Source organism: Paenibacillus hexagrammi, assembly GCF_021513275.1.
Lineage (GTDB): Bacteria > Bacillota > Bacilli > Paenibacillales > NBRC-103111 > Paenibacillus_E > Paenibacillus_E hexagrammi.
This window is the reverse complement of sequence record NZ_CP090978.1, coordinates 1,095,756-1,211,098: the sequence shown is the minus strand read 5'-3', so window position 1 is coordinate 1,211,098 and position 115,343 is coordinate 1,095,756. Positions and strand designations below refer to the sequence as shown.

Sequence of the window (115,343 nt, the reverse complement as noted above, 5' to 3'; positions counted from 1 at the left end):
CGCACGACTCCCGAGCACATTGGACTTAAAGCGATTGCGAGTAATATTACCGATCTGGATGTCAGCGGCATTAACGGAGGTTTCTTCTGGCAAGGGTATCTGCTAAGCATAGCGGTCGAGGGCGACCAGCCCGTAAAGGGCAAACCGGGTGAATATGGATCGGGCTGGTTCAATACAGATCGAAAAAGAGGGACACTCGTATGGGATGAAGCCGCTCAAGCCTTCTCGGTTCAAGTTGTGGAGAAAGCTGAAGAGCTGCAAGTGAAAGACCGTTCCCGTTATTGGGCCCAAGGCGGGGTAAGTATGGGACTTCAAAATGAGGAACATTGGGCCGAGCAAGCTGTCTCTGAGGAAATGCCGGTTATTGACGAAAAGAGAATGCGTTCGGGGATCGTTTACGACAAGAGCAATCAAGTCTATCTCGTGGTTGCGCCAACTCCATGTACCGGGGATGAATTTCGCAACGCCATTAAGGAAAAGGTCGGGAACGGACAACTGGTTGACGGATTGTTCTTGGATGGAGACGGGTCTTCTCAGCTTAAATTGGCGGATGCAGCTCTTCCCGGAGACCATAGAGAAGTGTTTCAAATGATAACTCTATTGAATTAGATAGTTGACAATTCGCCTTATTTCCTAGGAAATAAAGGCGTTTTTTGTTGTAGGTAGTTGTTGCTCCCTCAAAAAGCTGCGTTTGATCGTCAAAAGTCGCATCTGCTCATGGACTCTTTCGAAGCTTACATTCAGGAAATTTTCAACTTCCTCTCATCCATTATTCAGGAAATCCTCAGACCATATTCAGCCAACATGCTTACGATATACGCATGAACCAAAACCCAATACATACATAAAGGCGGTATATGAAAATGAAAAGACTAAGTAAACAAGTTCTGACAAGCGCCATCCTTGCCTCATTCGTCTTAGGCTCCTCGTACACCATACATAATCAAGCTTTTGCAGCCGAGACGAACGCGCAATCCAATGTACAGGCGGATACGATGAAGCAGGGTGATCAGGGACGCGGTCCAGGCGGTGGCATGGGATTCCATGGCGGTGATCTGTTCAAGGAAACTGCCACTTTATTCGGCATTGAACAAAGCGAACTCATGGAAACGCTGCAAGAAGGAAAAACTCTGGTGCAAATCGCTGAAGGTTACGGACTTACGGAAGATGAATACCTGGAGAAGCTGACAGCAGCTATAACAGCATCGATGAACAGCGAGGTAACTGCAGGCACAATGACGCAGGATCAAGCAGATCAGATGCTCGAGGGTATGGCGGATCGGTTGAAGCAGCAGATCGAGAATAACGCCTTCGGCGATAGGATTGGCGGAGCACCGGATTCCAGCGGTAAGAAGCAGCCCCCTGGTAACCGTCCTGATTCAACCGCTACGAATCCCGAAAGCTCCAACGCAGCAGCTGATGATGCTTCAAGTGATACTTTGACGGATATTCATAATCACTGGGCCGTCTCATCAATCCGACATTTGGTCGCCAAAGGAATTCTGCAAGGCGATTCCAATCATAAATTTAATCCTGATAATGCCGTGTCGAGAGAAGAGCTGGCTGCCATGATCACTCGCAGCTTTCATCTGGAAAGCAGCTCCGATGCAAATACAAGTGCAAACGGATCAGACAGTGCTGACTTTACAGACGTTCCACATGATCGTTGGTCCTATGAAACCATTGAAGCTTCCAAAGACTTCTTTACTTCTCAATCCGACGCTAGCGGAAAACGAAGCTTCCAGCCTGCTGAGGGAGCCAAGCGCGAGGACGTAGCGGTCACTTTAGTCAAAGTTCTGCTGAAGCAAGATAGCTCTTTAAGCTTACTGGATGCGGATTCAGCCGATAAGCTCTTATCAGAGCAATTCAAAGACGCAGACAGCATTCCGGCCGAGCTTCGCCCTTACGTTGCGACCGCTGTACAAGCAGGCTGGATTCAAGGTGACGATCAAGGAAACTTCGCACCTCAGAAGACAATCTCCCGCGCTGAAATCGCGACGCTTCTGGACCGCCTGATAGGCAGCGAAGACAGCACTTCCGCCAATGCGGAGTAGCAGCCTTTAAAAGAGGCCGACTGATCATTCAATCGGCCTCTTTCCCCTCACATTTGATGTTCGTGAATCAAATCCATCTTCAGCTGCCATGCTGCCGAGCTGAGATTGACCCGATACATTTCCGGATTTAATTTGCGCAAATATTGCGGCCAGAACAGCTTCTTCTGGTTCTCGTGATATTCGCGGATTTGCTTTAGCGCCGGGAGCTCATATACGAGCCTTCCGTCTTCGAAAATCGGCTGCAGCAGCGGCACCGCATCATAATTATCAATAAATTTATGAATATAAGGATGAATCGGATCAAACAGCTTGATCTTCGTACCATTGATAATGTCCTGCTCATGCTGCAGAGCCAGATAGTCCGCTTCCGCTTTACCCGTTTGGCGGTTAATGATCCGGTACACATGCTTGAAGCCGGGATTTGATACTTTCTCGGGATTGCCTGATATTTTAATGACCGGCGCATACTCTCCGTCTTTTTCCCGGGCTACGAGCTTGTATACTCCGCCGAGCGCGGGTTGGTCCGCCGCGGTAATCAACTGCGTCCCCACCCCCCACACATCGATGCGCGCTTCTTGACCTTTCAGGTTGAAAATAATGTTCTCATCCAAGTCATTCGATGCCACGATCTGCACATACGGAAATCCCGCTTCATCCAGCATCTTTCGGGCTTGCTGCGACAAATAGGCCAAGTCGCCGCTGTCAAGGCGAATCCCGTTCATACGTTTTCCCATACTCTCCAAATGTCGAGCAATTCGGATCGCATTAGGAACTCCGCTTTTTAGCGTATCGTACGTATCCACGAGCAGCGTAACTTGATCCGGCAGCGACTCCGCATATTTACGGAAAGCCTCTTCTTCCGAGTCATGAGCCTGAACCCAAGCATGCGCGTGCGTACCTTTGGCAGGTATGCCGAACAGCATGCCGGCCCTCATATTGGAGGTAGCATGGAACCCTGCTAAATATGCAGCCCTTGCTCCCCAGATTGCGGCATCCGCTTCTTGCGCACGTCTAGTACCGAACTCCAGCAAAATATCATGAGGCGCCACTTGCTTGATACGGGAAGCTTTCGTCGCTATGAGAGTCTGATAGTTCATAAAATTCAGTACGGCCGTTTCAATCAGCTGCGCTTCGAATATTCTCGCTTCTACACGAATCAATGGCTCGTTAGGAAATACAAGTGTACCTTCCTGTACCGCGTTCAAATTTCCTGTGAACTGGAATTTTCTAAGCTCTTCGAGAAACTCTTCTTTATAATTTTCCTCCTGAGATTGCAAGTAAGCAATTTCTTCTTCACCGAACGATAAGCTTTGGATGTATTGTACGATTCGTTCCAAGCCTGCGAAAACCGCATATCCGTTGCCGAAGGGCAGCTTGCGGAAGTACACCTCAAACACTGCCTTCTCATTCAGCGAGCCCTGAATCCAATGGGCATACATCATATTGATCTGATATTTATCCGTATGAAGCGTTAGATTGTCATAGCTCATTCCGTTCCCTCCGCTCCATCTTTAGTAATAACACGAGCTCCCAGCACATGTTGAAAATGTCCCAATGCCCAGTCATGCCCCTGCCCGTTAAAGGAGGCCACCGCATCTTCGTGAATGACAATACTGAATCCCTTGTTATACGCATCCACAGCTGTATGCAGCACGCATATATCTGTGCACACACCAATAAGATGAACCTCTGTTATACCTCGAGCCCTGAACTGCAGCTCCATATCCGTTCCGCAAAATGCGCTGTATCTTGTTTTATCCATCCAATATATGTGCTCTGCATTCTCTTGATAGGCGTATTGTAGCTCTCCATATAGATGACGTCCTTCCGTCCCTCTAATATTGTGCGGTGGAAAGAGCTTGTGTTCCGGGTGATACGAATCCATATCATCATGTAAATCAACAGCCATGACGACAAAATCGCCTTGTCTGATAAACTGCTCGGTTAACTCGACGATTCGCTGTTCAATTGCAATGGCAGGATCTCCACAAGGAAGTTTACCTGTAACAAAATCCACCGTATAGTCAATGACAACAAGTGCTTTCATCCATCATCAGCTCCTCTGAAATTTGTCCCTAGCTATATATGGATAGCCGGGGCTCATAACCGGTAAAACGATACAACTGTGCAGCACGCTGTGAGTAGCGGTTCGAGGCTAGCAGCTCGCCGCTGCTGCCGCGCACTTCTTCGATAAGCCCTTCTCTGCTCTGGGTTGAAGTAATCTTGCGAATGAAATTCTTCTCTTCGAATTCCGGCACGACCGTTTGAAGAACCTGATACAGCTCACTGATCGTAAACTCCTCGGGCAAAAATTCCCTAGCAATGGTTGTGGTAAGCATCTTCTGCTGGATTCGATACAGAGCATCCTGCAAGATCATTCGATGATCAAAAGCCAAATCCATAGAAAGAGCTGTCTTGACCGGAAACAAACGAACATCCGCTGCATCATCTGCCGCCTTGCGCTTATCAAGCAGCTTTTCGTTCACAAGCGCTAGGTAGGCATGGGAGATAATCCAGCCTCTTGGGTCCCGACCTGGTGTGCTGTACACATTAAAATACTCAATATGCACATCGGCAACGCCGGTTTCTTCTTCAAGCTCACGCCTGGCGCTTTCATGAATTGTCTCCGTTTCCTTGGAAAATCCCCCCGGCAGCGCCCACTGCCCTTGAAACGGCCACTGCTTTCGCTCAATTAGCAGAACTTGCAATTCTCGATGGGGAAGCGACTTCTTGACTGTGTTCTTATCTGATGTCGTGATGGTAAAAATAACGATATCCGCAGGGGCCCCATCTGGAGTTCGATAGCTACGGGAATCGTAGTTGGTTTGATTCGTAGGCTGATTCACTGTACTTCACCTGCATTATTCATATTTTCAATTTGATATTATCAATATGACACAATTAAAATCGAATGTCAAACATTTTTTTCTCCTTAGGACTGTTTCCAATCCTACATTTTTGTAATAAGGTTGACCGCCATTGGGCGTCTGTACCGGCAAGCTCCGAAAAAAAGCAGCTCCCTGTTCTTGGACAGAATCGCTGCATATTGAATACCGCCTATCTATTTATTTCGCTTTTTCTCTCCGCACACGATTTATAAATGAGCTGCTAACCCAGAGTAATTTTCCACTTTGTTTGGAAGGTATGTTTTCCGGTTCCTGACGGAAAGCAGTTTGCTGCCAGATTTGATACACATATAAAAAAAGGGCCATTACCGTCATAATGGATAAACTCCCCATTGGAGGTAAGTTCCCGCCGCTTGTGATACCTAGTTTTTTCCACAAAAGTCTGAATCCAAATGCATACACACTGTCAACTCCTACATTTACTAATAGGTAAACCCAAAATTTATTAAAAGTAAATCTGAAAATCCATATGGTTCCAACTAGGAAAATGCCGTAGACCGTATGAATTTGCGCTACTTGATCCCAAGAAAATAAGGTCACTTTATAGTGCCACCATCCATACGTCCATGCTAGTTGATACACAATTGTGTTAAGTACAGTTGCTAATAATGCGACTGGTATATAATTCTTTAGTAGTGATTTGTTCATTAGCAGTAATGACAACCATGGAATGATAAACATTCCCCAAATGATAACTTTAGCCACCTGTAGTCCCCCCCAAAGCGCATTTCGATCTATTTATTATTTAACAAAATTATCTATTTATGTACGAGTCGGACCCAGCCTCAGATACAAGCATGCTGTAGGAGTCTGATCGTCATGATGCCTGTTGGATGGATTTCAGGATAAACGGATATAAACGGAGGGTTCGTAAACAAAAAAACACGCCAAGTCATTTCTGACCATAGCGTGGTTCTTATACCTTCTATTCTTCTTGACCTCCGGAAATCGTCTGCCTGTACTCCGAAGGTGTAACGCCGAATTTCTTGCGAAACAGCTGGGAGAAGTGGCGCATATCCTGATAGCCAATTCTCTCAGCGATTTCGGCCAATTTAAGGGCAGGATTTTGCAATAGCTGCTTGGCCTGCTCCAAACGTAATTGGATGACATACTCCTTAAAACCGTGCCCTGTCTTTTGTTTAAACAGCTGACTGAAATAAACCGGATTCAAAAAGACGATGGAAGCTACCTTCTCAAGCGACAGATCGACCTGATAATGCGCACGGATATACTGAAGCGCGACATCAATCGCCTTATCCCCGCCGCCAGCTCCATAATGCTCATATACTTGCGTTGCGGAGGCTTGCCTCATGTGCTGTACAGCAACAGGAACGTCATTGAAGTTTTTGATCAGCTCGGAATGCATGATTTGAAAAGGAACCCGCAGACAGCGAACCAGATTGACGCGAAGCTCATCAAGCAGTGTAGGAAGCTTGTCTGCCTGATGAATGGAATAAATGCCTAATAAGCTATTGGTATCATGAATGGTAACAAAGCCTTTGCCGAAACGTTCAATCAGTTCGCCGAGTATGTTCTCGATAATAAAATGCTCCAATTGAACCGCGCGGTCGCTATCCATCTTGACCATAATCAAATAGAAGGTCGGAAAGCTTTCAATTAGAGGTGTCAAATCAATGCGTCCGATATCCAGTCCTGCTGCCCAGCGGCCAAAAACCGCTTCCCGCAAAGATTTCTGGCTGTTCTTGAGCTTTTCGGCTTCTTGGGTCAATTCTTCTTCTCTGGCGATTTCCTCACTCAATTGCTGAATCATATCTATGAGCATTTCTTTCCCGATCGGCTTCAGTAAATAATCCTTGGCTCCCAGCCTCACCGCTTCCTGAGCGTAAGAGAATTCCGAATAAGCGGATACAACCACCCATTTTACATGAGGATGCTTTTTTCTCGCGATATTCATGAGTTCCAACCCTGTCATACTAGGCATCAAAATATCCGTTAGCACGAGCTGGATTGGATGATTATGCAAAATGATAAGTGCCTCTTCCGCGTTAGCTGCCAGATGCATGCGAAAATCCGGAAAGCGTTGTCTGAGCGTCCTCTGAATGCCTTCTCGAATGACTGTTTCGTCGTCTACAATCAGAATATTCATTCCATCATTACTCACCTTTCGGAGGAAGCGGTACTGAGATGGTCACAGTGGTGCCCGTTCCTAATTTGCTTTCAACACGAAGTCCATACAAATCACCAAACATAAGCACTATCCTTCGATGTACGTTAGGGAGGCCGATGCCCCGTCTTTTCATACCGCTTGAATCCGTTTTACTATCAAGACTTCCTTCACTCTTTAGCCCACTGTTTTCTAAGGCTTTGCACAACATGGTAAGATTCTCTTGCTCAATTCCTACACCGTTATCTTCAATGATGATCAGCAGTTCGTTTTCCTTCTCTTCCGTATAGAGTCGCAGAACACCGGGGCGATCAAGTGGTTCGAGCCCGCTTTTCACTGCATTTTCAATAATGGGCTGAATCGTCATCTTAGGAAGTGGAATGCTGAGAAAACGGTTTTCTACGTGAATCTCCGTGCTCACCCGTCCTTCCAGACGGTTTTCGATAATCGTCATGTAATGCCTCATCTGATCCAGTTCTTGCTTGAGCGTCGTTCTGGATGCTTTCTGCCAATCACTGCTGTATCGGAACATATGTGATAAAGCGAGTATGACACGCCCCAGCTTATCATTCTCCCGTTCATCCAGCATCCAATAAATCATATCCAACGTGTTATATAAAAAGTGCGGATTCACCTGCGACTGAAGCGCCTGCAGCTCAGCGTTCTTCTCACTAATTGAAGCGAGTGTAATCCTCTCGATCAGCTCATCCATCCGGTTCACCATGCGGTTGAACGAGGAGACCAGACTATTAATTTCTTCAAAGGAACGAACATTCACGGCTCCGCGGAAGTTCCCCATCTCCACCTGCTTCATTTCTCTAATCAATAGCTTAACTGGAGAAGCAATGTTGCGGGACACGATCGTGGCCAAAATCGTCGAGAGCATAACGAATACAAGAATCACATAAAGCAAGTAATCCCTCGTCTTCACGACCTCGGCATTAATGTCTATTTTAGGCGTAAGTCCATATACCGTCCAGTCCGCTTTGGTCGCATTAGCCGCTACAATCAATTGATCAGACATGTTATCGACCACGATCGAATTCGTCGTTGGTCTTGGAAGGTCTGCGAATGAAATACTTTGCAGCTTTTTGTTTGTGGTGGCTGTTACAATACGATTCGACTTGTCAACGATATATACTTGGCTGTTCGGACTAATGGTCACGTTGGATACAGCCGAGTTAATTGCTTTCGTAGAAGCCTCAATAAGCACAATTCCTACAGACCGATGGTCCGTCAAATCATACAGCTGGCGTCCGAATACAAACACAGGATCCGCCTGCAGCGCGTTGATAACGGATTGCGGATAAATACCAAGCCATACCATTTCTCCGGTTGAATTTTTCAGCTTCTCAAACCATTCCGAACTCGAATAGTTGGCATCCAGCACGCCGGCAAATCTTCGTTCATAATTAAAAGTTCTACCTTCATTCGTAATGACATGAATACCCACAATATCATCTCTGGAATAATAAATGGCCCCCAGAATATTCGTGATTGTTCGGTCATTAACAACCCTTAGCGCGGGGTTCGTATCGCTTTGATGATCCTCAAGCAGTCTAAGCAGCTCATAATTTCCGTTAAGCGCTTTAGTAATACTGTCATAGCCCTCCAAAAGCAGGTCAAAAAGTCCGACGGTTTGTGAAATATTTTTCTCCGCCATGTCACTGATTTTCGTGTGTATAATATCTGTCGTTCTCTGGTAGTACAGCACACTGACAATAAGCAGCAGCGCCATCATACATGAGAGAAACAGCAGAAATAACCGGTTGTGCAAAGAGTTAAATCTGCGTCCCACGTTAGCCATCTCCTTTTCTCTGTTCAGCACTTTATCATAGTAGCACGAGAACTGCGCACGTGAAAGAAGATCGTATGAAAACGAAAAAAGCGAGGGGTGAAGGTTAACCCTTCACCGCACCCGCCATCATGCCTTTTGTAATCTTGTCAGACAAGAAGAAGTAAATAAGTATTACAGGTAATGCGCCTAGTACGAGAAATGCTCCAATAGCTCCATAGTTGACAGAGTATTGGCTGACGAAGCTGTTCACCCCGAATGGCAGCGTCTTTAGCTTTTCTGAGGAGATAAACGTAGCTGCGAGGATGTATTCGTTCCAGATACTGATGAAGGTCAGAATACATACGGTCATCATCGGCGGTATGGAGACAGGGATGATGATGCTGCGGAAAATTCGGGTAATGCTCGCTCCGTCAATAATCGCCGACTCTTCGATTTCGTTGGGGATTGCTTTCATGAAGTTACTGAGAATGAAGACGGCAATCGGCGTCTGGAAGGCAATGTAAGGTAATATCAGCGACAAGTGTGTATTCAGGATGCCGATGTTTTTGAAAATGATCATGAGCGGCAGCAAAGTCGCTTGAAGCGGAATCATCATACCGAGCAAGAAAATCAGCATGACGAGAGGCGCATATTTCCATTGAAACCGGCTAATAGCAAAAGATGTTAGCGAGGCTAGTAGCAGAACACCCACCATCGTTAATGTCGTTACCAGCAAGCTATTACCTAAATACTTAAAGTAATGCCCTGAACCAATTGCATCCGTAAAGTTTTTCCACTGCGGTGAGGCAGGGAGTGCAAAAAATTTGCCGGACAAAATTTCCTCATTTGTTTTCAATGAATATAAAAGCAACCAGAGGAGCGGATACAATTGCGTGACTACGAGGATACCCAGGAAGACCCAGACGATGCCTTTGACAAACGAAAAAGGTTTGCGTCCAGTCCGGGCAATCGGCTTAGATGCTGTCACACGTACGGTTTGACTCATTGCACGACCCTCCTCCTTCTACGTGAATTTTCTTTCCAATCGGGTAAAGACAAAGTTGATCAGAACCGTTGCAACCAGACACAAGATGACCAGGAAGGCAGCTATCGCACTTCCGTATCCATATTTCATGGATAAGAAGGACATGTTGTACATGTGAGTGGAGATAACGTCTGTCGCATGCGCAGGACCCCCGCCTGTCATAACCATGATCATGTCAAATGCTTGCAGCGACCCGATAAAAGCTAGAACGATCGATATTTTAAATATCGGAATATTCAAAGGAAATGTGATGTGCCAGTCAGCTTTGAAGCCTTCGGCTCCATCGATTTTCGCCGCTTCGTATACATCGGCTGGAATGTTCTGGATACCCGTAAACTGAATCAGGGTGTGATAACCAAGATATTGCCATAATGCCACAAAGTACAGAGCAATCATCGCTACCTTTGGTTCCGTGAGCCAGGAATGCGTCCAACTCTGCAGTCCAAGCGTCTCAAGCACTTGATTAAGCATACCGCCCATGGAGGCCGGGTTATAAATGGTTTTCCATAATTGACCTACGATAACGACCGAAAGAATAACCGGTAAAAAGTAACTGGATACCAAAAAGTTTGGTTTTTTTACATATCGGTTTAACATCATAGCTACAAAAAGCGCTACTGGAATCTCTGCCATGGAGAACAAGGCAAACATCAATGTCCGCTTGACGGATGGCCAAAAGACCGGATCGTTAAACAGCAAGTTTTTAAAATTGTCTAATCCAATGAATTTCGATTCACCAATCCCGTTCCAATCCAGCAATCCACTGTAAAAGGAGACGAGGATGGGCACGAAAACAAGACAAACATAGAGCAGCAAACACGGCAGCACAAACGCGGCTATCGTCAATTTGGAGACTCTCAACACATTCATCTCTAGTCCGCCTCCCCTGTGGAAAAATTGTGATGTGAAGGAGTCCATTAGACCCCTTCACATCGGTCATGCAATATTATTTCTTGTTAGTGTCGTAAGCAGTTTGATGCTCTTTAGCAACTTCTGCCGGATCTTTCTTCTGTACGAACAGGTTTTGGATGCTAGTCAAGTGACCTTGGGAAGTACCAGGGTTCATTGTGTTATCGAAGGACAGGTCTCCGCCTTTTACTTCTTTAAAGAGGTTGGAGATTTCGATTGCTGTGTCGGAATAGCCAGCTGCTTTGTAGTCTCCGTCAACTTTTTGACCAACGCCAACTGCTGCTTTAACTGCAAATGCTTCTTTAGGGTAGTTCAACATGAAGTAGTTCAAGAAATCTTTTGTTTCTTTCAAGTGTTTGCTGTTAGCAGATACTGCGAAGCCGCTACCAGGAGCAAGCATGAACTCGTCTGGGTTACCTTTGCCTTTAACAGTTGGGAATTTGAATACGCCAACTTTGCTGCTTACAGAAGAAGTTTCGATACCGCCAGTTGCCCAGCTTCCCATGTAGTACATAGCTGCTTTACCAGTTTTGAACAAGTTTTCACCAGCGTTGTAGTCGAAGGAAGTTGCGCCCTCTTGGAATGCACCGGCTTGAACCAGGTCTTCGAAGCTGCTTACTGCATCAACGAAAGCAGGATCGTTGAATGTTTTCTTACCATCAACAACTTGCTGCAGGAAGCCAGGACCGTTTGTGCGAAGAAGGATGTTCATGAACAAGAAGGAACCTGTCCAAGTATCTTTTTCACCGATTGCCATTGGCTGAATGCCTTTGGATTTCAATGTTTTTACAACATCAACCATTTCTTCGAACGTTTTTGGAACTTGTACGCCGCCTTTTTCGAACAATTCTTTGTTGTAGTACACAACGCCGATGTTGTTACCGTCAGGAAGAGCGTAAAGGTTTTTGTCGAATGTGTAGAAATCAAGCAATCCGTCTTGGAATGTACCTTTCAGACCGTTTTGCTCAACCATGTCGTTCAGCGGAGCCAGCAGGCCAGCGTCTACGAAAGGCTTCATTTGAGCGGCAGGGTTCACGATTGTGATATCAGGAACTTCTTTAGAAGCCGCTTGTGTTTTCAATTTCAGCTTTTGCTGATCTGTGTTCAAGGAATCCAATTCGATCTTGATGTTAGGATTTTTTGCTTCGTAATCAGCAACGATTTTTTTCAGAACGCCTGTTTTAGGATCTGTAGGATCCACGTAGATGTTTTGGAAAGTGATCGTTACATTTTCTTTTTTCTCTTGTGCAGCTGGAGTTGCTGCAGCGGACGCGTCAGGTTTCGCTGTGGAAGAACCTGCATTGCTGTTGTTGTTGCTAGCGCCTGATCCGCATGCGGACAAGCTGACTGCAAGAGTACCTGCCATTGCAAGTTTGAAAACATTCTTCATAGTAGCCATTTTTGTTAGCCCCCTTAGTTGTTTTATAGCCTTATTATGCCTTGGGAGTGGCAGTGCTTACAATGTGCGAACTTAAGAAAAGATGTTTGCTTTTTTAAGATTTGTCGATAAGCGTCGATTAAAAAATAAATAAAACCAACATGAACGTCTTTACGTAGTACTCCTTGTAGCATTCACATTTTAGGGTCAGGAGGTTTTTTACTATGACAATAGCACTTCGATTTCAACCAACCATTTCTATCCGGGACTCCATTCAAATGCTGGTGTGGTACTTGCGCAAAAGAAAAAAAATGTAAGTGAACTAACCCTATACAAAGAAGTCTATTCCCGCACTACTACGGGCATAGACTTCTTTTTTTGTCGCTATGCGGTTATATACGGGATTTCCGGATCACATGGTTAATGACTTCGGAGAACACGAGTCCCATCGCAATCGCTCCGGAAAGCAGAAAAGCCTTGGCTGAGAGCTGAACAGCGGCATCATACTGGTTTTCGACAACATTTCGCATTGCATCATAGGCTAGTCCCCCAGGGACTAACGGAATAATACCGGAAACGCTGAACACGATAATCGGTGTCTTGTACCATTTAGCAAGCAATTGGCTGGTCACGGTTACCAAGAAAGAAGCGATCAGCGTAGCTGCGATAGGGTCCATTGGTATTCTCACAGCAAGCAAATACACAAGCCAGCCCAGCATGCCCACGAACCCGCACTGCAGCAGCGTGGCTCGCGGCACATGAAACAAGACGGCAAAAGCTGCCGAAGCGATAAAGCTAACGATGAGCTGTTCCACCATCATCATGCAACTCCCTCCCCGCGATAAAAGGAGAGAATGAATGCAATGCCCGCTCCAATTGCAAATGCAGTCAACAAAGCCTCCGCACCCTTGACAATCCTGAAACGAAGTGCCCGGCCATCAGATCGCGAACCGCATTGGTAATCAATAATCCGGGCACCAGCGGCATCACAGAGCCGATAATGATGGTGTCCAAATCATGACCGATGCCTGTTTGCACAAATAAAACTGCTAATGCTCCAATACATAGTGAAGCCAAGAATTCGGCGACAAACTTGATCGAGACCATTCGGTGCACATAGACCAAGAACGCTAATCCCGCCCCTCCGGTCAAGAATGCAGGTATGAAATCCCCCCAAGCGCCGTCAAACATAATGAGGAAGCAGCCGCTGGCAATCGCTGCGGCGGCAATAGACACCCATACGGGATATCTCGGCTTCGCTTTGTCGATGCTGCAAAGCCGTTCATAAGCCTCCGACGCAGTCAGCTCACCTCTGCTGATGCTCCTCGAGACAGCATTCACCTCGGTCACCTTTCGCAGGTCAGTAGAGCGCTCCGAAATCCTTACCAATCGGGTCACCTGCTCGGGGCCGTCGATAGAAAAGATAATCCCTGTCGGTGTAACAAAGCTATGGGAATTCCATGCTCCCAGAGCTTCCGCTACGCGTGTCATCGTATCTTCGACCCGGTACGTCTCGCCCCCGCTTTCAAGCATAATCTTCCCTGCTAATAGACACACTTGCGCCACTTCGTTGGACATGTTGATCTCTCCAAATTTAAATATACATTCAGGACTGCTTAGGCCCTTGTAAGAGTGAAGCTAGAAGCTCATACGAACGAAGTCTCTTGTTGTAGTCATGAATGGAAGTAACAACAAGAAATTCATCCACTTGGTACGCCGCTTCAAGCTGCCTTAATTGATCTGTCACCGTGTCCACAGTACCCTTGATTATCGGACGTGCCAAAGAATTCTTGGCATCCTCATCGGCTTGCCGATCAAAGGCTCCATTGCCTTTGGCCGCGAGACTCCGAGCTTCCTCCTCGGTGTCTGCGCACAGTACATGGACCGCCATGATAACTCGCGGCGCACTGAAGCAAGCACTGCCTTGAAAGGTTGAACGATAAGCCTCGATGACCTCGCCCGGTTCACGGTCACTCATGAATTGGCCGAACACATATCCGGTACCATGCTGAGCTGCGTAAGCGGCACTTTTCTGATTCGTGCCCAGCATCCACACCTCAGGCGGAAGAGCAGGCACAGGTCTCGCTATGACAGGTTGTCCATCCAGCAGGAATTCACTGGACAGCAGCTGCATCAAATCTCGCAGCGTTTCCGGAAGGCGGCGGACATTTTCCAAAAATTCCCGCTTAATGCGATCGTGGTATGTGCCGATCCTCCTGGTGCTCGTCCGAGTCCGAGATCGACCCTCCCCGGATACAGCGAAGCCAGCATATGAAACGTCTCCGCCACCTTTAGCGGGGAATAGTGGGGCAGCAGAAGTGCCCCCGAGCCAAGCCGGATCGAGCTTGTATGCGCACCGATATGGGCAAGCAGGACCTCGGGCGCCGTGCACGCAAGGCCTTTTAAATCATGATGCTCAGCTACCCAGTACCGCTCATAGCCGAGTTGTTCCGCAGTTTGGGCGAGATGAAGTGACTGCTTCAGCGCATAAACCGGATCGTACGGCTCTAAGACTGGAACAAGGTCTAATACACTTAGCTTCATTGTGCTCCCCTCCTCAGCTCATGATGCACCAAAATCCGCAAATATACAAACAAAAGGCTCCCGACATTCATCGGAAGCCTTGTGCTCTTTCATTGATAATCGTCGTATAAATTCGAGTAATTGATCAGCATTGTCACAAAGCCCGTAACCACGAAGAGGAAAAATGCCAATAACGCCATATGATAGATGTTTGGAAAAATAATAAACCAGATGCCCGCAAAAAAGGCAATCCAATTCTGCCATGTTTTAGGACCTGATTTTCCAATGGCAAGCAGCGAAAAAACAAATTGTATGCCCCCTAATACGATGCAAACCAGCTTGGCTTGTTCCAAATCCGTAAATCCGAATACCCAAGGCGTTGCGATAAACCAAAGTCCCAAGAGTGCAGAAACGAGGTTTTTCATCATCATGCTACACCTCACCTCCAAAATATTCGCTTTACTCCATTATATGCAAGCGCTTACATGTTTGTGACTCATATATGACTATAAAATACATTTTAATTGAATGGAGCTCTTCAACCGATATAAGAAAGGTGAGAATTTCCTACATCCTACGGAGGATCGCTGAATGTCATTATCGCTTCGATTTAAACTGCTGGCAGCAGTCGTACTCGTTACATCCATTTCCTTATGCTTCGTCGGCTTTACCAATTACAAGCTGTCAAAAGATAAACTGATTTCCCAGCTCGAGGAACATGCCGTGTCTTCAGTCCGACAGTCCGCTCAAAATATGTATGATTTCTTATCGATCCGGCTTGCCGAAGTGGAACTGATCAGCCGTGTAGAAGTGATGAAAAGCGGCACTTTGCAAGATCAGCTAGAGTATCTAAGCCAAGAGCTTAGCACCGGCGGCAATCGCTTTTATTCCATGGGGATTATTGACCTGCAAGGCAATTTAACGTTCACCACGGGTGAGACCTTGCATATAGCCGGTGAGAAACACTTTCAAGCTGCACGTACCGGAAAAACCTTCATTTCCGATCCGCTTTTCAGCAAAAGAACGAAGCAATACATCATCAGCATCACCGTGCCCGTTTTCAATGAGCACCATGAGGTGGTGCGCATTGTTGATGTCGCTCTGGATGCTACGGATACGTTCGACAAGCATTTAATCGCACCATTCGAGCATGGGAATTGCCTCATCATCAATCGGGATGGACTCATGCTGTACAATTCCGATCCGTCGCTTATTTTGTCTGAAAATATTTACACCTCCAATCCCGGCATGAAGGAGAGGTTAAAAAGCATCGTTACGAAGGATTCGGGATTTTTTAACGCCACCTTTGGCGGCAGCGAAAAGCGTGTGTTTTACACCTACGTGCCTAATCTTGATTGGTTTCTTGCGTACACAATCCCGATGAAGTCATTTGAAGCACCGGCCAAGTCACTCTTATGGACTACCATCGGTCTCATTCTGATAACCGTCTTTGTCCTTTCTTACTTTATTGATTGGGCTGCGCATTCGATCGTCATCAAGCCAATCATGCAAATCCTTAGGGTCACGGAGGCTGTGGCGGCTGGAGACTTGCATATGAAGCCGCTACGAGTTACGAGTAAGGATGAGCTTGGAGCCCTCGCCCATTCCGTCAATGGCATGATTGAAAACTTAAGGGAGCTCTTCGAGCCCTTCGAGGCTTTCATTCACCACAATCAATACGCCATGATCGTCATGGATCCGGAGTTTTCTATTCTTCACTTCAATGCTCGAGCAGAAGACATGCTCGGTTACAAGCTTACAGAGGTGTTAAAATGTCAGACTCCTGCGCTGTGGTTGGATCCCGACCAGCTTCGGGAACGGGCAACCCGTTATTCCGCAGAGCTTCAGGAGAAAATCCCGGAAGATTGCACCGCCCTCGTCATCAAATCCTTACGCGAAATGCCCGAGGATACGGAATGGATCTGGCGCCGCAAGGACGGCAGCCGCTTTTACGTGGAGTCTAATGTGAGCATCATCACACATCCTGATGGGAGCATGAAGGGCTTTGTGTGCATCGCAAGGGATGTTAGCGATATCAAGGAAAATACAGCGACTAAAGACCGACTGCTCGCAATTGTTGAAAACGCGCATGACATCATCCTTACCTTTGATCAGCATGGGTACATCTTGTACATGAATCAGGTTGGTCGACGCTACTACGGTCATCAGGATGCAGCAGAGAGCAAAAGACACTTCAGCGATTATGTAGAAATGCTCAGTCCAATTGATTTTTATGAAGGCTTGCTCATTTCCGTCAAACAGGGCTTCTGGGAGACGGAGGCCGAATTTTTAACCAAAACCAACGTACGCCTTGTGATCTCTCTGATTATTGTCCCCCATATCACTTCAGATGGAAGCGTACATTATTATTCAGCCATTACTAGAGATATCACGGACCAAAAACGCGCGCAGGTCGAGTTAGTTCGGGCTAAGCAGGAAGCTGAAGAAGCCAATCAGGCCAAAAGTATGTTTCTTGCCCGCATGAGCCATGAAATTCGTACACCTCTTAACGGAATCGTGGGACTTACCTACTTGCTCGAACGCACAGAGTTATCCGGACTTCAGAAGGACTATGTGAACAAAATCGCAGCTTCATCCCGTTCGTTGTCCGAAATCATCCGAGATATTTTGGACTTCTCAAAAATCGAGGCAAACAAGCTCGTCATCGAGCATATTCCCTTCCGCTTGGATGAAGCGGTGGATCGAGTTTGCGATACACTTAGTGTGCTTCTGGGTAATAAACCGATCGAATTCATTTGCAAAATAGATAAACATCTGCCGCTTCATGTCGTAGGGGACCCGCTTCGGCTTTACCAAGTACTGTTGAATCTAACCGGGAATGCCATCAAGTTCACAGATGAAGGAACCATATCGTTACAAATTGATGCCAATCAGCTAAGCTGTGACGGATGCGTACAGGTAGGTATCTCTGTGAGAGATACTGGAATTGGCATATCTGAGGCTGAGCTCCCTCATTTGTTTCAGCCCTTTACGCAAGCCGACGGATCCACCAGCAGGAAGTATGGAGGAACCGGACTTGGTCTAGTTATAACCAAAAACCTTATCGAACGGATGGGCGGAACGATCAACGTATCCAGCAGCCCAGGGCTTGGCAGTGAATTCCGGGTCTCTCTCCCCTTGGAGCTTCATGAACAACAAGATGACCATTTCGAGAACAGACTGTTTCTTGGAAAAGCCCTGATTGTCGAGGATCACGCTGAGCTGAGAGAATCCCTGACGGGGATGTTGGAAGCTTGTGTCTCCGAAGCAGCCGGCATCGCCTCATGGGAGGAAGCTGCAAAAGCCGCTTCCATCATTCCACTTGACGCCATGCTGCTGGACATGGAGGCTCCCGATATGTACGGCGAGGAAAGCTGGCTCGAGCTGCATGACCAGTGCCGTAACAACAATATCCGCACGATTGTTTACACGACACTAGCCGGACGGGACGCTCTTACTCAACTTCCAGAGCATGTATGGCCTGATGCAGTGATCGTGAAGCCGGTCAGTCCAGGGGCGCTGCGTCGAGCGTTAACGGAGGTGGCCGCTTCCAAGTACGTCTCTCGTCCGGCAGAGCAGACAGCCGGTGACAGTACAGAACAAAGCCAGCCTCCTCTTATACTTGTTGTCGAGGATAACGAGATTAATCAAACCGTTGCCAAAACATTACTCGAAAGCAGAGGCTATCAGGTTCACTTAGCGAACAATGGTACGGATGCGCTTCTATGCGTTCAACGAAACAACTATTCCCTTATTGTCATGGACATTCACATGCCCGAGCTTGACGGTCTGGAAACAACAAGAAGAGTCCGGCTTCTGCATGAATACGCGCAAACCCCCATTGTTGCGCTTACAGCGGCTTCAACCCATCAACAAAGGCAAGCTTGTCTGCAAGCCGGCATGAATGAAATGGTCACCAAGCCCATTCTTCCTGAACAGTTGTTTCAAGTAATTGAACAATGTTTGCAACCTGAGAAGCTTCCTCAAGCAGCTAAGGCTAGCTACCCTCTTGCTGTGCCGGCTTCTGTAATGGATAAGGTTGCAGATATTCTGAACGTGGAGCAGGCTCTGCAACGAGTAGGAGGGAAAATGAGCATCTACACACATATGCTTCAGCAGTTTCAAAAACAGTATCAGGATGCAGCCTTCCAGCTTCACTCGTTATACCAACAGCAAGAGTGGGACAGGCTGCTAAGAGAGCTCCATACACTTCGGGGAACGTCCGGCAATATCTCGGCCAATCGGCTCTTTCAAGCCGCAAGCTGGTTGGAACAGTCTATCCGTGATCAAATTGAATCGGGCACACTCGACGCCGCACGCGAGCTAAACAGCGTTACTGAAGAGCTATCGCAGGTATTTGACGCAATCGAAGGATATCTGGTCAGGTAATCTTTGTCCGATTGAAATAAGTGTAGATTTATGTCACTATTAGCTTATGCTTATTTGCTGAGCATGCAATCCAAATGTATAGGTGGTTTAATATGAATTCCATAGAGGCTTCATACCGAATATTGTTATATTATAAATTTGTAACTATTACGGATCCGGAAGCATTTGCCAAAGAGCATCTGGCTTTTTGCAAAAAACTGGGCGTGAAAGGCCGTATTCTGATTGCCCCCGAGGGCATCAATGGTACGCTCTCCGGAACTGTGGAACAAACCGAGGCTTACATGAAGCTCATGCGCCAGCTCCCTCAATTTCGGGATATGGTGTTCAAAATAGACGAGAGCGACAAGCATGCATTCCAGAAAATTTTTGTCCGTCCAAAAAAGAACTGGTTACTTTCAGACTGGAAGAAGATGTAAATCCAAACACTTTGACAGGGACCCATCTGAAGCCGAAGGAATTTTATGAGAAGCTTCAACAGGAAGACGTAATCGTGCTCGACGGCCGCAACAATTACGAATTTGATATCGGCCATTTCCGCGGCGCCATCCGCCCTGAAGTGGAGACTACAAAGGAGTTCCCGGAATGGATCCGCAGCAACCTGCAGGATTACAAGGACAAGCCGATCCTAACGTACTGCACAGGCGGGATCAGATGCGAGAAGCTTTCCGGATTCTTAATCAAAGAAGGCTTTAAGGAAGTGTATCAGCTTGACGGGGGAATCGTGACCTACGGGAAAGATCCTGAGGTGCAAGGACGATTGTTTGACGGCAAATGCTACGTATTTGACGAGCGGATTTCGGTTCCGATCAACCAGACCGATGAGGATGTTATCGTAGGCCACTGCTATCACTGCGGTAAACCGGAAGACCGTTACGTGAACTGTGCTAACGACTACTGCCACTTGCAGCATGTTGTCTGCGAGGAGTGCGAAGAAGAGCATAACCGGTTCTGCTCTAAGGAATGCGAGGAAGCGACGATGAGCCGCTTAGAAGCATAGCATAACTTCATATATAAAGCGTAAATAAAGGAGCCTTCGTACGAATTCCGTGCGACAGGCTCCTTATTCATATCCTTTACTTGTTAAATCGACGCAGATTCCAGCTCCGACAGGATCTGATTGATCAGCGGGTACACAAGCTCCTCCTCCAGGGTAAAATGCTTTAGCAGAAGCAGGCAAGCTCGGACCAGCTCAGCCGTCATGTAATGCAGAAATTCCATATCGATTGGGACTCGCATGGCATTCACACCGTCCACGTAGGCTTTGACAACCTGCTTCGCCAGGTCGTGGTCCTGTTCAAGGACAATGATCGAGCGGGCTATCGAGAAGGCTTTCGCACGGCTGAAATAAGACTGCAGCAGCGGAAACAGCTCCTTCTCCTCCCATTCGGAATGCTGCTCCAATTCTTCCACGAGTGACAGGATGCGGTCCTGAAGCTCAATAAGCTTGCACATGCCGATCGAGCAATCGGTGAGCGAATATAATGAAACCGCCATCGTACGGATCTCCGCGAGCTGATCCCGCATTTGTTCATGCTCTTCCTTTAATCTTTGAACGATGGCCGGAAAATGGGCGGGGTGTGCCGCGAGCTCCGACTTTGCCTGAGCACCCAACCGAATATCCAATATACGTCCCTCCTTCACACTTACGCTGCTAACTTCCTACTGCTACCATTGTATGCAGCATGAGCTCGCTAACATGCGAAGGATTCACAGATGATTTTAACGAACTCGGTCGGTCTTAAGATGAAACTGGTTGACCAGCATCAGCAGGGATTGCGTGATCGAGCCAACCGTGCCCGTCGTGTGTTTGACACGGTTCATATCCATCAGTAGGGCCTGTACCGTATCTTCGACCTCCGCGGAAATTTGGCGGTTTTCGATACTGACTGCGGCAATCTTCTCCATAAGGGCAACCACTTCCTCAACGACCTGCGTCTTCATCGTGTCATGAGCGTTAGCACGGCTAAGAATTTCTGACGCTGCGGCGACAATTTGTGTGCCCTCCTCCACAACCTTCGTACCTTCCTCCATGGAGACGAACGCTTCTTTCGCATGCCGCTCGATCAGTGCTATTGTCTCATTAATCTCCTTGGTCGACTCCTTCGTCAAATCGGACAGCTTGCGGATTTCATCGGCTACGACGGAGAAACCTTTGCCATGCTCCCCTACCCGCGCCGCTTCAATAGAAGCATTCAAGGAAAGCAGATTCGTCTGAGCGGAAATCTCTTCAATAACCTTTAGCAGCTTCGGTATTTCCTGTGTCGTATGCAGGAATGTCTGAATCGTACGATTCGTCTCAGCAACCTTGCTTGTAATATGCTGCATCTTATCACCGATGCGATGCACTTCATCCTGAGCTACGGCAATTTGATCCGATGCCTTCTGCTCCAGCTCGCGAAGCGTTCCGCTCATAGTATGCGAGACGTCCTTCGCGACATCAATATCCTGCAGCTGCCCCAGCAGCGAACGGATCATGTCGTGAATTTTACCGCTCATTCGCTGTGTCGAGACCTCCGTTGATCCCGCTGAGTCGCTGAGCCGCTCCTGACTCTCTTGGACTTCACCTGCGGCTTTCTGAACCTTAAGCATAATGCCTTCCAGTGAATCGATCATGTTATTAATCCATTTGGCAAGTTCCCCGGTCTCACTGCTGGAAAAACGGTTCAACTGCAGGCGCTGGGTCAAATCTCCGCCGCCCTCCGCATTCATGCGAATAAAGCGATTAATCTCCTCGAGCTGCTTGGAGATCGGCTGAGTCCCTTTCTTTTGAATGAATGAGGCTCCCAACAGTCCATAAATCAGTCCGAGTACAGCGATCAGCGCCGTGCCGCCCCATACGGGAATCCGACCGTTAAGCAGCAAATACGAAGCCGAGGTGAGAAGGACAAATCCAGCTATAAACCCAATCTGCATGCGATGCAGCTTCCAACTCATACTCCGGAACCGGTAAACCTCCTCCAGGTCCCCCTCGCACATCATGCCCCATACATCCGGGCAATGCGGCAATTGAAAAGTCACACCCTTACCGATAACCGGTATATGTCGATAATCGGAATATCCGGGGAATTCAACGAACAGGTTATGCCCATTCTGAATGGTTCCAGCTACACCTGGATGAAGCTCTCCAGTTGCAGGGTCCGTGAAGACAAGCTCCAGCTCCGTATGTTCTTTGACACTGACAACGCCAAAATCGGTTTTCACTCCATCCTTCAGGTTATCTCCATGAGTGAAGGTTAAATCTTCAAACCGGCTTCTGGATAATGCCGTTCCCGGAGCAATATGCGTATTGAGGCACGGCTTAGCCATGAAAATATAGTTATCACCTGAATCCGGATACACATGCCCGGACTCCCTCTGAATCAAATCTCCCAGGACGTCGTTCGGCACACGGCCGCATAACGTTCCTTTCCAGACTCCGCCTTCTTCCAGCGGCACCATGTACAGAAGCGTCATCGCATCATGGAAGGAAGAAGTGCTGGGACCAATCCTTAGTGTCATCGGGTCAGAATAGGGTCCGAATAGACACTTATGCCCTTTTTTCACCTCTTGAAGACCTCTTGTAATCACATTAACACCTGTATATGTTTGTCCGATATGATGACTATATGTAGAATGAGTGACCGTATCCTTATCATTTAATAGGTAGATCTCAGAGAAATCGACGCCCCGCTTCTGTGCTGCCGCAAATAGCTGCCGGATTACGTTGTCGTTAGGCTTCAGTTGACCGGACTGAGCCTGGTACTCCAGCAGTTGGCTTCGCAATCGATCCAGATTGGACCAATATTCCTCTACCCAGCTTTGCAGAATTTCCATACGGGTTTGGGCTATCCCCTCGAAGATGTGTTCCACATCCTCCTTTAGATGCTTATTTAAGCGGTATGACCACCACAATGGCATCCCCTTGTTAAATCCAAGCCAACCGAACATAGCTCCAGCCTCCCTTAAATCACACATTTTATGTTATATTATGTAACATTCTATATCTCGACATTTTAATGCCGGAACCGACTTTTCGCAAGATGAATTTACCGAGATTTCATGATAATTCGCTGTTTTCTATTGAAAAGTTACCGTATTTGTCAAACATTCAATAGGCAAGTATCATTGGTTACATTCTCTGAGCTACCTAGCATACAAAAAGAAACCGAAGTTTTTCGTTTATTGTGTTAGTTTACTTTACATAAATTGCAGCAAATTCCGAAAAGGAGGGCTATGTTTTTGCCAAACGAAGAGGATTCCTGCGAGACGAAGAGGATTCATACGAAACGAATGAGGATTCATGCAAAACGAATGAGGGCAATCCATCCGCGAGCGATGATGGAAAAGATGAAAATGTAGTCATTTAAAGGAATTTCAGAGCAAATGTGGAATAGGTAGTTAAGAATACTTATTACTCGACTGCTCGATATTATGGCAAAGGAGGACGTTACATGAAATCCACTGGTATCGTTAGAAAAGTGGATGAGCTAGGCCGGATCGTATTGCCCATAGAATTGCGCCGCACATTGCACATCGAGATCGGGGATGCGATTGAGGTCTACGTAGATCCCGAGAGAATCACATTGAAAAAATATATGCCCGCTTGTGTGTTTTGCGGAAACTTCGAGAATATGAGCTACTTCAAAGGAAAGCTGGTTTGTAACAGCTGTATGGATGAAATTTTGTAAATAAAGCATAAAGGCCTTCCAAATCAGCAGGAACTGATTGGAAGGCTTTGTTTATTTCTCAGTAATGTCTTACTTCACTTCGATTTGAACTTCACGAGGACGGTAAACGGCCGTCACTTGCCCCGTTTGATCAGCCGCGAACATCACAGTGCGCTCACTTTCCAGTTCAAAAGCGTAGCTGCAGCCTGTAACCGGATCCTTCACTTCAACAGGAGTATCGATACCAAACTCCGACACGAAGATGAATAATGCTCCTTCGTTAAAGCTAAGCTTGCGGCCGTACAGTCCCGGCCATTCTCCGCCTTGAGTCCATTCCAGCTCCGCCTCCACTCCTGCCTGCTGCAGCGCATAGGTATAGAGTGAAATTAAAGCTTCGCTGCGTTCGTTAAGCTCTACCGGAAGCGGACACCAGATGAGCTGCCCTTGGCCTAGTGCATAACGATTAACCTGGCTAATCTGCGAACCGCCCGCACTGTCGGATAAGGAAATCTCCTTGTTAGCTTGAGCAATTCGAGCTCCGCCAAAGGATACCGGATATCGCTTGCCTTCTACTTCCATAAGCTCCTCGCGAAGCACGTTGCTAAGCACTGTATCGCCAATTACATCCGTTAATCTAGCCCGCGGCGTCCAGTACTCATCCAATCCCAGCGGACCAGTGAAGAGCAGCGTACCGCCGTTATGCTTCACGTGATTCGTTAGCTTTTCCAGCGCAGCGCCGCTAAAATTATGAGCACTTGGTACAATAATAAGCTTAGGCGCATCTTGCTCCAGCGATTCCAAATGATACTCACCAAGCCCGCGGAAGGGAACATTCATTTCATAAGCAAGGGTTCTGGTCAGCTTGGAAGTCGCGTCAAACGCCAGCTTTCTGGTCGAGAAATCGTTGGAGTACGGGAACACGACAGCTACTTCCTCCAGCTTTCTGCCGGCAAAGAGGTCGCGGATCTCTCCCATAAAAGAACCAAAGTCATACGAAACATCCGCCTCCGGCTTCTCTGTGCCGTCTGCGCGCAAAGCTCCGATATGCGATTCGTTAATATTGTTCATATAAAAGTTAATATTCCAGATCCATTGTACGGCACCTGCTCCGCCTGTGGAGAAGGAATACGCATATTTGCGCTCCAAAATATTGCGAAGCTCAAGCTCGGAACGCTTGGCCCGGCCGTCAGGCGTCTCCACGTACATGATTCCCGTTTCTTGGATCAGATTCGGCTTATCCGGCGCCTTGGAGAAGATACCGTCCCAGACGAGCTGATCCATCAGCCACCAGGAGTGCACCGTCGTGTAATCGACAGCCTCCGCGTAGAAGAAAGGCGATGGACGTTGAGCGCCCAAGCCTTCATCTTGACCGACAGTAGCGAGCTGCTTCGGATTGATGCTGCGGATCGTGGCAATCAGCTCATGAGCCCAGCGGTTGTGCATCTCCATCGTGAACAAGGTGTAATCCAACCACGGCGAACCTTTCTTTTCGAGCGTCTCCGTGGTGTTCATGTTCATCTCGGAAGCATCAGGCAGGCGCACACTAGTGAAATCAGGAAGCTCCGCAGGCGACATATTCCAACGCTCCTGAAGCTTGCGAATGTCGCCATGACGCTCTTCTAGCCACGCAACGAACGCTTGCTGTTCGAATTTGTCATGAGCCGATTGAGGACCTGCGAACGGCTTGTCAGGATTGAACATAGACGGCTCGTTAATCAAATCCCAATGCACATTCGTCGTTTCGGCATGGCGGGACACCACAGCAGAAATAAATCGCTTCTGCGCCTCTACGCTTCTTGGATCTAAGTACGGATTCACACCTTCCCATGCTTCCGGAGTAAAGGCGAAGAAATTAAAGGTTACTTCAATATCATGTTTTTTCGCAGTCAAAATAAAAGCATCAATCGCGCGAAGCACTTCTTCGTACGGATGTCCGTCAACAAACATCACTTGACGCCATGCGGACCAAATTCCCGTACGAATCAGGTTGATGCCAGCCTTCGCCATCTGGGCAATATCTTTATCCCATACCGACACATTAGGCATAAACAAAAATTTCCGCGCTACGTCACTAGTCATATAGGTCATGCCTACAATAGGAAGAGGACGCCCGTCTTTGATCATATAATCACGGTCGCACGACATGAACTCCCCTTGACGAAGCAGCTCCGCATCATAGCCCCAGAAGCCTTGGCGGAAAGTTCGAACTTCCCCTGTATCGGCAACAGCACGGCATTCCGCTGTATAAAATCCTGCCTCCAGGTCAACCGGAACCTGGAATCGCTTGTAGGAGAGCTCACGGGATGCGTTCATTTGAGCTTTTGTCGACCAGATCGGCTCCGAAATACTTTCCTTATACACTGCTACCTCGAAGGTCCACGAACGATTAGCGTTAACGGATTCCTCCGTCCGATGCGTCAAGGTTTGCAGCTGTATGGTTAAAGCTGCACGGTCGCCTGGATCGTAACAAGCGTAATTCGGCTTGAACCAAATCTCAGTGACTCCCCTTTGAACGAAAGCAGCCCATTCCGCTAGCATTGCTGCGCCGTCTTGGCTCCAGAACGTCTCGTCTGTCAGCAGGTTGGCTAGAATCCAGCGGCCCCCTGAAAAGTCACCTTTCGTATTCTCAAGAAGCACGATCGGAGCCGCAACTTCTCTACCATCCTCCGAAATCCCTTTGAGAAGCGGAAGAATGTGGGCATCCATCGGACCGCTGGAGCCTATTTGGCCTGGCTGATCGTCAGCGCGAGTCACATGAAGAGCAAGCCCTACAGTAGGTTGAATAGAGAAAGCCGCTTCTTTTCCTGCCAGCAGTGGAAGCTCCGTTAATGCGGCATAACGTGCAATTGGAGAGGGATCAACGGGCAGCATCTCGTGAATTTGCAGCTTTTGATGATAGGTGGTCTGCTCAGCTTCCTGCTCCCAGCCGTCATTTCCTCGAAACACCGGAACTTTAAACGGCGCGCTGCCGATATGAACAAGCCCCTTGCCTCTGCTAACAAGTGCCTCAATGGCGCCCCAAGCAGCTTTAGGAAAATATCTGCCGTGCAAGTGAACGAGCACTTCAGCACTGGTTAAAGCATCTGCAAGCTCATCCGCCGTTACAAGGCGTCCAGTGCTGGCAAGTTCAGCCAGTTGCTGCTCGTCAGGTCTAACTCCCTCATAAGGGAAAGTAGGATCATAAAAAACAATCAAAGAGTTCATCTGTTCATCCTCCATATGTAGGTTCGAACTAACATTTGCTGCAGCATTAGTTTGTTATGCTAACAATTAGCTTCTATTTACTTTAATGTAATAACTTTTTAGCAAAAGGTCAATGATAATTTTGAAATTTCGTTTAAATTTTTTTTCTCATTTTTTAAATTTTTAATTAATTTTAGATTGAAATGCTGTTATTCAAGTGCCCTTTGTGTATATTTTGCCGAAATAGGAAAGTGTACTCCTGATTCGACACAAAAAAATAAAGCACTCCTTCTCTGACTGGCAGAGAAAAGAGTGCTTTCATTTATTCAAGAAGCATTTATGGATTGCTGATTGCTAACAGAAATTGAGGAAATACGCTGCGGCCTGGCGTAGACGTACCTGAGACATTCGAGCAAGTGTAGCGGATGGCTCAAAAATTTTCAGAGAAGCTGAATTCCTTGTTTCCATCGAGAAATACGATATCGCCATTGCACGGATCGGAGAAAAGATATGGAAGCTGGCAGTCCACTTCGCTGATCGACAATCTGCAGCATGTTGCAGTCGTGTATATTCAGCAAGTTGAAACACGCTTTTTATGTTACTGCAAAGTGGGGCGCATACGTATAGCTTGTGTTTGTTCAAGACTCCAAATAGGCCAAGATGCGAATCCTTACGTAGTCCGCGGTCCATGCCCCCTCCTCGTACAAGCGAGGTCTTAGCCGCTCTTCTACGCGGCTAAGGACATGCTCTTTGTCTTCGGGAGATACACCCTCGAAGAAAAAATCCGCGAAGGTGTCGATCCACACCCGCATGCCCTTCTCCCCGCCCGTCAGCTTCGTCGGGCGGTCAAAATGCTCCGCGCACGCAACCCGGAAGCCGTGCGCCTCCAGCAGCGTGGTATATTCCCCGATACTCGGGAAATACCACGGATTGCGCGCCTGGGCATCGATTCCCAGGCTGTGAAGCTCTGCCGCGACTGCCTCTTCGATCGCGGCGATGTTGCCCTTGCCGCCAAATTCGGCGGCAAAGCGCCCTCCCGTCCGCAGCGCAGCGCGGACGGTCTTTACAGCCGCTTCCGGCGGCTTGATCCAATGCAGAGCTGCATTGGAGAAGACGCCGTCGAAGCGGCGCGGGCTGCGGTAGGCGGTCGCGTCCGCCACCGCGAAGTCCAGGCCCGGGTACTTCGTCCGGGCCTGCTCGATCATCGACACAGAGGAGTCGATGCCTGTTGGCTCTGCGCCGAGCCTGGCAAGCTCGGCGGCGAGGTCTCCCGTGCCGCATCCGACATCGAGGATGCGTTCGCCTGGCTGCGGCGCGAGCAGCGCGAGCGCGCTCTGGCCGAAGCTGGAAACAAAGCTCATCTGAGCATCATACTGCTCAGCCTTCCAGTTATTTTGAAACGATTCACTCATTCTACATCCCTGCCTTCCTCTAGCATTGATGCCAGCTCTTTTCGTTGTTGCTTTCATTATACGCCGATCATTTATAATTTCTAATACTTATAAACTCTATCGTTTATAGTTATTACCTATAATGATTCTATGCAGATAAACCTCCTTTGCGGCTTTACCAAGCTGGTCAACCTTGTTAGAACAAGGTCGATTAGCCGATTTGCCGATTAGATTGATATTCTAGATGATTTTGCACTGTAAGAACCTAAACATTCTTATAAGGTCAAAAAGCCCGGCATAGAAGCCGAGCTTGAACCTACAGATACGATAACACGATCGAAATAACGATGCCCGCAAGTGAAATCCAGAGTAGATACGATCTGCCAAGCCTGCGCAAGCTCTTATCCTGTTTTTCCATCATCGCTCTTTTCCGTGAGCTGTTCCCACCGGCTTCGCCTTCTGTTTCATCTGAATCTTGAGAACGCCCATTCAAGAACTGAAACCCGATGCCGCTGATCACGACAGAGATCATTAACAAAATCAGCGACCCCATGAATACTTTATCTGCAATCGACTGCATCCTGATAGCCTCAACCCTTCTTACTCATTTCATTCGCTTCTATTATAACGCAAAAGAGACAAGCCTCAACCGAGACTGTCTCTTCTTCATCGTGATACCTTCACGAACTAAATTTACTTCCCCATTCCATATAGCGCTTACATTCACACTCAAATTTTTACGATCGATCGTTAGGCCTTTTCGCTCATAGCGCCTTCATTCCGATCGGCAGCAAGCACGAACATATTTTCCTGTTTGAAAGCATACGCAACAAAGGTAAGCTCCTCTTCCGATGTAAGCTCATTCTCGGCAATCAGCTTCTCCTTCATCTTTGCCAAGAGCCCATTTGCGTTATCCATGCTCACTTTTTCAGATACGATAAATTGATGCTTTTCCTTGATCATCTCCATAGTCATCATGAGCGAAGCCTCCTGATTCAAAGTGTATGACTCTCTTTATTATCATTGACTATCAAAGAATGAATGTCAATTCATTTAGGAGACTTTCATTTACCTCTTTTTCAGTTATAACTGTCCAGCGTACTCATTCAGCTTCTTGGACATCTGTTCAATCTCTTCCATAAAAGTGTGAATGTCCTTCGTTGATGCGACCTGCTGCTGACCGATAGCATGGATTTTCATAATGGTACTGCTGATTTGATTGGTCGTATCGCGTATATTTGTCAGTATTCCTTGAATTTTCTCAGCGGACGCCATCGTGTCTTGAGAGAGCTTTCGGATTTCGTTAGCTACAACGCCAAAGCCTCGTCCAAGTTCACCGGCTCTGGCTGCTTCAATCGCTGCATTGAGACCCAGCAAATTCGTCTGACCCGCGACATGCCGGATAAAGGCCAAGACCTCATCCGTTTTCTTCATATCTTCACTAGATGCTTGAGATTGTGTCATGAGATGCTTGCTTAATTCGGCGAGTGAGGAGGAGTCCGTATTGAGGGAAGAAAGACCGCTCGTCGCTTGAGACAGCGCGCGTACGATTTGCTCCGAGATATTCATTAACTCGCGTTCATTTTGCTTGCGGTGACCAATTCCAATACCGCCAACGACCCGCCCATCCTCTACGATCGGCATTCCCTTCGTTGTAAAATCAATACCGAATACTTCAGCCGGCACGTCCATTTCGACCGTTTTATTCTGATTCACAATGACATGCATCGGTTCGTTTGGATCGATTTTCTGTCCCGGCTTGATATGTAGATTCAGCGTCGGACTCGGGAAATATGCAATAAATTTCTCCTTATCCGCTATCGCTATAGAAAGCTCCACAGGCGCAGATTGCAGTAGAATAGGGATAATTTCTACTATCTTTTGTAGTAAAGTGCTGGATGTCGTCATATGAGCTATTCCCCCTAGGTGTAATCTCTCATAGGATTCGCAAATCACACTTGTAATCCCTTCATTTCACGACATCTCCTCTGCACTCACTTCCCCTATTTTTTAGAGCTTCACAGGATCTTTATATCCATTTGGATTGTTCCGCTGCCATCTCCATGCATCCCTACACATTTCATCAATGCCTTTTTCCGCTTTCCATCCCAGCTCACGCTGCGCTTTGGACGGATTCGCATAGCAAACTGCAATATCACCGGGTCTCCGGTCTACAATCGTATATGGGATGGATGTTTCTGTCGCTTTTTCAAAAGCTCTAATCATCTCAAGAACGCTGCATCCATTCCCGGTTCCCAGATTATAAGCGTCCACTCCTGTAGATCGCATAACCTTCTCAATGGCCTTCAAATGCCCTAGCGCAAGGTCAACCACATGGATGTAATCCCTGACACCTGTCCCATCCTGAGTCGGATAGTCGCCTCCGAACACACGAAGCTCCTTCAGCTTGCCTACAGCCACTTGAGTAATGTAAGGAGTCAGGTTGTTAGGAATACCGCTCGGGTCCTCGCCGATTCGGCCGCTGGCATGAGCTCCAACCGGATTAAAATAACGAAGCAGACTGATGCTCCATTCTCTATCAGAGATAGCCAGATCCCGCAGAATCTCTTCGATCATTAGCTTCGTTCGTCCATACGGATTAGAAGCCCCTAGCGGAAAATCCTCAGAGATCGGACCCGATTCTGCCGGCGCATAGACGGTAGCAGAGGAGCTGAATACCATTCTCTTTACACCGAACTGACGCATCACTTCACAAAGAATAAGCGTCCCCGTCATGTTATTGTGATAATAGCTCAGGGGCACTTGTACCGATTCTCCAACCGCTTTATACCCAGCAAAATGAATCACGGCATCGATCGTATTCTCCTCAAAAATACGGACCAGCTTCTCCTTATGGAGTAAATCAGCTTCGTAAAAGGTAAGCGTCTTTCCCGTAAGCTCCTGAATTCGCTCTAAGGATGCCATGCTGCTATTAGACAAGTTATCCACGACTACTACTTCATATCCTCGATCAAGCAGCTCCACGCACGTATGACTGCCAATATAGCCCGCTCCGCCGGTTACTAATATCGCCATCTTCTTTCCTACTTTCCAACTGTGTAATAGCAACATTTTATCATAGAGCTGAGAGTCACTTCTACGCATTTATTCTGTACATGAGACACAGTCATCAAGTTTGGCTGTACCTCCAAAGCTGCCTTCGATTCATCTCGGCAATGCTACTATTGCTGATAGGTCAAAAGTACCACTCAAGCTGAGCCTTAGCTTCTAAGCTAATTCCGTTCCGATATTTTGCGTGGAGCTCCAAATTATTAAATTCCCGCTGTACTATGTAAAAAGCCACAACCCGTTGACAGGTCATGGCTTTTATAGGTAGAGCCTCTTATTGAAATTCAGCTTCCCTATTAAGCAGAAAGCTCAGCTAACGCTTTTTTCAGCTTGGTTACATTCATGCCAAGAATCTTATGCTCCCCAATGACAGTAACCGGAAGCGACATCATTCCCATATCGTGCAGCTCTTGGCCGTATTGATCATTTAGATCGATATTTCTTTCTTCGAATGTTACATTCTGCTCGGTTAAATATTTCTTCAACTGTTGGCAGTAAGGGCAGTTCGTGCTTGAATAAACGATAACATTAGACATGGGTGTAAGCAGCTCCTTTATATATGAACTTATTATTTATACTGCGGGATCAATTGAGCCCTTTTATTAATATACTTGTCTACGGCCATCGCCGCAATCGCACCATCTGCAGCAGCTACCACCGCTTGCTTCACCGGCGTCCTTCTGACCTCGCCTGCACCGAACACACCTGGGACAGCAGACTGCATAGAACTATCAAGAATCATGAAGCCGTCCGCATCCAGCGGCACCTGATCTTGCAGGAAATCCGTTCCTGGCTTGCTGCCTGACAAAAAGATAAACACACCGTCAACCGCCAACACCTCTTCCGCACCGGAGGCAGAACGTACCTTCAAACCTGTCACTTGCTTATCTCCGACAACTTCCAAAGCTTTCGTTTTATAAAGCAACTCCGTTCCAGACAGCTCCGGCATATGCTCTACACCTTGAAGCTCAGGCCGCGGGATGACAAAGTAAATTTTCTCTACAAACTTGGAAAGTGCCTGCGCTTCCTCCAAAGCTTCCTCCGAGTCTCCGATAACAGCTACCGTCTTGCCTGTGAAAAAAGCCCCGTCACAAGTAGCACAAGTGCTCACACCGCGCCCTAGCAGATTCTCCTCACCAGGCAGCATACGATTGCGCCCCTTCGACCCTGTAGCAACAATCACAGACTTGGCTTCATACATACCATCAGCAGTGAAGACATACTTGGTCTCACCTTCCACATCCACGGAAGTGATCGTCGTCTGAACAAACTCAGCACCGAAGCCCTGAGCCTGACCTCTCATGATATCGAGCAGCTCTTTGCCCGTCATTTCTCCAGGTGCTCCCGGATAATTAGCAATCTTATGCGTAATCGCCAGTGCTCCAGCGTTAGGTGACTTATCTATGACCAGTGTCTTCAAATTCCCTCTTGCCGTATATATGGCGGCGGATGCCCCCGCGGGTCCTCCACCGATGATAATGACATCGTACATGGCTGTCACATCCTTTCTGAATCTTTACAAATTAATGAAACTAGATATTATTTAATAATTATTATAAATAATATTCACCGATAGTCAATACTTAATTAGAATTATTTTAATTTATTAATATTATATATTAATAACGAACGAAACGACAACAACATGAACATACTCCCTTTAGCGACAAGAAAATCCCGGGCGTGGTAGTGGGTGGTCTTTCTTTATCGTTATAGAAAATAAAAAAATGCTCCACAAGCCGCAGCCTGTGAAGCAGTCGCATATATTCTTTAATTTAATATTTTTGCTTTCTCAGCCTCTTTCTCTGCCTCGTAGGCATCTCGATAGGTTTGAATAACGCTTGTATCGTAACCATTATTGGAGAGCTTAGAGCTAAGATCATTCAAAATTTGATCGAATTTGGAATCACACTTCGTAACAGCAGCATTAGCCTTATCGATTAAAGAAAGGTCGCCTGTCTGTTTAAACTCGTCATAGATCGCATATAGCTCAGTCTTGCAGCTGCTTTTCAGATTATTCATCTTCGCTTCCGCATCAGATGTCAAGGATTCGTAACTAGGCTTGGTAACAATACCGCCTCCAGCTCCTCCTCCAAAGCCTCCACCGCCACCTACAGCAGGTTCAGTGGTCTCCACTTTAGGGTCTTCTGACTTCTCTCCTTCAGTAGGCTTGTTCACACTTGTTTTAGCAGAAACTGTATAGGTCTCAGGATCCCAATTGATCTCCTTTCCCACGGATTCAGAGAAAAATCGAATCGGGACATACAAAGTGTCATTGATAATAAAACCTGGTAAATCCTCTGAAGGCTGCTTCTTCACCCCATCAAACATATAATTGACTTGCTCCCTATACGCGCTTAGAGCACTTGGCACCAAACTGGTTGTATCCAACTTCTCCATTTTATTGGATTTCACTTGAGCATTAAGCTTATATTCACTAATTGTTATCTGCTCGTCAGCTTTAGGTTCAGCTATCGAAACTGTGTAGGTCTCACTATCCCACCTCACACCCTTGCCTAGCGAATAGGACACAAATCTTAAAGGAACGTAAGTGCTCCCTTCATAAATGAACCCCTCCTGGCCCTCGGGAGGAGCGTATTCCTTATCGTCGAACGTAAAATGCATAGGTGCTTGGTAGACTTCAATTTCTTCTGCCGTTTGTGCTGCAAAGGCCTGAGAGCTTAGTCCAACCAAAGCTGCTAGGGATAAAGCTGCGATCGTTTTGAATCGATTTCGTAATGACATTACCATGAACACCTCATTATTTTTATTTAGAACTAACTGCTTTGCGGACGGCTTCTATTTCTTGCGGGGAAAACTTCGAATAAGCGATTTTTTTTAATTCTGCTTTTTTCTCTGGTGTAAGTCCCCCGTTTGCCAACTGACGAATATGATTGATTTCTGATGCAGAAAATCTGCTCATAGCGAACTTAACTGCTTCCTGCTTACTCTCAAATGTTGTTTCATGTTTCTTTTCTTCTTCACTAGTAGCTTGAGTTGAACGCTTGTCCTCTTGCTTGATGGACTGAGTTTCAGTAATTTGTTTACGTGAATCTTGCTTTGAATTGTCCGCACCTTGTTGTACATCATTTGATGCTGAGATTGGCTTATTTTTGCTAGGCTCTCCGTCCGTCTTACTATCCTTATTTGGTTGATCCGAATTAGTATCTAACACGACGTCGTTGACGGCACTCACATCTATATTAGCCTCTTTTAGAAGCTTTGTTTGATTCTCTGTATCCACTAAAAGCTGCTTAGCTAACTGGTCCGCGACCAAGTTCAGCGCATACTGATAGGCGGTGTACCCACCTATCCCCAGCACACTGACCGCAAGTGTAAAGACCATCCATTTTTTCTTCAAATATTCACTCACCAGCTCTCCGTTGCACTTGTACGACACTATTTTTGTTCTTTTAATGATTCCTGATAATTCTTCCCTTGACTGAGCCCGTACTTCGCCGCTATTTGGATAAGCTTATCGTACTCATCTTCTGTTAGTTTCTTTAGTATGATCTGCTTTGCTTCTTTTTTCTCTTCGGTAGATAAGCCATTACTAGCCATTCTAGCAAACAATTGAAGCTCCGAAACACTCAGCTTTTTCAAAAGAACCGTAGAAACTGCAGCCTTCTCCTTTATGGTTATGGCATCCTCAACTTCCTTGGCCTTCTCTGTGGAAACCTGAGAATCGTAGGTGAAGCCTGCCTCTGTTTTCTTCGGCTCAGGTGTTGTAGAAGCCACTGGCGCCTGGTTTCTATTAGATTCTTGGGTAGAAAGATTGGAATCCGATGTAGCCTTCTTAGAGGCATCTTCCGTAGCGGATATCTTTGACTGACTGTTTGAAGCATCGTTCATACTACTTGGAGGTTGTTTGGTTTGTACCGCCTTAACTTCCTCACCTTTAGAATGATTCCCTTGATCATTCTTTATTGGGGAGCTCGCTTGTGCTTCGCTAAGAGGATTAGATTCCACATGGTCGGAGATCACGGAAAGCTGTGGAACCATTGATTTAAGTATATAGGAAACCGCTGCATCCATCGCAAAATAACCAATACATACAGTTACAACAACAGTACCACCGATCCATATTATCCATTTTTTTGACCTTTTCTTCTTCATATCTCTCACCGCCCAAGGCACAAATCGTATACGTTTTATTATAATCTTATTTGATAAATAAGTCACATATTGGTTACATGGACAACAAAAAAAGTACCACAAAGGGTACTTCCTCACAATGTTTTAAGTTTGCTCTCATGATATTCTACCTTACGCAGAAGCTGCAGCCTTGTATCCTTATCCATACAACTCTCGATTAACTCTACATGAAACTTAAGCCAGAACCGATGCCACATCATGAGTAAGACTCCCATAACTTCCCCCTCACGTCATTATTATGAATGAAGTTTGAATACCGATTCACATGAATCGTAGCACTTAAAGAACATCCAAGTAAACGCTTTGTCGATAATTACATATTATACACTATAATTCGACATTTTTCGATAATTTCATTAACCCTCGTTCTACTTTCATTCTAATACCTTGTATCATAAAAATGGCTTCCCACCGCCATCAGATGACAAGTGAGAAGCCTAGTTTCTTACTGCTTTTGTACAGATTTTGGTTGAATACGACTAAGTAAATACTTTACATCGTTAGCATCAAAACCGTTGCCGTCGACATCATACTGCTCACGCACTAATGCCACTATATCATCAATACGAATGGAACCATCATGATTACCATCTAGCACCGCATCGGTTGGTTCTGGAGTTCGCACTACTTGAACACTGTACGTTTTTACCGTTCCGTCTTGTGCAGTTACATTCACCGCGGAGATGTTTGAAGCCGGGTCAAAACTGAGATCTGCCATGTGGATGGAATCCATTCCGTAAGTAGCTCCCGTTACCGTAAAATAAGCATGGGGATCCGATAAACTTACATCAAGATCTACAGCGTCAACATCCCACCCTACTCGAAGAGTAAACAGGTTCCCAACTTGAGTCAACGGCACATTTTCATACTTCATACTCGTAATGTCCGCATTGGAAGCCCCTAACCTATTCACATTCAGCGTGTATGTTTGTTGGTCGCCGTTTTCAGCAGTAACTACAAGTTGCAGCCGATTAACTCCAACATTCAAGTTAACTGCGTAAACAGCATCATTTACGGAAATCAGCTGCCCGTCCTCGTACATGTCAACATGAGCGCCTGGATATTCTGCCGCTGCACTCACATAAACTGCCGATACGACGCTTGGTACAGTTGTCGTGTATAAGCTAGGCACTGCTGAACCATCTGATGTTACTGTCAGCAAATTCAATTGCGCAGAATCCGTACTGACTACTATGCTGCCCAGCCTTGTATTGCTGCTAAGCGATGCTGTCGAGTAGGTAAAGGTTTGAACGATACTATCGATCATTCCGTCCTTCTGAGCAAAAGCTTTTACAATCAAGTCAGATCCAGCGACCGCGGTCGGCTGTTGAATGTTGCTATATAATATACTGGACGCTGTCGGCTCCGAACCATCTAAGGTGTAACGAATTGCTGCACCATCCGTTGCCGTTGCTAAGGTTACTGACATCCCAGGCTGCAGTTCAGCTCCACTTTCAGGATTTGCTATCGGAGCAGCTGCTTGATCTGCAGTAAAGACACCATACGTGGAAAAGTGACTTACGTAAGCCGAGACCTTATTGGATGATTCAGCTATCGTACGTTGATACTCCCATTTCCCTGTCGCTTCGTTGTAGTAGAAGATACCGATTTTCGAAATGTCTGTACCGGGATCTACTGCGAATTGGAGATTAACAGGCGCTGGAAGCGGATTGGTCTGCATACCTTGGAAGGTGAATTTAACAACTGGACCTGCTTGCTGCAAGGTAGTACCTGTTGTTATTGGAGTAACAGGTTCAGCAGTTACCGTAGTTCCATTAGGTATGTTCAAGCTCTGCAGGTCCAGCTTCACACCACCTGAGAATACAATCGGTTCTTCCGAAGTGACCACCACAGGTGTTCCATACTCAACAGGCTCCAAGCTCAGAACCGTAATTTCGAAGACCACTTGCTGCTTCTTCATTCCCTTGGAAAAGGTAGCAGTAAGATGTACGATTGCATCTCCATTGGTCGAAGTTGGTCTAGTTACTGTGCCGTCAGCTGCGATAGCTCGATGATCACTTGACCAATTTATTGTTGAACCAAAAACACCTAACGTTGGAAGCTCTAAATTCATAGTAACATGGCTTGCATCGGCGTTGCTTCCCAGAATCGAAGACAAGACCAAAGCAGTTTTGTCTGCCTCTACTATATCAGCATCTGGCAATTGAACATTGACAGTTACGAATAACGGCCTCGAGACACCTGCCAAGGTGATCGTCAGTGTCTGGGCTTCCGCTTCACTCAAAGTTATCGGAAGCAGCGCTTCTCCGTCAGTGAATGATACCAACCCATCAAATACGACTCCTTCTTGCAAGTCCGTACTATCGACAACCACATGCACCGACCCAGTTAACAGTGATCCGTTAATGTCCTTCGCTTGGTAAATCTGAATTCCAAAAGGTACATTTCGAACAGGCTCTGTCCCCAAAGGTTTGACTTCAGCTGACGACATATCAGGCGCTTCTGTAACAGTAACCTGATATTGCTGCGAGCTTCCATCTTGCGCAGTCAGAATGTAGGTGACCGGACTGCTAAAATCAAGCACTGTGCCTGCACTGGGCAGATACGCTGCTCCATCAGAAACAGTTATGACAGGCATTACTGATGTTAAGTCTACGCCATGATACACTTGGGCAGTTACCGTATGATTGATATTATCGATTAACGCTGTTCCTTTTTGATTCGGCACTGAGAAATAAAGCATACTTTTCTGACTCTTTAGACGCACTAAGCTGAATATATAGCTTTCCTTCGTCCCAAGAGGAGTTTGCCCTTCCAGCCTGAAGCTATCAGCACTGCCAGTATCAATCAAGTAATCTAGTCCTGATACTGTATAGGTTGCATCGCTTACGGTCATGGTAGAATTTCCGTTCAATGAAGGTCGCAGGACGATTACGTCTGCTGTATCAGATAACGAGATTTGATAATCATGTACATCCGGGTCAAAAGCAGGCGATAGCTGTGCATTTTGAATGGACATATCCGTTATTGGATGCTCTATTGGATCCTGCAAGGCAGGTACCGTTAATGTGAAGCTTAGGCTATGAGCTGCTTCTTGTTTGCCCACTGTGGCTGTTAAATCCACAACAGCATCAGATTCACCAGGCAGTGGGTGTTGAACCTCGCCAGTTACAGGATTAATCATACTTGGCTGGCTTGAATTCCACGTAATCGTAACTCCATCAGCGTCCTGTGTAGGCAATAATATTTGATCCGTACTAACCGTATTCGCCTCAAAGTCGATTCCCGAATTGATGTCCTTGAACCAGTCAGGTAATAGCAAGGAACTACGTGATACCTGTAAATCATCCGTATCCAATGTGAGTGTGTAAGGATCTTCATTTGTTCCAGTACCTGCGCTCTGTACTAAATCAGTCCTTACAAAGATGACTGGTCTCATTTCCTTAGTCGAATAGCGATATGAGTAGCTTAGATAGCCGTACGGGTCAATCTGATAAACGCTCTGATTATCTTCAGAATCTGTGTAGGACATAGGCGTTAATGTCCATGAATTTTCTAAAGGCATTAACGTTCCGCTTCCGCCCGGATATACCGAGCCATACTGCAGGTAATCCTGTGCAGAAAGTAAGCCCACTTTAGCGGATACCGTTGCGGTATCATTCCATATTCGACCGTCCAAGCCGGTTACATCCCAAGCATGGTCTTGAATCCAGTCCGAATTGGTCAGAGATTCTAAGAATGGATGATTAAGCTGATAAGCAACCGAGCCTTGTATAGCAGGGTTAAAGGAATTGGCTCCGACTTCACTCCAAATAGATGTGCCTATTGATTCTGTAGAAACCATTTTACCGGACTCGTTATCCAGCATAATCCACTTTAGTCCGCTATATGAGACGATACTACCATTAGGAACTGTGCTTGCGAGCGGGGCACTTACCTTCAGTCCCTCAGCAGCGTGGAGACTGTGTTGAAGAATATTCAACTGTTCTGCTCGATGTTCTTCCGTTGCGCCCGTATCGTTGTTAACCTGTTGAGCAGTTGAATATGCATGCTGCAGCAGGCTTACCGCACCGTATCTGTATTGTCCTGGTAAAGTCCCTTCTTCCATGCTGATCAATTTGTCATTTGCCATATGAAGAACGGATTCAAGTGTATCCTTCAATACATATACGGCCACGTCATCCACGTACACGCCTGGTTCGCTAACGGAACCATCAGACGTCAGGTGGAATCGAAGCTTTAAATTCGATACGGCGTAACTTGGATCTAGTTCAAAGATATGCTTTTTCCAAGATACAGTGCCCGTTGTAGGAGGGAGTTCCTCTTCCCACTCAACTTCCTCTCCTTCCGAATATTCACTATCACTGGTAGATTTATAAACAGTATCCCACGTTTGTCCACCGTCTTTACTAACGTCGAGATAACCGTAATCATAGCCGCTCTCCGTCTGCTCCCACATAGATGCCGAAATCAGCAGCTTGTTTACAACGGTACCCGATGCATCGATAGGGCCCGAAACGAGGTAGCTGTCTTCATTATCCAGGTAATTCCCTGACAGATTAGTCCCCCAAGCCTTTGAACCTGAATTCGCGCTTACAGGGCCATTTTCATAATCAGGTGTACCGTATTCCCATGAAGAAATTGTGCCTTCCGTATGAAAACCGCCGTTATCATTCTCAAAATCCTCGAAGTACGTGGGACTAGGAAGAATGAGAGCGTCTTGAAAGCTCTGAATGCTATTAACTAAGCCTTCCGTCACTTCGTCCACGGAAGATTGATTTGCAACCATGTTCTTCATAACGGCTTGTGCATCGTTGTAAGCCGACTGAAGTGCTGCAAATGCGGAAGCAGGCGTGTTGCCTGGATTAGTCCCTTGTACCCCATGTGCCATCATCTGTGAAGCATACCGCAGCTCTGAAGCAAGGAAAACCTTATCCGCATACGGGTATTGTTCATACGGTATCGAAGAAAGTTCTTCCTCTAGCATGGAAGCTGTACTATCAACCGTAGATGGAGTGCTTGTCGGATCATCATAAACCTCTTTGGCTGATTGAAGCATAGCTGTAAGATTGTCAATTGCAGACGCTGGATATTGCCCTGCATCCGTACCAACTACAGCATGATCCAAGAACTCCTGAGCCTGATTAATAATTGTGCTCAGCGCTTCCTTATTAACTGGAATTACATGCAGCTCCAAAGTATAAGACCTTGTATATCTTTTGTCCGGCGTTTGAATGATGAAAGCAACGTCCTTAATGTCCGTTCCTTGGGGTACACTCACATCGATGGGTGCTCCACTTGCAATGGCTTCATCGTCTGCCGTCAAGAGCATCTCGGTATTTTCCAGATAGGGCTTAACCTTTACCGAAGAGCTGCTCCCAGGAACGTCAAAGCTAATTACATCAGGCTCTTGGGGATTCGCCACAGTTACAGGTACTGACTTATCTTCCTCATCCACCTGAACGTGAGATAGGCGTAAGTTGGGTCCAGACCATTTGCTATAAACCGCCTGGCCTGACGTTGTCGTGCCGCCAGTAAGATAACCGCCGTCTAAGGTCCGCTGAGCGTGACTCCACTCTTTAACCCCTTCATCGGAAACATGCCATAGTTCGTAGCCGTCCTTGTTAAAAACCGTCAGAGCTGCCACACCATCTCGCATGCCTGCCGCTGCATATCCTCCTTCTGCTAGAGGTGTCCAACTTTGTACAGAAACCGGCCCATTGCTTTCTGTAAATGTCTCCCACTGCAGATTCAATGAGGAATCCAGCTTGAGCAGCCATACTCCCTGATTGCGGGACATGCTGCTATTAGAAGCGGAAACTCCCGCTAGTAGATAGCCTCCATCTTCTAAGCGAATGATGCCTTGGCCCTCTTGGTAGCTATCACGCACATAGGATCTCTCGTTGTCCATGGTCCCGTCGCTTGTCAAATGCACGGCCATAATGGAGGGAGAGTCGGCCCCCACAGATAAGGTCCCCGTTACAACAAACCCACCGCTGCCATCTTCAACAACATCGGTGATCTTGTCCGGGTAATCCTCACTAATGACAAATTCCGTTTCCATCTCAATATTCCAGTCTGCATCCAGCTTAACCAAATAAGGCATCGTCCAATTAGATGAGACCTTCGTCGCCTCACCAATGATCACTACACCACCATCTGATGTCGCTTTTGCCTTGAATGCCGTTTTTTGTGTCCATTCGGCATCATTGGTAACAGTGACCGTACTCGGAGTATCCAAGGTTAGATCAGAATCTGTCTTTACCAGCTCAATACCATTTGTAACATTGCTTACTAAGGCTAAGTCACCACTTGTATCCGATAATGGATACACAGAAACTGTCTTGTGATACGAAAAAGTCATAGACTTTTCTATCCCGCCATCATACTTGGTGCGCATGATTTGTGACTCATTCGAAGGTAAAGTTTCAACTAGGACACTACCACCATCAGGCAAATTAGCTGAGTCTATCACCTTAGAATTGTCGTCATAAAGCTGAACCGGACTCTCTTTAGAAGGAATTTCTGAGTGGGAACCAACGTTAATTTTCACCGAGTAGGTTTCTTTGGATTCTCCATCAGGTGCCGTAACTTCAAGACCGATCGTATTGGTGCCAGCTCCCAAAGCAACCTCAGCCGAACCGTTATCACTAACTGAAGCATGATTCACTGTTAGGATAGAATCTGAATCTGTAGGAACAGCTGCAACTGTCACTGATGTAGTACCTGAGCCCAAATCAACTTCATACTGCTTCGTATCTGACGTAAAACCGCTTACTACAACCCCATTAAGCGAAATAGACTCAAGACTTGCAACTGCGGAAGTTGCCAAACGGAACTGTTCTCCGTCAATCGTGACCGCTGTCGGCACCTTACTTGCATTTGTCGTTACGCCATCGCCTGCAACACCAATACCTAGTTGACCGTACTGGTTACTGCCCCAGCTCCATAACGTACCATCCTTGCGAATGACATACGCTGAGTTGTTCCCTTCATTAAAGTACATACCATCGCTGAAGTATCCATCGCCATTGGGCCCCATCACTGGTGCTTGTATGCTTTGATAGCCAACATCAGGATTTCCTAATATAAACGAAGAGGTTGGATTATCAACACTTCCATTTACACCGCAAGTCCAAAGCTTGCCAGCTTCCGTTAGTACCCCAATGGAGCTACCGCCCATAGCAATCTGTTTGCCATCGGTAACCTCTGGAAAGGAATAATAAGAATCTCCCGCAAAGACTTGAGTTTTCTTATTACCGAATACGTCTGTAGTCGCCCAAACCTTCCCACTTTCTAGTACTGCTCCAAGCCCATTGCCACCTGCTTCCAAATCAACTACAGCTTCAGGAAATGCAGTTATTTGCGTTGGAACATTCACGATCCAGTTATCTTCCGTATAATCCTCAAGTGCGAGATAATTAGCATAATTGTTGCCCCAAGCGTACAGCTTTCCATCATAAGTCAGAGCAGCTACTAGGGAATCTGATGAGACAAGCTTGACTACATCCGTCAGATATCCCGTTCCTCCGGGACCTACCGCTTGAACAGGAGATTCATAGAAACTTGAGTCCCCTTCGTTACTACCAGTAGCCAGTTGTCCCCAATTATTCTTCCCCCAGCCCCAAACCGTTCCATCCTCTAGAAGGGCCAAGCAAGAATAACCGGTGGTAGCCATATCTTTAACAGGATCAGCTAGAGGTACCTGCTGCGGGTATGGGATATCCACCTCCATATTATTAGAAGCAGACCAGCCTCCCCATTCCCACAACGTTCCGTCATTTCGCAAAGCCATCGAGTGATTACCACCAGCAACAACCTTAACAAAGTCGATTAACGGTGTGCCATCCTCATATGTAACCTGCTTCGGGCTGGAGCTCTGCTCCGTAGTCCCATCACCCAGCTGACTGTAAGTATTATCACCCCAGGCCCAGACAGAGCCGTCAGACTTCAAAGCCAGTGCGTGGCTTGTTCCACCTGATACCATAGCCTTTACACTCGTAGCGGCGGATGCCCGCGGGATAAGAAATAATAGATTTCCTAAGCTTAAACTAGAGAATAAGAGCAGGAAAGATAGCACGGCAGAAAATATTTGTTTTTGTCGGTATTTATTCGTTTTTGATTCTCCTTTCATTGAGTAGCATAAATAAATAGGGCCTTGCTACTATTTTAGCAAGGATTGTTTGGGATGTATATTGGGGATTTTGGGGGGGATTCGGAAACAGGATTGGGGCTAAGTAGTATATGAAGTTTTGGCGAAATTCAGTAAGGAAAAGGCACTGGCATCAATATGAATCATGGAGTTAGTTTCAAAATGGAACACTACCGAGATCTTGGCACAAGCAGCATAAAGTTACAAATATGACGAAGGCCATGTTCTAAAGGGTCAAAAAAAGACAATTACTCATTACATGAGTCTGTAAAATACTTTGTGTAAACTCCAAAACCTATTAAAATGGAATCAATAGAAAGGTTGGGAGAACACATGGGACTTTGGACGAAACAACAGCTGCGTGACTTCATTAAGGAGAATAATCTAGTGACCGCACAAGACGCACAGAATGCGTTAAAGAATCTGTTCGCTGAGACAATCCAGGAGATGCTGGAGGCGGAGATGGAGACGCATTTGGGCTATGCGAAGCATGACGTGACCGCCAAAGCGACGCCAAACAGCCGCAACGGTAAGAGTAAGAAGACCGTCGTAAGTGAGTACGGTGAGCAAGAAATCTCCGTGCCACGTGACCGTCTCGGGGAATTTGAGCCACTTGTAGTGAAGAAGCATCAGTCCAACGTAACCGGCATCGAGGACCAGATTATTGCCCTTTATGCGAAAGGTGTCAGCACACGTGAAATCCAAGACCATCTGCAGCATCTGTATGGTATAGAAGTCTCTCCTACGCTAATCTCGAATGTCACGAATAAAATCGTGCCTATGATCAAGGAGTGGCAGAATCGCCCATTACAAAGCGTGTATGCGGTTGTCTTTCTCGATGCCATCCACTTCAAAGTGAAACAAGACGGTGCCATTGTAAACAAAGCTGCGTACATGGTCATCGGTATCGATCTGGACGGTAATAAGGACGTACTGGGCATGTGGATTGGTGAGAACGAGTCCGCTAAGTTCTGGCTCAGCGTCTTAAACGAGCTTAAAAACCGCGGTGTACAAGATATTCTCATTACCTGCGTGGATAACCTGACGGGCTTCTCTCAGGCTATTTCCGCCTGTTATCCAGAGACAGAGATTCAGAAGTGCATCATTCATCAAATCCGTAACTGTACGCGCTACGTGTCGTACAAAGACCTGAAGAAAGTGACTGCTGATCTGAAGCCGATCTACAAGGCTGCGACAGAAGAAGCAGCGCTTGTTGAGCTTGACCGCTTTGAGGAAGAATGGGGCAAGAAGTACCCACTGATCGTCCGCTCTTGGCGGAACAATTGGGACGAGTTGGCCACGTTCTTCAAGTATCCACCGGAGATCCGTAAACTCATCTACACAACGAACATTATTGAAAGCTACCATCGCCAACTTCGCAAGGTAACAAAAGGGAAGAGTATCTTCCCAAGTGATGAGGCTCTGCTCAAAATGCTGTATTTATCCACAATGGACGTTGTTCGGAAATGGACAGGTCGCGTCCAAAACTGGGGACAAATGCTGTTACAGCTATCCGTTTTCTTCCCCGATCGTGTTGGTCAGCACCTGAGGTAGGGGCGGTGTCCCCCTCCATCGCAACATCCTCTAAATTCGTTTACACAAAATTATTGACAGACCCCATTACATAGCTTTATCAATATTACTCACCCTTCTGATACATATCCTTCATTTGCTAAAAGACAGACTTAGGTCTCACGAGCTTCCACTATTTATTCTAATTTATCCACACTAATGCAAGAAACTGGAATTCCCGTTTATACTCACACTAGTATCATGTATCTCGCCTTCATAATTATAACTATATCATTCTACCAAGACTGATTTCACGTCAGCTTTCGCGTTCAACCTGCATTTTTGCCGATTTTTACTTAACCACAACTATATGTTAACGACTTGCCCCAAGATATAATAGTATTTAGGCTTTATCCTGCGGAGACTCTCTCATTTGAATTAAACGACCTTACGGAGTCTTGTAATTAAAAAAATTGTTAGGCAATTTTTTTAGTATTTTTTTTCTAACTAAACTATATTTATTTTGAAGTATTTTTTTAAATATTTTTTTATTTCCCATAACACTAATTGTTTATATCTCGGGTAAACATTCATATTTACTAAATCTGTGATTTCCTGAACAGATAAAGACTTTTCTATTGAATACCTGCCAATTATTAAACAGTCATTAACACTATAACATTTCGTTACTGGCTCTGAAGTGAACAATTCCTTTATTCCGACACTTGCTGCTGCCTCAGCAACTTTTTTTGAATAAAAACCTCCTGGTACAGCAGCGACCTTTACCTCTTCACCTACTATATCACTAAGAACTCTTCTACTATCCCCCCATTCTTTTATTAACAAGTCCCAACTTAGATTTGACATTCTAGTAGGATGAGAGCAAGTATGAGTGCCGATTATATGACCTCTCTTATGCAACTTATATATTTGATCACTGTCCAAATATTGGGGTTTTCCGATCCTATCGGTTATAATAAAGAAATAACCTTTTAATCCATTGGCCTCTAATATATCTGCAACATAGTTATATGACCCAATGCGACCATCATCGAATGTAATGTGAACGGTGATTTCGTTTTGAGATGCATTTAATAAATTCGAGATTTCCTTCATATGAGTTTGAAATTCAGTAACATCAAATGTATATTTTGAATTGTATAATCTTTCATCCTCTAAGCAATTTATATTTTCATTTTTCATAACTTCATGATAAATTAATGATATCCTCTTCAAGATGTACCCCCACTTTAAATAAAAATAGTTCAATTCAGTTAATAATACTATCGATAAATTTAATCATATCTTTAGGCGTACTTTTCTTAGGAACATTTATTCTATAGATTTCCGTATTTTTAAGTGCCTGTTCTATAACTTTCCTAGTCTGAGTAAAACTACTATTAACTATATTTCTGTCAGGTGTGAATGTTTCAAGATAGAGCCGATGGTTTAAATAATCCCTAAATTCATAATTTAAAATATGTGAATGTGTGGCTGCTAAGTCTTCAGCATTGATTTTTTCAACACTACTTTCGGGTTGATTCGTTCTTCTTAAATCTAATACATATTTAATTTTTATCGGTTTGTAATCTATTTTATCTCCTACCATCCCCAAACTAACACGTCTTCTTACTTGTTTATTCCCTAATATTTTTTCTCGCATCTTCCATATTATCTTACGTTGTAGGGGCAATGAATCATACACTTTTCGTTTCAGTATTTTATTACCGACTAAGTTATAGGCATATATTTGGGCCTTTTTAGGGTAAGAATAAGCAAATCCAGAATTGTCAACAATCAATAAATCATCGCTTCCAATTTTCCACCCTTTTTCCGTTAATATTGTAGCTATTGAACTTTTTCCGCTCCCCCCACCCTGTCGCAAGTAAGCCTTCATTTTTATCGTTAACCAATAATGCTCCGTGCATAAAAGACTGCCCATGAAAGACCTGAATCTCTTGAAATGTTGGTTCTAAAATGCTATATATAAAATCTTTCATCGAAGTTTCACTAAAACTTAAATAGTCTTTTGAAAGAAGTCGATACATTTTATCGAAAAGTAAGGATGGTTCTGTTACATAATATTTAACTATACTATTATTTTCTTTAGACAATTCTATTTGTCTACGTTTAGATAGCTTTCCGTTTTTAATTATATATAATTTACTCTCATCTCTTACATACGTCGTCCCTAGAAACTGGGCATTATCACTCAATTTATTTCCATTATCCTTTATGGGCTTAATTTCATAATACGCTTTTACATCTGAAGGACTACCTGATTCAAATTCTTGTAACTCCTCTTCAAAATAATTTTTTCCAAACATCGTTTCAACTTTAAATGATACATTCAAATTTCCAATTTTAATATATCTAAACAATCTCATATTCCTCCTTTTTTTCGATAAATGGAAATATTTAACTTTCCCAACACCCAAAATACAACACTTTTATTAAAAACAAAAGAGGCCCCTGAGTAAGTTATTATTCCAAGTAAAATCATAATAACAAAATTCTCGCAATTATTTAGTGAATAGGAAATATTATATCTGTAGATTGTTAAAATTAAAGTCATACTAAACATTGAATAAATTGCGGGTGTTATTGAATCTAAAAAACTTTTCAAAGTAATTTCAAGTAATTTCATAACTCTACTTGTAGAAATTAAATTAAATATAATTGTGTTTAATAAAACTGCATAAGATATGCCAATAATTCCATTATTTGAACCTAAATATATTAAAACTATAAAACTAGCTAATGAAAAAATGTTAATATAAAATTCAATTTGAGGCTTGCCTAGACCACTGAATACTGACCCAACTAGTGTGCCTATTGATGTAATCATGCCAGCGATCATTAAAATCTGGAGAACCTGAATAGATTCATTCCACTTTGCTCCATAAACTATATTTACAAATTCTGGAGCTATGATTGCCAAGCCTATTGTAATAGGAAAAGTAATAAATGAAATTTTTTTTAATACATTTAAATAAACTTCTCGAACTTTACCAATATCATTCTGAAATCTTGAAATCTCAGGGAATACAACCTTAGCAACCGATTGAGAAATATAGTATCGAGCAACAGTACTCCACTGAAAAGCCATAGTATAAATACCAAGTTTATAACTTCCAAGTAATATACCTATCAATAAATAATCTACATTATTTCTAATGAAATTTAATATTCTAACTCCTAAAACATTCGAACTAAAAGGAACAATATCTTTTGTGAGAGCAAAATTGGGCTTTGAATTAAAGAAATTTATACGTTTTAAGTACATCGTAAAACATGTTTGTAAAGCTGGACGAAACATTAATCTAAAACCTACTGCAAGTAAAGGTTCTCTCATTAAAGCTAATACTATTGAACCTAAACCACTTAAGATTTCCGTCTTCATCTCTATCTTTGCTAACTCTTTAAATCTTTTTTCTCTAGTAAGTATTGCTCTTTGAGTAATACTTATAGAGCCACCAAAAATACCTATTATCGAGTAGTGTAAAATTTTAACCATTGAAATATTTTGAGAAATATTAGGTATCCAAACAGTCAAAGCAAAAACAAATAAAATAAGAAAACCGGATAAAATAAAGTTCAAATAAAAAGTTGTGATATATAAATTATTGGAAACTTTCTCTTTTTGGATTATAACTGAACTAATGCCTGCTTCTTGTACAATATTCATTAGACCAATAAATACTGAAACCATCCCAACTAGTCCAAATACTTCCGGAGTTATTAACCTCGCTAATATAATATTTGTAATTATTCCGATAATTTGTATCCCAATCGTCCCACCAAGAGTCCACACTACATTTTTATAAAAGCTCATTTGCTATCCTCAATTTCCACAAATAATTCTACCAATTTGTGTACATTTTCGTTAATTCCAAACTCTTTTATTATAAAGTTTCTCCCGTTTTGTCCGTATATGCTTCTCAACTGATTATTTTGTATAAGTAATTGTATTGCGTTGGCGAATTCAATACTATTTTTTTCTTCTACAATCAATCCATTTTCCTCATTTTTTATTAATTCAGGTATCCCTGAAATGTTGGTCGATATTACCGGTATTTCAAATGACATAGCCTCCATTATGGATACTGGAATACCATCCATGTCCCCATTTTCCGACTTAACACATGGAAGAACAAATATATCTGCCTTGCATAAATACTCTTTTATTTTTCCAGAACTTTGTGCCCCTAACAAATTTATCTTATTGTCCAATTCGTAGTCTCTTACTTTACATTTTATCATTTCAAATAACGGGCCATTTCCAATAATGTCACATTCAAAATTGATACCTTTTTGATCCAATATTTTTAGTGCATCTACTAAATAAATGAATCCTTTTTTCTCAACAAACCTTCCTACACTAAGTAATCTGACACGATTGTTATTTTGCTTTTTTACAGGAGGTTTAAATTCTTCATAATTTACACCGCATCTAATTATTTTAATTTTATTTGTCAACGCTTTATCTTCAACCAAGTCATTTATATAATTTTTATTAAAATCAGAAATAGTCACTGCAAACTTTGATCTACTTAATTTCTCCTCAAACAGTGAATTTTGCACGAAAATATCTACTGCGTGACATGTAAAACTATATTGTTTATTTATTAGTATACTTATAAAATAAGCTAGTGATGTAGGAGTATGAGCAAACTGAGAATGAATATGGTTAATTTCGGATAAATCAATATTTTGAATAAGATAAACAGCTCTTAAAAAATCATAAAATAAATTATAAGATTTCCCTTTAATTGCACACACCAACCCACTAATATACTTTTTGGGGTTGTGTAATAAGTATTTAAAATTACTTCCAATCAATTTGATTCCATCCATTTTATTTTGCTTTACATGAGGAATATAAGTTACTTTTTTAAACTCTTCAATCCCAGGCTGAAATATTTCGTTTTTTGGTTTCCGTAGGGATATTATTTCTATCTCGAATCCTCTTTCCTTCAACTTCAACATTTCATTTAAAACAAAAGTAGCACTCGTTGAAGGGAATACTGAAACAACATATAATATTTTGTTCATGTGTTTATCAACCCCCTTTTTCTTTTATTGGTTAATGAAGTGATATATTACTTTTCGAATCACACTCTTGTTTCGATTTTTCAAAAAAACCTATTGCTGTCCCCATTAAAATCCAAGGTATTAATCCTATACGTATCTCTCTAAAGAAAAAGTATCCAACAGAAAATACTTGATAACTTAATAAACCAACAAATGATGCAATCAGCAAAGATAGTATTTCTGGTCTAGTAATAGCCCATCTAAAGTTCTTGAAAAAGTAAACTAATAAGTAAATAACCAAAGAATACTGTAGGACAAAACCTAAAGCACCATATAAAACTAATATATCAATTGGTTCAATTTCTAGATAAAACACTAATCCGCTATAATTTTGAAATGCTCTTGAGATTCCAAATATATACTGATATGCGTTCGATAAAAGGGAAAGACCAAAGTTTATCTGGTCCATTCTTACTCCACCACTATCGTCAAATAAAACTCGCCAACGATATATTAGTTGGACCATAAAAGGATTTCCGGAATTATAAAGTGAATCTCCAAATAAATAAATTAAAGAAACACCAATCAAAAGCATAGCCGTGGATTTAAAACCTTTTCTATAGATAATTATTTTAACAAAATAAAAAGTAAATATTGAAAATGCTAACATAAGCATACCAGCTCGAGATTGACTAGCAACTATATTTACAAGAGAGAATAACATTAGTATTAACGATAAGAGTTTATATTTTTTAAAAAATCCAAAAACAGAATAGGCAAAAATAAAACAAAAAGCTGCTATTCCGCCATTCGCAGTAGCCATTTGAGCTACACCATGAACCCTTCTCAGTGAGATGTATCTATCAAGTTGTGCTAATTGTTCTGAGCCGTCTCTAAATTTATATAAATTAATAAAAAGTGTTTGTCCACCCCAAGGAATCCATTGTAAAATACCAACAGACATTGCCAATATTAATATAATCAAAAAAAACCGTATAAATGTAGACGTATCGATTTTAGATTTAGCTATTAGAACAAAATAAGAAAGGATGCATAGAAACCTTGCTAAATATTGAATTACATCAGTCGGAATCATTATTTCATTAAAGGCTGTTATTGTTCCAATATAAGTGGATAGTACTATTTCAATCATAATTAAAATGAAAAATAACATTATTATCCAAATCACAAATGGAACTTTTATCCATTTAAACAAAATAAAAAGAAATACAAATAAACTTAAGGGTATAAATAAATAAAGAATGGGTGCATCGAATCCACCCACATTGATAATAGGGCATATTCCAAGAAATAGTAAAATAAATAGTAATATTCTACTCTGCAAAGAGTTACCATATGATAACATGTATTCTCCTGTCCCTTTATAATCGCTAATCTAAAAGACATGAAGACTTGCGACGTAATTTGTTAATTATTAGTTTACCTGGTTTTTATATATTTCCAAATATTCATTAGCTATACTTCTCCAGTTAAATCTTTTTGCATTAAGAATACAATTATTGGATAACTGCTCGTCATTTTTATATGCAATTTTTTTTATACTCTCTACAATTTCATTTATATCAAACGGGTCAACAGGTAATCCTACTTCTCCATTATTGAAAAAACCATCTATCCCTTCATTTTTAGTATAAATCAATGGAAGACCTCTTGACATAGCCTCAATATAGACTATTCCGAAGGTTTCCTTATATGATGGCATAACAAAAATGTCACTCTCATCCATAATATTGATTATTTTTTTCTTATCAGACTCATAACCATGAAATATTACTGTATTACTATCTAACTTAAGTCTTTCACAAAGAGTTATATACCTCTTTTCCATAGGGCCATTTCCTACTACATGTAAATTAACATTATATCCTTCCTCTCGGAGTTTAGCACAACTTTTTATAACTGCTCCTAAATTTTTATTTTTATCTAACAAACCAATAAAAAGTAAGGTAAGTTTCTTTGAAATACTACTATTTTTTTCTTTCATTACGGGTGCATATTCATGCCATTCGTCGTCTATTCCATTAGGAATCACATAAGATTTTTTTTCTATCTTCTCTATTATTTTAGATGGTAGACGAGAGAACATTTTTTGTTTATATGCATGTGAAATAAAAATTACAGCTTTAGCTTTTAAGAGTACTTTGTACATAAAGCCTCTTAAGTGAATCCCATACTTATAGAATATATTTAGATCAGTATTACGTACATTAATAATATATTCAGTACCAAATTTCTTATTAAGCTGATAGGCTGTCCCACCGTCACTAAAAACCGTATGAGCGTGAATTATATCAATATTATCTAATAAAATTGATTGCTCTATCTCGCTTTTTTGTTTATTTATTTTGTTCAAAAACAGTAATTTATGATGTCGCTTTATGATGTTTCTATAGACATAATTTACTGTATTAAATTCCAGAGATAATTGATTTTTTCCTATCTCATCCACAGATCGTATTGGTATAAATACATCCTGACTTAATTCAAGTAATGAAAGTTGTTCAACTAAATTCATATATAACTTATTACCTATATAATACGAACAGATATGCAATACCTTCATTATCATCCCCCCACATTTATTGACAAATAACTAAACTATATACATTTTCATAAGAGGATTACAAACTCCAATATAGATATCCCTTTTCTATGCAATCTTTTTTGTTTAATGAACTTTTAATATCAATTAACACTTTATTTTTATCAAGATATAGTCCATTAAAAAATTCTAATCCATAACCATCTTTAAATTCATTATGTGAAACAGCGAGTATTATACAATTTAGATATTTAAGGTCTTGCTTATTAACTAGATTTATTCTATATTCTTCCCACACTTCTTCCTTCTTTGCTACTGGATCATGTACCAATACATCCACACCGTACTCTTCTAGCTCTTTAATAATGTCTATTACTTTACTATTTCGTACATCTGGACAATTTTCTTTAAAAGTAATCCCTAAAATTGCCACTTTTGCACCTTTAACAGGTTGTTCAGCCTTTATCAAATTTTTTATTGTATTATTAGCCACATACTTGCCCATATCATCATTTATTTTCCTTCCTGCAAGAATAATCTGTGAATGATATCCTAATTGTTCTGCCTTATATGTGAAATAATACGGGTCTACCCCGATGCAATGTCCACCAACTAAGCCTGGTGTAAATTTAAGGAAGTTCCATTTTGTCCCTGCAGCTTCCAATACAGCCTTTGTATCTATATTCATTTTATTAAATACTATTGAAAGCTCATTCATAAAGGCAATATTGATATCCCTTTGAGAATTTTCAATTACCTTTGCAGCTTCAGCAACTTTTATGGATTCAGCTTTATGAACACCTGCCTCGATTATTGACCCATAGACTTCCGAAATGATTTCAAGTGCTTCTTTATCTGAACCAGAAACTACCTTAATTATTTTGGTTAATGTATTTATTGTATCACCTGGATTTATTCGCTCTGGTGAATAACCAACTTTAAAATCCACCCCAAATTTCAATCCTGACTCTTTTTCTAGAATAGGTATGCATATCTCCTCGGTAGTTCCGGGATAAACTGTCGACTCATAAACTACTATAGAGCCTTTATTAAGATTTTTTCCCACAACTTTACTTGCTTCAATTACTGGAGTTAAATCAGGTGTTTTATCACTATTAATTGGTGTAGGTACAGCTACTACGTGGAATTTACAACTTCTCAGCTCACGTTCATCACTCGTTAATAAAGCAGTCGTATTTCTAACCGCTTCATTTCCTACTTCGTTCGTTACATCTATACCACTCAAATACTTTTCTAGTTTTTTAGTATTTACGTCGAACCCAACAGTTCTATACTTTTTAGCTATCTCAATCATCAAGGGGAGGCCTACATAACCCAATCCTATAACCGAAATTTGTTCTTCTTTATTTTTAATTTTTGTGAATAAGTCCATACCTCAATGGGCCTCCTAGATACTTTTAATAACTTTCATTAATCTTTTTTCGCAATAATATCAGAGTATTTTTCTTCAGCTAATTTCCTCGAATTTATTGCCATTACTTTTCTTAAATCTTCATTACATTTAAGATTAAAGATTGTCTTAGCCATCCTATCAGGAGTTACATCAGATTTACCGCTGTTTGTATATTCAAGAATTTCTTTTTGCCATCCACTATAATTAATTAAAACCGGTAACCCCGCTGCTAAAAAATCAAAAAATTTATTTGCGCTATTATCTTCCAAAATTTTGTATTTATTATCAACACACATAATTCCTACATCTGATGACTTAATTACCTTAACTATTTCATTCTTAGGTAATGAATTTTTGATAATTACATTTGATAAATTTTCGTCCATTATCCTTTGTTCCAAATGTGTCTTGTACTTACCATCTCCAACCAACAAGAAAACAATATCATCATCAAAAGAAATAGTGATTTTAGCAACATCTAGCAAGAAATCCAATCCATTTACATGTCCCATCGTACCAGGATGAATACATACAAATTTGTTTTTCAGAAAATCATCTTTCTCCACATTACTTGCTTTATCATATAGATAAAGGTTTGACATATTTTCAATAACACTGATTTTATTCGATTTAATCCCCTTATTTAGTAGATTTTCATACATCCCATTTGATAAGACTATGATATGTCTTGCATTATTGTAAATCCACAATTCATATTTTTTTAACAATTTAATGATCAACTTATTTGTTATATAACCTAATTCTATAGGTATATCCGGCCAAACGTCTCTGACTTCAAAAATTAATTTTTTACGTTTAATTTTGGAAATCAATATTGCTGGTAAACCTATAGTTAGAGGAGTTGATGTTGCAAATATAACATCAATTCCCTTAAAATTAAGTCCTTTTATTAGTGCTTTTAAATTATATTCTAAAAAAGAAAATATTCTTCTCCATTTTGACATCTTGTTGTTATATTTAGTATTTGTTGAATAGAGATACATGTTTTCATCAACATCATTACTTGTTTTATCTACTTCAGTTCCTGTAATTATATAGACACTTAAACCATTTTCCGCCAAATACTTTGAAAATTCATAAGATCTTGTCCCGCCACTCGATGAGTTAGTTGTAAAATATTGATGTAAATATAATATCTTCATCAAATAATTCCTCGCTATCCCCAAACACTGAATAATATTTATTTAATAGTCTTGAAAATAATTAGTGTAGTTATAAACGTTTGACCGAGCTAAGACAATGATCAATACAGCCTATCACTTTATTCTGCTCCTTTTCAGTAAGACTTGAACCTGAAGGAATACATAGTCCATTTTTAAAAAGCTGCTCTGATATACTTTCAAATTGAGAATGAGAATAATATTTATACATACTAAATAAAGGTTGAAGATGAAGGGGTTTCCAAACCGGACGTGCCTCAATATTCATTTTCTCAAGTTCAGCAAGAAGGTCTAATGAAGAAACACCTACCTTGTCTTTGTCAATCATCAATGCAGTCAACCAGCGTGTTGAGCGACCAAAATTTGCCTCCGGCATAAACCTAATACCATTACCCATTTTAGAAAAGTGATTATAATATCTATTAAATACCTCTCGTCTGGAATTAACACGGTCTTCCAAAACTTGTAATTGGGCTCTTCCAACTCCAGCCAATATATTGCTCAAACGATAATTATATCCCATTTCCGAATGTTGATAATAAACTGCTTGATCTCGGGACTGAGTTGCCCAAAAACGAGCTTTATCAAGAGATGCTTTATCGTTAGAAACCAACATACCTCCTCCAGATGTTGTAATAATTTTATTTCCATTAAATGAGTATACTCCATATTTCCCAATCGTTCCGCTCGCTTTATTTTTATAAGTTGCACCGAGAGACTCAGCTGCATCTTCAATAATTGGTACCCCATAATGATTACATAAGTTCAATAGAGGATCCAAATCCGCACTCTGTCCATATAAATTGACTACAATAACTGCCTTTGGTAAAGTGTTTGATCTTTCGGCATCCATCAATGCTCGTTCAAGTGCCTGTGGCGACATGTTCCAACTACCAGGTTCTGAATCAATAAATACTGGTATTGCCCCTTGATACAGGATTGGATTTGCACTTGCAACGAAAGTGAGCGATGAGCAAAATACAGCGTCTCCCTTGCTTACTCCAAGTAACCTTAAGGCCAAATGAATAGCTGCAGTTCCAGAATTTAATGCTAATGCACCCTCCACGCCAACATAAGAAGCTAGTTCTTTTTCAAATGCTTCAACATTAGGACCTAAGGGAGCTATCCAATTTGAATCAAAAGCTTCATTAATATACATTAATTCGCTGCCACACATATGTGGTGGTGAAAGGTATATTCTATTGGTCAATTTATTCATCTCCAAGTTGCTTTTTTGTAATCGCTGGAACACCTGCTACCAGTAAATTATCCGATACATTATTAATCACAGCAGCTCCCGCTGCAACTATAACGTTTCTACCAATTGTTACATTATTTGAAATATTCGAACCTACACACAACCAACTACATCGTCCTATATTAACAGCACCTGAAATATGGACTCCAGGTGATACATGAACTCCTTCATCAATTATGCTATCGTGGTCAACACTGGATCCTGAATTAAGAATACATCCCCTGCCAATTTTTACACTTGAGTTGATTACTACACCAGGCATTACCACAGTGCCTTCGCCAATACTGCAATGTTTACTAATAGCACTAAACGGATGAATAATGACTGGAATCTTAAATCCAGCCTTTAGAAGCTTATCCAACCATTCGATTCTCAATTTCCCATTCCCAATTCCTACAAATGCATACTCAAAAGAATTTTTAAAAGAAATATAGTCATTTAATCCCCCTATAACAGGGATTCCTTGTATATTCTCTAAACATTTCCTATCGTCGAGAAACGATATAGAATCCCAACCCCCATGGTAGTTGCAGTTTCCGCTACAACTTTCCCATGGCCTCCTGCACCAAGAATCAATAGACCTGACATTTAGAACCACCGTTCATTTTTACTCTTTTAAGTTTTTCGAAACAGTTTCAGAAAACAACGACATAGTATTTTTTTCTGAATTGTTAATTCCATTTCTATTCAATACGTTAAAAATGGTTAAATACAATATTTTGAAATCCAATAAAAAATCAATATGGTCTACATACCAAACATCTAGTTCAAATCTTTTTTCCCAACTAATTCGATTTCGTCCATTAACTTGAGCCCATCCAGAAATTCCGGGTGTAACTTCATGTCGTCGCATTTGTTCTACTGAGTAATGATCTAAGTACTGAATTAACAGCGGTCTCGGGCCAATAAAACTCATCTCTCCTCTTATAACGTTAAACAATTGAGGAAGTTCATCAATACTTGTCTTTCTGAAAAATGAACCTACTTTTGTCATTCTTTCAATATCCGAAAGTGGGATACCGTTTTTTTTCAGTTCAATTGTCATTGTCCTAAATTTATAAACTTTGAAGATAATACCGTTTTTCCCAGGGCGTTTCTGTTTAAACAATATAGGACCTTTTGAGTCTAACTTTATTGCGAATGCAGCACAAATCATTATTGGAGAGAATAGTAAAAGCAACAAACAAGCAAAAATTAAATCAAGTACTCTTTTAACCCTGATATAAGGTCTCATTATTTCACCTAATCTTCATTAAAAGTGAAGATCTCACCTTTATTTATTTTGGAAAGGTAATCTAATAGTTTCTCCCTTAATTCCTGCCGTTGCAAAGCAAACTCCAACGTCGTCTTAATAAACCCCAGCTTCTCCCCGACATCATATCTAGTACCTTCAAAGTTATAAGCATAAACGGCTTCACTTTGATTTAATTTCGCGATTGCATCGGTTAATTGAATTTCGTTGCCAGCTCCGGGCTTTTGCTTATCGAGTATGTCAAAAATCTTCGGACTTAAAATGTACCGACCCATGATGGCGATATTAGAAGGCGCATCATTCTTCTTTGGCTTTTCAACTAGGTTGTTAAGCTTGTATAATCGATCTTCGACCTGTTTGCCATCAACTATTCCGTATCTTGAAACCTCATCTTCGGAGACGTGCTGCACTCCTATAATCGATGAGTTAAAGTGTCCATATTGCTCGATCATTTGTTTTAAGCAAGGCTTTTCTGCCTGTACGATATCATCACCTAGCAAAACAGCGAAGGGCTCATCTCCAATAAATTTGCGGGCACACCAAACGGCGTGGCCCAGCCCTCTCGCTTCTTTTTGACGAATGTAGTGAATATCCACCATTTTCGAGGATTTTTGAACCTCGCTTAGAAGCTCAAGCTTTCCTTTTTCTAACAGATTTCGCTCCAATTCAAACGAATTATCAAAGTGGTCTTCGATCGCTCTTTTCCCTTTACCGGTTACGATGATAATATCTTCAATCCCTGACTCTACTGCTTCCTCTACGATGTATTGAATGGTAGGCTTATCTACAATGGGAAGCATTTCCTTCGGCATTGCTTTGGTGGCAGGGAGAAATCTCGTCCCTAGACCCGCAGCTGGTATAATCGCTTTACGTACTCTCGCCATTCGCTTTTACCCCACATTACTAAAGTTTGGCACTAGATGCTTAACTGCACTCCGAACAATCCCACTTTCTTCGCCTACAGCCTTCTCTAGTCGCTTGATCTCCATCTCGAGCTCGCTCTGACTGATCTTCAAAGGACTGCCTACAAAAATACGATTATGCCGCGTATTCTCAATAATTTCTTCGTTAAGGAGCAGTTCTTCGTACAATTTTTCACCTGGTCGGATTCCGCTAAATTCGATGTCAATGTCCACTCCAGGCTCGAAGCCGGATAAGCGAATAAGGTCTGTAGCCAAATCCACAATTTTCACCGGAGCCCCCATATCAAGTATGAAGATCTCCCCACCTGCTGCAAATGCTCCCGCTTGAATAACAAGCTGAACGGCTTCAGGAATAGTCATGAAATAGCGGATCATTTCTGGATGCGTTACAGTTACTGGGCCGCCCCTAGCTATTTGCTCCTTAAAGTGAGGAATAACGCTTCCCCGACTCCCCAGGACGTTGCCGAATCGCACAGCTACGAATTTAGTTTCACTAAATCGATCTAAGCTTTGAATAACAAGCTCTGCTATTCGTTTGGTTGCTCCCATAATGCTTGTAGGGTTCACTGCTTTATCCGTAGAAACGAGTACAAACCGCTCTGCATGAAATTGATGTGCACACTCAGCAACATTTTTGGTTCCAAAAACGTTATTTTTTATAGCTTCAGCTGGATTTCGCTCCATTAATGGTACATGCTTATGTGCTGCAGCGTGGAAAATAACCTTAGGTTGATAAATTCGGAATATTTCCTCCATGCGAGCTTTATCTTGAACATCGGCAATAACCGGCTCTATATGCAAATCAGGAAACATTCTGTTGAGTTCTTTCTCAATCAGATAAATGCTGTTCTCCCCATGCCCCAAGATCACAAGCTTGCTGGGGTTAAATGGAGCAACTTGTCTGCATAATTCCGATCCTATGGACCCACCGGCACCGGTTATTAGAACAACCTTATCTTCCACATAATCAGCAATTCCAACTAGATCGATCTTTACAGGCTCACGACCTAGCAAATCTTCGACTTCTACGTTTCTTATCGCATTGATCGTTACTTTCCCTTCAATTAAATCATGTAATTTAGGGATAATTTTCAATTTTGCTTTCGTATGCTTGCAGATATCTATAATAGAAGAGATTTCTTTCTTCGGTACAGACGGCATTGCGATGATAATTTCATCGATTTGGTATTGATTAACCACCCGAATGATTTCATTACGATCACCTAATACAGGAAGTCCCCATGATCTGGTGATTAAGCTTCGCTGGATGGTCATCTATAAAGCCTACCGGATAGATAGGAGAAGTCGGATTAAACTTCAATTCTTTTGCTATTAAGTGGCCGCAGTCACCCGCTCCAATGATTAGGGTCTGCAGTTGATCGTTCTTTTTCCTATGATAGTTATCCCGAAAAATTCTCCAAACAAATCTACTTGCTCCGATGATAATAAACATATTCTCCAACACTCGAAAATAGATAGAGAAAGGTATTCTCGGCTCGTAGACCAAGAGCATCAGGATATACGAAATTGTGCAGGTTACAGTAACAGCCTTAATAATGGAAACCATTTCTCCGATACTTGCATATTGCCATATTCGTCGGTACAGCTTGAAATAAATCAAGCTTGCAGACCCTATCAACATGGACAAGGCTGCGTACTTGAAGCATTGGTACAGATAGTCTATTGGAATATGTCCGTCAAACTTTAAAAAGTAAGAAAGAAAAACACTAACCCAAATTAAAGTCATATCGAGTAGAACGAGTACTGTTTTTCTACTAACTAATTTCACTGGAATCCCTCGCTAGTGGGGCATGCTATTGACTTTCACCGTAGTAATAGTAATAGTATGCTTCTTTGTTTTTTCTATCGACGTTATTTAATACGACGCCAAGAATTCTGGCCCGTACATTGTCAAGCTGTTGTTTGGCTTTAAGTGCCACGTCTCTCTTGACTTTATCTGAATCCACAACCAATATGACACCGTCAGAACGAGTTGAGATAATTTGAGCATCTGTGACGGCAATAGCAGGCGGTGCATCTATTAAAATAATGTCAAAATACTGCTTGAGATCCTCAAGAACACTCTCCATCTTCTTCGATGCTAAAATTTCAGAAGGATTAGGTGGAATTGGCCCCGAGGGAATCAGACTCAGGTTGCGAATGCTGCTATCTTTCAAGACATCTTCAATCGTCAACTGATTAGTTAATAAGTTCGTTAATCCCCAACGGTTTGATATCTGAAAAGTATGATGCATGGTAGGCTTCCTCAAATCCGCATCAATCAACAACACCTTTTTATCTGCTTGCGCATAAGCAACCGCAAGATTCGTTATCGTCGTTGATTTCCCTTCTCCAGGACCGGCAGAGGTAACCATGATAACTTTTAATTCCTCATCGATTGAAGAGAACTGGATATTTGTTCGCAGCGTGCGATAAGCCTCGGAAATAGGAGATTTTGGATTCTGATGGGTAATAATCGGTCTTTTATTGATTGAATTTGACATGAGTTGTTTCTCCTGCTCTTTGTTCATTCGTTTGCTTACTATGATGCTGGTAGTCCTCTGGTCTTATCTTCGTAATCATGGTTAAGGTCGGCAAGCCTAGATATTCTTGAACATCTTCTTCCGACTTCAACTTGTCATCCATGTATTCCATTAGAAACGCGATACCCAATGCCAGCATAAGTGAAACGACAAAGCTAATTGCAATATTCAAGTTTTTATTAGGCTTAACAGGTATCGGCTGCTTGATATCCTGCGCTTCATTCAGCAATGATATATTATCTACCTTCATAATTTGAGGAATTTCACTTTGAAACACCTTGGATACAGCATTAACAATGCTCGCTGCTCGGGCATATGAAGGGTCTTGAACGATCAACGTCATAACTTGTGTATTGTTAACCGAGCTGACTTTTACCTTCTGTACAAGCTGCTCGGCGCTTATATTCAGATCCGGGTAATCCGCAACGACCTTATCCATAATTCTTGGAGTTTTGATGATCTCTTTGTATGTATCTATCAGTCTGATGTTTAGGTTTACAGAGTTTAAATCAACCTGTGTCATGCCGACTTGATCATTCGATTTATTGATTATCAATTTCGTAGAAGCTTCATAAATAGGCTGCATAAAAAAATAACTGATCACCGCTGTTGCAATGGTTGCGATTACTACAATGGAAGCTATCATCCACACCCTTTTGCGTATAATTTTTAAAATATCTCTTAAATCGAGCTCCATTACATTCCCTCCGTATTCATGCTGTCAAGTCTTATCACGTTGTCGTCTATTAGATGTATTGAGAAACAAGAAGGAATTCTCCCCCTTTGAAAGAGAGGAGAATTCCCGCACTATTTTATTTATTAAGAAGACGGTAAATGACTACGGCAGCCTGTGCACGAGTCGAATTTGCATTCGGATTGAATGTGTTATTCTCTTCACCGACAACAATGCCTTCGCTCGCCGCCAGTGCCACGCCATTCTTCAAGGAAGAATGAATGGAATCCGCATCAGCAAAGTTTTTCAACGCTTCTTCTACCTTATCGGAGCTGAGAGATGCGCCTTTTAAGGCAAGTGCTCTAGACGCCATTGTGGCCATCTCAGCACGAGTGATCAATCCATTAGGATCAAACTGACCTGCTTCTCTGCCATTCACAATTCCACTCTTCACGGCAGATGCAACGTATACTTGGTACCAGTCACCATCAGCAACATCGTCAAAGCTTTCTGTTGCCTTCGCATTTTCCAAACCAAATGTTTTCACGATCATTTTAGCAAATTCTGCTCTGGTCACAAGACCGTTCGGATCGAATTGCTGATCACCGCGACCTTCTACAATGCCTTTAGCTGCAGCTACTTGAATTTGTCTGCCAGCCCATGCTTTGACCGAAGCTGTATCATCGAAGGATACTTTATTTTCTACAACTGTATAAGTGGAGAAGGAATTACGAACTGCATTTAGAATTCCCTTCTCAAACTTACCGCCGTAGAACTCCAGTTTACCATCCACAATTTTTGCAAGAGTTAGCAGATCCGTATCGAAAGCATCGCCATTTGGAACAGGAATGCTAACTTCCACAGGAGTGCTAAAGCTGCCAACTTTATTTCCGCCGGAAGTGAATTCAAACTCATAAACTCCTGAAGCTACTGGAAGCTCTGTTACAGAAGTTGCAACGGATTTCTCTTGATTCGTTACTTTAAGTGTAGTATCTGCACTGAACTCGGACGGGCTAACACCTAGCGTCAAGCCATTCAAGCTGATATCAATTAACGAAATTCCATTTTCTTTAGCCGCTTCTAGCAATTCTTTAGCCAATGGAACTTCAGCTGTTTTAGCAGAGATCGTACCTAGGTCTAGAGATAGTGTTACTTTCTCTTCTTTAGCATTGGGATCAAGTTCTTTCAATGAATCATTCAACGATTTCATTTGTGCTGCAATGTCTTTAATTTTGCTTACCATATCTGCTACATTAATGGTTGGCTTCGCAGTGCCATTTTCCACTTTAATAGAAGACTTAAGATCAACTTTAGAAATTTGCTTAAGTGCTTCTTTCACTTTCGCTCTAGCTTGCTCCATGATTTCTTGCTTTTTCTCAGGAGAAGCATCTTTCAACTGATCTTTCAGTTTATTAAGCTCTGATTTTGCTGTATCAGCTGCGGATGGAGCACCGCCGCCACCGCCACCAGGACTTGGCGATTTATCACCGTCAGTTGAAGCTACAGGCTCTAGTGTCAAGGAAGAGATATAGAGCAACAGTCCCATTTTGTTGTCACGAGCTTCGATTCTAGCAGTTGAAGCTGTAGTCGCCGAGCTGCTTAGGACGAATTTCCCATCAACAAAAGAGATTGGCGTCCCAGCTTCTGCTGACCAAGTCAAAAGAAGATTAGGAACTTCCACGCCTATAACTTTCAATTTCGGAGTATAGCTAGCAGTTGTATCTTTCGTTCCTTCGCTGCCATTAATGTCGCTTGCGAGCAAATATCTGAATCCTGCTGATTCTAAAGCAGTTCTTGCCCCTTTAGCATCAACGTTGGAATTTCCATCTATGAAATTGGCAATTCGATTCTGAACGGCATTGATATCTCCTAACGTAATATTGTAGTTAACCAACAGCTTACTAATTAATAGATTGCTATTTTCGTTAATTACATCCGCAGTAACAATTTGATTCAACTTATCTTTCATCGCTTCTGAATCAAACGTAATCATGGATGTATAGATATCACTTTTATGATCCTTCAAAGCCTTTAGCATCGCATTTTGGAATTCAGTAACACTGCTTACCTTCAAACCGTCTACGTCATCAATACCAGGCAGACCTGCGGCTTTGAACAAATCATCGAGAGCTTTACGATTAGCAGTATCATTCATCAGATCTTCAATTACGGCACCAGAGCCATCATAGAACAAATCAAGACCACTAACCAATTGGAAAATCGTATCATAGTTAAGATCCGGAGCCGAGGCATTGCGGTTCTCCTCAATCTTGTCCCATACTTCCTTGATCAATTGATATTTCGTATCCTCGTTATCAAAATGATAAGTCTTAATAAAATCACGAACTTCTTTTACTTTTGCAAAACCCGCTGTATCTTTAGCAAGCTCATCATGCAATGCGGTTACTTCTGCATATGCTGAATCCGCCTCGCTAGCAAAAGCAACAGAAACGCCAAGCTTGCTAGCAAGTCCTTTCCCGCTCAAAGGCAATCCTGCCACAGAAGCAAACACCATGCTAGCAGCCAGTGTCGTTACTGTTAATTTCTTTTTCATTGTCATGCTAATCATTCACCTCATTATAATAATTGCTTTATATTCACTTCCAAAATTGAAACCACTTGGGCTTCGTCCAAACAGGGCTTTGATTCTCGATCGGAAGGTCATGGATGATACTGTTGGCATGATTTTGGAAAGAATTAACGATATCTTGTCCTACCTTTTCCTGCAACTGTTGGTATGCAACTGCCAACTTGAAAGCACGATTATGATTATTGTGAGCATCTGAAGCGATGAAATGCGCCAAATGATGTTTACACAGTTGAATCGAAAGAGCTTGAATCTGTTTACCAAACACACCAATTATGGAATGAGCGGTTACTTGAGACAATGCGCCTAATTGAACCAATTCCAGCAGCTTTAACGGATTATCGGCTATTTCACGATTTCTCTCGGGATGAGCAATAATCGGCCTCAGATTCATAAGCTGTAATTCATACAAAAGCTCATGTATGCCGCTTGGTATACGATTGGATGGAAATTCTAGCAGTAGGTATCTAGAATTATTGAGTGTACAGATCTTCTTCAGCTCAATGTCTTCAATTAAATTGTTATATACCCTTACTTCTTGTCCGGAATATATATGAAGCGGAATTTCCCTCTGATCCAATCCCTCTTGAAGCAAGTTCACTTGTTGTTCAATTAGCGCAGCCTCATTGGAATATCTCCCATTTTGATGATGAGGTGTGGCAATGACGATCCTTATCCCTTGTTCCACTGCTTGTCTAGCCATATGTATGGAATGCTCTAAATCTATAGAACCATCGTCAAGCTCAGGCAAAATATGATTATGAATATCTATCATTCAAATCTCAATCCCAACATTCGTATATATTCGACATAGAATATGGTGAACTAACAATATTCTCCAATCACTCACCTTCGAATTGTATCATAAGATGACTAATATGCCTATACTTTGACATGGTAAAATACCTATAAATAGTACTTTTTGACTATAAAGTGTCGATGGTATACGCAATAATTTTAGGAGAGCATTATTATGAAATAGAAGGTATAATGAAAGAATACAGCAAGAATGGAATCAGGAGTTGAAGCTATGCCCAAAATACCTGTGACTCGGGACGGCAAACGCGGCTCGGAGACACTGCTTATCTCATCGGAGGACGTTGTTAAAATTGAATGTATCCGTAATAAGGAGTACATCATTCACACGCTGGATGAAGTGTTCCATTATTGCTCCTCGCCAGATGCATTTGAAGAGTGGCTCTACGAAGACGGGTTTCGTTTGATCGACCAATCGAATTTGGTCAATATGAACTATATTACCGATTACGATTCCAATAAGGGTATCGTTTATTTGGGCGTTCCTGATAAGCCTCTCGTGAAGACCGCTTCGGCTGCCCGCATTCATCGGGAGCATATTTCGAATGTGATGGAAATGCTGCGGATTGCCAATCAGGAGCAGGACCAAGGGTTTCCTCGCGACAGCGATTCTGATGAGCGGCTGCGTGATTTGATCTCAAAGAGCGGCGACGACCAGTTTCACCGGTCTTATGCCATGATTCAAGCTATTTATGAAAGAACCCGTGCGGAGAAGCTGTTGGAGCAGAGCGAACAAAGGTACAAATCTCTATATGAGAATAATCCGGATGCGATCTGTTCGTTCGATGCGGACGGAACTTTTCTTAGTGTCAATCCCGCTACGGAAAGGATTACCGGCTACCCGGCAGAGGAGCTGCTGCATACAACGATGAAGCATAGGATTGTGCAGCAGGATGTGGAGCATTGGGAGCTGTGCTTTCAAAAATCGCTGAATGGCGAGACCCAAACGTACCGCATTTCATTCATACACAAGCTCGGTCATCCGGTTACACTTAGTGTGATTAACGTTCCTATTATTGTGAATGACCAGATTGCCGGGGTCTACGCCATATGTAAGGATATCTCGGAAGAGCAGCGTTCCGAAGAAATGCTGATTAAATCGGAAAAGCTGTCCATTGTCGGCCAGTTGGCTGCAGGTGTAGCACATGAGATTCGAAATCCATTGACTTCATTAAAAGGGTTTGTACAGCTTCTGCAAATGAAGGGCAACGAATTCAATCATTACTATGAAATCATGCTATCCGAGCTTGACCGAATCAATTTTATCGTTAGTGAATTTCTTGTTATTGCCAAGCCACAGGCAGTTTTGTTTCAACCCAAGGATGTTAAAGAAGTTCTAAACAGTACGATTGCTTTGCTGAACTCACAGGCTCTATTGAATAATGTAGAAATCAGCAGCTCCATGGAGGACAATTTACCTCCGATCCATTGTGATGAGAATCAAATCAAGCAGGTTTGCATCAATATTTTGAACAATTCCATTGATGCGATGCCTGGAGGCGGAGAAATACATGTAGAAGCGCTGCGTCAAAGCGAGCATGAAATCGCAATTATTTTCAAAGACTTTGGGGTTGGAATTCCCGAAGAGAGACTTCCTAGACTGGGTGAGCCTTTCTATACGACGAAGGAGAAAGGAACCGGCCTGGGACTTATGGTCAGTTACCGGATTATTGAGAATCACCATGGAACTATGGAAATTCAGAGTAAAATCAATCAAGGCACGACCGTGAAAATGATTCTGCCGGTTTCTAAAGGCAGCAGCCCACCTTTGCAATAAGGAGGGCTGCTGTTTTGCTATTTACGGCGTGTAGGTGCCGGGAGTTCCTGTTGTAGGATAGACGCCCCCTCCGCTGTAATACGGAGGATAGTAGGGGTTCGCAGGATAAGGATACCCCGGATAGCCTGCGGGAGGATACCCTCCAGGCGGATAGACCGAAGGAGGAGTCGGAGGATATGGATAGTACGGCTGCGGATGAGTAGCATTCCAAATGTATGGGGCTACGACATAGGGAAGCAACGCGCCAATGCCTTCGCCAAGACTATATTGTCCATGACCACCGTGAATGTTGTGGCTGCCATGGTTATTAGGATACGGAGTACCGTGAGTGTCATGGTTGTTGTTATGATACGAGTTACCGTGTCCATGGCCTCCCTGATGCGTGACAGCCGGTGGACCTTGTACGGGCGGGCGATGCTCATGATGTTCAGGTTTTGACATTCTGTCATTCACTCGCTTTCTATTATAATGAAATCTGCCTAGTTCTACTGTATGTGCAAACGCCCGGTTGGTGAGGAATTACAGGCAGTTTGGGCAGCAGCCTATGCTCCGTTGGTTCCGTACCGCGCGAAGCTCCCAGCGCGCGGCGTGCGTTGCATGACGGTCGTCAGCCAGTGTGTGTTTTGGCAAGGCTAAGAGCTTTAGCATGGATAGTTCCTCTGACAGGGTACTGCAGTCTGATAGAGTTAGACATTATTAGCGCTATAGCAGACATGTACAGGGCGGGTGCCAGACTGTCTCAACGATTGGCGGCCTCAACGTCAAAAAGCCACTCCCGGCATCAGGAGTGGCCTCTCATTCATTATCGATTTAGCAGACTGCCGACGTATCGGAGCAGTTCATTGGCGCAAACCGGGCAATAGCCGTGCTCGTCAATAAGCTGCTTGGTGACGTCGTTGATTTTCTTAAGCTGCTTCTCATCCGGCGTTTTCGTAGAGGTAGTGATCTTGACGATGTCCTTGAGGTCAGCAAACAACTTTTTCTCAATCGCTTCTCTTAAGCGCTCATGGCTGCTGTAATCGAATTTTTTGCCCTTGCGGGAATACGAGGAGATGCGAATAAGAATCTCTTCGCGGAACGCCTTCTTGGCATTCTCGGAGATACCGATCTGCTCTTCGATGGAGCGCATGAGCCTTTCGTCCGGGTCCATTTCTTCACCGGTAAGCGGATCTTTGATTTTACCCCAGTTGCAATAGGCTTCGATATTATCCAAGTAGTTGTCAAACAGCGTTCTCGCTGAATCTTCGAACGAGTAGACGAACGCTTTCTGCACTTCTTTCTTGGCGATATCGTCATACTCCTTACGGGCAATCGAGATAAAGTTCAAGTAGCGTTCCCGCTCTTCCCTCGTGATGGACGGATGCTGATCCAGACCGTCCTTCAAAGCGCGCAGCACATCGAGCGCATTGATACACTGCAGGTCCTGGCGGATAAGGGCGCTTGAAATCCGGTTAATGACATACCGCGGGTCGATACCGCTCATGCCTTCCTCCAGGAATTCGTTCTGCATCTCCTTCAGATCCGCATCCTTATAGCCTTCAACGGCTTCACCGTCGTACATGCGCATTTTTTTAACGAGATCGACACCCTGCTTCTTCGTTTCTTTCAGGCGTGTAAGCACAGAGAAAATGGCGGCAACGCGGAACGAATGCGGCGCAATATGAATATGAGACATATCGCTTTGAGCAATAAGCTTATAATAAATTTTTTCTTCATCGGAAACCCGGAGGTTATAAGGGATCGGCATCACAATCATACGAGATTGCAAAGCTTCATTTTTCTTATTGGCGATAAACGCTTTGTACTCCGTCTCATTCGTGTGAGCAATGATGAGCTCATCGGCAGAAATCAATGCGAAACGGCCTGCCTTGAAGTTGCCCTCTTGCGTCAACGACAGCAGGTTCCACAGGAATTTCTCATCACACTTGAGCATCTCCTGGAACTCCATGATTCCGCGGTTTGCCTTGTTCAGTTCGCCGTCAAAGCGATAAGCGCGCGGATCGGATTCAGAGCCGAATTCGGTAATGGTGGAAAAGTCGATACTCCCCGTCAGATCGGCGATATCCTGCGACTTCGGATCGGATGGACTGAAGGTTCCGATTCCAATACGGTTCTCCTCCGAAATGAATACGCGCTCCACGAGCACATCTTCAATGCAGCCGTTGTATTCGGTTTGAAGGCGCATTTGGCAGGAAGGACAGAGGGTTCCTTCAATTCTGACCCCAAGCTCGCGTTCGATTTCCGGACGCAGCTCCTGAGGAATCAAATGCAGAGGCTCCTCATGCATCGGGCACCCTTTAATCGAGTAGACAGCACCTCGGTCGGTGCGGGAAAATTGTTCAAGCCCCCGTTTAAGCATGGTGACAATCGTCGACTTACCACCGCTGACAGGACCCATCAGCAGCAAAATACGCTTCCGAACATCCAACCTGCGGGCCGCGGAGTGAAAATACTCTTCGACAAGCTTCTCGATTGCACGGTCGAGTCCAAACATTTCCTGATTGAAAAATTTGTAGGATTTTTGACCGCTTTCGTCATCGATCCCCTGGGATGCAATCATTTCATAGACACGTGAATGAGCCGTTCTTGCCAAACCGGGATTTTGACGCATTAATTCTATGTACTCCGCGAACGTTCCAGTCCAGGCCAACTTATCCTTCTCTGTACGATGTTCGGTAATCCTTTTGAATATGTCCATGGGTACCTCCTTTACTGCCGCCTATAGATAGCAGGTCAGCTCGTGATGGTGAATAGTGTATTACAATCCTATGCGCCCACGAAGGATAAGTTTCCCGAAATTTTTTCCCCTGCGTAAAGATTAATCACATAATGAAGGATAAGGTATCTTGGCGTAGATAGATGAAGAAATTCATATTGATGTGGCAAAAAAAACAAAATGCGGCCGGAACCAGGCACATACGCCATCCGGCTCCAGCCGCATTCTTCATCTATCACTCACGCCCTGCTATAGCAGCGCGGACAAGTACAAGTACCAAGCAAGTGCAAACAAGTGCAAGTAAGTACCTACTTCAATTAACGGTCGAAATCACCGTATATAAACCATAGCGAAGCTGCTCTAGACTTCTCATACGTCTCACGCCGGTGCCAGCACGCTTTGATGAACACCTACAGCAGCCGCTGCAAGCGCAAAATCGTAAAGCGGGCCCGCACAAACAGCGCATCCCGCAGCGAAGCCTCGACCAGTTCCGGCTCCACGCCCAGCTGGTCTGCCGTGACCGGTCCCTGCACCTCGCTGAGCCACTGCCTCAGCTGCTCCGGTGCAGGAACCGCGCGGGCGATGTCCAGCACATCGCCCCACTGCTCCGCGATGCGCGCCTTCAGCCCGCGCGCATCCAGGACAGGCCCATCGGCCGGGAAATTCTCGGCGATGACCTGCTCCGCCATGTCCCCGTAGGCCAGCCGGATGCGCTGCGCATCCGACTCCCTGCCGGGGACGGCGCCATTGGCGAGTCGCTCTGCCGCCTCGCCGGGGGTCACGCTCAGCAGCGCCTGATAGCGCTGCGCCATCAGCAAGGTCGCGACGCCGACCTTGGCCCCGTGCAGCAGCGCCCTGCGCCGCTGCTGAAGCAGCACCATCTCCCAATAATGGGAGAGATGGTGCTCTGCCCCTGAGGCCGGCCGCGAATGGCCGATCAGCAGCATGGAGAGGCCCGACAGCAGGAGGCCCTCCATCAGCTTGCGCATGCCGAGATCGGTCCGCTGCGCGATCTCATTGATATGAGCTGTGCATAGCTCCACGGCTTCTAGCGTCAGACGAGCACACAGCTCGCAGTAGTGCTCATCCAGCAGCAGGCGGCCAAGCCGCCAATCGGTAAGCGAGGTATGCTTGCCGAGCATGTCGCCAAGGCCGGCGGCGATCATGGCCTGCGGCGCCTCAGCCAGCAGCGCCAGGTCCGCGAAGATCGCCTCCGGCGCGGAGCAGGCGATCGTCTGCTTGAAGCCGCGCACGATCAGCGGCGCGCCGACCGAAGCGAAGCCGTCGACGGACGGAGCCGTCGGCACGGACAAGAACGGCCGCTTCGTCCGATGGGCGGCGAAGCGCACGATATCGTGGACGGTGCCCGAGCCCACGGCAATAAGAACCTGCGATGAGATCGGCGTATCGAGCAGCACCTGCACGATCGCCTCCTCGTCGGCAGCGACCTCACCTAGCGTGTTCTCGCGGATCACGCTGGCGGAAACTTGAAGCTGCGCCGCTTCCAGCAGTCCGCGCAGCCGCTCGCCTGCAACCCGCTGCGTAAGCTCATCCGCCACCAGTGTAACATGGCGGTAACCGGATTGCAGTAAATATTCAGCCACCTGTTCTATAGCCCCACGCTCAATAACGATGTGCCTAATCGGCACTTCATGCCTCTTCCCACAGTCACAATCGAAGCTTCGACCCAGCCAAGCATTCAGCACAGAATCTTCCTTTCTTGAACTCATTCTTCGGCTCCTCCTCATCCCTGTCAACATGTACGTACAAGTTACTTCAGACCCTATTCTACCAAATCATGTGTTATAATGGTACAACGACTTGATCCTATTAGCTGGAGGCTTCATAGAGTTATGGCCATACAACGCGAGACCGAGCTGTATGCTCCAATTAAACAATATTTCGAACAACTCGGTTACAGCGTGAAAGGTGAAGTGAAGCACTGTGACCTGGTTGCGATGCGGGGGGACGAACCTCCGGTGATCGTCGAGTTGAAAAAGAGTCTGAACATTCCTCTTCTCGTTCAAGGCATAGACCGTTTAAAGCTAACCAATCAGGTATATGTTGCCTTTGAGCTTCCTAATAAAGGAAAAGCACCTCATCGACTGCATTGGGACGATATCAGACGTCTCTGCCGCATGCTGGGCCTAGGAATCATTACCGTACAATTCTATAAACGCAAAAAACCCGCAGTCGAAATCGTCTGCGAGCCAATCCCTTACACGCTGCGCCATAATAAACGAGCTGCCAATCAAGTCGTTCATGAGTTTCGCGAACGAAGCGGCGACTACAACATAGGAGGCAGCACCCAGCAGAAGCTGATGACCGCCTACCGGGAGAAGTCCCTTCATTGCGCTTATCTGATTCACACACTTGGGCCGCTCAGTCCCCGTAAACTGCGTGAGCTCACAGGAATTCCCATCATCAGCGGTCTACTACAAAAAAACTTTTATCGCTGGTTTGTACGTGTAAGCCGGGGCGTATATGCGCTTAGCGATCTAGGCCAACAAGCGCTCGAAGCTAACGAGAAAATTATATCTGTTTTCGCGATGCAGCAAGCCAAGCAACTGGAAGTAAACTCCGAAACCATTGATCTTTAGCCCAGTCAAAAACAATACCCTTAGCTTCTAACCAGAACTTTGCTGCTCTCACGCTCGTGCTTCATCTTTGCCAACGCCTTGTGCATCCAGATCGCCGCTTGTGAGCCTTCCCCCATTGCGATCGTCACTTGTTCCGCATGTACACCCACATCCCCAGCAGCCCACAAGTTGGGCACGCTGGTCATCTTACTGCGCAGATCGGTGAGGATATGCCGGTTCTCCAGCCTCTCTGCCCCGAGCTGCCTAGCCAGATCGGACTTGACTTCATTTCCCCCAAAAGCGATAAAAGCCCTTTCCCCCTCTACCTGTTTTCCGCTGTTCAACCGTACCCCTCTGAAATATCCTTCCCGATGGACATCAATACCGCTAATATCATCGGCTATATATTCAATTCCATGCTGCTTAAGCCGGTCCATCCATTTTTCCTTGATGGCTTTTTGTTCATGGTTAATATAGATAAGTTCAGATGTACGAGCGCTAAGCGTTACAGCCATCGCGGCTCCCACATCGCCTGATCCCAGAACAACCGTACGTTTCCCAGCAATCTCATAGCCATCACAGTCCGGGCACACATACATAGTCAAACCTAGACACTCCATAAGCCCCGGCAGCTTCGGAAATTGGTCCAACAGACCGGTTGCCAGCAGCAACGTATAGGCTTCATACCCGTTTCCAGCTCGATCCCATAGTTCAAAAGGGTCGCTAGCGCTTCCTTTTTTTAAAGCTTGTACAATCTCACCCTGCACAAAACGGACCCCGTATTGTTCCGCCTGCTGTCTGCCTATTCGTCTCAGCTCTTCACCTGACACACCATCGGGCCAGCCCTAAAATATTATGATAGCTTTGGCACAGCGTGGAACGTCCATAGCCTGCGTCTACGACAAGCACTTGATGTCCGTACCGTCCTAATTGAATTGCAGCCTGCAGACCAGCAATTCCACCACCAACGATCAAGCTTTCGACTTGCTCCATCTATGTCCGCCCTCTTTCGCAACTGTCATAGGATGCCTAATCTATACAAGGTTTAGGGTACCCGATCCTTCTGCAATCCATGCGAGACAGGGACAACCTCCACCCTCATAGAAACAAGCTATAGTGTCTAATCACATCGCTGCAGTTTATTGATAAATCTTGGCTCATTACGTGCTTCAGCAGCTTTTCTCCATATGCTTTTGACATTTTGTTATTTAATAAATGTATCAAAAAGTCAAAAACCCCAGCGAGATCGCTGAGGCTTCTTTTGTATTACTTCTTGAGGCTATCCCAAGTTTTTTGGAACTCATCAAGCATTTGATCTTTCGTATATTTCTTCGCAATATAACCTTGCATAGCATCGCCGAATTTCTTACTTGTAGCTTCGCCGCCAGGGAATTTGAACCAGTTCCAGCTCAATGTTTTGCCAGCTTTACTGTAAGTCATAATGTCAGCAGCTAGAGGCCCAAGAACTTTTTCGTCAGCAGTAATGGATTTGAAAGCAGGAATGAATTTAAATTCATTCGTGATATAGTTTTTACCTACATCAGATGTTACCAACCAGTTCAAGAATTTTTTGGCTTCATCTTTTACTGGTGAGTTTTTATTGATAACCCAGTTGTTTGGTACCCCTACGAAGAGTTTATCGCTTGCAGCTGCATCATCACTGATTGGCATTGGCAGGAAGCCGATTTTCAAATCAGGATTTGTTTTGGAGATTTGAACTTGAGTCCAGTTACCTTGCTGCGTCATAGCTGCTTTACCAGTTGCAAAATCAGTTACTTGTGTGTTGTAGTCAGTTTGCAGCGGGTTTTTGTTACCATATTGCAATTGAAGATCGAACAATTTAACCCAATTGTTGAATACTTCGTTGCCAGGAATTTTTGCTGTACCTTTGTTCAAACCGTCGATGAACGCGTTTGGATCAGGCTGATAGGCAAAAGGAAGATTCGCAAAGTGGTTACCTAGTACCCACCATTCGCCGTAACCAGTTTCAAAAGGTGTGATGCCTTTAGCTTGAAGCTTCTTAGCTGCATCTTCCAATTGGCTGTACGTTTTTGGAAGTTCTGTAATACCTGCTTGAGCAAATAGGTCTTTATTATAGATGAAGCCATAGCCTTCCAGGTTCAATGGTTGACCATATAGCTTGCCGTTCTTCGTCATTGGCTCTTTCGCTACATCAACCAGATCGTTCACCCATGGTTGGTCGGAAAGGTCTTCCAGATTGTCGATCCATTTATCCAAGTCGGAGAAACCGCCGTTATTGAAAATGTCCGGTTTGTCGCCAGAGTTGAATTTAGCAAGCAAAGCTGCACCATAGTCTGCTCCGCCGCCTACTGTATCTACTTGAATTTTTACATTTGGATTTTGCTTTTGATATTCTTCCACAAGCTTAGCGAGCTGATCTGCGATTTCTACTTTAAATTGGAACATCTTGATCGTTACTTCTTTACCGCCTGCTGCTGGTGCTGTCGTTGCTGCTCCTGCTGAAGCGGATGGGGCTGGTGTTGTTTCTGTTTTCTTACCGCAACCCGTTGCTACGATAGACAGGGTAAGTACTGCTGCCATACTGATCATTGTCAGTTTTTTCATTTGAGTGAGCCTCCCTTTTTCTGGTTCGTTTCACTTACGCGTCAACCACTGGGTTTAGTATGCCCTAGTTGGTTTATAGCTTACATGGTTTATTGTAAATTGTTTCTTAAACCCATGACACGGATAATATTGAACAGTAAAGTGGAATATCTTGAACAGATTGCTAATATATAGCTCGATTGCTGTAAATTACCCTTTCACCGAACCTGCTGTGATACCTTCTACAATATGGCGCTGCAATGCTAGGAAGAAGATTACAATTGGAAGTACGCTTAGTGTTAAGCCTGCAAGAGCTAAGTCCCATTGCTTCGTATATTGACCAAAGAATGAGTAGGTCGCTAGCGGAATGGTGCGCAATTCCGGACTACTTAATACTAGTGAAGGAAGCAAGTAGTCATTCCAGATCCACAAGCTGTTTAGAATAATAATCGTAATGGTCATTGGCTTGAGCAGTGGAAATACAATTTTCCAGAATACACCATAGGAAGAGCTGCCATCTACCGTAGCCGATTCTTCAATTTCTAAAGGAATGGATTTAATAAATCCGTGATACAAGAACACATTGAGCGATACGCCAAAGCCAAAATAGCTTCCGATCAAGCCCAGCTTGCTGTCCATGAAGTTAATGGAGCTCATGACTTTAACAAGCGGAATCATAATCGATTGAAACGGAATGACCATGGCTGCCACAAAGCCTAGAAATACGAGATTGTTGAATTTCGTTGGTTTGCGAACCATTCGATAAGAAGCCATCGAGCTGATGATGACCAAGCCCACATTACTAAGGACCGTTACGAACAATGAGTTCCAAAAAGCCTTTGGAAACTTCATAATCGTCCATACCTTCTCGTAGTTGCCGAGGAACAGCGTTTTAGGCAATTTAGCCGTACTCATGGCAAGCTCAGGAAAGGTTTTAAACGAGTTGGCCAGTACGAAATAGAATGGAACTAAGAATAGCAAGGCGACCAGGATGCCCAATACTTCAAGTGAAAACAATCGCGCCGAATATTTTTTTGCCGATTCCATTACACCTCGACCTCCTTACGTTTGGTATACATGACTTGGATGGTCGAAATGATCGCAACGACGATAAAGAAGACAAATGCTTTTGCAGTACCTAAACCAAAACGATTATTTCGGAACGCTTCTTGATAAATGTTGATGGATACGGATTCGGTTGAGTTAAACGGTCCGCCCTTTGTCAGCGAGAAGTTGAGATCGAAAATTTTGAACGACCAGGAAATGGTTAAAAATAAACAAACGGTAACGGCTGGCATAATCAGCGGTACGATGATACTGCGTAATACCTGCATCCTTGAAGCTCCATCGATGTAGGCTGCCTCCAGCATATCCTTAGGAACGTTAGACAAAGCAGCGATGTAAATAATCATCAGATACCCGGCACCTTGCCATACGCTTACGATCACAATGGCCCAGAAAGCCGTAGGTGCATCTCCAAGCCATGGAAGCTCGAAAAAGCCGATATGCGTAATTTCACCTAAAGTCGCGAAGCCTTTTACAAATATAAACTGCCAAATAAATCCGAGAAGCAAACCACCGATGACGTTCGGCATAAAGAACACGGTACGCAGTACATTACGAGATTTCAGAGCCTGCGTCAGCAATAATGCGAGCAAAAAGCCGACCAAGTTAGTCAAGATTACGTTTGTTACCGTAAGTCTAGTCGTAAACCAGAATGCATTATGGTAATCCGTGTCATTAAATAAAATTTGCTTGAAATTGTCCAAGCCGTTGAACTTCACATCAGTCGCGACACCATTCCATTCTGTAAACGAATAATAAATGCTCATAAGAAAAGGGATGACGACGATGATGAGAAAGAAAAGCAGAGCCGGGCCGACAAACACCCATTGCTGTAGAAGAGCTGCCATTCCTTTGTTGTTTTTCACGGGAATTTCCCCCTTACGCTTAATTACTGTAGATATAGTATAGAATGTTTCCAACAGGCAAAACACAGACGTTGGTGACGCTTTAGGTGGAATTTGTTGACCTCACCTGCTACAATGTAGGGGAAAAACAACTACAAGAAACCGAGTTGATGCCCATGATCAAAAACAGCATTCGCAACAAGTTGATCTTGTTTTTACTTGCCGCGACGCTTATCCCGTTTGCTACTTCCATGATGGTCACCTACTGGTTTACAAAGGAGAAAGTAACGGAGGATACGATCAGAAACAACTCAGCGCTTATGCTGCAAGGCAAGACCAACGTCATCAATTATTTGAATAGTGTCGTTCAAGCTTCACTGACGGTTTACTCCAATTACAATTCCAGCGAAAATTTTTACGATATTTTGGATCACAAGAAGGTTATCGACTACACCAGTGATAAAGTCATTAAAAGCAGCCTTCAGGTCATGTCTCATTCTATTAAAGAAATCCAGCAAATTTATCTGTATGCCAAGGAAAGCAACATGTCTTATCTAATGGTCAATGAGAAAGGAACACCGTCTTACGGAAAATATAAAGAACTTCCCAACTTTCCCGAAGGACGAGACGTCTACTTTGATACCACCCATCAGACACATTCTTACGGAGTCATGCTCACGAATTATTTTTCTCCTTTTCCAGTCATCTCTATGCATCGGAAAATTATCAATTTTGCCGAAAGCCGTGTTTTGGGAGAGTTAGTCATCGATCTAAACATGAATTTAATTACTGATATTACGAAAGATTTGTACGAGCCCGGAGAGGAAGATTTATATATTCTTGACGAAACAGGGCGAATTATCTTTGGACCCGATCCGGCAGCTTGGGGACAGCTTCTGAACCAAGATTGGGCCAAGGAAGCACTAGCTAGTACGTTGGACAGCGGGAGCTACGAATGGAAGAAAGGCTCCTATGCCGGAGTCAATCAATATGAAAAAATGAAAACGGATTTTGTCGACTGGACGCTTGTGAAGCGCGTGCCTTACGCTCAGTTGTACAAGAATGCTCGACAGCTCACGATTATCAATACAGCCATCCTATCCTTATTCTTAATCATAGCCGTCGCCGGAACCATCTATATCTCCATCCGTTTTACTGAGCCGATTAAGCAGCTCATTCGATATATCACGCGAATCCAATCCGGACAATTGAATACGGAGATTGACCTGCTTCGTTCGGACGAGCTCGGTATTCTGGCTAATCGTTTCCATACCCTGATACAAGATTTGAATCAGATGGTACTAAAGGAATACAGACTTGAGCTGGCCAATAAATCCAACCAGCTGATGGCGCTGCAAGCACAAATTAATCCGCACTTCTTGAATAATGCGCTGCAATCTATCGGAACCCTCGCACTGCAGCATGAAGTGCCGCAAATTTACAAGCTCATTTCATCATTAGCCAAGATGATGCGTTATAGCATGAATACAAGCGAATCAATCGTTCCGCTGCGGCAGGAGCTCGATCATGTCAAATCCTATCTGGAGCTGCAAAAGCAGCGGTTTGAACAGCAATTTGACATTTCGCTGGATATTGAAGATAGCACCTATTCAATTCCGATTCCGAAAATGATTTTGCAGCCGCTCGTAGAAAATTACTTCAAGCATGGCTTTAAACCGAGCCTGGGTACGGGCCATCTGCGCATTCATGCCGCGAAACTTGTAGAACAACATCATAATGTGCTCTATATTGAAGTCGAAGACAATGGTCAAGGAATGTCGGAAGAGCGCATACAGGAGGTCAGACGCTGTCTCAAGGCAACCTCCACCTCTGAGGACGGAATCGGCCTATGCAACGTATTACTTCGTATCAGACTGTATTATTCGGATGAAGCGGAGCTGCAACTTTGCCCAGTTGAGCCACAAGGTCTGAAAATCATCATTACTATACCCTTACAAAAGGAACATAACCAATGAAAGCACTCATAGTCGACGATGAAAAACACGTTAGAGACGCCATTCGCCTACTCGTAGACTGGCAGCAGCATGGTATTGCAACAATTCTCGAAGCATCCGACGGAGACGGAGCTATCGAATGCGTGATTCGGGAGAAACCGGAAATTATTATGACCGATATGATGATGCCGAACAAAAACGGTGCCCAACTGCTCGAATGGCTGCACAGCAACTGTCCTGAGAGTAAGACCATTGTCATTAGCGGTCACGATGATTTCGCTTTACTTCGCCACACCGTGAAGTACGGAGGCACCGACTATATACTCAAGCCGATTGATGCCGAACAATTAAATGAAGCGGTTCATAAGGCGATAGATTCCTGGAATAAAGAAGAAGAAGTGCGCCGGATTGACAGAAACAGGAATATTGAAATGAATCAATTAAAACCTGTCTACTGGGACAAGCTGCTCTCCAATTTGCTCGCCGAGCCATCATCTTATGATCATTCTGCCGAGCAGCTCGAAAAGGAGCTAGGGCTTGAGCGCCCGACCCGAACTTGCCGGACAGCCATCCTCAGCCTAGATACGATGGAAAGAAGTCTGAAGGACAAATTTGTCCATAATCTGGACCTCCTTTTCTTTTCGCTTATCAACATTTGTAACGAATTTTTGCATGATAAGCAGCGCGGCTTCGCTTTCCGACATTGGAACAGCGACAATGAAATTGTGTTGTTGTTCTGGAAAGAACTCGATAACACGGAGGCTTTGCTTGAAAGTATCAACGAAGGTATGAAACTTACGCTTCGCTGTCGCGTCGATTTCGGCCTTGGCAAGGAGATGCCCTTTCCATCAGGACTACCGCTATCGTACCAGGAAGCAAGGGAGGCATTGCGGCAGCGCAACTTACTTACGAAAGAAGCCTGGATTCACAGCACTTACAAGCCTTATAAATCTACTGGACGTATTCCAGAGTTCAGCGATTTCGAGGAACGAATTCATCTTGCTGTACAAAGCGGCAGCAGCGAACAGATCGAAGGTGCCGTCAAACAATGGGTGGACGCGCTTAAGCAGGTCGATTTCATCAGCTTGGATCAATTGGATCGGTGGTGGAGGGAATACAGCGTACTGAAGCGGCGCTGGACCATAGAGAAGATCCCAGGACTAACGGAAGAGCAGTACCAAGCCAAATTATCCGATGATGCATCCCGAGTCATTGTTCCATTAGATGAACAAGGAATTCTCTCCTTGAATGTCTGGCAGCAGCAGCTGACACGAAGCATGGTGCAATTGTCCAAGTTTTTACTTGATCATCAACAGCAGGACAAGAATGTTATCTTTGAAATATCCAAATATTTAGAGAATCATTATCAGGAAGACATCACGCTTCAGGACATCTCTAATCGCTTCTTCTTAAGTCGGGAGTACATCTCACGCAAATTTAAACAAGAGTTTTCGGTGAACCTATCCGATTACTTGGGTCAAATTCGTATGGACAAAGCTAAAATGCTGCTCCTTAACCCGCATTTACGTATCACTCAGGTTGCCGAAATGGTGGGCTACCAAGATGAAAAATACTTCAGCAAAGTATTTAAAAAGCAAGAAGGCCTCTCACCCAACGAATACCGTAAAAAGCAGCTGTAAGAGCTAAGTTTGTTGATAAAAGCTCTTATTTCAATCGAATAACACACTGTCAACAACGCTCGGAGAAAAGCTACTGAAGCTCGGAATGTACCCTACTTTATCAAATAATTATTGAAGCCGAGGTGACACGAACGATGAATATGCCTATCGAGACTTCCACAGCTAATTCTTTGCCTAGAGCATCGAAGGCATCGAAAGTAAAAAGAAAAACGTACCTCCTCCTGTTCTTTGGGTGGGTTCTGTTAATCGGAGTCGGCGTCGCAGCAGCCGTGCTCTACACCAATCACTTGAGGGAGCAAATATCAGCTGACATCGCCCAGCAAACCCAGCAGCAATTGAAGGTCATTCAGGAGGATTACCAAAGCCAGCTAGACCAACTCAAGCAGGGCATGACGACCGATATGACTGCGCTGCAAACGAAAGTGGATGCGCTGAACGAACTGCTCGCCTTCACCAAGGACAGCGCTAATAGCAAGACAGACAACAGCAACCAGCTGTACACGCAACTTGCCGAGGTGAAACAAAAGCTGGATGAGCTTGAAAAGAATATGGAAGTGTTGAAATAATGAATCCTATCCAATCCATCAATCGTATGTTCCTGCTGGCCTGCGCTCCTTCCTGGGCATGCTGATTTGGCTGTTGCTCGTGAACACTCACATTGAAATTTCAGCTCCTTCCTCTGCTGCTGTAGGGGGCTTGTCTTTACACAATGACGCAGTTACGATCATCGGTAAGCTGGACCAAGCTGCGAGTGACGCTGCCATAACCAAAACGAATATCGAGAAATACTTTGAGCTGTATGAGAAAAGCACAGCAGAAGTTGCCAGTATGCTGAAAAGTGCCGCCGCACAAGCAGCACGGCCGGGAATCATTTATGACAGCCGTATTACCGCCAAGCTGGGAAGCCCCCGTGGCCAAGTATCTTCAAGTAATATTGATTTGAAACTGTTTGATCTTCATGAAAACAATTACTCCGGCTACGCGCTTAAAGTAAATCTGAAGAGCGACAAGGCCATTAAACTAGTACTTGGGAAAGATAAAATGGGAAGCAGCGAGACTACCCTAGATGCCGTTAGAAGATATGGGGCCATCGCAGGAGTGAATGCGGGAGGTTTTGCAGATGATAACAAAGGTGGGCGGTATCCTTTGGATACTACGGTTATCGGTGGTAAATACTTAAACGGATTCTTCCCTAGCAATAATGGCACCATCTTCATCGGATTGAATAAAGAGCGTAAGCTGATTGGGGGCAAGTTCACCAGTCAATCCCAGCTCGACGCACTGGATCCTCTGATGGGCTCGACTTTTGTGCCGACCCTGCTGCAAGGCGGTGCCAAGACGTCGATTCCAACGCAGTGGCAGACATCACCCGCTAGAGCGGCCCGTACGATTATGGCGAATTATAAGAACGACCAGCTGCTCTTTATTGTTACGGATGGACGCGATGAAAGCGGAAACTCCGGTGCTACATTAGCCGAGCTCCAAGATAAAATGCAGAGCCTCGGTATCGTCGACGCCTACAACCTGGACGGTGGAGGGTCCTCGACCTTGATCTTTAATGGAAGCTTGATTAACAAGCCTTCTGACGGCAAGCTCCGTCCGCTTGCTACCCACTTTCTATTTTTCAAATAGGATAGCAAATAGCAAAATTCACAGTTTATTCGTTTCTTTTTCATCAAGAATTGGGGTATAATAAATTTTAACCATGCATATGCGTTCATTCTTGCAGGAGGTGTAACACGATGTTCGGATTATCATCCACATTCTGGCTGGTTATTACAACTTTCGCGTTGTTTATCATTGCGATGTTGACAGCCGCTTATAACGAGGACAAAACTAGTGGTCTGTAAAGCTCTTGCAACGTCCGACAAAAAAAGCATCGTTTCTCAATAGAGACGATGCTTTTTCTTTCCTATCATTTAGTTGAACCTTATACTTTCGATCTCAGCATATTCATTTCCCCGAGACACACGCTGCAAATATGGCGATCTCTGAATTCGCTGACTCCGTCCATGTTTCCACAAAAGACACATTTGGGACGGTATCTTTCCAAAATAATATGGTCGCCCTGTACCAAAATCTCAACAGGGTCTCCTTCGTTCATTTGATATCTCTTTCTGAGCGACTTGGGCAATACAATTCGTCCCAATTGATCAACTTTACGTACAACTCCTGCAGGCTTCATCATAGGACTTTCACCTCTCTTCTGCTCCGTTTACTATGACTCTAGAACTAACATCAATTGATGTAAGCGCATTGATTATGTTACCTATTCGCCATTTTTTATGAATTTCCTTCTAGTTTTGGCTATTATTTTATAATTCTAGAGTTTAAGACTTTTGTCTTACAGCGAGCGAATCCCTACATACTACTGTCAGATATATTATCCTTTTATGTAAGTCCAACAAATCCGGTCTGACGAAGTCCTTCATATAAGATAATAGCTGCCGAATTAGACAAATTTAGCGAACGTACCGCATCCGACATCGGCATTCTCATCAATGTTTCCGGATGCTGATTCAGCAAAGACTCAGGCAAGCCCTTCGTTTCCTTCCCAAACACAAAGAAATCCCCGTCCTGGAATTCGAAATCCGTGTAGCGTTTCTTCGCCTTGGTTGTTGCAAAGAAAAAACGGTGACCGGCATAAGCCTGGAGTACCTCGTCGAACGAATCGTGATATTCAAGCTTAACCGAGTGCCAATAATCCAAACCTGCACGCTTTAGCGTCTTATCATCCGTATCGAATCCAAGCGGTCTGACCAAGTGTAAATGTGTGCCTGTAGCAGCGCATGTGCGCGAAATATTTCCTGTATTTGCCGGAATTTCCGGTTCCACGAGTACAATATGAAAAGCCATTTCCGTTAATTCACCTCACTCTCTATCCTATTATAAGACATGCAGGAAATCAATTTAACATAGCGATAACTTTTTCTTAATATGTCGTTGATAGAACCCCTTCATAATAAACTTATCATTCGATTAAAGGAGCCGACCCGTCGATGAAAAGAAAAATTTTAGTGGTGGATGACGAACCTTCCATCTCCATGCTCATAGAATTCAACTTAAAGTTAGTAGGCTTTGAAGTTCATTGTGTTTACGATGGTGAGGCTGTATTCGATGCGATTCAAACCTTTCGCCCCGATCTCATTGTTCTCGACTTAATGCTGCCGAAGATGGACGGATTTCAGGTCTGCAGAAAGCTGAGAAGTCAGAACAATCTCGTTCCGATCATTATGCTCACCGCCATGCAGGACCTGACAGATAAAATCGCAGGGCTTGATAACGGCGCCGATGACTACATGACGAAGCCGTTCAGCCCGCAAGAGCTGGTCTCCAGAATCCAAGCGATTATGCGCAGAATTCAAGCGCTTCCATCCGCCAATGAAGATGCACCGATCCAAATCGGACAGATTTGTGTGCTTCCTGATCAAAGAGAGGTTAGTGTTGCCGGTTCACCCATAGAGCTTACTCCAAAAGAATTCGAATTGCTGCTGTTTCTCTGCAAGCATCGTGGCAAGGTGCTTAGCCGCCAGCAGCTGCTCCATGGGGTTTGGGACTACCACTTCCTCGGTGATACCCGCATAGTCGATGTACACATCTCACATCTCCGTGACAAAATCGAGGGCAATGCCCGCAGTCCGCAATATATCGTGACCATCCGAAATGTCGGATACAAGCTGACAGAACCCGCGGTCAAGGAATCTCTGGCCTAAATGAAAATAAAGCTTATTCAAAATCAGCTGTACTGCTGACCTGAATAAGCTTATTTATTTGCGGTCTACATATCATCAAAAGAAAAATCATCATCGCTAAGTGGCTCCACATGAATCGTTCGTACATAGCCATTGCCTTTTTTTGAGAAAAAGTCATGCTGCTTCGTCTTCGTACTCAGCCCGTTAAGAACAATCGGATTAATGTCCTCATCCGGGAATTCAGGATCCAGACCTAGATTCATAAAGGCTTTATTCGCGTTATACCGCAAGAACGCCTTCACATCCTGAGCTAGACCAATGGAGGCATACAACTCTTCCGTGTAACGCTCCTCGTTAGCGTGAAGCTCTGCCAGAAGCCCTTTCAGCTCCTCATAGGCTTCGTCCTGCTCCCCGGGACTGAGCTCGTCGTACACTTCCTGTGCAAGAACGCCTACATAGAGACCATGAATACTCTCATCACGTAAAATCAAATCAATAATCTCACCGCTGCTGGTCATCTTGCCTTGTCCGGCCAAATATAACGGGTAAAAGAATCCGCTGTAGAACAGGTAGCTTTCCAAGAGAACCGATGCCGCCATCGCCATATACAACTGCTTACGCGTCTCAATCGTGTCGTAATAGCGGGAGATGGTATTGGCTTTAAACTGAAGATAAGGATTTTCCTCCACCCATTGGAAGATATCATTGATCTCCTCTGTGGAAGAAAGTGTTGTGAAAATGCTGCTGTACGACTTGGCGTGAATTTGCTCCATCATCCCCATAAAGCTGAGCACAGCCTTACGCTGCAGGCCTTCCACATGCTCCAGAATCTTCGGCATACCAACGCCGCCCTGCATCGTGTCGAGCAGCGTAAGCCCTCCCAGAACCTTCATATACAGCGCTTGTTCGGCCGGGCTGAGCGTCATCCAGGACATCTTGTCGTCGGATAGCGGGATCTCTTCGTCCGTCCAGAATTGCATAATATTTTGATTCCAGAATGTGATGGTGAAATCATCGTCAGGTCTGTTCCAGTTGACGGCTCTCTTGATGCTGCTCATGTTCGATTTGTTCCCCTTCCCGTTATACCGAACAGCTAATACATTCTTCAACGGATAGCTGATTGGTTCGTGTATAATAGAGCGATTTTAGTCCTTTGCGTGCAGCGTAAACATAGTAACGAGCAAGCTCTCTTGTCGTAACGTCGCTGTTTACATGCAGAACCGTCGAGATTCCTTGATCCACATGCGTTTGAATCTCTGCAATCAAATCTAGTATCTTGAATTGATTCATTTGATAGGCGGATTTGTAAAAGAAGAAATTGTCCCGTGCCAGGAACGGCATCGGATAATACGTCGTCGAATTCGCATACGTGCGCGTTTCAATCGGCTCTACGATCGGCATTACACTCGACGTGGCATTTTGAATATATGAAATGCTCTGCGTAGGCGCAATAGCCATTCTGTAGGCATGGTACAACCCGTGAACGCGCACCTCATCCTTCAGCCTGCTCCAGTCGTCAGGAGTTGGGATCTGCATGCCTTCAAACAAGGATTTCGCTTTATCAGTAACAGGCCGGTAATCGGTCTGGATATATCGTTCAAAATAATTTCCGTTCGCGTACTCCGAAAGCTCGAAGCCGTCGAAGGTTTTGCCCTTTTCCTTGGCGATTTCCATACTTCTCTCAATGGAGTAGTAGTTCATAGCCATAAAAAAGGTGCGCACGAAGTCTTTGGCTTCGTCACTTTCATAGCTGATTCGATTCTTGGACAAGTAACCGTGCAGATTCATCGCACCTAGTCCAACAGAATGCAGCTCCCGGTTCGCCTTGGCAACACCAGGGGCGTTAGCAACTGTCGTCATGTCACTCACAGCCGTTAGTGCTGTCATGCCCTCGTGCACCGATTCGCGTAGCTTTTTCAAGTCCATCACATTCGCAATGTTAAGAGATGCCAGATTGCAGCTGATATCACGACGAATGATATTGTCAGCGCCGTAGTCACCGATCTCCAGAAGTCTCTTGAAGCTGAAAAATCTCCGTGCACAGATTGGACATCTTGATGGCGCCGATCTGTTTCAGCGGATGAGCCAAGTTCGCATTCGTTCGGTTCATAATATATGGATAGCCGGATTCCAGCTGTGTTGTCGCAATTTTTACCAGCATCTCACGAGCGCTCATTACGACTTTCTTCTTCACTCGAGAATCTGCGAGTAGTACGTCATACATCTCATCGAGATCCATGTCGTCCAGATGCTGACCGTATGCTTTATAAACGGTATAAGGAGCAAACACGTGAAGAGGTTGGTTCTCTTCAGCAAGCTTGTAGAATTGATTAGGAACAATTAATCCGATTGACAATGTCTTCAAACGCGTCTTCTCGTCAGCGTTAATCTTTTTGCTGTCCAGGAATTCCATGACGTCCCAGCCGAAGATATTGTAATAGGCAGCTCCTGAGCCTTTACGTTGACCCATTTGGTCCGCATAGGAGAATGCATCCTCCATCAGCTTCATGACAGGCATAATGCCTTTAGCCGCACGCTCAACGCCTTTAATCGACTCTCCGCGACCGCGCAGCTTGGATAAGTTAACGGCAACTCCGCCGCCAATTTTGGAAAGCTGCATACAGGTTCCGAGCACATAATTAATCGAGTTAAGGGAGTCATCCATCTCCAGCAGGAAGCAGGATACCATTTCGCCTCTGCGGCTCTTGCCGGCATTGAGGAAGGTAGGCGTTGCAGGCTGCAGCCTCTGCTCCATCATGGATTTGGCCAGATCTTTGGCTGTATGTACATCACCCCGCCCCAAATGAAGCGCTACAATCGCCACACGGTCCGCATAGTGCTCCAGATATTGCGTCTTGTCATCGCTTCGTAATGCATAATCCGTATAGAATTTGGAAGCCGCCATATAAGAAGAGAATTCAAACTGATAGTCGTGCGTGATCTTGTATATATCTTCAACCTCGGATGCCGAATATTTCTCGTACACATCCTCGTAATAGTTTTGTTCGATCATGTAACGAACCTTGCTTGCCGTGTCGGGAAAGCTCATGCTGTTGTGATTTACTTCTTCCATAAATACGCGAACTGCTTCTTTATCCTTCTCCAATTGAAAGAAGCCATCGGCACCACGCTGCAACAGCTCGTTGTTTAACTCAATATGCCGCAATTGCTTGCACCCCCTGAACAAATCGCTGTACATCTTGACGTGTTCCGGACAATTCGAATTTACTCAGCACCGGAACTCCGTATTTCTCTGCAATACGGTCGGCGCTCTTGGCGAAACCGTCTCCCCAATTCTTATTGCCGCTTGCTGCTACGCCTTGAAGTCTGGCATGATTCCGTTCCAAGAAGCCAGAGACCTTCTCCGGGATTTGACCAAAGCCCGTTGTGTAGGTTACAAGCACAAACGGCTCGTCCATCCTCAACGCTTCATCTATCTGAACGGCCGGCAAATTTACTTTTTTGATAAACCTGCGAACATTACCTGTCTTCGAATCGTAAGCAATCAGCATCGAAACTTGTCTCCTTTTGGCACATGAAAATGGCGCATTCGGCATGCTTGAAGGACCGAATACGCCACTATATGGACGAGTACATACTACTACATCTAGTGGGAGTCAGGACACCTTCCTATCAACCGTAGGGGTGTGTCAACGAACAGGCAGGTCTCCTGACTTGGCGTCATGGCTAGCGTCCGCCTTCCCGATTTGCAGTCCAAGAAACCTAAGCAAACCAGTGGCTTGTGAGACGTAAGCTCTGCCTAACAGTGGCGGGACCGCGCCGGATTTGCACCGGACTTCCCTATTAAGCTGCTGCGTTTCTATGAAACTAGAAGCACCTGTTCATTACGATATATAGTTGATAGATTCAAATTTATATCAATATATTGTGCTTGTCAATGAGAAAATCGACTTAGATTTCCTATAAAATAGTGTCATGTTGGGTATAACCCACCTACTATTCAGTACATAATATGTGGATAATGCCTTCCATATTTAGGGATTGACAAATGAATATTTCAAGCGAATCCTTGCTGTATCTGGCTTCATCCGGTTTGAAGGACAGTAAATTCTCACCCCATATATGGGGATATTCCCTGGAGGAATTGGGGATAAAGTGGGGATAAGGAGTGTCACAAATCTTTTGGAAATCTACGGATTGACATACTAGATATAGAGAAAAGACTACCCTCGTTCGATCGTACGAACGAGGGTAGTCTTTTAAGTGCCGTTTACAAGCTACGACAAAATTAGCTATTACGCTTTTGGAAGTCTACCATGAAATCAGCCAGTGCTTTGCAGGATTCGTATGGCACGGCATTATACGTAGAAGCTCTCAGACCGCCAACGCTGCGGTGACCTTTCAGTCCGACAAAGCCTTCTTGCTGCGTCTCCTTGATGAACTTCTTCTCAAGCTCTTCATCCTGCAGGCGGAACGTCACATTCATCATGGAACGGCTTCCTGCATCGACTGGACCGCGGTAGAAGCCGCCGCTTTGATCGATTGCGCTGTAAATCAAGCCTGTTTTCTCACGGTTCTTTGCTTCAACTGCAGTTAGACCGCCTTGCTCCTTGATCCACTTCAGAACAAGGTTGACCATGTAGATCGAATAAACCGGAGGTGTATTGTACAAGGAATTGTTCTTACCATGAATTTCGTAACGCAGCATCGTCGGAATCGTCTTCGGCAGATCTTGAAGCATGTCCTCTTTGATGATGACAACTGTCACCCCGGATGGACCCAGGTTCTTCTGCGCACCGGCATAGATCATGCCGAACTTGGATACATCTACCGGACGGCTAAGGATATCACTGGACATATCAGCAATCAGCGGCACATTTCCTGTCTCCGGATAGCTTTGGAATTGCGCGCCTTCAATGGTCTCATTGGATGTTACATGAAGATAGGCCGAATCTGGGTGAATCTGGATTTCGCTCAAATCAGGAATTTTCATGAACTTCTGTTCTTTGGAGCTGGCCGCGATCGCAACCTCTCCAAACAAGCCTGCTTCTTGAATCGCCTTCTCCGCCCATGCTCCTGTCAGAACATAGCTGCCCACCTTACCGGACTTTAAGAAATTCATCGGGATCATCGCGAATTGCGTGCTTGCGCCGCCTTGCAGGAATTGAACTTGATACCCGTCCGGGATGCCGAACAGCTCCTTCAACAGCTGCTGTGTTTCATTATGTACTTGCTCGTATTCGGCGCTGCGATGCGAAATTTCCATAATCGACATGCCAATTCCCTTGAATTCGACAAGCTCTTCCTGTGCTTTCTGCAGCACTTCGAGTGGAAGAGCCGCCGGCCCCGCATTAAAATTGTAGGCCCGATTTCCCATGAATAACCACACCTTTGCTTTTGTATTATGGCTATGATAGCAAGATTCGCTTCACGCATCAAGTAAAACCTTAGATGGAAATGCTAAGCTGAAGAGCATCCGCTGTGTTCGCAAATTCCATTTCATCAGGAGGATATCAATGCAAAATACGACAGCACAATCAGCCGACTTCCGACTATTCGTCGGCATTCGCCCTCCAGAGCCCGTCAAGGCAGCTCTGGAGGCATGGCGAAGCAGCGCCCATACAGCGCTGCCCTTCCAGAAGTGGACGCACCCTGAGGACGTCCACGTTACGCTCTTCTTCCTCGGCGACACCTCCGCCGAGGCTACTGATGCGCTGGCGCAGGACCTGCGCCAGCTGGCCGCGGCGCAGCCGCCGCTCACACTGCACGCCGAGGGTCTCGGCGTGTTCGGCCCTCCGGCGGCGCCGTCGGTGCTGTGGGCGGGCGTCGCCGGCGACCTCGATGCGCTGCACAGGCTGCAGCGCGAGGTGACGGGCGCCTGCGCCCGCCACGGCTTCGCGGCCGAAGCCCGGGGCTACCGGCCGCACATCACGCTGGCCCGCCGCTACCGCACAGCGGCGGGGGCATTTCGCCGCGCCGCGCTTGCGCAGGCGGCGCCTGCGGCGGTCTGGCCCGCGTGGCGGGTAGAGGACATCGTCCTCTACCGCAGCCACTTGGGCCGGCAGCCGTCGTACGAGCCGATCGGCGAATTCCCGCTCGGCGGATAAATAATTGCTGCTTGCTGCACAGCGGCAAGCAGCACGCTCACTCAGGATCTTATTGTAGTCTCTGGGTATGTAGATTCCCATATGTAGATTCCATACATAGAGACTGATATCTAGTCCTTGGCAACCAGATTCCCGTGTATAGATTTTGTGAAAATGTGCCAATCATTCGGAGTACGCCACTGCAATACTTTCATGGCAAATCTGCTCGAATAAGCAGTGAATTTTTCTTTCTCTGATCTTCCTAATTAAATTAAAATACAACCTTCAACCTGCCACTAAGTCCTGACCGCTCGTCGGTGCATTCAAATTCCTTAATCCAGCAGCACCTGCTGTGCCGGTCCGCGTCCTAGCTGAAACATCGTCTGCAATTGGCTGACGGTGTTTCGCTCGGTCGAGAGCGGCGGCAGCTCGTTCTCGGCAAAAAAACCGACGCCCGTCGTCTCTAGGGCATCCGTTAAAGCTTCCCCGCCTTCCAGCTCGCACAAGATAAATATCTTGTAGACGTGGTTCGGCGAGGGCGGATGCGGATGGCACTTCTTATCCAGAAGCGCCAGCAGCCTAACCGGCTTGACGTCGTAGCCGGCTTCCTCCTTCGTCTCCTTCACGGCGACCTCGGAGGGTGTGTAGCCGATATCCGCCCAGCCCCCGGCAACGACCATGCGCCGTCGGCTTTCTCCCGGACAAGAAGAATCTTGTCCTCCTGAAATACGACCGCTCTCACATCAACCTTCGGCGTCGCATAACCGCTGTCACTTGCAAAGAGCTCCTTTACCTTATCCACCGGTGTGTCCGTGAAATAGCTCATCATCTCCACACTGATGCTGCGAAGCATCTCATAACGCTCCAAATCGTACCCGTTCTCACCGTATTCCAGACCAGCTTGGGATATCGCTTGAATTTGTTTGGCCCATTCCAGCCAAGGAATGTTCATGTGCATTCCTCCTCTTTCTCCATGAATGCCCGCATACCGCTAAAAATCGACACCATCTCATCCAACTTCATTCGAACGAGTCCGCTGGAGGACGGACATACATATTCAATGCTAGACCGAACGACGGGGTTCGATTGAGCGCCCCAGACGATTCCTTTTCGACCGCTATATTGTTCATAGACTCCCTTACCGACAAAACAAACAATTCGAGGCTGGAACGTTTTTATTTTTTCACGAAGAGTCTCTCTGCCCTTCTTATACTCTTCCGGTTTGATCTCAGCAGCAGTCAATGTAGGTCTTGCGACAATATTCGTGAAACCGTAGCCGATATCCAGCAAATCTTGATCCTCCGCTGCCGAGTAAAGCCTATCGGTCAAACCTGCGGCATGCAGAATTCGATAGAACCGATTCGTTGGATTGGCATAGTGATGTCCGGTTTCACCTGAGCGAATGCTTGGATTATACCCAACAAACAGGATTCGCAGATGATGTCGGATATGGTCGGAAATTGGCCCCAATTCCATCTGAATTCAACCTACTCCTTTTAAAAGCGTTCAAAGGTATAGTATTTACGCTAATTTCAATTTGTAGCCCATGGCCATAGCTAGATCTAGAAATGCAGATAGCGAACCATACGCGATATCCATCTATGAACTATTCCCGTTTTCCAAGCACTGTCGCTAATTGCAGGAACGTGTCAATCGCTTTATGAATGCGAAGCTTGAGGTTTGGATTCATAGCACCTTCATCTAACGGCCCCATAAAGCTGATTCGTTGTTCGCCGCCAATTGAAATCCACTCCGGACAGTTAATACCATGCAAATTCCTCACTGTAGCCTGCATATGCTGCAAGGTGCTGACACCCACAGCCCCTCCAGCCGAGCTTACAGACAACACCGCTTTGCCGCCAATTTGATCTTGGCCTACGTGATCGAGAGCATTCTTTAACACACCTGTCATACTGCCGTGATATTCAGGAGAAGAAAGAACGATTCCATCAGCCTGCTGCATCGCTTTTTTCATAACAGACAATCCCTCGTGCTCGCCATTAATCTCATCAGGTGAGTAAAACGGCAGGGCAGTTTTGTATAAATCAATAAAAGAAACCTGGATTCCCTTGCTTTCCATGATCAGCTTGATATATTCGGCTAGCCTCGTGCTGCTGGCTTCTTTCCGGTTGCTTCCCGCTACAATGACAATTTTCATTAAAATCTCCTCTTTATCGCGTTTTTTCTTAAAAATAGATAATACCTAATACTAATTGAAAAAGCTGATTCTCTGGCAAATGTATGCCAAAGAACCAGCTGTTATGAGAGCAATCAAATAAGCACTTATGATTAGCAATCGAAGTACAAGGAGTACTCGTGCGGATGAATGCGGATAGAAACTTGTTTTGCTTCGCCGCGCTTAAGATCGATATAGTTATCGATAAAGTCTTGAGTAAATACGCCGCCTTCAAGCAAGAAGTCGGAATCAGCTGCAAGAGCATCCAAAGCCTCATCCAATGTACCAGGTACGCTGCGGATTTCTGCTTTTTCTGCATCGGACATTTCATAGATATTTTTGTCGAAAGGACCGTATCCAAGAGCACGAGGATCGATTTTCTTTTTGATACCGTCAAGACCAGCCATCAGCATAGCTGCGAACGCCAAGTAAGGGTTAGCTGTGCTATCCGGAGTACGGAACTCGATACGGCAGCCTTTAGGTGTAACAGCAGCGATCGGAATACGAACAGCCGCGGAACGGTTACCTTTGGAGAATACCAAGTTAACAGGCGCTTCGTAACCAGGAACCAGACGTTTGAAGGAGTTTGTACTAGGGTTAGTCAAAGCGATCAAAGCTGGAGCGTGGTACAGGATACCGCCGATGTAGTTAATTGCCAATTCACTCAGGTTCGCATATGCTCCTTTTTCATAGAACAAAGGCTCTCCTTCGTTGAAGATGGACATATGAACGTGCATACCGCTACCGTTATCGCCGAACAATGGTTTTGGCATGAATGTAGCTACTTTACCGTATTGTCTAGCTGTGTTGGACACGATGTATTTGTATTTAAGCAGGTTGTCTGCTGTTTTAGTCAATGTATCAAAACGGAAGTTGATTTCTGCTTGTCCTGCAGTTGCAACTTCGTGGTGGTGACGCTCAATGCGAAGACCAGCATCAGCCAAAAGGTTACACATTTCGGAACGGATATCTTGTTGGGAATCTGTAGGAGCTACTGGAACGTAACCGCCTTTAACAGGAATTTTATATCCCAGATTTCCGCCTTCTTCTTTGCGGCTAGTGTTCCAAGCTGCTTCTTCAGAATCAACTTCGAAATATGATTTGTTCATGCTGGATTCGTAACGAACATCATCAAAGATGAAGAATTCGGATTCAGGAGCAAAGAATGCAGTTGTACCAACACCTGTTGTTTGCAGATATTCTTCTGCTTTTTGAGCGATGCTGCGCGGGTCGCGGTCATAACGCTCGCCTTCAGGAGTGTGAATGTTGCTCATAATAACCAAAGTTGGGTGAGCTGTGAAAGGATCTACATACGCAGTTTCGGTATCTGGCATCATTACCATGTCGGATTGCTCAATACCACGGAAACCCGGAATGGAAGAACCGTCAAAAGCAACTCCGTTCACGAAAGTTTCTTCGTCCACTTCGGAAGCAGGCAGAGAAATGTGCTGCTGTTTACCGGAAAGACCTACGAAACGGAAATCTACCCACTGAATGTTTTTTTCCTTAATAAGACTCAACACGTTTTGAACTGACATTAAAAAACCCTCCTATTTCCGTACATTCAACGTACTTTGCATGATGATTGTTCAACTTTTTCTTGTGATCTTGCACATATTATATAGCTTTTAACTTCGAACCGTCAATACTTATGTAAGGTATTTTTTATCGATGTGTTAGCTATTCTTACACTGTTCACAGATTTGTGAAAAAGCAAAGCAAGAGGCTGAAACTCTCCGTTTTTCGAAGAATTTCAGCCCCTTCCAGGGGGAACATTACGCCAGGATTGGCTCTTTTTTCGTATCAAAGCGTTTGCCAACTAGAGGAGCAAGTTTCTCAAGGTCGACTAGCAATTTTGCAAACTGATCAGGGAACAAGGACTGAACACCGTCTCCTGTCATGGAATTATCAGGATCCGTGTGCATTTCGATAATAAGTCCGTCTGCACCTGCTGCAACCGACGCTTTCGTCATAGGCTCAACTAACTCACGGCGGCCAGTACCATGGCTTGGATCCGAGATTACAGGAAGATGGCTGAGCTGTTTAAGCACTGGAATTGCTGACAAGTCCAAGGTATTGCGAGTATACGTTTCAAAAGTACGAATACCGCGTTCGCACAGCATAACGTTCGGATTTCCTCCGGCCAAAATGTATTCCGCTGCATTTAATAATTCATCGTAGGTGGCGCTGAATCCGCGCTTTAAAAGTACCGGTGTTTGAATGGTACCCAGCTTGCGCAGCAAATCAAAGTTTTGCATATTGCGTGTTCCCACCTGCAGAATGTCAGCATACTCGGCACATACATCCACGTATTCAGGAGTCATTACTTCTGTAATGGTAAGAAGTCCGTGCTTTTTGCCCGCTTCCGCCATCATGATCAAGCCCTCAACACCAACGCCTTGGAAGCTGTACGGACCTGTTCTTGGCTTAAATGCTCCACCACGAAGGACTTGACCGCCTGCCGCTTTTACTAAGCGCGCAATCTCATCAATTTGCTCTGGGGATTCTACCGCGCAAGGTCCGCCCATAATAACAAGCTGTTCGCCGCCGATTTCTACGTCTTTAATCTTGATTACCGTATCCGCAGGATGAAAATCACGGCTAGCCAGCTTGTAAGACTTTGAGATCTTCACAACCTGCTCAACGCCTGACATTTGACGAAGCTGCTCGGCAAGTTTAGGATCGGCTTGACCAATAATTCCGATAACGGTGCGGTCCTCCCCTTTGGACACATGCGCTGTAACACCTTGCTTTTCAATAAATTGAACAATCTCCTGAATTCTCTCGTCGGAAGTTTTATTCGATGTAATTGCGATCATTCTCTCCACACTCCTTGAATAATTAATATATAGTATTGAGTCATTATTAACCCATTCACTTACACTCTTAAACGCTTCAACGCTTGTTCGCTTTTATGCTTTTAATCACTAAAGTAAATATACAATGCTTGACGATTTTTCGTCAAGCATTAATTTATTTTCTATTCAGCTTTTTCTTGTACAACCAATTGATCCTTGCGAATTCTCCGTTTTTCTTTTCTTCGGTTTGCATGATATTTGAGCAGCAGCAGCACTGGAAAATACATCACAATCCCCAGAGCCGTTCCTACTACCATACCGCCAACAATTAAATCCAGGCTTCCCCGAACAATATTCGATAATAAATGTGGCAAGTGGTGGATCAAATAGTGCTTGAACTCTTTGGGCACCAAAACCTCGCCGACCTGTTTATTGAGAAAGGCAAGCGGAATATAAATAACTTTACCGAATACGAATCCAATTAAGGCTCCCGGTAAATTTGCGCGTAATACATACACAAGTGGAAAAATCAGCAAGAAAGCAAACCCTGCTGTAGGCAAAGTGAACATTTCAACCGCTAATCCGATGGAAAACCCCCTGGCAACCTTAGAAGGTCCTCCTTTTGCGCGCAAAAGAAGCAAGTATTTATACTTGAACCAACGCTTGGTGCTCTTCCAATCGTAACGACTTTGTTTTGTTTTCACCTTCTGTGCGCTTTGCATGCTGGTCTCAATCCTATCGAGTTGAATTAGTGCTGCCTATTCACTACCGGCAGCTTTGGACTTTACGGCCGGAATGAGCTTCTTCATATTAATAGTACGTTTGAGTTCCCAGGTGGTTTCATCTTTGGGGTCATAATTTTCTAAATAGGCGATAACTTCCTTCGTAATAGGCGTTGGCGTAGAAGCTCCGGATGTTACCCCTACTTTACGCACATGCTCGAGCCAGTCCCGGTTGATTTCGGTGATGTCAGCAATGCGATAAGCCTTAACTCCGGCGATCTCCTCGGAAACTTGTGCCAAGCGATTCGAGTTGTTGCTCTTCGGATCCCCTACGACTATAACAAGGTCGACTTCTTTGGCTTGCTCCGCTACGGCTTCCTGTCTCACTTGCGTTGCCAGGCATATTTCATTGTGAATCTCTGCCTTCGGAAACAACTCAAGCAAACGGTTCATAATATGCTTAATGTCCCACTGACTCATCGTTGTCTGATTGGTTATAATGACGCGTTCTCGATTCAGCTTCAACCGATCAGCTTCCTCCAGCCTTTCGATAAGGTGAACATGGCCTGGCGCAACCCCTACAGCCCCTTCCGGCTCCGGGTGCCCTTTTTTCCCGATGTAAATAACCTCATAGCCTTCAGCTACTTTTTCTCTGATCAAATCATGTGTTTTGGTGACGTCCGGACATGTGGCATCTACGACTGTAAGTCCCTTATCCCTAGCTATGCGCCTTACTTCCGGTGAAACACCGTGTGCTGTAAAGATAATCGTACCCTTGTCGACTTGCTCCAAAATTTCGAGCCTATTCTCGCCGTCCAGGGTAATGACGCCCTCTTCTTTAAAAAAGTCGGTCACATGTGAATTGTGTACGATCATTCCTAATATATAAATAGGACGAGGCAGATTGATGTTTTTTGCCGTTTGTAGGGCTAATGCCATAGCATCGACGACACCATAACAGTATCCTCTCGGCGAAATTTTGACAACTTCCATAGCTTCCACCCGCTCCGATTGTGTTTTCCTCTTATTATACCGGATTACACAGTCAGAGGAAAGCTTGCCGGAATCCATACGATAAATGTCGTTCCCTCATCTTTACGGGTTTTGACTTCAATAGAGCCCCCGTGCTCATCTATGATCCACTTGGCGATGGAAAGACCAAGCCCCGTTCCCGACGTTTGTCCCCTAGATAAATCAGCTCGGTAAAACCTGTCGAATATGTGCGGCACATCCTCTTTATTCATCCCGATACCTGAATCTTCGATTCGAATTCCGACCAGACCATCCGAGCGCAGTGCATCCAGCTTCACATAGCCCTCTTTGGTGTACTTAAAGGCATTTTCGATAAAAATAAACAGAAGCTGCTGCAAATAATCCCTATTTCCATATACAACAGCATCTTCAAGAGCACTCAAGTCCCCTACCTGCCACTCTGCAGTGCGCGTCAGGAATTGGGATCTGCGAACGACCTCTTGAACGAGTGAAAGTACGGGCAGCTGAGTCTTATCCATCTCTACACCTGCATCCGCTCTCGCTAACGCCAGCAAATCATTCACCAGCCGGCTCATTCTTTGTGCTTCGCCTGCGATATCCTGCATGGCTTCCAAGGATATTTGCATTTGGTCCGGTGTTGCAAGCTCCGTGCTTCCCGAGGTGGATTTCCACATTTTTTCCAGGAGATCTACATTCCCTCGGATTGTAGTGAGCGGGGTTCGCAGCTCATGGGATGCATCGGATACGAAACGCCGCTGAGCCCGGTACGCCTCCTCAAGCTCTGAATAGGTCACTTGAATGCGGGAAAGCATACCGTTGATTGTATCGGTTAGCCGTCCAATTTCATCGCGTGGACCTTCATAAAGTATTCGTTTTTCTAAATCGTCGCCGCTTTCGATCTGATTAGCCGCTTCAATGACCTGATCGATGGGTTTCAATGCTTTTCTGGACATGAACCAACCGAAGGATGCTGCTAGGACAATCGTTACTATCGCCCATAACATCAGCGCATAACGCAGTTTTAACAGCGTGGTCTCATAATGACCGATTGGAAATGCAGCTTCAAGGATACCTATCAACTCATTAGGTTGATTAAAGCTATCATAAATGCCCATGTAGTAAATTAATATATCTTGACCGGCTACTTTCGTTTTCTCGAAATATGCAGTAGTTCCCTTGAATTTCTCAACAGGTGGTACAGGCAAGCTAATTTCATTAAGCTGCAGCACGACAGAACGATCGAGGCTCTTGAGCTTCACATTATATAATTGCAGCAGCAGGTTATTGGAATAGAGATCTCTGTTCTCCAGCTCCAGGTCGACAACCAATCCTTTAAGCGACAGCGCTACACTTTTTTGCACACGGGAGTATGTGATCTGTGCTTCTTGACTCAGCTCGTCCTTCACACCGTCATACAAGAAGTAATTGAGAAAGAAATAAAGCCCGATGCCGAAAACGAGCATTGTAGCCGCCAAGATGCCGGAATACCAAAGCGTTAGCCGTAATCGTAGGGACATGTTGTTACGATTCTCCTCTCAGCACGTAACCGGCTCCCCGAACCGTTTGGATAATACGCTTATGCCCGTGCTCCTCAGTCTTCTGTCTCAGAAGTGCAATATATACCTCCAAGACATTGGATTCGCCGCTGTAATCAAATCCCCAGATTTTCTCCATAATGACATCCCTGGAAAGAACCCGCTTCGGATTTAGCATAAATAGATGGAGCAGATCAAATTCTTTCGTCGTCAGCTCTACACGCTTGTCGCCACGGAAAGCCTCGCGCGTATCCAAATCGAGGATTAAATCCTCGTAGTGAAGACGATTCGTAGGCTGTTCTGGCCGCTCGGCCCGTCTACGAAGCAGAACTCGAACACGAGCAAGCAGTTCCTCTAGTGCAAAGGGCTTGACCAGATAATCGTCAGCACCCAAATCCAGCCCTTTAACCCTGTCATTCACTTCATCTTTGGCTGTCAGCATCAAAATCGGGACATCACTGCCACTTTCTCTGACTCTTCGCACGACCTCCCAACCGTCAACTTGCGGCATCATAACATCAAGAATCATTAAATTGGGCTCATCGACCATCATTTGCTTTAAGCCTTCGACACCGTTACTAGCCGTTACTACCATATAGCCTTCAAAAGCCAACCCTCTGCGAAGCATGGATGTAATTTTTTCATCATCATCGACAACCAGAATCTTCTCTCTCATGAGCATTCATCCTCTCTAATTAAAGTTTGCTTCGTATTATTGTAACAAAAACAAAAGCCATGCAAAAAGGAAGCGGAGACTGCAGACTTGCGGCCGCGGCTCCCACTTCCTTTTATCCGACATCTAACCTTATCTTTATCTGAACGTTCTGCTATTGCTGCTTCGTATCGGTAAGCGTATTTTTATCGCCCACGGTCACTGCGATTTCCATGCGTTTGCCGTCCCGAATAACACCAAGCGTTACTTTATCTCCTACCTTAGAAGCCTGAACCTTTGTGATCAACTCTTGTGAATTTTTGATTTTCTCTCCGTTGATATCGGTAATGACGTCATATTGACGCAGTCCCGCTTGGAAGGCTGGGCTCTTGCGTTGAACGCTTCCGATTAATGAACCGTCTGTGTTCTCAAGTTTCAGTTCACTTACCCAATCCTTGCCGATATCCTGCAGGCCGACACCGAGGTAAGGTACTGGTTCTTTAGGAATCTCCACGTTGTTCTTCAAATTCTCAAGTACGGAGGAGATCGTGCTGGTCGGAATGGCAAAACCGATACCTTGAGCTTGTGCGCTGACCGCTGTATTAATACCGATGACCTCACCATTCAGATTTAGAAGCGGACCACCGGAGTTACCAGGGTTAATGGAAGCATCCGTTTGCAGCAAGTGCTTGTATTCACGAGTACCCTTAGAATCAGGAATGCTGATTGGGCGTTCTTTCGCACTAAGCACACCGACAGTTACCGTATGGTCAAAGCCGTATGGGTTACCGATCGCAACAACCCAGTCTCCGACGTTCACATCGTCCGCTTTGCCAAGAGGGAGAATCGGGAAGTCTTTGTCACCTTCGATCTTAAGTACAGCCAGGTCCAAATCGTAGCTATTGCCAAGCAATTTAGCCGTGTACGGCTTATCAGTACCCTGAACGGTTACCTGAATCTCGTCTGCGCCATCAACTACGTGCTCGTTGGTTAGAATATAGCCGGATTTTTCAAAAATAAATCCTGTTCCCATACCAGCCGCTTGCAGATCGCCGCTGCCGGAGTCCTGCTGGTTGTCGTTTTGGCTGCTGCCGCCATCGCCTAAGCCTTCATCGCCGAAGAACTGACGGAAGAACGGATCATCGAACAAAGAGCTGCCGCTGCGGGTTGCTTGTCTCTTTGCTTTGACAAAGGATTCAATTTTCACAACAGCAGGTCCGGCATTCTGTGCAATTTCGGAAATGTTATTCGGACGGGCGATATCAAGTCCTGCGTTTTTCACATCACCGCTTCCGGAGCTAGCACTTGCCGATACCGTTTGTGCAGTTGCAGATGAGCCGCTTGACGCGAGAGGTTGATGCCCTGTAAACAAGTTCGTCTTATCCGCTCCGAACATCAAGCCCCCTACAACTAAAGCTCCTGCCATGAAAGCTGCAAACATGCTTTTAGCGGAAGAACGCTTACGATGGTTGTTACCGCCGGAATCCCAGTTTCCTTGGCCACCGCCTTGTCCAGAATCGGATTGGAAGCTAAATGGTCGTAAATTCTTAGGGGGCGTTACTTCAACGCTAGATGTACCCTCCCTATCGGACACGGAAGTTGTAAATGGCTCTGTCTGACCTTCATCCTCTTTAAATGCAGATTTATAAGGTCCATAGGAATAATAGTAGGATTGTCTTTCTTCAGATTGTTCATTGTTGCTTCTTTCGGAATTGCTATCGTTGTTCTGCGGCTTAAAGAAGTCGCTGTAATCTTTTTTGTTGTCTTCCATCGTCTTTACCTCCAATTTATAAGTAATGAGTGCATGATACATGTACTTATGTGTTTGATGTGCTGCTGTCTATGTTTCTATCATGCACCCGCAACCTTAAACGAATATTAAAAAACAATAAAAGGGAGGTAAAAAAACGATGTTTTTTAGTGAACCCAAGCTTGCTCTACTTGCTGGAGCACATCGGCTGCTTCCTTGATCCATTTGTCTTCGACCTTGGCATCAGGGTCTACCGGTTTTTGAAACTGATCGATCATGGCTCCGTAGGTCTCCGCTTCCGCGGAATAATCCAAGCCTTCATTATACACATGCTTGAGTACAAACGGGGTTCCCATTTTCACAACAGCATCGGTCGATTCTGTATCGCCCTCAATACGCCCAGTAACGACTTGAAAAGGGATGCGCAGCCATACCTTATGGGCCTCATCCAAATACCTGTCAAAGTAACCATGATCGTAATCCCAATTGCCGCCTAATGAAAATTGATATTCATGCATACGGTCACGCACACTGTCAAACGAGTCCTGTACTTTTTCTATTGATGATGAAATAGGCTGCATTCAGCACACTCCCCTAAACGGTCTTGGTGATTGGTTTCTATGGAATAGGATGTGCCAAATTGTAGATTTTATGTGTAAAGTGCAAGAGCTCTACACCCAACCCTTTCGATGAGCATAGATAGCAAGCTGCGTCCGATCCTCCAGCTCGCATTTCATCAATAAATTACTGACATGCGTCTTTACTGTTTTAATACTAATAAAAAGCTCTTCAGAAATTTCTTTATTGCTCTTACCTTCCGCGATCAGAAGAAGCACTTCCTTCTCGCGAGCCGTCAAAGAGTCTTCCTCTGGCGCTGCATTTCGCTGTCTGATTCCGCGTGTTAATGCCAACGAAACGTCAGAATTCATGACAGGCATCCCGCGGTAGGCGCTTTGAATCGCGTGAACAAGCTGATCGGAAGAAACGGTTTTGAGCATGTAGCTGATTGCACCTGATTCAATTGCCTCCACGACCTTGGCTTCTTCCAGGAAGCTGGTCAGCATAATGACTTTGATATCCGGATAGAGCGCACATATTTGCTTTGTTGCTGCGATCCCGTCCATGACAGGCATCGTTAAATCCATCAAGACGATATGGGGCAACCCGCTCGAAAGATCTCCAGCTAATTGGTCCAGAGCCTCTTTGCCGTTGCCTGCCTCTCCCACAACTTCGAGATCAGGCTCCAATGCAATATACGTCCGCAGCCCGACACGAACCATATCGTGATCGTCTACAATCATTACTTTGATTGATTCACTCATTAGCCTTCTATTCCCCTTTCACGTCTTTCGCTTTCTCCATGTTCCGAAAAACGCGGAATTTTGACCCTAACCCGGGTTCCTTCTCCCAGCTTGCTCATGATTTCAACTTCCCCGCCAAGCTTCTGCGCTCTTTCCTGCATCGTACTAAGCCCATGGGAGGTTGAGTTGTCTCTTCGTTCAAAGCCTTGACCGTTATCTTGAAGCTGAAGAATAAATTGATGCTCCCGCTCATGAATCGACAAGCGCACTTCTCTAGCGGATGCATGCTTGACTACGTTAGCCATTCCTTCCTGGACAATCAGAAACAACTGGTGCTCGATAGCTTCCGACATCTCAGCATGTACCGCAACATCAAGCTGGCCCTGCAATTCATGGGCCCGACAGTATTCGGGAAACCACTTCTCGAGGGCTTCATGAAGCGTCATATCGTTCAATTCAATGGGTCTAAGCTGGGATATGAGTCCGCGCATTTGCTTCTGAGCATGATGTGACATTTGAATCAATTGATCCATGACCTTACCGGCAGCAGCTGGATTTCGCTCCAGAATCTTGGGCAAGGATGACGCTGACATATGAATGGCAAATAGCTCTTGGCTGACCGTATCGTGAAGATCCCGGGCCAGTCTTCGGCGCTCCTCCATAACAGCCGACTCCGTAAGCTCCTGCTCACGTATCGCTTCCGCTTCCCCTAATCGCTGCAGCAATTGAACCCGCTGTTCAACAGCTGAGGCCATCGTATTAAAAGCGTCGTACAAATATAAGAAAGGTTCGACCGGCTCCATGTCGATACGGCTGGAGAAATTCCCTTTTGAAATTTCAAGCATAGCAAGATGAAGCTCATCCACTTTGCGCTGCCATCTCTTAGTAGCGATATAGCCGACAGTTAAACAAACCGCTAATATAAGAACGAAGAGCCACATTTTAAATTCCCAGAAAGCAAAATACTCACGAAAGTACTCAAGCGCAATATAAATACTGGATCCTGTAATCAGACTGGCCACGAAGAAATAACTGAGAAGCTGCCATTTCATATTGAACATTCTCAATTTGTACATAGTCGCTTCCTTAACCTATTTTTTTTATCGTGATATCACCGATGAACATACTGGTCGTTACGATCAGCTTTCGTTCCGCTTCTTCATACTGGGAGGTCTGGGTCCGAACACTGCGCATAAATCCGCTCTCCCGGCGATCAAGCACTTTCATATCTCCGATGAAAGAGCTTGCGATTACTCTAACTTCCAAGTCGATATCATTTGGAATGAAAATTTTAACGTCGCCGATAAATGCATTTACATAAATCGGTGTTTCGCCAATCGGAATACTAGCCCGGGTCAAATCGATAACGGAGTCGCCGATAAAATGCGAAATCTGGATTGGCCTTAACTCCCAAGGCTCCTGTCCCAAGTGGACATCTCCGATAAAACCGTGCCTATGCAGGACGTTGCCAGAATCAAAGCTCTTGGCATACTGATCATATTTGGTTTTCATCTTCGACTGCGGCATGTCCCATCCTTCATGATGTAGCTTGGGATCGTACTCGCCGCCATGTATATCTTGAAGCACTGCTTTTTCTTCTTCACTTAATTCCCGCTTACCGCCTACAGATGCTTCTCCGCTAATTGGCTTCTCTTCTTGATTCCACTTGGAGCGTCCCCAGTCGTGCATATACTTGTCACGTTCCGCATGCCTTGCTGCGCGGCGAGCCTCACGTTCTTCTCTCCGGGCTTCCTGATTGGACCGCCAATCTTTAGCGCCCTCTCTGTGGGATGGCCGAAACATCACATTAAGACCAGCCAAGATTAAAGCAACGGGCCATAGATATTGAAACATTTGCGCAAGTGATAGATCGGTTAGGCCCAAATTTCTGAGTAAAAATATGACACCGACTGCGCAAAGCATCAAGCTCCATAATGCCCCTCCCCGGTGATGACGACGATACATGCCCAATCCCATTAATCCGTAAAAAATAAGAATGGCTGGCCAATAAGTGGAAAAGATATACCCAATATCAATTTTGATTAAACCCGTTTGATCGAGCAGAAAAATTACGCCTGCCGTGACTAGAACGAGCCCCCACATAACACGCTGAAACAGGTGCGGATTCATATGTGCTTCCTCCAATTTGTGTGCTTGTTTTTGCTGATACTCCTAGTCTATAAGATGAGCGGCAGCTTGAAAAGAGACGAAGGATTGACCATATGCTCCGTCTCTAGACCGAGAAACGTGCGAATATCGCACATTCTTTCACATGAAATTCGAAAAGACGAACTTTCCGCTTTTTATGTTATATTTTCTTACGTCTTTCGTTGACATCATTATCATCAGAACCGTATAATTGTGCCAAAAGCAAACAAGAAATATAAGGAGAGATGGGATAATGGATGCAATTAAGCAGCTTACCAGCGGCCTTGACACCATTTGGGTCGTTTTGACTGCAGCCATGATTTTGCTGATGGAAGGCGGCTTTGCTCTACTGGAAGCAGGATTCGTTAGGCAAAAGAATGCGGTAAGCATCATTATGAAAGTATTTGTCGACATTGCTTTTGGGGCTCTTATTTTTTATTTTATCGGATTCGGTCTAATGTACGGCAAGGATGTAGGCGGTTTCATCGGAATAACAGGATTTTTCATGGGAGGAGATTTAACACACATTGATCTAACTATCTCACATGAAACCTATTGGTTGTTCCAATGCGCCTTCGTAATTGCAGTAATCTCTATTGTTTCCGGTGCGGTAGCTGAGCGAATTAATTTCCGTGCCTACATTTTATATACAATCGCGATGACAGCATTAATCTATCCGATTGCAGGACACTGGGTCTGGGCTGTCAATGGATGGCTCGGGAAGCTGGGGATGGTTGATTTTGCCGGTTCCGCGGTAATCCACGCTCTGGGAGGATTCTCCGCATTAGCGGCTGCGATCATAATCGGGCCCCGGATCGGCAAATTCTCTGCTGACGGTTCAGCCAATATTGTCCCTCCTTCCAACCTACCGCTTGCTTCAGTAGGAGCCTTCATCCTCTGGTTTGGATGGTTTGGCTTTAACTCAGGCAGTACACTTAGCGCAACTAACAGTTCCATTGGCCACATTGCAGTTACCACCATGCTGGCAGCGGCATCGGGGAGTGCCACTTGTATCTTGTTCACGATGTTTCGATACCGCAAGGCTGACCCACCGATGGTCATTAACGGCGCCTTAGCTGGTCTGGTAGGGATTACCGCGGGGTGCGCCTTCGTTAGTGATGTCGCTGCTATAATAATAGGAGCTGTATGCGGGATCGCCATGGTATATGCAACTGAAATCCTTGAATCCAAGGGAATTGATGACCCGGTCGGCGCCTTCCCTGTTCACGGCATTAGCGGAAGTATTGGAACGATAGCGGTTGGTCTATGCGCGCAGCCTAACGCGATTCGCGAAGGGACAGCCGGTTTATTTTATGGCGGCGGCTTTGGGCTTTTGGGTGTCCAACTGCTTGGTTTGATCGTAGTATGCATATGGGGTTTTGTTTTAACTTGGATCTTCTTAAAGCTCATTAATCGCATCGTCCCTCTGCGCGTCAGTAGAGATGAAGAGCTGGTTGGTCTGGATGTAGGGATTCATGGAGTCCCTGCATACAGCCAGGAAGATGGCTTTATCGATTTGAGCGAACTGAAGAACAGTAAGTAGCTGACGGTTGACCTCCTTTGTTTCTGCGGAAACGAAGGAGGTTTTTTTCGCAACAAAAAAGCCCTTTCTCTCGAAAGGACTGTATATAATCATTTAGGACAGATGCTGTTCAATCTCCGCAGGTACCGAAATTACATCATTTGGCTTGGAACCATTCAGGATGGCTCGAGCTTGCTCAATCTCTTCCCGCAGCTTCTTTACTTGCTCCATCGGCTTTTTGACATAATGAATATATTCAACAGCCAAGTGGTGATCAGGCTTCTTCCCGGAAAACATCCGGCGAATGGAAGACATCGCTTGATAGGCCCGCTCTTCCTTCATTCTTTTTCTTTCATACCGCTCAACAACCTGCTCGATTTCGGAGGCTTGCTGTTCCTTGCGCGCAATGTAGGCTTCCAAAAAAGGAAATATCTCTGCGGCTTTTCTTGATGTAGTTTGTGACTTGCCGTCCGATCGTAAAGCATTCAACATGACATCTCACCTATCTCCCCATGTCAACATTCATCACAGTAATCTTATTTTACACTAAAATCATAAAAAAGAGAACTATTATTTCAGCATTAAATCAATGCCTATAACGCCAATGGGAGATCCGTCTGAACCCAGAATTGCTTTAGACAAGGTTTTGCAGGGCTTTTTCGTAATAGCTGACACGTACGACTCGGAGATATACAATTGTCCGCTCATGGCCTGCTTCCACCATTCTCTGCTCTTGGCATTAGCCAGACCTGCTTCCGGTAACGAGTAGATAAATGTTCCATCAGCCCGATTGGACCAAATCGCTTCCATACCTGCTGTTTTCCGCAAAATCGCACTTAGCTCGGCAGCGTGTTTGTTTTCCTGTAAAGAAGCAATGTCGGGCATCAGCGAGATCGAATTGAGTAGCTGCTTCATCTCGTTCACATTTGCTTGCAGCTCCGTCTCCTTCGTCTCCAGGTCGACTGCTTGAATCGCCGTGATCAGCTCGGACGAGGAGCGATCCAGATTCACATTCAAGCTGCGCAGCATCTCAACTTCTTTGCGCTGCTTTTTCATCTGCACTAGGGTATGCTCCACACTGCTCATAGCCTCATTCATTAAATCAACAACCATTCCCAAGGATGAGGTTGTTCCTGTAACCAAGGAGGACTGCTGCTCTGTAGCACTCGTGGTGCTCGCGACAAGGCTGTTGACATGAACAATCAGGGAAAAGATAACATCAATTTTTTCCTTGATGATTTTCATTTCCGAAATACCTCGTTCCACCGATTTCTTTTCTTCGTCAACAGCGGCTACGACCTGCGACACACCACTTTCAATCGAGGTCAAAATTTCGGACGATCGGGTTACGGCTTCATGACTTTGGGCCGCCAGCTTCTTGATTTCCTGCGCGACAACGGAGAATCCTCGCCCTTGCTCTCCCGCACGAGCCGCTTCAATAGATGCGTTTAACGCAAGCAGGGATGTCTGTGAAACGACTTCGGCAACAAACGTATTAATTTCCTCAATCTTGGACGTATGGGCAGTTAAGTCCTGAATCTTTTTTTGCATAATATCTGTGTTTCTATGCAGTTCACTCATCACTTCATCCGTGGCATTAAGCGACCTGCAAACTTCCACTACCGTATCCTTCGTCTGCTCGCTTTCTTGATGCATATGTAAGGACGAGTCTAAAATTTGATCAGCGGCAGCAGCTACCTGCTGGATCGACGCGAACGCTTCCTGCATTTGTTCCACAGCATGATAACTTCGAGCCTTCAGGTCTTCTTCTCCTTGGATTGACATGTCGGCAATCTGCGTTAATTGAGACACCGAACGGTTCACTTCTTCTACAGCACCAGCCAGACGGTCGGCAACAACCTGGGATTCTTGAATAAAGGAAATAAATTGCTCGTGCTCATTCTTTGCCACTTCATTCCCGCCTGCAGCTGCACTCCCGCTCCTTCCTAACCATCCATATACCCCTAAAAATAAAAAAACAGCCAGCGTGACAATTGTCGACCATCGAGACGGTGATACAACTGACAGCAAACTGACTACAATACCGGCTAGAGTAACACCTAAGAACAAGCCGCTTCGTTTGTTATGTACGTTCATGGGCATTTTGGCACTCCTTCCATAAGGAACCTATGTTATTTTTTGTTACATTATATCGAAAAAAAGGATAGTTGAAAAGATCCAAGGATAAACGAATTCGTCGTCCTTAAAGGACGAGCGCGTTTGTCAAGGTTGATGCGAAGCAAAAGTATAAAACTTATACTTTCTTAACAACAAATTAAAGAGAGGCGAATGATCGCCCCTCTACCTTAGATCTTGCTTATTTTCTCAAAACTTATTTGTTTTGAGTTTGGTTTTGCGTATTCGCCTGATTATTATTGTTGTTAGGCATCGATGTTTCCGCTGCGAATTCTACGTCTTGCGCTTGCTTTTTGTTGTTTTTGTTCTTTGCCATGTCTATCACCTCCCATATAAATAGCTTCTCCTTAAGTGGAGAACTTTATGATGGGAACGGAGTTGGAAATTTATGATGTGCTGCTCTATAAAGCTTTAGTCGGTGACAATATTTCATCTTTAAGCTGATTCCAAATGACATCCGTTACTTTACCTGAGCCTTTTTTTACAATAAAGACTTTAACGGTTTTCTTGCCCCATTCTTTGTAAACCTGGTCCTTCGTGTCAAAGTACAGATCGATTTTCTTTCCTTTAATAGCACTTCCGATATCAGCTACAACACCGTAACCATAACCAGGTATGAACAATACGGTACCTAAAGGAAAAACCGAAGGGTCTGCCGCAATCGTGGACAACGCTTTATCATCCCGCTTCACCTTAATCCCCGAGAAGGTGATGCCGTATTCCGGATGATCCGGGTTCTTGCCTGTAGATTCCTTACCTGCATAATATCCGGTCGCGACGACTTCAACAGCTTTTAATTTGCTTAAATCAGAATCTAACCTAGGTACGTACTTGAAGTTCAGCTGCTGTTCATGGGCTAAGGGCATAGCGGCAGCAGTGGCAGGCTTCAGTTCAATCTCTTCCTTAACCGATGTATGAGTTGCGGATTGAGCCGCAGTGTAGATAGAGCTGTTGTTAGTAGCAGGTTGTTCGCTAGGCATGGCTGCAGCAGCCGATTCCTTCGATGGACTTGGACTCGGAGACGCGGAAGCGGTCTCCGCAGCAGCTGTTTGAACCTGCTGCGCAGGCGGGCTAACCTTGATTTCATCCTGTCCAAAAAACGTGAGCAAAACATTCACGACCATGAGCACACTGAACCACTTCGACTGGCTTAACAATTCGGTCAACATAATTTACATACCTCCCCCTACATAGCAGGTTGTCCAAATCCTTCCTGATCTATACGTGTTGGATACAGACCCACTGTATAAGGTTTCCTAATTATGCTGAATTATTCATGATAAAGAAAAAAGCAGAAGGCTTAATTAGCCCCCTGCTTACTGAACCATTTATTTTTTTGCACGAATCTCTTCTTGTATCATACCAATCACTTGATCAATTGGATGTGTGCCAAGATCTCCTTGACCGCGTTTGCGAATAGACAAACTGCCGCTGTTTACTTCATTCTCGCCCACTACAAGCATATATGGAATCTTCTCCAGCTGGGCTTCCCTGATCTTATACCCCAGCTTCTCATTACGATTATCCGCTTCAACCCGAATTCCTGCTAACTGCAGTTTCTCGGTTACTTCGTTAGAATAAGCTTCATAGTTCGGAGAAACCGGAATCACTTTCGCTTGAACAGGCATCAACCAAGTAGGAAGAGCTCCCGCGAAATTCTCCAACAGGAACGCCGTCATACGCTCCATGGTACTGATGATCCCCCTGTGAATAACAACAGGACGATGCTTCTGACCATCCTCGCCGATATATTCCAGCTGGAATCGTTCAGGAAGCAAGAAATCCAGTTGAGCTGTGGATAATGTTTCTTCCTTTTTGAGAGCAGTCTTGATCTGCACGTCCAGCTTAGGACCGTAGAACGCTGCTTCTCCCTCTGCTTCATAGAACGGTAATCCCAGTTCTTCTACTACTTCACGCAGCATGCGTTGGGATGTTTCCCACATAGCGTCATCCGGGAAATACTTCTCTGTATCCTGAGGATCACGATAAGAAAGACGGAAGCGGTATTCCGTAATGCCGAAATCCTCATACACCTGACGGATCAAATTCACAACGCGAGCGAATTCTTCCTTGATTTGATCAGGACGGCAGAAGATATGCGCGTCATTGAGCGTCATGGCTCTCACGCGATGAAGTCCAGTAAGGGCCCCGGACATTTCATAACGGTGCATAGTACCGAGCTCGGCGATACGGACAGGCAAATCGCGGTAGCTGCGCATTTCGCTCTTGTAAACCATCATGTGATGCGGGCAGTTCATTGGACGGAGTACAAGTTCTTCGTTGTCCATCTCCATTTTCGGGAACATATCTTCATGATAGTGGTCCCAGTGTCCAGAAATTTTATAAAGATCTACGTTCGCAAGAACCGGTGTATATACGTGGTTGTAGCCTAGTCGTTCCTCTAGATCTACAATATAGCGCTCCATAGTTTGGCGAAGCTTAGCTCCATTAGGGAGCCACAGAGGAAGCCCTTGGCCAATTTCACGAGAGAACGTGAACATCTTCAGCTCTTTACCGAGTTTACGGTGATCTCTCTTCTTGGCTTCTTCCAACAAATGCAGATGCTCGTCAAGCTGCGCTTTCTTAGGGAAGGCTGTTCCATAAATTCGCTGCAGCATTTTATTCTTGGCATCACCGCGCCAGTATGCGCCTGCAACACTAAGCAGCTTAAACGCCTTAATTCTGCCTGTAGACGGAAGATGAGGGCCGCGGCAGAGATCGAAGAATTCGCCTTGATCATAGATCGTAATGACCGAATCTTCGGGCAAGTCACGAATCAATTCCAATTTAAGCGGGTCTTCAAGCTCTGTGAAAATACGTACCGCTTCTTCCCGGCTTACAACCCGTCGAGTAATCGGCAAGTTTTCCTGAGCGATCCGCTCCATCTCTTTCTCGATTTTCACCAGATCCTCCGGATTTAAAGGACTTTCCAAATCGATGTCGTAATAAAAGCCATCTTCAATAACAGGACCAATTCCTAACTTCACCGCTTTTTGACCGTAGATCCGCTTAATGGCTTGAGCCATTAGATGTGCTGTGCTGTGACGGTATATTTCAAGACCTGCTTCGCTATCTAAAGTAAGAATCTCAACATCAGCATCATGCTCCAACGCAAAAGATAGATCAACTGGCTTCCCGTTAACCTTTCCGCCAATTGCATTCTTCTTAAGACCTGAAGAAATTGATTCTGCCACTTGTTCAATAGTTGTTCCTACTGCAAATTCCCTAATTGCTCCATCCGGTAGTTTTACTTGTACAACCATCTTGTTATCCTCCATATATCAAATTGAACGCAAAAAAGCACTCATCCCAAAAAAGGGACGAGTGCGCTCGGCTCGTGGTTCCACCCTAGTTCGATCCGCGCTCCCGCTAGGAAGTGCTAGATCCTCATCAGCATTCGTTAACGGGAATGACTCGGCGATGTATACTATCAGTTAAAGGACTGAATTCAACAACGCGGCTTCAAAGGGGTAAACTTACTGAATGACTGAAGGAGCTTGCAGCCAATGTCTCCTATCTCTGGGCAGTTCTTGCAGGAAGTTCATGTCTTTGTTTATAACGCCTTCGCTACATATTATAGTTGGAGCGGCTTCTTAGGTCAAGGGTACAATTGATCCTGCTTCTGCTTTTCGCCAAGAAAGGATTCGCACAGCCTGCAATAGGAGCACAACGTTGTGCGGTCTTCAAAAATTTGAGAGATGGTCTTGATGATAGAAAGCTCAGGTTCACGTGTATGAATGTAAATGTTCGCCGGCGATACGGAAATGAGTGTGCTGACAATCATATCTTCAAAGTTTAAATCCTTCTCCAAAACCTCCAGCTTGAAGGTCGCATCGATATCGCTTGTGTCTATGGGCTCCAGGCGGTCATTCAAAATCGTAAATTCGTGCCCGCCTTTGTGAATCAAGTGCGCAGCAGGAATCTTGGCTTCCTGAATATAGACAAAGTACTGAAGCAGAGAAATAAACTCCTGATACTGACGATCCATCATAAATTCATCGACAGCATACTCTACAATCTCCCGAAGTTCACCAACATACTCTTGCAAACGGAAATTCAGAAAACCATCCAGATTACATTCATCGGACTCATCTAAATATTGAATCAGCAGCTGAGTTAACAACGTACTTCGACGGGCTGCACTGGATGCTTGCGATGAATAGGAGGATTCCGCAAGATCCGCATCACCGTTTAACATTTGGTCACAGTAGCCGATAATCGAATCTACATCTTCCTTGGCTTCGAATTTAAACTCTTTACTGATCAGGTCTCGCAGCAACTGCGGTTCCTTCTCTTTCATAATATGACGAGCAAGGGCTTGGCTTAACCCTGACTTCAGCTCCGCCCCATTGAAGCCTTCAACATAGTTTTCCATTAGGCTTCCCCAAATATGGGCATATTGCTCGTACTGCTTATAATGAACTTGAAGCTTATGTAATAGCCCCAGCTCGCTCTCGATCTGAGAACTCAACTCGCTCACATAGGATTCATCCTTGCTCATCACTACAATTGCGAACACGTCCATGAGCTCACTCCCTTCCACCTGTAGATGCATCATACTAAAAGTATATGGTCGATCAGAAATAGATATACAACGAACAATTTGCCAGTGACACTCGCGATTTATGTCGAAATATAACGGAAAGTTATTCCAATTGGGAAGTTGTTCATGGTATGATACAAATGATTAGTCCGAAAGTAGGATATTTGTGGAGTGAATAACAATGGAAGTAAACGTTTTCAATCAAGACAAGAAAAGCTGGAACCGTAAGCTCATCAACATCTATTGGGGAGTCATCATCGCTCTTATCCCTACCGAATTCCTTTATTTGCTCTCGGGACATGCGGAAGAACATTTTATTCTTCATCGGGTGATTGTTCCCACACTGGTCATGATTCTTATAACGCTTACTCTAGAAATTGCCCATCGTTTATTCCAGGATATACTGGATAATTATTTAATATGCGGAGCCGCACTTTTTCCTTTATTATTATCTTTGTCAACTATGACGTGAATGCCGTACTGTTAACCTTACTCTTTCCCATATTTGTTTCCATTTTTTATTTTCAGCGTTCGCGAATCATATTTGCAATCGCTCTGACCTTCCTCTCGTTCATCGTCTTATATTCCGAACGTCTTCACCCCATGTCAGATTATATGCCTAGAGACTTGATTGCCATGATTCCTATCATCGGCTTTGCCGCCTATATTTCAATAGGGATTACGAAGCGTGGTATCGAGATTTTGAAACATTTAAAATCAGCAACTGAGGTCAAACAAGAGCTGATGATTAAAAACATTATTATGGACAAATTATCAAAAACCGATGCCTTGACCGATCTCTACAATCACATTACTTTTCATGAATACCTAGAAAAGCTGATTGAGCAAAGCGAATGCGGATACTTATCGATCCACTTGGCTGTTCTCGACATTGATAACTTTAAAAAGTAAACGACACCTACGGCCACAGGGCCGGAGATGCCGTTTTAAAAAAGTAAGTGCTGCCTTAAAGGAGCACGTGGGCTTGAACGATTTCGCCGCCAGATATGGCGGTGAGGAATTTGCCATCATTTTTACGGAAAAAAGCATGGATACGGTCTATAGACTGCTGGAACGGATCCGCTGGCACGTTTCTCAGTTAAAATTTGAGGAATTGAGCGGACATTCCGTGACCATTAGCATCGGACTCAGCGAATACCGTAAGGGCAGCGGCAAGGAAAAATTGTTTAAAGGTGCAGATCAATCCCTATATGACGCGAAAAAGACCGGCAAAAATAAAACGGTTATTTATGAAGCCCAGCTGGAAGAAACGGACTGAATCAACAAGCTTCCTCTACAGATCCGTAAAGCTTTGAATAAGCAGGAATGGCAGTGCTCCTATAGCAATAAAAGCATATAGGAATCCTTGGATTAATGATTTGAAAAGTTTCACAACGCATCACTCCTATCTGACGATTGTCGAAATTGTGAACTCAACTCTATTGTACTCCTGATTTTTCAGCCTTTTATTAAAGGAACCTTAAGCTAACATTAAATTGTGACTTGCCTGTCCATGGTGGAATATCAACGCAAAAAGAGGACTGCCCCTTAATCGGAGTAGTCCTCTTCTGCTTTTATCTTAATTCTGCATCACAAAATCACGGTCAATCTTCTCATTTACATCGTCAAACATGCGCAGAATCTCATACTTCGTATTGCGCTGGGCAGGTATTTTACCCGCAGCACGAATCAGATCCAGTGTGGAGCCAATGTTTACTTTATGGGTAGTACCTGCCGCTGACACCACATTTTCCTCGATCATCGTGCTTCCGAAGTCATTGCAGCCATAGCTAAGAGTCAGCTTGCCGATCTCCGGTCCCATCGTAACCCACGAGGACTGGAAGTTAGGTATATTATCCAGCATAATGCGGCTGATTGCTAACGTTTTGAGATATTCCTCAGGGGAAGCCTTCTCTACCTTCATATTCGTGTTGTCCGGCTGGAACGTCCAAGGAATAAACGCCAGGAAGCCAGGTGTGTTCAGCTTTTGCATAATGACATCATCCTGAGCATCACGAATCCGAAGCATATGAAGCGCACGCTCTTCCATCGATTCGCCAAATCCGATAACCATCGTACCAGTCGTATGCATACCAAGCTTATGTGCAGTTTGCATGACATCCATCCAATCGCGCCAGGAGCCTTTCAGCTTACTGATCTTGCGTCTTGTGCGATCGTCCAAAATTTCTGCGCCGCCGCCAGGCAAAGAATCCAGTCCGGCCTCGTGCAATTGACGAACCACTTCTTCTAGTGAAAGTCCGTCAGAAACATCCTTCATCTTCATAATTTCCGCAGGAGAGAAGGAATGCATCGTAATGCTGAAACGCTTCTTAATTTCTCGCAGCAGGTTCGTGTAATAGCTGAAAGGCAGATTCGGATTCGTACCGCCTTGCATAAGAATTTCCGTACCACCTACATCGAGAGTCTCTTGAATCTTTTGAAAAATCGTTTCATCCGGCAGCACGTATCCTTCAGCTGAGCCGGGGGCACGGTAAAAAGCGCAAAATCTGCAAAATACATCGCAAATGTTCGTGTAATTGATATTACGTCCGATCACAAACGTCGTAACCGGTTCAGGGTGCCACTTTTTCATAATTCGGTTTGCTGTATCGCCCATTTTTTCTATTTGATCGGATTCGAACAGCGTGATGCATTCTTCTACATCAATTCTTCCGCCGGCTAGTGCTTTGTCCAAGATGCGGTCAATAGGTTTCACGACTACTCACTCCTCGTTATTCGAGTTCATTCACTTATCGTAACATATTCC

The 115,343-nt window shown here is 44.6% G+C and carries 91 protein-coding genes, 6 pseudogenes and 1 riboswitch (1 of these 98 only partly in view); of the genes and pseudogenes, 18 read left to right on the top strand and 79 right to left on the bottom strand.

Annotated features, from left to right (window positions below; genetic code table 11):
• Both L0M14_RS05430 and L0M14_RS05425 read left to right on the top strand, forming a co-directional pair.
• Positions 1 to 609 carry the 3' portion of a hypothetical protein gene (locus L0M14_RS05430; RefSeq protein WP_235121192.1) on the top strand. Its footprint begins 177 nt before the window's first position, so only the last 609 of its 786 coding nucleotides appear in the window; its start codon lies beyond the left edge, outside the window; the stop codon is at positions 607 to 609.
• A gap of 254 nt (positions 610 to 863) precedes the next feature.
• Positions 864 to 2,054 (top strand): S-layer homology domain-containing protein, encoded by a 1,191-nt coding sequence (locus L0M14_RS05425; RefSeq protein WP_235121191.1) that lies wholly within the window; start codon positions 864 to 866, stop codon positions 2,052 to 2,054.
• Positions 2,055 to 2,101: 47 nt separating this feature from the next.
• On the opposite strand, the gene L0M14_RS05420 is transcribed toward L0M14_RS05425, so the two are convergent.
• From L0M14_RS05420 to L0M14_RS05360, 13 genes and pseudogenes are all read right to left on the bottom strand, one after another.
• Entirely contained in the window at positions 2,102 to 3,544 is a 1,443-nt protein-coding gene (locus L0M14_RS05420; RefSeq protein WP_235121190.1) for a nicotinate phosphoribosyltransferase, read from the bottom strand.
• On the bottom strand, positions 3,541 to 4,101 hold the full coding sequence (locus tag L0M14_RS05415) for a cysteine hydrolase family protein (protein WP_235121189.1): 561 nt from the start codon (positions 4,099 to 4,101) through the stop codon (positions 3,541 to 3,543). Before L0M14_RS05415 ends, L0M14_RS05420 begins: the two co-directional genes overlap by 4 nt.
• 28 nt (positions 4,102 to 4,129) lie before the next feature.
• Complete coding sequence (locus L0M14_RS05410) at positions 4,130 to 4,900, bottom strand: NUDIX domain-containing protein (protein WP_235121188.1); 771 nt, start codon at positions 4,898 to 4,900, stop codon at positions 4,130 to 4,132.
• Positions 4,901 to 5,119: 219 nt separating this feature from the next.
• Positions 5,120 to 5,665, bottom strand: coding sequence for a hypothetical protein (locus L0M14_RS05405; RefSeq protein WP_235121187.1), 546 nt, complete (start codon positions 5,663 to 5,665; stop codon positions 5,120 to 5,122).
• 220 nt (positions 5,666 to 5,885) lie between these two features.
• Positions 5,886 to 7,067 (bottom strand): response regulator, encoded by a 1,182-nt coding sequence (locus L0M14_RS05400; protein ID WP_235121186.1) that lies wholly within the window; start codon positions 7,065 to 7,067, stop codon positions 5,886 to 5,888.
• A gap of 7 nt (positions 7,068 to 7,074) precedes the next feature.
• Positions 7,075 to 8,883, bottom strand: a complete 1,809-nt coding sequence (locus L0M14_RS05395) for a sensor histidine kinase (RefSeq protein WP_235121185.1) — start codon at positions 8,881 to 8,883, stop codon at positions 7,075 to 7,077.
• A gap of 103 nt (positions 8,884 to 8,986) precedes the next feature.
• The gene (locus L0M14_RS05390) at positions 8,987 to 9,868 is read right to left on the bottom strand and encodes a carbohydrate ABC transporter permease (RefSeq protein ID WP_235121184.1); all 882 of its coding nucleotides are present in this window, start codon (positions 9,866 to 9,868) and stop codon (positions 8,987 to 8,989) included.
• Between the two features lie 18 nt (positions 9,869 to 9,886).
• A complete protein-coding gene (locus L0M14_RS05385; protein WP_235121183.1) occupies positions 9,887 to 10,777 on the bottom strand; it encodes a carbohydrate ABC transporter permease in 891 nt (296 codons plus the stop codon).
• 76 nt (positions 10,778 to 10,853) lie between these two features.
• Positions 10,854 to 12,215, bottom strand: coding sequence for an extracellular solute-binding protein (locus L0M14_RS05380; protein ID WP_235121182.1), 1,362 nt, complete (start codon positions 12,213 to 12,215; stop codon positions 10,854 to 10,856).
• A 371-nt stretch (positions 12,216 to 12,586) separates the two neighbouring features.
• Positions 12,587 to 13,018 carry a threonine/serine exporter family protein gene (locus L0M14_RS05375; RefSeq protein WP_235121181.1) on the bottom strand — a complete coding sequence of 144 codons (432 nt, stop codon included), beginning with the start codon at positions 13,016 to 13,018 and terminating at the stop codon, positions 12,587 to 12,589.
• A pseudogene (locus tag L0M14_RS05370) lies at positions 13,015 to 13,772 on the bottom strand (threonine/serine exporter family protein). The gene L0M14_RS05375 and the pseudogene L0M14_RS05370 overlap by 4 nt, the downstream one beginning before the upstream one ends.
• A gap of 28 nt (positions 13,773 to 13,800) precedes the next feature.
• Positions 13,801 to 14,738: pseudogene (locus tag L0M14_RS05365) on the bottom strand (LLM class flavin-dependent oxidoreductase).
• Positions 14,739 to 14,827: 89 nt separating this feature from the next.
• The gene (locus tag L0M14_RS05360) at positions 14,828 to 15,148 is read right to left on the bottom strand and encodes an SPW repeat domain-containing protein (RefSeq protein ID WP_235121180.1); all 321 of its coding nucleotides are present in this window, start codon (positions 15,146 to 15,148) and stop codon (positions 14,828 to 14,830) included.
• Positions 15,149 to 15,308: 160 nt separating this feature from the next.
• Between L0M14_RS05360 and L0M14_RS05355 the strand changes: the two genes are divergently transcribed.
• Entirely contained in the window at positions 15,309 to 19,106 is a 3,798-nt protein-coding gene (locus L0M14_RS05355) for a response regulator (RefSeq protein ID WP_235121179.1), read from the top strand.
• A gap of 101 nt (positions 19,107 to 19,207) precedes the next feature.
• Positions 19,208 to 20,103, top strand: a pseudogene (gene trhO, locus L0M14_RS05350) (oxygen-dependent tRNA uridine(34) hydroxylase TrhO).
• Positions 20,104 to 20,186: 83 nt separating this feature from the next.
• Here the strand turns inward: trhO and L0M14_RS05345 are convergent.
• Positions 20,187 to 20,729 (bottom strand): hemerythrin domain-containing protein, encoded by a 543-nt coding sequence (locus tag L0M14_RS05345; RefSeq protein ID WP_235121178.1) that lies wholly within the window; start codon positions 20,727 to 20,729, stop codon positions 20,187 to 20,189.
• Positions 20,730 to 20,825: 96 nt separating this feature from the next.
• Positions 20,826 to 23,033 carry a methyl-accepting chemotaxis protein gene (locus L0M14_RS05340; protein ID WP_235121177.1) on the bottom strand — a complete coding sequence of 736 codons (2,208 nt, stop codon included), beginning with the start codon at positions 23,031 to 23,033 and terminating at the stop codon, positions 20,826 to 20,828.
• A gap of 503 nt (positions 23,034 to 23,536) precedes the next feature.
• Between L0M14_RS05340 and L0M14_RS05335 the strand changes: the two genes are divergently transcribed.
• Positions 23,537 to 23,773, top strand: a complete 237-nt coding sequence (locus L0M14_RS05335) for an AbrB/MazE/SpoVT family DNA-binding domain-containing protein (protein WP_235121176.1) — start codon at positions 23,537 to 23,539, stop codon at positions 23,771 to 23,773.
• Positions 23,774 to 23,842: 69 nt separating this feature from the next.
• Here the strand turns inward: L0M14_RS05335 and L0M14_RS05330 are convergent, their stop codons facing one another.
• The 12 genes from L0M14_RS05330 to L0M14_RS05275 form a co-directional block, all read right to left on the bottom strand.
• Positions 23,843 to 26,956, bottom strand: coding sequence for a beta-galactosidase (locus L0M14_RS05330; protein WP_235121175.1), 3,114 nt, complete (start codon positions 26,954 to 26,956; stop codon positions 23,843 to 23,845).
• A 617-nt stretch (positions 26,957 to 27,573) separates the two neighbouring features.
• Positions 27,574 to 28,347: a class I SAM-dependent methyltransferase gene (locus L0M14_RS05325; protein ID WP_235121174.1), complete on the bottom strand. Its 774-nt coding sequence runs from the start codon at positions 28,345 to 28,347 to the stop codon at positions 27,574 to 27,576.
• Between the two features lie 295 nt (positions 28,348 to 28,642).
• Positions 28,643 to 28,906 (bottom strand): hypothetical protein, encoded by a 264-nt coding sequence (locus tag L0M14_RS05320; RefSeq protein ID WP_235121173.1) that lies wholly within the window; start codon positions 28,904 to 28,906, stop codon positions 28,643 to 28,645.
• Between the two features lie 170 nt (positions 28,907 to 29,076).
• Positions 29,077 to 29,304, bottom strand: coding sequence for a hypothetical protein (locus tag L0M14_RS05315; protein WP_235121172.1), 228 nt, complete (start codon positions 29,302 to 29,304; stop codon positions 29,077 to 29,079).
• 105 nt (positions 29,305 to 29,409) lie between these two features.
• Positions 29,410 to 30,234 carry a methyl-accepting chemotaxis protein gene (locus L0M14_RS05310; RefSeq protein WP_235121171.1) on the bottom strand — a complete coding sequence of 275 codons (825 nt, stop codon included), beginning with the start codon at positions 30,232 to 30,234 and terminating at the stop codon, positions 29,410 to 29,412.
• 102 nt (positions 30,235 to 30,336) lie between these two features.
• Positions 30,337 to 31,362: a UDP-glucose 4-epimerase GalE gene (galE, locus tag L0M14_RS05305; RefSeq protein ID WP_235121170.1), complete on the bottom strand. Its 1,026-nt coding sequence runs from the start codon at positions 31,360 to 31,362 to the stop codon at positions 30,337 to 30,339.
• 329 nt (positions 31,363 to 31,691) lie between these two features.
• Complete coding sequence (locus L0M14_RS05300) at positions 31,692 to 31,931, bottom strand: glutaredoxin family protein (protein ID WP_235121169.1); 240 nt, start codon at positions 31,929 to 31,931, stop codon at positions 31,692 to 31,694.
• Between the two features lie 32 nt (positions 31,932 to 31,963).
• A complete protein-coding gene (locus L0M14_RS05295; RefSeq protein ID WP_235121168.1) occupies positions 31,964 to 32,887 on the bottom strand; it encodes an NAD(P)/FAD-dependent oxidoreductase in 924 nt (307 codons plus the stop codon).
• Positions 32,888 to 33,165: 278 nt separating this feature from the next.
• The gene (locus L0M14_RS05290; protein WP_235121167.1) at positions 33,166 to 34,140 is read right to left on the bottom strand and encodes a copper amine oxidase N-terminal domain-containing protein; all 975 of its coding nucleotides are present in this window, start codon (positions 34,138 to 34,140) and stop codon (positions 33,166 to 33,168) included.
• Between the two features lie 22 nt (positions 34,141 to 34,162).
• A complete protein-coding gene (locus tag L0M14_RS05285) occupies positions 34,163 to 34,756 on the bottom strand; it encodes a hypothetical protein (protein ID WP_235121166.1) in 594 nt (197 codons plus the stop codon).
• A 38-nt stretch (positions 34,757 to 34,794) separates the two neighbouring features.
• Positions 34,795 to 35,613 carry a hypothetical protein gene (locus L0M14_RS05280; RefSeq protein ID WP_235121165.1) on the bottom strand — a complete coding sequence of 273 codons (819 nt, stop codon included), beginning with the start codon at positions 35,611 to 35,613 and terminating at the stop codon, positions 34,795 to 34,797.
• Between the two features lie 382 nt (positions 35,614 to 35,995).
• Positions 35,996 to 43,498, bottom strand: a complete 7,503-nt coding sequence (locus L0M14_RS05275; RefSeq protein WP_235121164.1) for an immunoglobulin-like domain-containing protein — start codon at positions 43,496 to 43,498, stop codon at positions 35,996 to 35,998.
• 498 nt (positions 43,499 to 43,996) lie between these two features.
• Between L0M14_RS05275 and L0M14_RS05270 the strand changes: the two genes are divergently transcribed.
• Positions 43,997 to 45,217 carry an IS256 family transposase gene (locus L0M14_RS05270; RefSeq protein ID WP_235121163.1) on the top strand — a complete coding sequence of 407 codons (1,221 nt, stop codon included), beginning with the start codon at positions 43,997 to 43,999 and terminating at the stop codon, positions 45,215 to 45,217.
• A 465-nt stretch (positions 45,218 to 45,682) separates the two neighbouring features.
• Here L0M14_RS05270 and L0M14_RS05265 read toward each other — a convergent pair whose 3' ends face one another.
• From L0M14_RS05265 to L0M14_RS05180, 19 genes are all read right to left on the bottom strand, one after another.
• The gene (locus L0M14_RS05265) at positions 45,683 to 46,411 is read right to left on the bottom strand and encodes a polysaccharide deacetylase family protein (RefSeq protein WP_235121162.1); all 729 of its coding nucleotides are present in this window, start codon (positions 46,409 to 46,411) and stop codon (positions 45,683 to 45,685) included.
• A gap of 34 nt (positions 46,412 to 46,445) precedes the next feature.
• Positions 46,446 to 47,072, bottom strand: coding sequence for a hypothetical protein (locus L0M14_RS05260; RefSeq protein WP_235121161.1), 627 nt, complete (start codon positions 47,070 to 47,072; stop codon positions 46,446 to 46,448).
• On the bottom strand, positions 46,981 to 47,556 hold the full coding sequence (locus L0M14_RS05255; protein ID WP_235121160.1) for a hypothetical protein: 576 nt from the start codon (positions 47,554 to 47,556) through the stop codon (positions 46,981 to 46,983). The genes L0M14_RS05260 and L0M14_RS05255 overlap by 92 nt, the downstream gene beginning before the upstream one ends.
• Positions 47,557 to 47,558: 2 nt before the next feature.
• Positions 47,559 to 49,010 carry a lipopolysaccharide biosynthesis protein gene (locus tag L0M14_RS05250; RefSeq protein WP_235121159.1) on the bottom strand — a complete coding sequence of 484 codons (1,452 nt, stop codon included), beginning with the start codon at positions 49,008 to 49,010 and terminating at the stop codon, positions 47,559 to 47,561.
• Positions 49,007 to 50,230, bottom strand: a complete 1,224-nt coding sequence (locus L0M14_RS05245) for a glycosyltransferase (RefSeq protein WP_235121158.1) — start codon at positions 50,228 to 50,230, stop codon at positions 49,007 to 49,009. The genes L0M14_RS05250 and L0M14_RS05245 overlap by 4 nt, the downstream gene beginning before the upstream one ends.
• 31 nt (positions 50,231 to 50,261) lie before the next feature.
• Positions 50,262 to 51,575 carry a hypothetical protein gene (locus L0M14_RS05240; RefSeq protein ID WP_235121157.1) on the bottom strand — a complete coding sequence of 438 codons (1,314 nt, stop codon included), beginning with the start codon at positions 51,573 to 51,575 and terminating at the stop codon, positions 50,262 to 50,264.
• A gap of 69 nt (positions 51,576 to 51,644) precedes the next feature.
• Positions 51,645 to 52,793, bottom strand: a complete 1,149-nt coding sequence (locus L0M14_RS05235; RefSeq protein ID WP_235121156.1) for a glycosyltransferase family 4 protein — start codon at positions 52,791 to 52,793, stop codon at positions 51,645 to 51,647.
• 58 nt (positions 52,794 to 52,851) lie between these two features.
• Positions 52,852 to 54,165 (bottom strand): nucleotide sugar dehydrogenase, encoded by a 1,314-nt coding sequence (locus L0M14_RS05230; RefSeq protein WP_235121155.1) that lies wholly within the window; start codon positions 54,163 to 54,165, stop codon positions 52,852 to 52,854.
• Positions 54,166 to 54,203: 38 nt separating this feature from the next.
• On the bottom strand, positions 54,204 to 55,349 hold the full coding sequence (locus L0M14_RS05225; RefSeq protein WP_235121154.1) for a glycosyltransferase family 4 protein: 1,146 nt from the start codon (positions 55,347 to 55,349) through the stop codon (positions 54,204 to 54,206).
• A 70-nt stretch (positions 55,350 to 55,419) separates the two neighbouring features.
• Positions 55,420 to 56,586: a DegT/DnrJ/EryC1/StrS family aminotransferase gene (locus L0M14_RS05220; RefSeq protein WP_235121153.1), complete on the bottom strand. Its 1,167-nt coding sequence runs from the start codon at positions 56,584 to 56,586 to the stop codon at positions 55,420 to 55,422.
• A complete protein-coding gene (locus L0M14_RS05215; RefSeq protein ID WP_235121152.1) occupies positions 56,579 to 57,223 on the bottom strand; it encodes an acetyltransferase in 645 nt (214 codons plus the stop codon). Before L0M14_RS05215 ends, L0M14_RS05220 begins: the two co-directional genes overlap by 8 nt.
• Before the next feature lie 9 nt (positions 57,224 to 57,232).
• Positions 57,233 to 57,859: a sugar transferase gene (locus tag L0M14_RS05210; RefSeq protein ID WP_235121151.1), complete on the bottom strand. Its 627-nt coding sequence runs from the start codon at positions 57,857 to 57,859 to the stop codon at positions 57,233 to 57,235.
• Between the two features lie 8 nt (positions 57,860 to 57,867).
• Positions 57,868 to 58,761, bottom strand: coding sequence for a UTP--glucose-1-phosphate uridylyltransferase GalU (galU, locus tag L0M14_RS05205; protein ID WP_235121150.1), 894 nt, complete (start codon positions 58,759 to 58,761; stop codon positions 57,868 to 57,870).
• A gap of 6 nt (positions 58,762 to 58,767) precedes the next feature.
• Complete coding sequence (locus tag L0M14_RS05200; protein ID WP_311198838.1) at positions 58,768 to 60,075, bottom strand: polysaccharide biosynthesis protein; 1,308 nt, start codon at positions 60,073 to 60,075, stop codon at positions 58,768 to 58,770.
• Positions 60,020 to 60,589, bottom strand: a complete 570-nt coding sequence (locus L0M14_RS31415) for a nucleoside-diphosphate sugar epimerase/dehydratase (protein ID WP_311198837.1) — start codon at positions 60,587 to 60,589, stop codon at positions 60,020 to 60,022. Before L0M14_RS31415 ends, L0M14_RS05200 begins: the two co-directional genes overlap by 56 nt.
• Before the next feature lie 25 nt (positions 60,590 to 60,614).
• Positions 60,615 to 61,304 carry a CpsD/CapB family tyrosine-protein kinase gene (locus L0M14_RS05195; RefSeq protein WP_235121149.1) on the bottom strand — a complete coding sequence of 230 codons (690 nt, stop codon included), beginning with the start codon at positions 61,302 to 61,304 and terminating at the stop codon, positions 60,615 to 60,617.
• Positions 61,285 to 62,040, bottom strand: coding sequence for a YveK family protein (locus tag L0M14_RS05190; RefSeq protein WP_235121148.1), 756 nt, complete (start codon positions 62,038 to 62,040; stop codon positions 61,285 to 61,287). Before L0M14_RS05190 ends, L0M14_RS05195 begins: the two co-directional genes overlap by 20 nt.
• A gap of 115 nt (positions 62,041 to 62,155) precedes the next feature.
• Positions 62,156 to 64,576 carry an S-layer homology domain-containing protein gene (locus L0M14_RS05185; RefSeq protein WP_235121147.1) on the bottom strand — a complete coding sequence of 807 codons (2,421 nt, stop codon included), beginning with the start codon at positions 64,574 to 64,576 and terminating at the stop codon, positions 62,156 to 62,158.
• A gap of 37 nt (positions 64,577 to 64,613) precedes the next feature.
• The gene (locus L0M14_RS05180) at positions 64,614 to 65,378 is read right to left on the bottom strand and encodes a tyrosine-protein phosphatase (RefSeq protein ID WP_235121146.1); all 765 of its coding nucleotides are present in this window, start codon (positions 65,376 to 65,378) and stop codon (positions 64,614 to 64,616) included.
• Between the two features lie 255 nt (positions 65,379 to 65,633).
• On the opposite strand from L0M14_RS05180, the gene L0M14_RS05175 reads away from it, so the two are divergent.
• Complete coding sequence (locus L0M14_RS05175) at positions 65,634 to 67,196, top strand: PAS domain S-box protein (RefSeq protein ID WP_235121145.1); 1,563 nt, start codon at positions 65,634 to 65,636, stop codon at positions 67,194 to 67,196.
• A gap of 21 nt (positions 67,197 to 67,217) precedes the next feature.
• Here L0M14_RS05175 and L0M14_RS05170 read toward each other — a convergent pair whose 3' ends face one another.
• The 3 genes from L0M14_RS05170 to L0M14_RS05160 all read right to left on the bottom strand — a co-directional run bounded on the left by L0M14_RS05170 (position 67,218) and on the right by L0M14_RS05160 (position 71,642).
• On the bottom strand, positions 67,218 to 67,637 hold the full coding sequence (locus L0M14_RS05170) for a hypothetical protein (RefSeq protein WP_235121144.1): 420 nt from the start codon (positions 67,635 to 67,637) through the stop codon (positions 67,218 to 67,220).
• A gap of 361 nt (positions 67,638 to 67,998) precedes the next feature.
• Positions 67,999 to 69,894, bottom strand: coding sequence for a PrkA family serine protein kinase (locus L0M14_RS05165; RefSeq protein WP_235121143.1), 1,896 nt, complete (start codon positions 69,892 to 69,894; stop codon positions 67,999 to 68,001).
• Positions 69,895 to 70,322: 428 nt separating this feature from the next.
• Complete coding sequence (locus tag L0M14_RS05160) at positions 70,323 to 71,642, bottom strand: sn-glycerol-1-phosphate dehydrogenase (protein ID WP_235121142.1); 1,320 nt, start codon at positions 71,640 to 71,642, stop codon at positions 70,323 to 70,325.
• 123 nt (positions 71,643 to 71,765) lie between these two features.
• On the opposite strand from L0M14_RS05160, the gene L0M14_RS05155 reads away from it, so the two are divergent.
• Complete coding sequence (locus L0M14_RS05155) at positions 71,766 to 72,512, top strand: DUF2161 domain-containing phosphodiesterase (RefSeq protein ID WP_235121141.1); 747 nt, start codon at positions 71,766 to 71,768, stop codon at positions 72,510 to 72,512.
• Between the two features lie 20 nt (positions 72,513 to 72,532).
• Here L0M14_RS05155 and L0M14_RS05150 read toward each other — a convergent pair.
• The 4 genes and pseudogenes from L0M14_RS05150 to L0M14_RS05135 form a co-directional block, all read right to left on the bottom strand.
• A pseudogene (locus L0M14_RS05150) lies at positions 72,533 to 73,484 on the bottom strand (NAD(P)/FAD-dependent oxidoreductase).
• A gap of 273 nt (positions 73,485 to 73,757) precedes the next feature.
• Positions 73,758 to 75,077: an ABC transporter substrate-binding protein gene (locus L0M14_RS05145; protein WP_235121140.1), complete on the bottom strand. Its 1,320-nt coding sequence runs from the start codon at positions 75,075 to 75,077 to the stop codon at positions 73,758 to 73,760.
• A 189-nt stretch (positions 75,078 to 75,266) separates the two neighbouring features.
• A complete protein-coding gene (locus L0M14_RS05140; RefSeq protein WP_235121139.1) occupies positions 75,267 to 76,103 on the bottom strand; it encodes a carbohydrate ABC transporter permease in 837 nt (278 codons plus the stop codon).
• Positions 76,103 to 76,969, bottom strand: coding sequence for a carbohydrate ABC transporter permease (locus L0M14_RS05135; protein ID WP_235122822.1), 867 nt, complete (start codon positions 76,967 to 76,969; stop codon positions 76,103 to 76,105). Before L0M14_RS05135 ends, L0M14_RS05140 begins: the two co-directional genes overlap by 1 nt.
• Positions 76,970 to 77,073: 104 nt before the next feature.
• Between L0M14_RS05135 and L0M14_RS05130 the strand changes: the two genes are divergently transcribed.
• The 4 genes from L0M14_RS05130 (at position 77,074) to L0M14_RS05115 (ending at position 82,193) form a co-directional block, all read left to right on the top strand.
• Positions 77,074 to 78,942, top strand: a complete 1,869-nt coding sequence (locus tag L0M14_RS05130) for a cache domain-containing sensor histidine kinase (protein WP_235121138.1) — start codon at positions 77,074 to 77,076, stop codon at positions 78,940 to 78,942.
• Positions 78,939 to 80,561, top strand: coding sequence for a response regulator (locus L0M14_RS05125; RefSeq protein ID WP_235121137.1), 1,623 nt, complete (start codon positions 78,939 to 78,941; stop codon positions 80,559 to 80,561). The genes L0M14_RS05130 and L0M14_RS05125 overlap by 4 nt, the downstream gene beginning before the upstream one ends.
• Positions 80,562 to 80,695: 134 nt before the next feature.
• A complete protein-coding gene (locus tag L0M14_RS05120) occupies positions 80,696 to 81,127 on the top strand; it encodes a hypothetical protein (protein ID WP_235121136.1) in 432 nt (143 codons plus the stop codon).
• Positions 81,128 to 81,257: 130 nt separating this feature from the next.
• Positions 81,258 to 82,193: a phosphodiester glycosidase family protein gene (locus L0M14_RS05115; protein WP_311198836.1), complete on the top strand. Its 936-nt coding sequence runs from the start codon at positions 81,258 to 81,260 to the stop codon at positions 82,191 to 82,193.
• A gap of 298 nt (positions 82,194 to 82,491) precedes the next feature.
• Here the strand turns inward: L0M14_RS05115 and L0M14_RS05110 are convergent, their stop codons facing one another.
• Entirely contained in the window at positions 82,492 to 82,746 is a 255-nt protein-coding gene (locus L0M14_RS05110; protein WP_235122821.1) for an AbrB/MazE/SpoVT family DNA-binding domain-containing protein, read from the bottom strand.
• A gap of 206 nt (positions 82,747 to 82,952) precedes the next feature.
• Complete coding sequence (gene trmL, locus L0M14_RS05105) at positions 82,953 to 83,417, bottom strand: tRNA (uridine(34)/cytosine(34)/5-carboxymethylaminomethyluridine(34)-2'-O)-methyltransferase TrmL (RefSeq protein WP_235121135.1); 465 nt, start codon at positions 83,415 to 83,417, stop codon at positions 82,953 to 82,955.
• A gap of 143 nt (positions 83,418 to 83,560) precedes the next feature.
• On the opposite strand from trmL, the gene L0M14_RS05100 reads away from it, so the two are divergent.
• Positions 83,561 to 84,274 (top strand): response regulator transcription factor, encoded by a 714-nt coding sequence (locus tag L0M14_RS05100; protein WP_235121134.1) that lies wholly within the window; start codon positions 83,561 to 83,563, stop codon positions 84,272 to 84,274.
• 65 nt (positions 84,275 to 84,339) lie between these two features.
• On the opposite strand, the gene nrdF is transcribed toward L0M14_RS05100, so the two are convergent.
• From nrdF to serC, 4 genes and pseudogenes are all read right to left on the bottom strand, one after another.
• A complete protein-coding gene (nrdF, locus tag L0M14_RS05095) occupies positions 84,340 to 85,311 on the bottom strand; it encodes a class 1b ribonucleoside-diphosphate reductase subunit beta (RefSeq protein ID WP_235121133.1) in 972 nt (323 codons plus the stop codon).
• Positions 85,312 to 85,333: 22 nt separating this feature from the next.
• Positions 85,334 to 87,419, bottom strand: a pseudogene (gene nrdE, locus L0M14_RS05090) (class 1b ribonucleoside-diphosphate reductase subunit alpha).
• Complete coding sequence (gene nrdI / locus L0M14_RS05085; RefSeq protein ID WP_235121132.1) at positions 87,406 to 87,765, bottom strand: class Ib ribonucleoside-diphosphate reductase assembly flavoprotein NrdI; 360 nt, start codon at positions 87,763 to 87,765, stop codon at positions 87,406 to 87,408. The pseudogene nrdE and the gene nrdI overlap by 14 nt, the downstream one beginning before the upstream one ends.
• Positions 87,766 to 87,896: 131 nt before the next feature.
• Positions 87,897 to 88,110: riboswitch (cobalamin riboswitch) on the bottom strand.
• 392 nt (positions 88,111 to 88,502) lie between these two features.
• Entirely contained in the window at positions 88,503 to 89,591 is a 1,089-nt protein-coding gene (gene serC / locus L0M14_RS05080; RefSeq protein WP_235121131.1) for a 3-phosphoserine/phosphohydroxythreonine transaminase, read from the bottom strand.
• A gap of 139 nt (positions 89,592 to 89,730) precedes the next feature.
• On the opposite strand from serC, the gene thpR reads away from it, so the two are divergent.
• Positions 89,731 to 90,321 carry an RNA 2',3'-cyclic phosphodiesterase gene (gene thpR, locus L0M14_RS05075; RefSeq protein WP_235121130.1) on the top strand — a complete coding sequence of 197 codons (591 nt, stop codon included), beginning with the start codon at positions 89,731 to 89,733 and terminating at the stop codon, positions 90,319 to 90,321.
• Positions 90,322 to 90,632: 311 nt separating this feature from the next.
• On the opposite strand, the pseudogene L0M14_RS05070 reads toward thpR, so the two are convergent.
• The 14 genes and pseudogenes from L0M14_RS05070 to liaF all read right to left on the bottom strand — a co-directional run bounded on the left by L0M14_RS05070 (position 90,633) and on the right by liaF (position 104,357).
• Positions 90,633 to 91,252, bottom strand: a pseudogene (locus L0M14_RS05070) (NUDIX hydrolase).
• Positions 91,249 to 91,770 (bottom strand): mismatch-specific DNA-glycosylase, encoded by a 522-nt coding sequence (locus L0M14_RS05065; RefSeq protein WP_235122820.1) that lies wholly within the window; start codon positions 91,768 to 91,770, stop codon positions 91,249 to 91,251. The pseudogene L0M14_RS05070 and the gene L0M14_RS05065 overlap by 4 nt, the downstream one beginning before the upstream one ends.
• Before the next feature lie 136 nt (positions 91,771 to 91,906).
• Entirely contained in the window at positions 91,907 to 92,458 is a 552-nt protein-coding gene (locus L0M14_RS05060; RefSeq protein WP_235121129.1) for an NADPH-dependent FMN reductase, read from the bottom strand.
• Positions 92,459 to 92,589: 131 nt separating this feature from the next.
• Positions 92,590 to 94,014, bottom strand: a complete 1,425-nt coding sequence (gene glnA, locus L0M14_RS05055) for a type I glutamate--ammonia ligase (protein ID WP_235121128.1) — start codon at positions 94,012 to 94,014, stop codon at positions 92,590 to 92,592.
• A 237-nt stretch (positions 94,015 to 94,251) separates the two neighbouring features.
• Positions 94,252 to 95,295, bottom strand: a complete 1,044-nt coding sequence (gene aroF / locus L0M14_RS05050) for a 3-deoxy-7-phosphoheptulonate synthase (RefSeq protein ID WP_235121127.1) — start codon at positions 95,293 to 95,295, stop codon at positions 94,252 to 94,254.
• A 161-nt stretch (positions 95,296 to 95,456) separates the two neighbouring features.
• Positions 95,457 to 95,996 (bottom strand): DUF2062 domain-containing protein, encoded by a 540-nt coding sequence (locus L0M14_RS05045; protein WP_235121126.1) that lies wholly within the window; start codon positions 95,994 to 95,996, stop codon positions 95,457 to 95,459.
• 36 nt (positions 95,997 to 96,032) lie between these two features.
• Positions 96,033 to 96,989 carry a 4-hydroxy-3-methylbut-2-enyl diphosphate reductase gene (locus L0M14_RS05040; protein ID WP_235121125.1) on the bottom strand — a complete coding sequence of 319 codons (957 nt, stop codon included), beginning with the start codon at positions 96,987 to 96,989 and terminating at the stop codon, positions 96,033 to 96,035.
• A gap of 44 nt (positions 96,990 to 97,033) precedes the next feature.
• A complete protein-coding gene (locus tag L0M14_RS05035) occupies positions 97,034 to 98,506 on the bottom strand; it encodes a sensor histidine kinase (RefSeq protein ID WP_235121124.1) in 1,473 nt (490 codons plus the stop codon).
• A 4-nt stretch (positions 98,507 to 98,510) separates the two neighbouring features.
• The gene (locus tag L0M14_RS05030; RefSeq protein ID WP_235121123.1) at positions 98,511 to 99,200 is read right to left on the bottom strand and encodes a response regulator transcription factor; all 690 of its coding nucleotides are present in this window, start codon (positions 99,198 to 99,200) and stop codon (positions 98,511 to 98,513) included.
• A 151-nt stretch (positions 99,201 to 99,351) separates the two neighbouring features.
• Positions 99,352 to 100,947, bottom strand: a complete 1,596-nt coding sequence (locus L0M14_RS05025) for a S1C family serine protease (RefSeq protein WP_235121122.1) — start codon at positions 100,945 to 100,947, stop codon at positions 99,352 to 99,354.
• Between the two features lie 146 nt (positions 100,948 to 101,093).
• A complete protein-coding gene (locus L0M14_RS05020) occupies positions 101,094 to 101,507 on the bottom strand; it encodes a YugN family protein (RefSeq protein WP_235121121.1) in 414 nt (137 codons plus the stop codon).
• Positions 101,508 to 101,597: 90 nt separating this feature from the next.
• Positions 101,598 to 102,248, bottom strand: a complete 651-nt coding sequence (locus L0M14_RS05015; RefSeq protein ID WP_235121120.1) for a response regulator — start codon at positions 102,246 to 102,248, stop codon at positions 101,598 to 101,600.
• Positions 102,248 to 103,303 (bottom strand): sensor histidine kinase, encoded by a 1,056-nt coding sequence (locus tag L0M14_RS05010; protein WP_235121119.1) that lies wholly within the window; start codon positions 103,301 to 103,303, stop codon positions 102,248 to 102,250. Before L0M14_RS05010 ends, L0M14_RS05015 begins: the two co-directional genes overlap by 1 nt.
• A gap of 10 nt (positions 103,304 to 103,313) precedes the next feature.
• Positions 103,314 to 104,357 (bottom strand): cell wall-active antibiotics response protein LiaF, encoded by a 1,044-nt coding sequence (gene liaF / locus L0M14_RS05005; protein WP_235121118.1) that lies wholly within the window; start codon positions 104,355 to 104,357, stop codon positions 103,314 to 103,316.
• Positions 104,358 to 104,628: 271 nt separating this feature from the next.
• Here liaF and L0M14_RS05000 point away from each other — a divergent pair, with 271 nt between their 5' ends.
• Complete coding sequence (locus tag L0M14_RS05000; protein WP_235121117.1) at positions 104,629 to 105,918, top strand: ammonium transporter; 1,290 nt, start codon at positions 104,629 to 104,631, stop codon at positions 105,916 to 105,918.
• A gap of 93 nt (positions 105,919 to 106,011) precedes the next feature.
• Here L0M14_RS05000 and L0M14_RS04995 read toward each other — a convergent pair whose 3' ends face one another.
• The 5 genes from L0M14_RS04995 to ytxC all read right to left on the bottom strand — a co-directional run bounded on the left by L0M14_RS04995 (position 106,012) and on the right by ytxC (position 112,558).
• The gene (locus L0M14_RS04995; RefSeq protein ID WP_235121116.1) at positions 106,012 to 106,389 is read right to left on the bottom strand and encodes a hypothetical protein; all 378 of its coding nucleotides are present in this window, start codon (positions 106,387 to 106,389) and stop codon (positions 106,012 to 106,014) included.
• A 78-nt stretch (positions 106,390 to 106,467) separates the two neighbouring features.
• A complete protein-coding gene (locus L0M14_RS04990) occupies positions 106,468 to 108,000 on the bottom strand; it encodes a methyl-accepting chemotaxis protein (RefSeq protein WP_235121115.1) in 1,533 nt (510 codons plus the stop codon).
• Positions 108,001 to 108,434: 434 nt separating this feature from the next.
• A complete protein-coding gene (locus L0M14_RS31410) occupies positions 108,435 to 109,202 on the bottom strand; it encodes a 3D domain-containing protein (RefSeq protein WP_311198835.1) in 768 nt (255 codons plus the stop codon).
• A 159-nt stretch (positions 109,203 to 109,361) separates the two neighbouring features.
• Positions 109,362 to 111,296, bottom strand: coding sequence for a threonine--tRNA ligase (gene thrS / locus L0M14_RS04980; protein WP_235121114.1), 1,935 nt, complete (start codon positions 111,294 to 111,296; stop codon positions 109,362 to 109,364).
• A gap of 335 nt (positions 111,297 to 111,631) precedes the next feature.
• Positions 111,632 to 112,558 (bottom strand): putative sporulation protein YtxC, encoded by a 927-nt coding sequence (ytxC, locus tag L0M14_RS04975; RefSeq protein WP_235121113.1) that lies wholly within the window; start codon positions 112,556 to 112,558, stop codon positions 111,632 to 111,634.
• 199 nt (positions 112,559 to 112,757) lie between these two features.
• Here ytxC and L0M14_RS04970 point away from each other — a divergent pair, with 199 nt between their 5' ends.
• The 3 genes from L0M14_RS04970 to L0M14_RS30885 all read left to right on the top strand — a co-directional run bounded on the left by L0M14_RS04970 (position 112,758) and on the right by L0M14_RS30885 (position 113,855).
• A complete protein-coding gene (locus tag L0M14_RS04970) occupies positions 112,758 to 113,048 on the top strand; it encodes a hypothetical protein (RefSeq protein WP_235121112.1) in 291 nt (96 codons plus the stop codon).
• Positions 113,049 to 113,179: 131 nt separating this feature from the next.
• Positions 113,180 to 113,488 carry a GGDEF domain-containing protein gene (locus L0M14_RS30890; protein ID WP_260115438.1) on the top strand — a complete coding sequence of 103 codons (309 nt, stop codon included), beginning with the start codon at positions 113,180 to 113,182 and terminating at the stop codon, positions 113,486 to 113,488.
• Between the two features lie 73 nt (positions 113,489 to 113,561).
• Positions 113,562 to 113,855, top strand: coding sequence for a GGDEF domain-containing protein (locus tag L0M14_RS30885; RefSeq protein ID WP_260115437.1), 294 nt, complete (start codon positions 113,562 to 113,564; stop codon positions 113,853 to 113,855).
• Positions 113,856 to 114,155: 300 nt separating this feature from the next.
• Here the strand turns inward: L0M14_RS30885 and mqnC are convergent, their stop codons facing one another.
• Positions 114,156 to 115,292, bottom strand: coding sequence for a cyclic dehypoxanthinyl futalosine synthase (gene mqnC, locus L0M14_RS04960; protein ID WP_235121111.1), 1,137 nt, complete (start codon positions 115,290 to 115,292; stop codon positions 114,156 to 114,158).
• Positions 115,293 to 115,343 lie beyond the last annotated feature (51 nt).

Bases quoted from the DNA above. Each gene is read 5' to 3' on its own strand.
- L0M14_RS05335 (WP_235121176.1), top strand. From the start codon at position 23,537: ATGAAATCCACTGGTATCGTTAGAAAAGTGGATGAGCTAGGCCGGATC.
- L0M14_RS05190 (WP_235121148.1), bottom strand. From the start codon at position 62,040: ATGGAGCTCGATTTAAGAGATATTTTAAAAATTATACGCAAAAGGGTG.
- L0M14_RS05060 (WP_235121129.1), bottom strand. From the start codon at position 92,458: ATGAAAATTGTCATTGTAGCGGGAAGCAACCGGAAAGAAGCCAGCAGC.
- liaF (WP_235121118.1), bottom strand. From the start codon at position 104,357: ATGAATCCGCACCTGTTTCAGCGTGTTATGTGGGGGCTCGTTCTAGTC.
- L0M14_RS04995 (WP_235121116.1), bottom strand. From the start codon at position 106,389: ATGTTGAATGCTTTACGATCGGACGGCAAGTCACAAACTACATCAAGA.
- L0M14_RS05195 (WP_235121149.1), bottom strand. From the start codon at position 61,304: ATGTCAAATTCAATCAATAAAAGACCGATTATTACCCATCAGAATCCA.
- L0M14_RS05320 (WP_235121173.1), bottom strand. From the start codon at position 28,906: ATGCAGTCGATTGCAGATAAAGTATTCATGGGGTCGCTGATTTTGTTA.
- L0M14_RS05380 (WP_235121182.1), bottom strand. From the start codon at position 12,215: ATGGCTACTATGAAGAATGTTTTCAAACTTGCAATGGCAGGTACTCTT.
- L0M14_RS05170 (WP_235121144.1), bottom strand. From the start codon at position 67,637: ATGTCAAAACCTGAACATCATGAGCATCGCCCGCCCGTACAAGGTCCA.
- serC (WP_235121131.1), bottom strand. From the start codon at position 89,591: ATGGGAAATCGGGCCTACAATTTTAATGCGGGGCCGGCGGCTCTTCCA.
- L0M14_RS05175 (WP_235121145.1), top strand. From the start codon at position 65,634: ATGCCCAAAATACCTGTGACTCGGGACGGCAAACGCGGCTCGGAGACA.
- L0M14_RS05360 (WP_235121180.1), bottom strand. From the start codon at position 15,148: ATGATGATGAAAAACCTCGTTTCTGCACTCTTGGGACTTTGGTTTATC.
- L0M14_RS05135 (WP_235122822.1), bottom strand. From the start codon at position 76,969: ATGGCAGCTCTTCTACAGCAATGGGTGTTTGTCGGCCCGGCTCTGCTT.
- L0M14_RS05415 (WP_235121189.1), bottom strand. From the start codon at position 4,101: ATGAAAGCACTTGTTGTCATTGACTATACGGTGGATTTTGTTACAGGT.
- L0M14_RS05295 (WP_235121168.1), bottom strand. From the start codon at position 32,887: ATGTACGATGTCATTATCATCGGTGGAGGACCCGCGGGGGCATCCGCC.
- thrS (WP_235121114.1), bottom strand. From the start codon at position 111,296: ATGGTTGTACAAGTAAAACTACCGGATGGAGCAATTAGGGAATTTGCA.
- L0M14_RS05165 (WP_235121143.1), bottom strand. From the start codon at position 69,894: ATGGACATATTCAAAAGGATTACCGAACATCGTACAGAGAAGGATAAG.
- L0M14_RS05260 (WP_235121161.1), bottom strand. From the start codon at position 47,072: ATGAAGGCTTACTTGCGACAGGGTGGGGGGAGCGGAAAAAGTTCAATA.
- L0M14_RS05000 (WP_235121117.1), top strand. From the start codon at position 104,629: ATGGATGCAATTAAGCAGCTTACCAGCGGCCTTGACACCATTTGGGTC.
- L0M14_RS05230 (WP_235121155.1), bottom strand. From the start codon at position 54,165: ATGGACTTATTCACAAAAATTAAAAATAAAGAAGAACAAATTTCGGTT.
- L0M14_RS05250 (WP_235121159.1), bottom strand. From the start codon at position 49,010: ATGAGCTTTTATAAAAATGTAGTGTGGACTCTTGGTGGGACGATTGGG.
- L0M14_RS05010 (WP_235121119.1), bottom strand. From the start codon at position 103,303: ATGTACAAATTGAGAATGTTCAATATGAAATGGCAGCTTCTCAGTTAT.
- L0M14_RS05045 (WP_235121126.1), bottom strand. From the start codon at position 95,996: ATGCAAAGCGCACAGAAGGTGAAAACAAAACAAAGTCGTTACGATTGG.
- L0M14_RS05035 (WP_235121124.1), bottom strand. From the start codon at position 98,506: ATGTCCCTACGATTACGGCTAACGCTTTGGTATTCCGGCATCTTGGCG.
- L0M14_RS05100 (WP_235121134.1), top strand. From the start codon at position 83,561: ATGAAAAGAAAAATTTTAGTGGTGGATGACGAACCTTCCATCTCCATG.
- L0M14_RS05210 (WP_235121151.1), bottom strand. From the start codon at position 57,859: ATGAGACCTTATATCAGGGTTAAAAGAGTACTTGATTTAATTTTTGCT.
- thpR (WP_235121130.1), top strand. From the start codon at position 89,731: ATGCAAAATACGACAGCACAATCAGCCGACTTCCGACTATTCGTCGGC.
- L0M14_RS31410 (WP_311198835.1), bottom strand. From the start codon at position 109,202: ATGTTGACCGAATTGTTAAGCCAGTCGAAGTGGTTCAGTGTGCTCATG.
- L0M14_RS05420 (WP_235121190.1), bottom strand. From the start codon at position 3,544: ATGAGCTATGACAATCTAACGCTTCATACGGATAAATATCAGATCAAT.
- aroF (WP_235121127.1), bottom strand. From the start codon at position 95,295: ATGATCGCAATTACATCGAATAAAACTTCCGACGAGAGAATTCAGGAG.
- L0M14_RS05200 (WP_311198838.1), bottom strand. From the start codon at position 60,075: ATGACCATCCAGCGAAGCTTAATCACCAGATCATGGGGACTTCCTGTA.
- L0M14_RS05390 (WP_235121184.1), bottom strand. From the start codon at position 9,868: ATGAGTCAAACCGTACGTGTGACAGCATCTAAGCCGATTGCCCGGACT.
- L0M14_RS05185 (WP_235121147.1), bottom strand. From the start codon at position 64,576: ATGACAATGAAAAAGAAATTAACAGTAACGACACTGGCTGCTAGCATG.
- galE (WP_235121170.1), bottom strand. From the start codon at position 31,362: ATGGCGATATTAGTAACCGGCGGAGCGGGCTATATTGGCAGTCATACG.
- L0M14_RS05030 (WP_235121123.1), bottom strand. From the start codon at position 99,200: ATGAGAGAGAAGATTCTGGTTGTCGATGATGATGAAAAAATTACATCC.
- ytxC (WP_235121113.1), bottom strand. From the start codon at position 112,558: ATGGACGTGTTCGCAATTGTAGTGATGAGCAAGGATGAATCCTATGTG.
- L0M14_RS05145 (WP_235121140.1), bottom strand. From the start codon at position 75,077: ATGAAAAAACTGACAATGATCAGTATGGCAGCAGTACTTACCCTGTCT.
- L0M14_RS05225 (WP_235121154.1), bottom strand. From the start codon at position 55,349: ATGAAGATATTATATTTACATCAATATTTTACAACTAACTCATCGAGT.
- L0M14_RS05220 (WP_235121153.1), bottom strand. From the start codon at position 56,586: ATGAATAAATTGACCAATAGAATATACCTTTCACCACCACATATGTGT.
- L0M14_RS05155 (WP_235121141.1), top strand. From the start codon at position 71,766: ATGGCCATACAACGCGAGACCGAGCTGTATGCTCCAATTAAACAATAT.
- L0M14_RS05425 (WP_235121191.1), top strand. From the start codon at position 864: ATGAAAAGACTAAGTAAACAAGTTCTGACAAGCGCCATCCTTGCCTCA.
- L0M14_RS04970 (WP_235121112.1), top strand. From the start codon at position 112,758: ATGGAAGTAAACGTTTTCAATCAAGACAAGAAAAGCTGGAACCGTAAG.
- L0M14_RS05400 (WP_235121186.1), bottom strand. From the start codon at position 7,067: ATGAATATTCTGATTGTAGACGACGAAACAGTCATTCGAGAAGGCATT.
- nrdI (WP_235121132.1), bottom strand. From the start codon at position 87,765: ATGCTGATTGCTTACGATTCGAAGACAGGTAATGTTCGCAGGTTTATC.
- L0M14_RS05330 (WP_235121175.1), bottom strand. From the start codon at position 26,956: ATGAACTCTTTGATTGTTTTTTATGATCCTACTTTCCCTTATGAGGGA.
- L0M14_RS05275 (WP_235121164.1), bottom strand. From the start codon at position 43,498: ATGGTATCAGGTGGAACAAGCCACGCACTGGCTTTGAAGTCTGACGGC.
- L0M14_RS05235 (WP_235121156.1), bottom strand. From the start codon at position 52,793: ATGAAGGTATTGCATATCTGTTCGTATTATATAGGTAATAAGTTATAT.
- L0M14_RS05340 (WP_235121177.1), bottom strand. From the start codon at position 23,033: ATGTTCGGTTGGCTTGGATTTAACAAGGGGATGCCATTGTGGTGGTCA.
- L0M14_RS05290 (WP_235121167.1), bottom strand. From the start codon at position 34,140: ATGTCATTACGAAATCGATTCAAAACGATCGCAGCTTTATCCCTAGCA.
- L0M14_RS05140 (WP_235121139.1), bottom strand. From the start codon at position 76,103: ATGGAATCGGCAAAAAAATATTCGGCGCGATTGTTTTCACTTGAAGTA.
- L0M14_RS05315 (WP_235121172.1), bottom strand. From the start codon at position 29,304: ATGATGACTATGGAGATGATCAAGGAAAAGCATCAATTTATCGTATCT.
- L0M14_RS05300 (WP_235121169.1), bottom strand. From the start codon at position 31,931: ATGTCTAATGTTATCGTTTATTCAAGCACGAACTGCCCTTACTGCCAA.
- L0M14_RS05025 (WP_235121122.1), bottom strand. From the start codon at position 100,947: ATGGAAGACAACAAAAAAGATTACAGCGACTTCTTTAAGCCGCAGAAC.
- nrdF (WP_235121133.1), bottom strand. From the start codon at position 85,311: ATGAGCAGCATCAAGAGAGCCGTCAACTGGAACAGACCTGACGATGAT.
- L0M14_RS05240 (WP_235121157.1), bottom strand. From the start codon at position 51,575: ATGTTATCATATGGTAACTCTTTGCAGAGTAGAATATTACTATTTATT.
- L0M14_RS05385 (WP_235121183.1), bottom strand. From the start codon at position 10,777: ATGAATGTGTTGAGAGTCTCCAAATTGACGATAGCCGCGTTTGTGCTG.
- L0M14_RS05245 (WP_235121158.1), bottom strand. From the start codon at position 50,230: ATGAACAAAATATTATATGTTGTTTCAGTATTCCCTTCAACGAGTGCT.
- L0M14_RS05355 (WP_235121179.1), top strand. From the start codon at position 15,309: ATGTCATTATCGCTTCGATTTAAACTGCTGGCAGCAGTCGTACTCGTT.
- L0M14_RS05125 (WP_235121137.1), top strand. From the start codon at position 78,939: ATGAAAGCACTCATAGTCGACGATGAAAAACACGTTAGAGACGCCATT.
- galU (WP_235121150.1), bottom strand. From the start codon at position 58,761: ATGGCGAGAGTACGTAAAGCGATTATACCAGCTGCGGGTCTAGGGACG.
- L0M14_RS05270 (WP_235121163.1), top strand. From the start codon at position 43,997: ATGGGACTTTGGACGAAACAACAGCTGCGTGACTTCATTAAGGAGAAT.
- L0M14_RS05310 (WP_235121171.1), bottom strand. From the start codon at position 30,234: ATGACGACATCCAGCACTTTACTACAAAAGATAGTAGAAATTATCCCT.
- L0M14_RS05180 (WP_235121146.1), bottom strand. From the start codon at position 65,378: ATGATAGATATTCATAATCATATTTTGCCTGAGCTTGACGATGGTTCT.
- trmL (WP_235121135.1), bottom strand. From the start codon at position 83,417: ATGGCTTTTCATATTGTACTCGTGGAACCGGAAATTCCGGCAAATACA.
- L0M14_RS05325 (WP_235121174.1), bottom strand. From the start codon at position 28,347: ATGAGTGAATCGTTTCAAAATAACTGGAAGGCTGAGCAGTATGATGCT.
- L0M14_RS05020 (WP_235121121.1), bottom strand. From the start codon at position 101,507: ATGCAGCCTATTTCATCATCAATAGAAAAAGTACAGGACTCGTTTGAC.
- L0M14_RS05040 (WP_235121125.1), bottom strand. From the start codon at position 96,989: ATGGAAGTTGTCAAAATTTCGCCGAGAGGATACTGTTATGGTGTCGTC.
- L0M14_RS05375 (WP_235121181.1), bottom strand. From the start codon at position 13,018: ATGATGATGGTGGAACAGCTCATCGTTAGCTTTATCGCTTCGGCAGCT.
- L0M14_RS05015 (WP_235121120.1), bottom strand. From the start codon at position 102,248: ATGAGTGAATCAATCAAAGTAATGATTGTAGACGATCACGATATGGTT.
- glnA (WP_235121128.1), bottom strand. From the start codon at position 94,014: ATGTCAGTTCAAAACGTGTTGAGTCTTATTAAGGAAAAAAACATTCAG.
- L0M14_RS05160 (WP_235121142.1), bottom strand. From the start codon at position 71,642: ATGAGTTCAAGAAAGGAAGATTCTGTGCTGAATGCTTGGCTGGGTCGA.
- L0M14_RS05110 (WP_235122821.1), bottom strand. From the start codon at position 82,746: ATGAAGCCTGCAGGAGTTGTACGTAAAGTTGATCAATTGGGACGAATT.
- L0M14_RS05120 (WP_235121136.1), top strand. From the start codon at position 80,696: ATGAATATGCCTATCGAGACTTCCACAGCTAATTCTTTGCCTAGAGCA.
- L0M14_RS04990 (WP_235121115.1), bottom strand. From the start codon at position 108,000: ATGCCCATGAACGTACATAACAAACGAAGCGGCTTGTTCTTAGGTGTT.
- L0M14_RS30890 (WP_260115438.1), top strand. From the start codon at position 113,180: ATGTCAGATTATATGCCTAGAGACTTGATTGCCATGATTCCTATCATC.